The following is a 112414-nucleotide window of genomic DNA, read 5'->3' as shown; positions in this document are numbered from 1 at the left end:
AGCAGCCCGGTCGGCACGTGTTCGTGGTCGAAGGTGATCACGTCACAGCCCGCGGCGAAGGAGCGGACGGTCTCCGGGTCGGTGTAGTCACCGACGGTCACGTCACCGACCACCTGGGCCGCCGACACGGCGGGCCCCTCGGCCAGCAGACGGACCCGGATCCCGAGCCCGATCGAGGCCGCATGCATCATCCGGGCCAGCTGGCCGCCGCCGATGATGCCGACGATGAAAGGACGAGTTGGCGTTACAGCTTCCGGCACGCGGTCAGACTACTGGCGACCGGAACCGGGACCCCAACCGCTCCTGGTCCCGATGCTGCGCCCGGCCCGCTCCCCGATCCCGATCGCCGACTGGGCACCAGCGCAGCGACACGCCGCCGAAACGCCTGCTTTCGTGCCCGGTCGGCGTTGGGGGTTTAGCGGATGCGGAAGATCAGGAGGCGCTGGACCAGGAAGTTGACCGTGGTCGCGGCGCCCTGGCCGATCACGAACGCGATCACCTGGGCGCCGAGCTGCGGCAGTTCCGGCGGGCCGTAGCGCTGCACGGCCCAGAACACCAGCAGGGTCAGGCCGGTGTTGAGGAAGAACGTCACCAGGTAGAGCACGAAGACGGCGACCAAGCGGCGGGCCGAGTGGGTCGCCTTGAACGTCCAGCGCCGGTTGATCAGGTACGCGGTCGTGGTGCCGAGCACGAAGCCGACCGCCTTGGCCAGCGACACGTTCACGCCGAGCAGGGTGAGCAGGGTCCAGGAGCCGAAGTCGACCACCGCGGACAGGCCGCCGGTCGCCACGAACCGGAACAGCTGGGTGCCCAGCGGCATCGGCTCGGCCCCCTTTGGTTCAGGACCTTCCGCGGGTTCGGACATGTCGGCCGCCTCGGATGTCATCGGACCCACTCCGGCCGCCGCTTCTCGACGAAGGCGGCGACGCCCTCGCGCCGGTCGGCCGAGAACGCCGCGGTCCGCCAGGCCTGGTCCTCGATCTCGAGCGCCTCGGCCCAGGGCCGGTCGGCGCCGTCGCGAAGAGCCCGTTTCGCGGCGCGTACGGCGAGCGGTGAGTTCGCCGCGATCGACGCCGCCACCTCGAGGGCCGCCGCGCGCGCCTGGCCGGCCGGGACCACCCGGTCGGCCAGCCCGATCCGGGCCGCCTCGTCGGCGGGCACCCGCCGGCCGGTGAAGATCAACTCCGCGGCGCGGGCCGGGCCGACCCGGCGTGGCAGGGCCTGGGTGCCGCCGCCGCCCGGCACCAGTCCGACCGAGGTCTCCGGCAGCCCGAGGGTGGCGTCCGCTCCGGCGATGATCAGGTCGGCGGCCAGGGCCAGCTCGCAGCCGCCGCCGAGCGCGTACCCCTCGACGACGGCGATCACCGGCATCGGCAGCTCCCGTACGGCAGCGAAGGCCGCCCGCAGCACCGGCCGCTGCCCGGCGAGTTGATCATCGCTGAACCCGGCCCGCTCCTTGAGATCCGCGCCGACGCTGAACGCCTTGGCCGAAGCGCTGGTGATCACGACGACGTCGGTCGCGGTGTCCTCGGCCAGTCGGGCGCAGGCTTCGGTGATCGATTCGGCCATCGCGGTGGAGATCGCGTTCAGCGCCTCGGCCCGGTTCAAGATCAGCTCGGTGACGTGCTCGGCGGCCGGCCGGGTCGCCACCGGCTGCGTCACGTGTCCGAGTCCCGGTCCGGCGGTTCGGCCGGCAGGGTGCCCTGGTCGTGACCGCCGGTGCCGAAGAGCAGTTCGGTCATCACCACGTGCACCCGCTCGACGTCCGGCACGTCGTCGAGCACGATCGGCCCGGCGTCGGCGGCGGTCTGGATGTTCAGGGTGCCGCAGCCGAGCATCCGGTCCAGCAGGCTGCGCTCGTACGAGACGTCGTTGATCCGGATCAGCGGCAGGTCCTTGCCGATCTTGTTCAGGATGCCCCAGCGGGTGATCAGCCGCCGGTTGGTGACCGTGTAGGTCCGGGTCAGCCAGTTCAGGAACGGGATCACCGACCACCAGATGATCAGGATCAGCCCGATGGCGACGATGAAGTACTGGCCGACCGGCCGGAAGTCCATCGGGATCAGGGCAAGCCCCACTCCGATCAGCGCGCCGCACAGCACCAGGGCGAGCGCGGGCAGGATCAGTGCTTTTCCATGGGTCCGCATGTGCAGCACGACGTGTTCGTCGGCGCCCAGCAGCTTGGCCGGTAATCCCATGCGGCCCATCGTGACACACCTGGGCGAATGCCTGCATCAGCGCAGGTGCACGATGTCGCCTGCTCCGAAGGTACGGCGGCCGGACCCGGTCCGCACCACGAGCCGGCCGTCGGTGTCGATCGCCTCCGCCTCGCCGACCACATCCTCGGCCCCGGGCAGGATCACCCGGACCCGCCGGCCGACCGTTCCGCACCGGGCCAGGTAGGCCGCCGCGAGCGCGGTGTCGTCGGCCGAGTCCCGCCATTCGGCGTAGAGCAGCGCGAACGCGGTCAGCACCGTGATGATCATCGTCGTACGGCTGACCGGCGCGGCGTCCGGCTGCAACCGGAGCGAGGTGGCGGTCGGCACCGGCAGCTGGTCCTCGGTGAGGCCGAGATTGAGCCCGACCCCGATCACGCAGCCGGGGGTCTCGGCGCCGCCGGCGGGTTCGACCCGTTCGGCCAGGATGCCGGAGATCTTGCGGTCCCGGACCAGGACGTCGTTCGGCCATTTCAGGTCCGCCGGCACCTTCGCGGCCCGCCGCAGCGACTCGCTCACGGCGATCCCGGTCAGCAGCGGCAGCCAGGTCCAGCGGCCCGCCGGGACCTCGGGCCGGACCAGCAGCGAGAGGGCGATCGCCGTGCCGGGCGGCGCGGTCCAGCTGCGGCCCAGCCGACCCCGGGCGGCGGTCTGGTGCTCGGCGATCAGGACGGTGCCGGACGGTGCCCCGGCCCTCGCCTGCTCGGCCAGGTCGCTGTTCGTCGACCCGGTCTCGGCGATCACCTGCACGTCGCGCCAGAGCGAGCCGAGCCCGGTCAGCGCAGCGCGGAGTTCGACGGCGTCCAGCGGCTCCTCGTATGGCACGGGCGGAAAGCCTACGCTGGCGGGATGACCGAGCCGACCGTTGTCCGCGGCAACCCGACCGACGAGGAGGTCGCCGCCGTCGTGGCCGCCCTGCTCGCCGTCCGGCCCCGGCCGGCGGCAAGGCCGGAAGGCGGCTGGGCCGGCTATTGGCGCAGGGTGCGGCGGGACCGCTCGCGTTAGGGTGACCGGCGTGACTGGAACGGGCAAACCCTGGCGTCTGGTGCTCGGATCGGCCTCACCGGCCCGGCTGGCGACGCTGCGCTCCGCCGGCCTCGATCCCGAGGTGATCGTCTCCGGCGTCGACGAGGACCAGGTCCAGGCCGAGCGGGTGCCGGACCTGGTGGCCGAGCTGGCGCGACTCAAGGCAACGGCCGTGGCCGACCGGATCCGGGCCGAAGGGCGGTCCGGGCCGACCATCGTGCTCGGTGGCGATTCCCTGCTGGAACTGGACGGACAGCCGTACGGGAAGCCGGCCGATCATGCCGAGGCGGTCGACCGGTGGCACCGGATGCGCGGCCGCGAAGGCGTCCTGCACACCGGTCACCAGGTGATGATCATCGACGGCGACGAGGTACGGGAGCGCAACCGCACCGCAAGCACCCGGGTCCGGTTCGCCGACCTGTCCGACGCCGAGATCGAGGCGTACGTCGCGACCGGGGAGCCGCTCCAGGTCGCCGGCGCGTTCACGATCGACGGCCTCGGTGGACCGTTCGTCACCAGCATCGACGGTGATCACCACACCGTGGTCGGGATCAGCCTGCCGCTGCTGCGCGAACTGCTGGCCGAGCTGGGCATCGCCTGGCCCGAGCTCTGGTGATCAATCCCGGCCAGGAACGGCCGGACTTCCCCACACTTCTTGGCGCTTTACGCGAGTTACTTCTCGCGGGTAGCGCCAGTTTTTCACGTAACGTGAAAAACTTGGGGCCAGAGTGACGACTGGGACCGCCGCACGGGGTGGGGAAGGCGCCCATTCATCCAGTGGACCCAAAGGGCACGAAGGAGTCATCGTGCCCTGCCCTTTGCGTCCAGTTGGCGAGGCGATCAGAGCAGTAGGGCGGAGGCGAAGGTCCAGGCCGAGGCGACCACGCGGCCGGCCGGCCATGGGTCGGGACCGCCCGAGTGGGCGTAGTTGATCACATCGCCGGTGCGGGTGATCGTCACCAGGCTCGGGCGGCCGCTGTCGTCCACGGCGCCGACCGCGAGGGTGCCGACGTCGGTGAAGTCGCCGGTGATCTTGATCGGGGCGGTGCCGGCGGTCGGATACACCCAGAGCGTGCCGTCGCGTTCGAGGTCGATCAGGTCGGCCCGGCCGTCGCCGTCGACGTCGGCCAGCCGCAGCTCGCGAGCCGTGGTCCAGCCCGACCCGACCCAGCGCCGCTGCACCGTCCACGGGTTGCCCGGTCCGGCCAGGCCGCTGTGCGGATAGACCCAGAGCTCGCCGCCGCGGTCGCGGAGCAGCACGTCCGGGCGGCCGTCGCCGGTCAGATCGCCGAGCGCCAGCGCCGTGGCCAGGTTCCAGCCGGTGCCGGCGAAGGTCCGTGGCGCGGTCCACGGGTCGGCGTCGGTGGCGCCGGTGCCGGGATAGAGCCACAGGGTGCCGTTGGCCGCCCGGGGATCGCGCGCGACCAGGTCGGGGTTGCCGTCGCCGGTCACATCGCCGAGCAGGAGTTGATCTTCGTACGTCCAGCGGTTGCCGGCCGAGAACCGTTGCGCCCAAGGCGTTTCGCCGTCGTTCGGGTAGACCCAGAGATCGCCGCGGTGCACCCGGGCCAGCAGGTCCGGCCGGCCGTCGCCGGTCGCGTCCCCGGTGATCATGGTGTTGGCGAAGTCCCAGCCCGAGCCGGCCTCGATAGCCGTCCCGCCCCATACGTTGCCGGTCGTCGCGCCGGCGTGCGGATGGATCACCAGCCGGTCGCCGGTCTGCGCGATCAGGTCCGGCCGGCCGTCACCGGTGGCGTCGGCGAGCAGCAGCGGCTGGCCGACCGGCCAGCCCGTGCCAGCCGCCGCCCGGCTGGTGTACGGATTCTGGCTGGTCGCCCCGTTGTGCGGGTAGATCCACAGCGCGCCGGCACCGTCGCGGACCACGATGTCGGGGAAGTCGTCGCCGTTGACGTCGCCGAGCAGCATGGCATCGGCGAGGTTCCAGCCGGTGCCGGCCCAGACCGGTGTCGAGCCGTACGGGTTCTGCGCGCTGCCGTCGTGCCGGATGATCCAGAGCGTTCCGGAGGCGGCGCCGGGGTCCCGGCCGAGCAGGTCGGGCCGGCCGTCGCCGGTCACATCGCCCAGCAGCAAGGTGTTGTACCGGGACCAGCCGGTGCCGGCGGCGACCCGGTCCGGCCACGGGTTCGGCTGCGCGTCCGTACGGTAGGGGAAGATCGACAACGCCCCCGCCGCGTCCCGGGTGACCAGGTCCGGATGATCATCGCCGGTCACGTCGCCCAGCAGCAGCGGGTCGGCGAAGCCCCAGGCGCCGCCCAGCGTCTCCGCGGCCGGCCAGGGATTCCCGGCCGTCGCGCCGGAGTGGGCGTAGAGCCGCAGGGTGCCGCGATCCGCTCCCGGATCGCGGACCACGGCGTCGGCCAGGCCGTCACCGGTCACGTCGGACGGCCGGGCGGCGAGTGTCCCGGCCCGGCTCCGCTCGGTGCGGTCGGGGTGGTCTCGGGCCAAGATCAGTTTCGCGCGGCGTTGGCCGGCCGCGGCGGGCTCCGGCGTGACGGCGGCGAAGAGCGGTACGGCGAGCAGGACGGCGAGTGCGGTGATGATCATCCGGCGCCGGAGGGTGCTGATCATGATCAGAGCTCGATCGGCTGGCGCGCGGGATAGCTGGTGCCGTTCACCGAGATCCGGAGCAGGTCCGGGATCGGCGGCGGGTGCAGCAGGATCCGCTTCGGCTTGCGCTTCCAGGAGAAGTCGAGCTTGACGTCCAGCTGCCGGTTCTCGTCGTCGCGGCTGAGCTCGAGCCCGACCGTGCCGTACCGGGTCGGAGCCCGGAGCAGCTTCGTCGGCGTACCGTCGACCAGCCAGGCCAGCGGACAGAGCCGGAGCAGGTGCAGCTCGTCGGGGTGCAGCCCGTCGTCGACCAGCGCGGTGCGCGCCGCCCAGGTCACCAGCGGCTGCACGAACAGGGTGCCGTACATGGCGTTGCGGTGCTCGCCGGCGATGAACGTGTTCTCCGAGCAGGCGCCCAGCATGAGCCCGTACAGGCCTTCCAGGAACAGCGCCCGTTGCCCGTTCTGCCAGGTGTGGAAGAGATTCCAGCTGTAGCAGGGCTCGCCGCTACTCTGTTCGTGATCAAGGACCACGCGATCCAGTGCGGTGTGGTGCCAGGGGTCGAACAGCTTCGTGTTCGGACCGACCCGGTAGAACTCGACGTAGGACCGCATCAGCGGATCCGACGCCGGCAGCAGCCCGGCCCAGACCGCGGTCAGGGCGCCGGTGTCGAACGCCTCCAGGTACGGCCACGGGCTGGTCGGCCCGTGGAACTTGCTGGGCAGGATCGGGTGCTCTGCGCCGTCCGGGTCGGTCCAGGTCGGGGCGTCCTTCGCCGCGTTCCGGAGCGCCGTCACGAAGGTCTCCTTGAACCGCGACGCCACCGTGGCGAACTCCTCGGCGCGCGGATGCTTCACCCGGCGGAGCAGTTCGACCGAGCTGGCCAGGCCCTTGTAGTTCCAGACCTGGATCCAGATCGACTGCTGCTCGACGCCGGTGTCGTTGGACGCGGCGGCCGGCATCAGCCCCTTGACTCCGTCGTGGCCGGTGAATTCGACCGCGGCCTTGATGAACTCGCAACCCTTGATGATCGCCGGCAGCCAGCGCTGCGTGTACGCGTCGTCCCAGCTCAGCAGCGCGTGCCGGGCGGCGACCTCGAGGATCGCACCATGATCACCGAGCCAGTCGAACGACTGCAGGCTCAGCGGGGTGGCGAAGAAGCCGTCGGCCGGCAGCGTCGCGTAGGCCGTCCCGGGCGGCTTCCGCTTGCCCTGGACGTCGAGGTAGAGGTCGATGTGCCGCTCGACGATCTCGTGCCGGCCGAGCAGGTCGAGGAACATGTGGCCGATCATCGAGGTCGGCGTGCTCCAGAGCAGGTCATAGCCGTACGAGCCGGTGAGGAACGTGTACTTGCCGCTGTCCGGGCTCTTCTCCGCGATCACCTCGGCCAGCTGCACGCTGCGCCGGAAGTACTCGTTGACGTGGGGCTCCGGAGTGATCAACTCGGTCGCCTTGGCCGGCGGCGCCCAGAACGCCTCGCACTCGGCGAGCGCGGCATCGCGGCCGATCTCCCATTCGCGCAGGGCCTCCGCCTTGGCCTGCGGGACGGCGGGCAGCAGCACGTCGATCGAGGTGCCCTCCTTGACCGGCAGGCCGAGCTTGAGGTCGTACACCTGATCATGGTTCTCGACGGCGGTCAGGCTGATCGTCCCGCCGGCGGGAGTGCCGATGATCATCCGTACCTGATCTTCGTGGTCGTAGACCGGCACGGTCAGCGGCTTGCCGTCCGGGTTCCAGATCCGGTCGATCCGCAACGGCCCGTCCAGCGGCGCGGCGGCCGGCCGCGACTCGATGGTGAGGAACGCCTCCTGCTGCTCCGGCGGGCCGACCACGTGCCGGTAGAAGACCTTGCTCAGCCGCAGCACGAAGCTGAACTCGGCCGGCGCATCATGATCATCGACGTGGTCGATCGTGAACCTGGTCCAGGAGTAGATCGGCTCGTCGGCCGTGTCGACCTCGCCGCCGCCCTTGAGGTGGGCGAAGGTCTCCTGCCGCAGCACCAGCCCGGCCTGCCGGCGGTGCTCGGTCCACAGCACCGGGGTCTCGGTGTCGGTCCGCCAACCCTGCAGCCCGACCCCGAAGTCGCCCCGGTGCAGGTAGTACGGCGTCGTGCTCAGGGCCGGGAAGCCGGAGCCCTGCGGCATCACCGGCGTGACCTGGAAATCCTTGCCCACATAGGGTTTCAGGTACGGCTTCAAGGTCGGCGCGCTGCTCGGCGCGAGGGCGACGGCCGGGTGACTGAGGATCGCACCGTTGTAGAACACATCGAACCGGAACAGGTGCCCCTTCCAGCCGACCGGAGTCCAGACCTGCCGCTGCGGCGGCCACCAGTGCCGGGCCGATTCGGCGTCAGGCTCGGTCATCGCTGCTCCCTCCGGACGCCCCGGCGTCGCGTAGGCCGGTGTCGCGGTCGCCGGCGCGAATAAGCCGGACACCCCGAGAGCCGCCCCGCCACCGGCCGCCTGCAACATGCCGCGCCGCGAAATGGATCGACCGGACATGAGATCCTCCGCCCCCGAGGTTACTTACGAAATATCGAAGATGTTTTCGCAATCCTTGAGGCATTTAATCCGCGCGGCGATACCGCTGTCAAGAGTTGATCAAGAAACGGAGTTGATCACCGTGTCGTGTCGCCCAGGTAGGTCGACGTTTGGCGGCGTCCAGGTGCGTGCATCGCAAGGCCGACGAGGAAGGCGTATCGGTCATACGTCGACCGAGGAGAACGCCGCGAGGTGCGTGCCTGGGCGCCGCCAAACGTTGACCTACCTGGGCGGCACGGCACTGGGCCGGAGTACCAGCGCGGAGCCGCCCGGCGAGCCGGTGAAGTTGCCCGTCCAGCCGTATCCGCTGAAGGCGAGCGTCGTCCCGAGATCCGAGTCGACGGTGAAGCCCGCCGCCGGAAGAGTCCGCCGCAGATAGGTGGCGACCGCTTCGCCGGACGGGCTGTCGATCACCAGCGTCACCGCGGCGGGCTGGTCCGCCGACGTCACGAACGACACGTCCCGGGGCAGCGACACCCGATCACTCGGCCCGTTCTGGAAGCCGAGTTCGGCCAGGCTCACCCCGTCCGCGGGGATCGAGGCGCTCGTCGTCGGTGCCGGCGTGCTCGGCCCGCCGGAGGGCCGGGTCCCGTTCGGAGCAGCACTGCAGCCGGCCAGCATGATCATCACCGCGACGGCGAGGAGGCCACCGGCCCGAAGGAAACGCACGCGCCTAAGGTAGCGGTCCCGCCGAAGCCGCCGCGCCGAGCCGCGAACCGTGCCATCCTCGGCCTCGTGGACTCGAGGATTCTCGTCACCGGAGCGACCGGGAACGTCGGCGGTGCGCTCGCTCGTACGCTCGCAGAGCGCGGGGTGCCGACCCGCGCCGTGGTTCGCGACCCGGCCAAGCCGTTGCCGGCCGGGGTGGAGCCGGTGGCCGGCGACCTGACCGACGCGACCAGTCTGCGCGACGCCCTGGCCGGCGTCGCCGGCCTGTTCCTGATGCCTGGGTACGCCGACGAGATCGCGACCGAGGCCGCCCGCGCCGGGGTACGGCGGATCGTGCTGCTCTCCGGCGGCTCCGTGCTCAGTTCCGACCCCGGCAACGCCGTGACGGACTACATGGTCCGGTCCGAAGCCGCCGTCCGCGCCTCCGGCCTGGACTGGACCTTCCTGCGGCCGGTGAGCTTCATGACCAACACCTTCGAGTGGGTCCCGCAGCTGGTCGCGGGCGACGTGGTGCGGGCCCCGTTCGCCGACGTACCGATCGCGACCGTCGACCCGGCCGACATCGCCGCCGTCGCCGCCGAGGCGCTGCTCGGCGACGGACACGGCGGCCGCGCCTATCCCCTCACCGGCCCCGCCGCCCTGCTGCCGGCCGAACGGCTGTCCGTGCTGGCCGAGGTCCTCGGCCGCCCGCTCAGCTTCGAGGCGGAGCCGAACGACGAGGCCCGGGCCCGAATGCTCACCGCCATGCCGCAGCCGTACGTCGACGCGTTCTTCTCCTTCTTCGTCGACGGCACCATCGACGAGACCACGGTCCAGCCGACCGTCGCCGAGATCACCGGCCGCCCGCCGCGCAGCTTCCGCCAGTGGGCCGAGGCGAACGTCGCCGCCTTCGCTCCCTGATCCCGGGCCGGCTCGTCGGCAGGAGCTGTCGCGGATGTCCCCCGCTGTGGGCACTAGGGCCGCTATCCCGGCCGTTTCCCCCACAGCGAGGGATGTTCGCGACAGCCAGCCAGGTGGACTCGCGGCCGTCGGCAAGCGGGCTGCCGCCCGGCCACGGACTCCCGACCCGACCCTCCGCAACCGCGCCGACCGGTCACCTCGGCAGCGACACGCCGCCCAAACGCCTGCTTTTGTGCCCGGTCGGCGGAGGCTTTAGCGGGGTTCGGGCGTGAGGCTCTTCGTGAAGAGGGACTTGCCGTCGATGTCGCGGAGGTCGACGGTCAGTTCGCGGGTCTTGCCGTCGATGGACACCTCGCCGAAGAACTGGAAGCCCTCGGCCGGGGAGGTGTTCGGGGCGGGCGGCGCGGCGACGAACTCGGCCTTCGGGCCGAAGGTCGGGTCGAGCACGTTCGGGCCGAAGGCGCCGGCGTTGAGCGGGCCGGAGACGAACTCCCAGAACGGGTCGAAGTCGGTGAACGCGGCCCGGTCGGGCGAGTAGTGGTGGGCCGCCGTGTAGTGCACGTCGGCGGTCAGCCAGACATGGTTGCGGATGCCCTCGCGCTTGAGGAACGACAGCACCGGAGCAAGATCAAGTTCGCGGCCGCGCGGCGCGCCCGGGTCGCCCTGCCCGACACCCTCCTGAGCAGCATCGCCGTCGGGCACGATCAGGCCCACCGGAAGATCGTTCGCGATGATCTTCCAGGTCGCCTTCGACTTCTTCAGCTCGCGGAGCAGCCAGCGGGTCTGCCGCTCCCCCAGCAGGCCGCCGTCAGGCACCGTCTCCGTACCGTCGGAGTTCGGGTCCTTGTGGGTCCTCATGTCGAGGACGAACACGTCGAGCAGCGGGCCGTAGTTGATCACCCGGTAGAGACGGCCCTCAGGATCGGGCGAGATCTTCGCGACCGGTACGTATTCGTGGAAGGCCTGCCGCGCCCGCCGGGCCAACGTGTCGACGTCGCTCACGGTGTAGCGGTCGTCGTCCAGGATCTCGCCCGGGTACCAGTTGTTGGTCACCTCGTGGTCGTCCCACTGGGTCACCTGCGGCGTCTCGGCCAGGAAGGCGCGCCAGTTGTCGGCGAGCAGGTTGTACTTGTACTGGCCGCGGTATTCGTCCAGGGTCTCGGCGACCTTGGCCTTCTCCTCGATCACCAGGTTCTTCCAGGTCGAGCCGTCCGGCAGCACGACGGACTCGGTGACCGGCCCGTCGGCGTACACGTTGTCACCGCTGCAGAGGAAGAAGTCGGCGTTACGGGCCCGCATAGCGTCGGCGATCCGGAACCCGCCGAAGTCCGGGTTGACGCCCCAACCCTGCCCGGCGATGTCGCCGGACCAGAGGAAGCTCAGGTCGACCGCCCTCTCCGAGGCGGTACGGAAGCGTCCCGCGACCGGCTCACTGGACCGCCGCGGATCGTGCAGGTCCACCGCCCGGATCCGGAAGTGGTACTCGGTCCCGGGCGCCAGCCGGGCCAGGTCGAGCTCGCCCGTGAGGTCGGTCCGCGGCGTCACCACCGGACCGGGCACCGTCACCGCCTTCCGGAAGGACGGGTCCAGCGACAGCTCCGCGATCAGCCGGGACGGCCGGTCGGCGCGGGACCAGAGCACCGCCTTCCGGGTCCGTACGTCACCGGACTGCACGCCATGAGTCAGTACCGGCCTCCCCCGCCGAGCCTGGGCCGGAGCCGCAGGCTGCGCGTTCGCCAGGGCGGGCGCGGACCCCAGCCCGATCGCCGTAGCCGTACCTCCGCCGAGCAAGAGCCGGCGCGAAACCATTCCTGAGTTCTCCCGAGCGTTCACGAGGCTCAGGCTCGCCCCGCCTCGTGAACGCAACGTGTCGCAGATCTGACATCTGTTCGCCAAATCGGCCCGAGCAAGCGGTCTCCCGGGAAGCTGTCGTCACATCTGCGACCTCGCCCGAATCGCTCAGCCCGACCCGGGCGGATAACCTCTCAGGCGATGCCCGAGCAACCAGAGATCTCCGAGCCGGGGGCCGTCGCGGTCCGCCGGCCGCGGCTCCCCGCACCGATTCGCGCGATGCGGCCGCGCCAGTGGATCAAGAACGTGCTGGTGCTGTCCGTGCCGCTCGCCGCCGGCCGCCTGTTCGAGCCGGGCGTGATCCTCAGCGCGGCGCTGGCGTTCGTCGCGTTCTGCCTGATCAGCGCCTCGATCTATCTGATCAACGACGTCCGCGACGTCGAGGAGGACCGGCTCCACCCGAAGAAGCGGTTCCGTCCGATCGCGGCCGGCGAGCTGGGCACCAGGCCCGCGCTGATTCTCGCCGTGGTCTGTGGCGTGATCGGCCTCGGGATCGGGTTCGTCACCGCGATCCCGCTCGGCATCACCCTGGCCGCCTACGCGATCATCCAGATCGTCTACTCGACCTGGCTGAAGCACTGGCCGGTGATCGACCTCGCCGTCGTGTCCAGTGGGTTCCTGCTCCGTGCGGTCGCCGGCGGCGTGGCGACCGGGATCCTGCTGAGCCAGTGGTTCCTGCTGGTCGCGTCGTTCGGGTCGCTGTTCATGGTCGCCGGCAAGCGCTACTCCGAGCTAAAGTCGCTCGGGGTCGAGGCCGGCACCCGCCGCTCGCTGGAGCGCTATTCGGAGTCGTACCTGCGGTTCGTCTGGATGCTCGCCGCGGGCACCGTCCTGGTCGCGTACAGCCTGTGGGCGTTCGAGAACCGCGGCGATGCGTGGCTCGGCGTACCCTGGACCGCACTGTCGATCGCACCGTTCACCCTGGCGCTGCTGCAGTACGCGCTGGAGATCGATGCGGGCACGGCGGGCGAACCGGAGGACATCGTGCTCTCCGACCGGATCCTGCAAGTCCTGGGAGTGTTGTGGTTGATCTTGATCGCGATCGCGGTGTTCCTGTGAGCGCACTCGAAGAACTGCACGGCTGGGGACGTACGGGGTCGTCCGCGGCGCACGTGGCCAGGCCGACGACGTCGGACGACATCGCTTCCTGGGTACGGAAAGCCGACGGCGACCGCGGCTTGATCGCCAGAGGACTCGGCCGGTCCTACGGCGACGCCGCCCAGAACGCCGGCGGCACCGCGCTCGACCTCACCGCCATGCACCGGATCCTCACGATCGACGCCGAGAGCGAGCCGCCGACCGTGATCACCGAGGCCGGGGTCAGCCTGGACTCGCTGATGCGGGCCCTGCTCCCCTGCGGCCTCTGGGTCCCGGTGCTGCCGGGCACCCGCCAGGTCACCATCGGCGGCGCGATCGCGGCCGACGTGCACGGCAAGAACCACCACACCCAGGGCAGCTTCGGTGATCATGTCGAGTGGCTGGATCTGATCACCGCCGACGGCGTCGAGCACCGGCTCAGCGCGGACGGCGTCGACCCCGACCTGTTCTGGGCGACGATCGGCGGAATGGGCCTGACCGGCGTGGTGACCCGGGCCAAGATCAGGTTGCAGCGGGTCGAGTCCGCGTACTTCACCGTCGACACCGACCGCACCCGGGACCTGGACGACCTGCTGGTCCAGATGAGCACCGGCGACGACAACTACACCTACTCGGTGGCCTGGTTCGACGCGGTGACCCGCGGCCGCGGTCTCGGCCGGGCGGTGCTGACCCGGGGCGAGAAGGCGAAGCTGGAGGACCTGCCGGCGAAGCTGCGCCGGGACCCGATGAAGTTCGCCGCGCCGAACTTCGGCACCTTCCCGGACCTGTTCCCGAGCGGGCTGGTCAATCGCGCGACTGGCAAGGCGTTCAGCCTGGCCTGGTACTTCAAGGCGCCGAAGCACCGGGTCGGCGAGATCCAGAACATCACCCAGTTCTTCCATCCGCTGGACATGTTCCTGGAGTGGAACCGGGTCTACGGCCCGCCCGGCTTCCTGCAGTACCAGTTCGCGGTCCCGTTCTCCGCGGCCGAGACGTTCGCCGAGTGCGTCCGGGAGATCGCCAACTCGGGCCAGATCTCCTGCATCAACGTGCTCAAGCGGTTCGGCGAGGGCAACGCGTCGCCGCTGTCGTTCCCGACGCCGGGCTGGACGCTCGCGGTCGACTTCCCGATCACGGACGGGCTGGACCGGCTGTGCCGGCGGCTGGACGAGCTGGTGCTCGGCGTCGGCGGCCGGGTCTACCTGGCCAAGGACTCCCGGATCGACGCGGACGCGCTGCGGCTGATGTATCCGCGCCTTGACGACTTCCTGGCGGTCCGGCGCCGGGTCGACCCCGACGGCATCTTCGTCTCCGACCTGGCCCGCCGTCTCAACCTCGTGTGAGTGAGAGGAATTCATGATCGACTCCCTCGGTGTCCCGCAGTCCCTGCTGCTGCTCGGCGGCACCTCCGACATCGCGCTGGCGATCGCCCGGCGGTACGCGAGCGCGCGGCCGCTCCGGGTCGTGCTGGCCGCCCGGCCCGGCGACCGGCGCGCGGACGCGGCGAAGGAGTTGACCGGCCTGGGCTGCGAGGTGACCGAAGTCGATCTTGAGGCGCGCGACCCGGCGACCCATGCCGCGACCATCGACGCGGCGTTCGCCGGCGGCGATCTTGATCTTGTCGTGGTCGCGTTCGGCCTGCTCGGCGAGCCGGAGCGGGCCTGGACCGACGCCGATCATGCCCTCGAGCTGGCGGAGATCAACTATGCGGCGCCGGTGCACCTCGGCGTGCTGCTGGCGAACCGGATGCGCAGCCAGGGCCACGGCCGGATCGTCGCCCTGTCCAGCGTCGCCGGCGAGCGGGTCCGCCGGTCCAACTTCGTCTACGGCTCCACCAAGGCCGGCCTGGACGGGTTCTACCTCGGCCTCGGCGAAGCCCTCGACGGATCCGGGGTCCGGGTGCTGGTCGTGCGGCCGGGCTTCGTGAAGTCCAAGATGACCGAGGGCCTGAGCCCGACGCCGCTGTCCTCGACGCCGGACGAGGTCGCCGCGGCGGTCGCCGACGGGGTCCGCCAGGGCAAGGACCTGATCTGGGTGCCGGGCCCCTGGCGGTTCATCATGTCGGCACTGCGTCACGTCCCCCGGCCGCTGTTCCGTAAACTGCCGATCTAGGCGTGCCGTCCGGAGACGTACGGCATCGATCGGGGGAGGTCGGATGCACGATCCGCTGAGCGCGGTGGACCTGGTTCACGACGAGCTGGACCAGGCCCGGGAGACCGGTCATCTCATCGATGATCTTGACGAGCGGTTCAAGATCATCGAACCGGAGGACACGGAGGCGCTGGAACGGCTCTACTTCGAGGTGTTCACGGCGAAACGCCGGCTGGACTGGCCTTATTGGGAACCGGAGCTGCTGCCCGGCATCCTGCGCGCCCTGCCCGACGACCCGGCCAGCGCACCGCCGACCGGCGCGGTGCTGGCCGACAAGATCAACGGCGGCTGGCTGGGCCGGATCGCCGGCTGCAACCTCGGCAAGCCGATCGAGAACGGTGATCACTGGACCACCGTCCGGATCCGGGCCTACCTGGAGCGGGCGAAGGCCTGGCCGCTGCGCGACTACGTGCCGGTGCTGGATCCGATGCCGGAGGAGTTCCGGCTGCTGCCGAACTGGACCGAGACCACCCTCGGCCGGGTGAACGGCTCGGCCCGGGACGACGACATCGACTACCCGATCCTCGGCCTGCATCTGCTGGAGCGGCACGGCACCGGGCTGACCCCGGCGCTGGTCGCGGACGGCTGGCTGCATCTGCTGCCGTACGCGCAGACCTACACGGCCGAGCGCGCCGCGTACCGGAACCTGTTGTCCCGGGTGCCGATCGACCGGGTGCCGCTGACCCGGAACCCGTACCGGGAATGGATCGGTGCCCTGATCCGCGGCGACATCTTCGGCTGGACCCACCCGGGCGATCCGCGGGCCGCCCTCACGCTGGCGTACCAGGACGCATCGCTGTCGCACGTCGCCAACGGCGTGTACGGCGAGCTCTGGTCGGCCGCCCTGGTCGCCTCCGCGTTCACCGCCGGCACCGTACGCGAGGCGTTCGACCGGTCACTGAAGTCGGTGCCGCCGCAGTCCCGGCTCTACGAGACCCTCACCGCGGTCCAGGACCTGCGCGACGACGGCGCCACCTGGGACGAGGCGATCGCCCAGATCCAGCAGCGCTGGGGCCACTACAGCTGGGTGCACACGATCAACAACGCGGCGATCATCGCGGCCGGCCTGCTCTGGGGCGAGGAGGACTTCGCCGCGACCGTCGGGCTGACCGTGCAGGGCGGCTGGGACACCGACTCCAACGGTGCGACGGCCGGCTCCGTCGCCGGCGTCGTCCTCGGCGCCAAGGCGCTGCCGAGCCACTTCGTCGACCCGCTGCAGGACAAGACCAGGTCGGCCCTGTTCGGCTTCGACAACTCGGTGATCTCCGAACTGGCTGCCCGTACCGTGAAGTTGGTCGACGAACTGCGCGGCTGAGCCCGGCGTCAGGCGGCCTTGGCCAGCTTCTTCTTGGTCACCTTCTTGCCGTCCAGCCGGACCAGCTCCCGGTGCTTGACGGTGTAGCCGTCGGGGAGGGTGCCGTCCTTGAGCATGCGCAGGGGGCAGCGGCCACAGCGGTCCTTGGACACGCAGCACTTGATCTTCGGCGGCTTCCGGGACTTCCCCACGGACGAGACGGTACCACCTGGATAAGGAGAGGCTTACCTCGTCCACATCTCGCGACGGTAGTCCGACGGCGACCGGCCCTCGTAGCGCCGGAACACCTCGGCGAAGTGCTGGCTGGAGGAGAAGCCCAGCCGGTGCCCGATCTCGGTGATCGTGGGTTCCGGGCCGGCCAGCAGGTCCTTGGCCCGGGCGATCTTGACCCGCCGGATGTAGTCCTTCGGGCTGGTCCCGGCCGCCGCGACGAACGCGTCGTAGAACTGGGTCGGCGACATGCCGGACGCCTCGATCAGGTCGGGTACGGTGATCGGCTCGTCCAGGTGTTCGGCCACCCGGGCCAGCGCCCGGCGCACTCCCCGCGGGACCTCGCGGACCGGCTCGGTCATTCCCGCATCGCGGGCCAGCAGCACCTCGAACACGGCCGTCGCGCAGAGTGAGCGGCGGGCGGCGACCACGGGCCAGCGAAGATCATCCGGCTCGGCCAGGGCCCGGCCGAGTTGATCAACGACCGATCCCGGTGCGGCCCAGGTCGGGCCGGTGCTCCCGGCCAGCTCCCGTACCGCAAGATCAACAGCGGCCGCCGCGGCCGTCGGGCGGACCCGGGCGACCAGCCAGAACAGTTCGCCCCGCGGCTGGGCGGTCCCGTCGGTGCCGTAGACGGTGCCCGGCGGAATGATGATCACCTGACCGGGCACGACGTCGACCACGTCGCCGTCCAGGTTGAACTCGACGTCGCTGCGGATCGGGAACGCCAGCACCAGCAGGCTGGCGTGGCGCTGGGCCGGCACCGGCTCGCGGGCGGCGAGGTAGCGATAGCGGCCGAGGCTGACCAGCGGGCCGTCGCCCTGAAGATCGACGATCGTCCGTTCGGCCGTACAACGAAGATCGGGAGTGTCCCGGTCGACGACTTCGGTGGCCACTGCAGGAAACCTCCGGTGGAAGAAGGCGGACGCCTCGTGGGGTCCTCGAATCGTACGATCCCGATCCATGGACCAGGCAACCGACGGGCTCACGGAACGCTTCCGGCAGGACGGCTATGTCGTGATCGACAACCTGCTGAGCAGCGCCGAGGTAGGGCTCTACCGCTCGATCTACGACCGTTTCCTCTCCGGCGAGATCGAGGCCGGCGACAAGCGGACCGATCTCGGCGCGGGCAGCGACCGGCAGTCCACCGGCGAGAACATCACCCAGATCATGTGGCCCTCCGCGCTCTACCCGGAGCTCACCGAGCTGCCGCTGCACGACCGCGCGCTCCGGCTCGCCCGGCAGTTGATCGGCGACGACGCCGAGCTCGACTTCGACATGCTGATCGACAAGGCGCCCGGCTCGGCGACGCCGACCCCGTGGCACCAGGACGCCGGCTACTGGATCGACCTGCCGGACGACCGGGCCGCCTCGATCTGGGTGTCGCTGGACACGGCGACGCTGGACAGCGGCTGCATGTGGTACGTCGCCGGATCGCATCTCGGCCCGGTCCGGCGGCACTGGCCGGCCGGGAAGGGCGGCGGCGCGATCGAGTGCGAGGGGTCCGAGGACGAGCCGGGTGCCGTCGCGGTCCCGCTGGTGCCGGGCGCGGCGGCCGCCCACGCCGGCCGCACCCTGCACTACTCCCGCGGCAACTCGACCACCGACCGGCACCGCCGGGCCTACATCCTCAACTACCGACCCGCCGCCATGATCGCCCTGGAGCGCGAGCAGGGCATGGATCACGGCCAGACCAGCAACGTCCGGCTGGTCCGCAATTCGGGAGCCACCGACGAGGGAGAATGATCATGAACCGGCGGGGGTCCCTGACCTCCGCAGGTAGCCAGAACTGTCGCAGCGCCGAACCCGACCCAACCTCCGACCCCCGAGGCGGCTTGATCATGACCAGTCCCGACCCCCTCCGCGCCGTCGTCGTCGGCGCCGGCCATCGCGGTGTGCTTTACGCGACGTACGCCCACGCCGAGCCCAACGAGTTGATCATCACCGCGGTGGTCGAGCCCGACCCGGTCCGCAGGGATCGACTCGGCGACGAGCACGGGCTGCCCGCCGACCGCCGACTGGCCTCCCTCGATGATCTTCCTCCGGCCGGCGTGATCGCCGACGTCGCGATCGACGCGACGATGGACGCCGATCACGTGCCGACCGCGGAACGGTTGCTGCAGGCCGGCTACGCCGTGCTGCTGGAGAAGCCGATCGCCGGCAACGCCGACGAGGTGCTGTCCCTGGCCGAGACCAGCCGCCGGACCGGGCGGCTGCTGATGATCTGTCACGTGCTGCGCTACTCGCCGTTCTACGTCGCCGCCAAGGAACGGGTGCTGGCCGGCGACCTCGGCGAGATCATGAGTATCCAGATGGCCGAGTACGTCAGCTTCGATCACATGGCGGCCGCCTACGTCCGCGGCCGCTGGTCGAACTCGGCCCGGTCCGGCTCGGGCATCCTGCTCTCGAAGTGCTGCCACGACATCGACCTGATGGCGTGGCTCTGCGACGACCGGCCGGCCCGGGTCGCCAGCGCCGGGTCGCGCCGGCTGTTCACCGCCGAACGCGCTCCGGCCGGCGCCGGCACCCGCTGCGTCGACGACTGCGCGATCGAGTCCCGGTGCGCCTACTCGGCCCGCCGGCAGTACCTGGAGCTCGGCCTCTGGGGAACGTACGCCTGGGAGGGGATCGAGGAACTCGGCCCGGACCCGACACCGGAACAGAAGCTGGCCTCGCTGGCCGCCGACAACCCGTACGGCCGCTGCGTCTGGCGCAGCGACAACGACGTGCTGGACCGGCAGACCGTGTCGGTGGAGTTCGCCGACGGCATCGTCGGCTCGTTCCTGCTGTCCGGCAACGCCGCCGTCGGCAACCGGACGCTCGAGATCGTCGGCACCCGCGGCGAACTCTCCGGCTCGCTGGACACCGGGAAGATCAGGATCCGCCGGATCGCCGACGCCGGTGATCAGCTGTACCAGGAGGAGTTGATCACCACCGACGTCGCCGGCCTGGCGCACGGCGGCGGCGACCTGAAGCTGGTCGCCGACTTCGTCCGGGCGGTCCGCGGCGAGCCGGTCAGCGTGTCCAGCACCAAGATCGAGAACTCGATCGACGGTCACTTGATCGTCTTCGCCGCGGACCGGGCGCTGGCCGAGCGACGCTGGGTGGAACTGTCCGAGTTCACGCCGGAGACGCAGCCCGTGGGGTGACGGCTGAGCGCCGCCGATCGCGCAGCCGTTCCCAGGGCGAAGCACTCGACAGACTCCGGACTCAAGGGGTGACCAGATGTCAGAACCGCAGCTCGAACCGTGGCTGGACGGGCGGCCGGCGGAGGGACGGGCCTTCGCGGCCGTGTTCCCGCACTCGGACGACCTGTCGATCTTCGCCGCCGGACTGGTCCGCAAGCTCGTCCTGGAGGGGCGGACCGGCTACTTCATCAAGATCACGAACGACGACAAGGACTCGTACGACCTGAGTGTCGGCGAGACCGTACGGCGGATCGAGGTGGAGACGGAGCAGGTCGCCGCGTCGCTCGGCCTGGCCAAGGTCTACTGCTTCAATTACCCCAACCACTACCTGGAGGCCAGCCACCTGGTCGAGATCCGGCACCGCCTGATCACCCTGTTCCGGTTCCTCCGGATCGACACCGTGATCACCTTCGACCCGTGGGGTCACTACGAGGAGAATCCCGATCACACGCTGACCGGGACCGCGGTCGAGGCGGCCTGCTGGATGGCCGGCCGCCGGCTCGACCTGCCCGAGCTGGCCGACCTCGGGCTGGTGCCGAGAGCCGTTCTGCACAAGTACTATGTGGCGCGTGGCCCGCAGCTCGTCAACCGTGTCGTGGACGTGACCCGGGTGCTGGCGGACAAGCGGAACGCCCTGCGGCTGCACCGGACGCCGATGCACCGGATGTGGCAGGAACACCTGGCCGAGACCGCCAAGACAGTGTCGCCGGACGAGTTCGTCGAAACGTTCCTCGAGCTCGATGATCATGGCCGGCACCTGGAGCGGTTCCACCACGTCGGGCCGCGCACCTCCGAGAAGGGAATCGGCTGATGGGTGTGTACGAGGATCTCGGCGTACGTCCGGTGATCAACGCCCGGGGCACCCTGACCGCGCTCGGCGGCAGCGTGATGGACCCGGCCGTGGTCGCCGCGATGGCCGAGGCCGCGACCGCGTTCGTCGACCTGACCGACCTGCACCGCCGGGCCGGGCAGCGGATCGCCGAGCTGCTCGGCGTCGAGGCCGCCTGCGTCACCTCCGGCGCCGCGGCGGGGCTGACCATCGCCACCGCAGCGTTGATGGCGGAGGACCGGATCGAGGCCGTCCTGGCCCTGCCCGACACCACCGGGCTGCCGGACGAAGTGGTCGTGCTGAAGGCGCACCGGATGCTCTACGACCAGGCCGTTCTGGTAGCGGGCGCCAGGTTCGTCGAGGTCGGCGTCGCCTCGGCGGCGCGGATCGAGCAGGTCGACGCGGCGATCACCGACCGGACCGCCTGCCTGTTCTATGCCGCCGAGTCCGCCGGCACCCGCGGCTCGCTGCCGCTCGGCGCGCTGGCCGAATGCGCGCATGCCCGCGGCGTACCGGTGCTGGTCGACGCCGCCGCCGAGGTGCCGCCGCCGGACAACCTCCGCCGCTTCCTCGACCAGGGCGCCGACCTCGTCGTGGTCAGCGGCGGCAAGGAGCTCGCCGGTCCGCAGTCGTCCGGACTGATCATCGGGGACCGGCGCTTGATCGACTTCTGCCACGCGAACTCGTTCCCGGAGCACTCCATCGGCCGCGGGATGAAGACCGACAAGGAGACCATCGCCGGGCTGGTCAAGGCGGTCGAGTTGTGGGTCGCCCGGGACTACGCGGTGATCTTCGACCGGTGGGAGTCGATGGTCGCCACCGTGCTCGACGCCCTGGCCGACCGGCCGGGCGTCACGGCCGAACGCGGCTTCCCGACCGAGCCCGGCATTCAGCCCACCGTGATCCCCCGCGCGTACGTCAGCCAGGCCGGCCGCCCCGCCGCGGAGCTGCGCGACGCCCTGCTCGCGCACGACCCGCCGATCGCCGTCGGCATCGAACAGGGCCGCCTCGCGATCAACCCCCAGTGCCTCCGCGAGGACGAACTCCCCGTCCTGCTCGCCGCCCTGACGCCGCTCCTCCACCCGCCCCACTGATCCAGATCGGGGAACATCCCGCCGGGTACGCCCGGCCGAATCCTCCCCGATCCCGGGCTTGTCCGCAGGACCGGATGTCCGATCGCGGGCATGCTGTTCGTGGTAGGGGTGGGGCCGCCACCATGGGGTGGTGCGCAGAGCGAAGGAAGGTCAGCGATGAAGTACCTGGTTTCCGTGATCGACGACGAGGACACCCCGGGCAGTGACGACCGGATGCCCGCGATCAGCGAGTTCAACGAGCGGCTGAAGGCCGAGGGCTACTGGGTCTTCGCGGGCGGCCTCGCCGCCACCGAGGAGGCCGCGGTGATCGACAACCGCGGCGAGCAGGCGGTGATCACCGACGGGCCCTTCGTGGAGTCGAAGGAGTTCCTTGCCGGCGTGTGGGTCTGGGAGGCGCCCGACCTGGACGTCGCGCTCAAGCTCGCCACCGAGGCGTCGAAGATCTGCGACCGCAAGCTCGAGGTACGGCCGTTCCTGTGATCGTTCAGCGGAGGGCCTCGCGGAGGACGCGGCCCTCCGAGGCGGCCGGCGGGTCGACGCCGAGCAGCGCGGACATCGTGGCGGCAAGATCGATGTGGCGCGGGTCCCGAGGCCGGACGCCCTGCCGGATCCGACGGCCGGCCAAGATCAACGGCACCGCGAGTTCGGAGCGGCTGCCGTGGCGGCCGTCCGATCCCTCGGGCGGCGGCGCGGCGGCGAGGGCGTACGGCTCCTCGAACTCCAGCACCAGCTGGCCGTACTGCGGCGCCATCCGAAGCTTCGCCTGATCATCTTCGGTGAGGACGGCGGCGACGCCCTCCACGCCGGCCAGGGCGACCCGGGCCCGCTCGATCGCAGCCGCGTCGTCGGCCAGCGCGCCGAGCAGATGGACCGAGGAGATGCTGCCGCCCGCGATCAGCACCACGTCGGTGTCCGGCGAGCTCGGCGACCCGCTCGAACCAAACACCTCCGGCCGGAAGCCGGCCGCCGTGAGCGCGGCGATCGCCTGCGGGGCCATCGGCTTGTTCCAGGTGGTCATTCCATGATCAGCGGTGACCACCCAGGTGGTCCGGCCGTACAGGTCAAGATCACGAACGGCGGCGATCAACCGGCCGATCGCGGCGTCGGTCTCGCGCAGCGTGCCCAGCATCCGCGGGTCCTTCGGACCCCAACTGTGACCGTCGCCGTCCACGTCGCTGGAGTAGACGGCGAGGAAGTCGGGCCGCCGCGGCAACGTCACCTGCTGACCGCCGCTGTTCACCGGCTCGCCGCGCAGGATGGCGATCGCGTCGTCCACCCGGGCGTCGATCCGGCCGCCGGGCTGGGTGTAGAGCCCGCCCGCGTCGCCGTACGCCACGCCCTTGTCCTGCAGGATGAACCACTGGGCCGAGGCCATCAGCACGTCCTGCCGACGCCAGGCCTGACCCAGCCCCTCGATGGCGCTGTCCCGGCTCTGACCGCGGGCGACGCCGGCCGCCTCGTCGTAGTAGTACGCGGCGTTCCGGGTCCGGTCCGGATAGGCGCCGCAGGAGATCGCCGTCCAGGACGGGTTGGTGATGCTCGTCATCACACCGGTGCTGGTGCTGAGCGAACCCTGCCGGGCCAGCGAGCGCAGGTGCGGCAGTTCCACCCGCCCGTCGAAGTAGTCGATGTCGAAGCCGTCCAGAGCGAGGAAGATCAACAAGTCGCGCTCGGCGGCGTGGGCGTGGTTCGCGGTCAGTGCCAGGGACGCGGCAACGGCTCCCCCGAGCACGGACCGCCGGGTGAGGGCGGTCGACATGCCAGCACCTTAACCGCGGTGACACCGGCCCGGCCGAACTCAAGATGAACGGCGAGACACCTACGACGTACGGGCAGCGGCGGCGGCCAGCTTCGTCGTGTACTCGTCCAGCGCCCAGGTCAGCGACAACGCCGTGGGCGGCGACCCGGCCGCGACGAGCTGCTGGCCGACGATCGCGGTGTAGCGGCCGCTCTTGATCTGCGGCAGGTTCTTGATCGACGGCCGGTCGAGCGTCTTCTGCAGCGACTCCTCGGTCTCGGAGTAGATCAACAACACGTCGCTGACCAGCAGGTCGGCCTTCTCGTAACTGAGGTTGCCGTAGAAGCCGTCGTCGACCGCCGGCACGTCGGCAACGGCCGGCGGGACGGTCATGCCGAGATCGGTCAGGAACACGACCCGCGGATCGATCTCCTTGTAGACGGCGAGTTGCTCGGCCACGTCGAACAGCGCGATCACGCTCTTGCCGGCCAGTTCCGGATGGGCCGCCCCGGCCTCCCGGGTGGCCCGGTCGATGTCGGCCAACAGGGTCTCGGCCTCCGCCTTCCGGCCGAGCGCGGCGCCGACGGTGGTGACCACGTCCTGCCACGCCGTCGCCCACGGCTGATCCGGGTACGCGATCGTCGGCGCGATCTCGGACAGCCGGCGGTACTCCTCCTCGGTGATCCCGGAGTAGACGGCCAAGATCACGTCCGGCGCGGCGGCGGCGATCTCCTCGAACGGAATCGTGGTGCCGCCGTCCGGGTTGGCCAGCAGGGTCGGCGTCTCGGCGCCCAGCTCGGCCAGCTTCTCGGCGTTCCAGGGCAGTACTTGATCTTCGTTGCCGCCGTAGATCGCGGTCGGGATCGCCACCGGCACCACGCCGAGCGCCAGGCTTGCGTCGGTACTGCCCCAGCCCCAGGTCAGCACCCGTTCCGGCCGGCTGTCCAGGGTGATCTCGCCGAAGGCGTGCTCGAGGGTGACCGGGAAGCCTTCGGCCGCGGCACCACCCGAGGACTCCGGAGACTGGCCCGGTTCGGCGCCCGGATTGGCGCAGGCGGCCAGGCCGGCCAGGAACACCACCAGCGTGACGACGACGGCAACGGGTCGAACCACGAACTCCCCCTATGGTTAGGCAAACCTAATTCGGTACGGGAGTGTAGGTGCCGACCGCTCGAGTTCACAACCCGGGACCCCGCCCGACCGATCTTGTTGACCATGATCAACAAGTGCTATCTTCTCCATATCCGATGAACTCTTCGACATATTGAAGAATGGGGTCACCGTGCAGGAGATCCGGATCGGGCTGGTCGGGCTCGGGGCACGCGCGCTGGACACCTGGCTGCCGCTGCTGCAGAAGCTGGACGGCTTCACGATCACCGCACTCTGCGACCCGGTCGCCGCAACGCACCGGCCGGCCCTGGACCGGCTCACGGATCCGGACCGGGTGACGGTCTGTTCCGCGTACGAGGACGTGCTGCGCCGGACCGACGTGGACGCGATCGCCCTGACGGTGCGCTGCGAGGAGCAGGGCGCGATGGCCGCGATGGCGCTGGAGGCGGGCAAGCACGTGCACGCCGAGGTCCCGGGCGCGCACCGGCTGGAGGACTGCCGGCGGATCGTCCGCGCGGTCCAGCGCACCGGACTGACGTACCAGCTGGCCGAGCAGACCCGCTACTGGGGCTTCGTCGACGCGTGGCGCCGGATGGTCGCCGCCGGCGAGCTCGGCACGATCACCTTCGCCGAGGGTCAGTACTTCCACTACCACCCCGGCGCCATGTTCCGGGACCCGGAGACCAATCGGCTGTACGGGCCGGATGATCTTGCCGCGCACCCCGGTGCCCGGCCGACCTGGTCCCAGCTGATGCCGCCGATCCACTATCTGCCGCACGAGCTCAGTCCGCTGCTCAGCGTGCTCGACGACCGGGTCGTCGAGGTCGTCGGGATGGGCACCGACGGTCCCAGCGCCGCCCACCCGGAGATCAGCCAGCCGGACCTGCAGGTGGCGCTGATGAAGACCGCGAAGGGTGCCGTGCTGCGCCTCGCCGCGAGTTTCGTCCAGCCGCACCCCGACCGCAACTGGCACTGGTACCAGATCACCGGGACCGCCGGCCGGGTCGAGTGGAAGCGGGCCGACCATGATCATCCGAAGGTCTGGCGGTTCGACCGGGACCCCGATCTGGTCAACGCCGACTGGGGCTTCGAGCGTCCGGACGCGCCCGAGGCGGCCCGCGGCAGCGGCCACGGCGACGCCGACTACTACACCCACATCGCGTTCCGGGACGCCGTGCTGGCCGGCCGGCAGCCCGACTTCGACGTCTACCAGGCCATGGACGCGACCGCGCCCGCGATCCTGGCCGCGACGTCGATCGCCCAGGGCAGCCGGCCGCTCGCCGTACCCGACTTCCGCAACCTCTGAAGGAAGAGCTCATGAGCATCGCCGTCCTCACCCGCACTGATCAGGTGGTCGGCCAGTTCGGCGACTACCTCGCCGAGATCCTGCGCGCCGAGGGATTCGCCGACCAGACGGTGATCCCGTTCACCGACCCCGACCTGCCCGAACTGACGGACCACGACGCGGTCGTCGTGGCCCGACTGCGGCCCACCAAGGCCCAGGTCACCGCACTGCTCGGCTACGCACGTCGTGGCGGCCGGCTGGTGATCATCCGGCCCTCGTACCTGTTCGCGGTCGAGCTCGGGCTGGCTCCGACGCATTCCATGATCGATCCCGCGTACGTCGGCGTACGCGGTGATCATCCGGTCGGCGCCGGACTCACCGGGGAGCCGTTCGAGACCCACGTGCCGGCCGACGGCTACCAGCCGGACGCGCTGCCGGACGGGGCCCGGGTGCCGGCCGAGCTGCGGCTCGACCCGGACACCGGCACGGAGTTGCCGGCGATCATCGAGCTGCCGTACGGCGAGGGCCGGGTGATCGTCTTCAGCTACGACCTGGCCAAGGCGGTCTCGTTGATCCGGCAGGGCGATCCCGGCCGGGTCGGCGGCCACGGGCTTGAGGCCGGCGAGCCGTACCGGATGCAGGACCTGCTCACCGGGTACGCCGACCCGCGCTGCTGGCACCTGCCGCAGGCTGACCTGCACGCGATGTTGTTGATCAACGCCGTGCACCGGGTCGCCCGTACCGCGCAGCCGCGGCTCTGGTACTACCCGGAGGCGACCACGCGGAGCACCCTGGTGCTCGACTCCGACGACGACTGGTCGGCACCGGAACACTTCGACGCCCTGATCGAATCCGTCGAGGATCACGGCGGCAAGATCACCATCTACCTGATGCTCGGCGGTGAACAACGGACGATCGCGACGCCGGACAAGGTGGCCGCCTGGCGGGAGCGCGGGCACTCGTTCGGCATCCACCACAACGCCTTCGACCCGTCGCTGGGCGGCGAGGACCAGGAGGAGGTGATCGAACAGGTGGTCCGGCACGACATCGCCGAGTTCGCCGAGCTGTACGGCGGCGTACCGGTGACGAACCGGAACCACTGCCTCGGCTGGAAGGGCTATGTGGACCTGCCCAAGGTGTACGCGGAGCTCGGCGTCACGATGGACCTGAACGCCAACAACGCCGGCCCCTCCTGGCTCGCGTACCTCACCGGGTCGGCCCGCCCGCTGCGCGTCGTCGACACCGACGGCACCGTGATCGACTGCTTCCAGCAGGCCACCCAGGCCTACGACGACCTGGGGATCAAGGAGTTGCTGTCGTCGGACGCCGAGGGCCAGGCCGCACTGGTCCGGCAGTTGATCATCGACAAGGTAGACCGCTACTTCAGCCCGCTGTCCATGCTGTCCCACCCGGTCTCGTTCGCCACCTATTCGAGCGACTTCCAGAACCGCTGCTGGCGCGCCGCCCGCGAACTCGGCCTGCCGCTCTGGAGCGCCGCCGAATGGGCCGAGTTCGTCCGCACCCGTGACGCCGCCCGGATCGATCGGGCGACCTGGACCGACGACGCGTTCAGCTGCCGGGTCCGCGGCCGATCACCCCGCGGCAGCTTCGCGATCACCCTGCCGCTGCCGGCCGGGCGAGCCGCCGGAGCCACCGTCGACGGTCAGCCGGTCGAGCTGACCGAGCTGGACGTCTTCGGTTGGCCGAGCGTCGTGATCAACGTCCCGATCGCCGCCGACCATGATCAGGACCGGGAACTCCGACTCCAGCTGCGCTAACTCCGGGGCCGGATGATGTCGCGAAAGCTCTGGAACTCGAGCGCTAGGGGCCGTTACAGCGTTGAACCTGCTGAGTTGAAGCGTCTTGGCGACAGGCGCGACAAGCAGAGGATCGTGCGGCTCCGGTTCCGAGCTGATGGCCGGTAGCCCCGGCGGGCGCCTGCGCCTAGGGGTGCGTTACCCACCGGGCCACAGCGGCCCCGAGCATGATCACGCCGAGGCGGGCGCGGGGCGGTAGTCGAGGGCGACCAGCCGGCCGTCCAGCACCTCGGTGCCGGTCAGTTCCAGGCCGTGATCATCGACCTCGGCGAAGATCGGCTTGCCGCCGCTGCGGCCGACCAGCAGCGGGAACACGACCAGCGAGACCTGATCGACCAGCCCGGCCCGGATCAGGCTGCAGCCGAGCGAGAGGCTGCCGATCACCCGGAGCGGATCGCCATCCTCCTGCTTCAGCCGGGCCACCGCCTCGACCGCGTCTTCCTTGATCAGCGTGCAGTTCGGCCAGGCCAGCGGCTCGGTCAGCGTCGAGGAGAAGATGATCTTGGTCATCCGCTTCATCTCGGCGAAGCTGCCCTCTTCGCCGACGCCGGTGCTCGGCTCGTCGATGGTGGCGACGATCTCGGCCAGCTCCTGGAATGTCCGCCGGCCCATCACCTCGATGTGCGGGACCGAGGCCCGGGCATCGATCCACCGGTCCAGGTCGGGACCGCCGTAACCGAAGTAGGGCGGGTAGTCCTTCGCGAAACCGTAGCCGTCCACCGAGCAGAACACCTCGACACTCACGGTCCTCGTCATTTTTCCTCCAAGATCGATTCGGATGCGGCGAGTTCTTCGGCCTGCCGCTGCAGCCAGGTCCGCCAGGCCGTGGGAAGCTCGGCGGATTGATCATCGGGCCAGTCGTACACGCGGCCCATCAGGTTGATCGAGATCGGCTGGTCCATCCCCATCGGGAAGCAGGACAGCGCCCACAGTCCCGACCCCGGGGATTCGGACCGCAACAACAGGTAGCCGGGTTCGGCGCGGACGACCACGCCGGTCAGCTCCGGCGCGCCGGGCGCGGTCCGGAACGGGCTGCCGGGCGCCACGTCGTCGGGATCCAGGCCGAGCCGGCGGAACAGGTCGGCCGCCGGCGTGGTCCGGTCGGCCGGCGCCGGATCGATCATGGTGATCACGTCGATCGAGCGGCCCGGCCGGCCGGCGAACGAGCGCAGATATTCGGCCAGCACGACCAGCGACATCCGCCAGCCCTCCAGCACGCCCTGGACCAGGTCCTCCCACTCCTCGCCGGCGTCGGCGAAGCCGCAGATCACCCGGACCACGCAGCTGCCGCCCGACCGCGCCTCGACCAGGATCTCGGTGGCCATCGGGCTCGGCGGGCCCTGGTTCGGCTCGTCGTAGCCGAACGCGTGCGGCGGTTCGTAGCGGGTCACGGTCGCGGCGCCGTCCGGGCCGAACGGCTCCCGGTGGATGATCATGGAACCGCCGACCTCCGGCTCCAGGTCGGCCGGGAACAGCCAGGCCGCCTGGCCCGGTCCGGTGGCGATCGCCTGCCACACCTGCTCCGGCGTGCCCGGCACCTCGAGCTCCGTCCCACCGTATCGTCCCCGATCCCGGTTGCCGTTCATCACTGATCGTCCCTTCCCTGGTGATCATGGGGTTGTTCGGCGTCGGCGGGTCGCGGATGCACCGCGATCACCAACCGGTGCCAGCGGCCGTTCGGCGCGCCCTCGTCGTGATATTTCGCGGCCAGCCGGGTGACCGCCGCGGTCAGCTCCTCGGCGAAGGCGGCCCGGTCGGCCGTGCTGGCGAACCGGAGCTCACTGTCCAGCCCGTACACGTGCAGCCGGCCGCGGCGCTGCGCCGAGACCCGTGCCAACGCGCCCAGCTCCCGGATCAGCCGGGCACCGAGGGCGATCAGGTACGAGGCCGACAGCCGGTCCCGGATCCGCTCCGGGCCGCCACCGGCCGCACCCATCGCCGCGGGCGAGACCACGTAGCCGGCCGCGGTGGCGACCAGCCGACGCTCGGTCAGCCCGCCCCAGGTGCGACTCTCGGCGACCTCGACGAGACCGTGCTGCTCCAGCTGGCGCAGGTGGTAGTTGATCTTCTGCCGCGGCAATCCCAGCCGCCCGGCGAGCTCGGCAGCCGAGGCCGGCTCGCGCAGCTCGCCCAGCAACCGGGCCCGGCCCGGGTCCAGGGCCACCACGGCCGCCGCGGGATCGGCGATCACCTCGATGTCGTTCACGGGACCCAGCGAACCATTGACAAATATTTTTGTCAAGGCGTCATACGGAGGCCAGGACGAAGCTCACGAGGAGTCAGCGAGCCGGCCGGCAGCGATCCAGGCGGTGCGCGAAGTCGGCCAGGAACGCGTCCCGCCACTCGCTGATCGTCCGCGCGCCCGGCCACGACCCGAGGGCGGCGGCCGGGTCCTGGTCGTCGCACCACCAGCGCGGGTGCCCGGCAGCCGGAGTGCGCCAGCGGTCCTCCGGCGGCGGCGCCGCGGTGAACTCGCCGCTCCGGCCGTCGAGGTCCGGGTGGCTGCTCTCGATCAGGTACGGAATGATCTTGGGATCCCGCGGCGAACAACGGAACCGCAGCCGGTCGCCGTGATCGACGGCGGCCGAGAACGGGCCCTGCCGACGGCCGTCGATGATCATCCGCGCGGTGTCCTCCGGGCCGTACCCGGCCGGCCGGGGCAGCAGGAACTCCACCACCCCGTAGACCTCTGCGACGTCCGCCGCGGTGGTGTGCCGTTCGAAGATCGTCTTCCGGCCGCCCCAGACCGGGACGTAGCGCCCGCCCCAGGACGGCCGGGACGGATCCCGGGAGCCGTGCAGCAGCCAGGTGACGGTCGGGCTGTCGCCCATCTTGACGGCGGGCAGTTGCCGGGCGAAGAAGTCGCCGAGCGCGCCGTGCCCGGCGGCGTGCCGGGCGACGAAGTCGATCATCCGCCGGTCATCGGCGCCGTCGGCGGCGAAGAAGCCGCGGTAGCTGGAGTTGGACTCGATGATCGACAACTCCGGATGGTGCGTCTCGACGTAGTCGTACGCGTCGACGCCCCACAGCTTGTTCGGCCCACCGATGTAGTGCACCCGGAGCCGCGGCACGATGTCGGGGGCGTCGTGCAGCGCCTGGGCCAGGTCGTCGATGCCGCCCCAGATCAGCACGTCCAGCGGCCGCGGGTCGGCCCGGCGCGCGCAGCTGACGATCCAGTCCGATCCCTCGGTCGGAGCGCCGTAGCCGCGGTGATCGGCGACCTCCGGCGCACCCTGCTTGATCACCGCCCGCAGCGCGGCAGGCTCCGGGTAGCCGTCCGCGTGGGTCAGCAGCGCAGCATGATCAGCCGCGTAGTGATCAAGGACCGCATGAAGATCGGCAGCCCGGCCCTTCCCGTACGGTGACGAGACCAGGCCCTCGATCTCCAGCCGGTCGGCGTTCAGCAGCAGGTGGACCAGCGACTGGAAGTCGTCCGGATCGGTGCCGCCGATGTCGGTCGAGACGAGTACCCGCGGCCTAGTCATCCAGCAGGCTGGGCAGCAGCGCTCGCTGGACGATCCGCTGCGCGGCCAGGGCGTCGTGCTTGGCCTGGGCCGCGGCCAGCGCCTCGACATCGAGGACGTCGAGCGCCCGGTGCACCCCCTTGAGGAAGGTGATCGCCTGCTTGGCCGCCTGCACGCTGTCCTCGCGGAACGGGAACTGATCGAGCTGCCAGACACCCTGCCAGTTGTTCTTCCGCAGCGTGTGGAAGAACTCGAACGTCTCGATCAGGTGCACCGAGCCGACCACCATGTCGTCGTCCCAGCCACGCAGGTTGTCGTTGACGTCGATGGCGAACAGCCGGCCGTAGTCGATCGCCAGCTGCGCCGCGTCGGCCGGGGTCTCCTGCCCGTACAGGGAATGGCCGAAGTCGAGCAGGATGCCGAGGTTGGGCAGTCCGATCTTCTCGATCCCGAGCAGGGTCCGCGCCACGTTGGGGAAGATGATCTTCACCCGCGGTTCGCGCGGCTTGTACTCGATCACGAACTTGATCTCCGGGTGGGCCGAGACCAGTTCGGTCAGCCCGTCCAGCGCGAGCTGCCAGGCGTCGTGATAGTCCACCTGGAACGGGTAGTCCCAGCCGTCCTGGCCCGGCCACAGCTTCACGTAGTCGCAGCCGAGTTCCTTGGCCACGCCGGTCGCCTCGTGCAGCAGGTCCAAGGCCTGCTTCCGTACCGCAGGATCGGGGTGGGTGAGCGAACCCTTGACGAAGTCCCGAGTGTAGATCTCCGGGGTGATCGCGATCGCCCGCAACCCGTTGCGCCGCAGCGCCGCGCGGACGTCGCCCAACGTGCCGTCGAAGCCGACGAACGGATAGTTCAGGTCGACCACCGACAGGTCACCGACGGCGCCGGCCCGGTCGATCTGCTCCAGCAGGCCGACCTCGGGTCCGTAGCCGTCGGTCGCGTAGCGGTCCTTGTAGGTGGCGAAGTGCCAGATGCCGGCTCCGAAGACCGGCAGTTCGGTCGTCATCCCTGAGTCCTTTCGGCGAACCTGTTGATCTTGGCGAACATGTCCTCGAGCAGGAACCGGGTGTCCACCGACTCGCAGACCCGGATCGGGTGGCCGGAGCCCGGCACGTGGTGACCCTCGGCGCCGAACCGCGGCGCGGGCCGGACCCGGAAGTTGCCGCTGCCGGGATAGAGCATCAGCGCGATCGCCGGCGAGTCACCCAGCGAACGGGACTCGATCGGCTCCGCGTGCACCCGGGCGTTCCACTCCTTGAGCTGACGGACCAGATACTCGCCGACCGGGCCGGCGCCGGCGACCTTGGCGTCCAGTTCGGCGTACGAGACCGAGACCTGGCGGTAGACGTTGCTCGGCACCTGCCAGACGGTGATCCCGGAATCGAAGACCACGTTGGCGGCGGCGATGTCGTTGGACAGGTTGAACTCGATCCTGGAGCCGGAGTCCAGCCCGGAGTAGTCGACGCCGCCGATCCAGATCACGATCACGTTCCGCCGCACCAGCTCGGGATCGAGCAGGATCGCCGACGCCATGTCGGTCAGCGGGCCGAGGAACGCCACGTACAAGGGGTCGCCGTCGCCGGCGAGCTTCGACTCCTCGATGATCAATCTGGCCCCCGGCGAGTCCGCCGGAGTGCGCTCGTCGGGGATCGCGGCCGCCGCGCCGTCGGCCACCGTGATCTTGCCGGTCATCCCGAGCAGGTCGAGCAGCAGGTCGATCTCCTCGCGCGACTCCGCCATGCTCCGGTCGGACCGGCGGGTGCCGAAGTGGGCCGGGATCAGACCACGGACATCGAAGGTCGGCGACAGCAGCCCGTGCACGAGGGCGAACTGGTCGTCGGCCTCGTTCTTGGCGTCGGAGTTGATGATCACTCGACGACGATCCGGCATCGTTGCTCCTCTAGCGTGAATAGCTATTCAGTATTGTATGCTTGCCCGCTCGATAATCTCCCGCCGGTGCCGGGGGCGTCAAGGCAGTCGCCCGGTATCATGATCGACTTCGAGTCGAGGAGGTCGGCCTTGCCCGCAGCCGAGCCGGTGATCATCGCTATCGACCAGGGGACCACCAACTCCAAGGCGATCGCCGTGACGGCCGCAGGCGCGGTCGTCGCCCACGGTGCAGCCCCGGTCGACGTACGCACCCCAGGTCCGGACCGGGTCGAGCAGGACCCCGAGCAGTTGTGGGAGTCGGTCTGCGCGGCCGTCGCCGAGTGCCGCCGTACGACCACCGGCCCGGTGCGGGCCCTGGCGATCGCCAACCAGCGCGAGTCCGTGGTCGCCTGGGACCGCGAGACCGGCCGGCCGTTCGGGCCGGTGATCGGCTGGCAGGACACCCGGACCGCCGACCGCTGCGCCAGGCTGCTGGCCGAGCCGGGCGCCGACGACCTGGTCCGGAGCCTGACCGGGCTGCGGATCGACCCGATGTTCTCGGCGCCCAAGATCAACGAGCTGCTGCGCACGGCCGGCGCCCCGCTCGGCCGGATCGCCGTCGGCACCGTGGATTCCTGGCTCTGCTGGCGGCTGACCGGTCATGATCATGTGATCGAGGCCGGCAACGCCTCCCGGACCCTGCTCTTCGATGTCGACCGGCTCACCTGGTCCCACGAGCTGCTCGGCCTGTTCGGGGTGCCCGAGTCGGCCCTGCCGGCGGTGATCAACTCCGACACCCGGCTGCCGATCCGGACCGAACTGCCCGGCATCGACGGCCGGCCGGAGATCGCCGCGGTGCTGGCCGACTCGCACGCCGCCCTGTACGGACAGGGCTGCACGGAACCCGGCACCGCAAAGGCGACCTACGGGACCGGCAGCTCGGTGATGACGCCGGTGATCGAGTTCGATCCGGAGCCGTCGCCGGTGCCGACCACGCTGGCCTGGCTGACCGACTTCCCGACGTACGGACGGGAGGGCAACATCGTGTCCTCCGGTGCCGCGCTCGCCTGGCTCGCTCCCCTGCTCGGCCTCGACTCGGTCGCCGACCTGCTGGCGCTCGCCGGTTCCGTACCGGACAGCGGCGGGGTCGCCTTCGTCCCCGCGTTCGGCGGCCTCGGCGCCCCGCACTGGCTGCGCGACGCCGAACCGACCTTCGCCGGACTCTCGGCCGGCACCACCCGGGCGCAGCTGGCCCGGGCGGCGGTGGACGCCGTCGCGCACCAGGTCGCCGACGTGATCGAGACGATCACCGGCGAGGGAGTCCGGATCGACCAGCTGCGGGTGGACGGCGGCGTGACCGCGTCGGCGCTGGCAATGCAGACCCAGGCCGACCTGCTCGGCCTCGAGGTCCGGGTGGCGCCGGTGGCCGAGGTGTCCGCCGTCGGCGCGGCCCGGCTGGCCTGGGCCAGCCTCGGTGCCGCCGACGCCTGGCAGGACCTTGATCAGGATCCGGCCGGCACCTTCGTGCCGGCGATCGACGCGGACGAGCGGGAGTCGCGCCGGGACCGCTGGCGTACCGCGGTCGGACTGGCCCGGCGATGACTGCGCCGGCGATCACCCTGCGCCCGATTCGGGACAGCGACCTGGACCGGGTGCACAGCTGGGGCGCGGACCCGCGCAGCAGCAGGTACCAGGCCTGGGGACCGAACAGCGAGGCCGAGTCCCGGACCTACGTGAACGAGGCGGTGGCCGCCTGGGACGCCGACCCGCAGGTCAGATTCCCCTTCTGTGCGGTCGATTCCGGCCTGGTCGTGGGGATCGGTGAACTCAAGATCATCAAGCGCCGGTACGACCGCGGCGAGATCAGCTACATCGTCCATCCCGACCTCTGGGGCCGCGGCTACGCGAGCGCGATCGCGGCCGCCCTGGTCCGGTTCGGCTTCGACGAGCAGCGGCTGTACCGGATCGAGGGCACCTGCGATCCGCGCAATCTGGCCTCCGGCGCCGTGCTGCGCAAGGCCGGCCTCCGCTACGAGGGCCGGCTGCGCGGCACGATGAAGATCCAGGACGGCTGGCGGGACTCCGACCTCTACGCGATCCTCGCCACCGATCAGCCGGTGACCAGCGCGTAGGCGAAGCCGTCCCAGCCCTTGCCGCCGACGAGCTGGAGCGCGGTGCCGTCCAGGCGCGGCTCGGCGGCGATCAGTTCCAGCACCGCCCGGCTGGCCCGGGCCGCCTCGTTGGCCGAGTCCGGATCGGCGATGCCGCCGGCCCGGACCACGTTGTCGACGATGATCACCGAACCGGGCCGGGTCAGCCGGAGCGCCCAGGTCAGGTAGTTGGAGTTGTTGGGCTTGTCGGCGTCGATGAACACCAGGTCGAACGGCTCCGCCCCCTCCTCGGCCAGCACCGGAAGGCTGTCCAGGGCGGCGCCCACCCGGATCTCGACCCGGTCCGCCACGCCCTTGCGGGACAGGTTCGCGGCGGCCACGTCGGCGTGCCGCTGCTCGTACTCGAGCGTGATCACACGCCCCTCCGGCCCGACCGCGCGGGCCAGCCAGAGGGTGCTGTAGCCGCCCAGCGTGCCGATCTCGAGCACCCGGCGGGCACCGATCGAGCGGGCGATCAGGTGCAGCAGCTTGCCCTGCGGCGGCGACACGTCGATCGACGGCAGCCCACCGGCCGCGTTGGCCTCGAACACGTCGTCGTCCTGGTCGCCGACCAGCGTGTCGACGAGATAGCGATCAACCTCGGCCCAGCCACGATCCGTCATACGGCCAAGTCTGTCACCGCCGCCCGGCGCCGTTCGGGCGGGCCGCCCGATCCCCGTACCCCGGTCGCGTGTGCTCCGCCCGATCCGGCCGAGCCCTTGCAACAATCGCGACCATGGTGGAAATCCTCGGGATCGCGTCGCTGATCGCGATGGCGGCGCTGGTCGCCTACATCGCGCGGCGGGTCCTCGGCGTGCCGATCGGTTGGCCCCGGTCGATCCTGGTCGGCCTGATCATGGTCGGCTCACTCGGCACCACCCTGCCCTGGATCGCCTTCCAGTCCGGGCTGTTCGAGCAGAACGACGACCGGATCCCGCTCGGGCTGCTGTTGATCTTCGTGCTGGTCCTGGCCTGGGCCTTCTTCCTTGCCATCGCCGTCCTCGTGGTGGCGGAGTTGATCATCCCGACCGGCACCATCCCGACCCCGTGGCGGGTGCTGCGGAGCACCCGGGAACGGTTCCGGCGGTTCCGCCGCTACGTGCAGGTGATCGCGATCGCCGTCCGGCACGGGCTCGGCGGCTTCCTCCGGCCGCGGGCCCGGGACCGGGTCACCGGGCTGGCCGCCGAGACCCGGACCGCCTCGGTCGCCCGGTCGCTGCGGCGGGCGCTGAACGACGCCGGGGTCACCTTCATCAAGATCGGCCAGATGTTGTCGGCCCGGCCGGACCTGGTGCCCGACGTCTTCGTACGGGAGCTGTCGCAGTTGCAGAGCTCGACCACGGCGCTGCCCTGGCCGGCGATCAGGCCGGTGATCGAGGCCAGCCTCGGCCGGCCGATCGACGAGGTGTTCGCCGAGATCGACCCGGAGCCGCTGGCGGCCGCCTCGGTCGCCCAGGTCCACACCGCCGTGTTGATCACCGGCGAGTCGGTCGTCGTCAAGGTGCAGCGGCCGGGTGCCCGGGACCAGGTGACGGCCGACCTGGACATCGTCGGCCGGCTGGCCGACCGGCTGGAACGGGCCACCGGCTGGGCCCGCGAGCTCGGCGTCCGCCGGCTGGCCGAGGGGTTCGCCGCCTCGCTGCGGGAGGAACTGGACTACCGGGTCGAGGCGGACAACATGATCGGCGTCGCCGCGGCCACCCGGCCCGAGTCCGAGGTCGTCATCCCGCGGGTGTTCCCGGAGTATTCCGGCGAGACGATCTTGGTCCAGGAGCGGCTGACCGGAACCCCGATCGGCAACTCGACCGAGACCCTGGCCGGGCTGACCACCGAGGACCGGTCGGCCGCGGCGCAGCGGCTGCTCGGCGCCGTGCTGGACCAGATCATGCTCAGCGGGGTGTTCCACGCCGACCTGCACCCCGGCAACGTGGTGATCGACGAGGACGGCCGGATCGGGCTGCTCGACTTCGGCTCGGTCGGCCGGCTCGATGATCATTCCCGGGACGCGCTCGGGCTGCTGCTGCTCGCGGTGGACCGCAACAACAGCATCGCCGCGACCGACGCCCTGGTGGAGATCCTGGAGCGGCCGACGGTTCCGCTGGACGAGAAGGCGATGGAACGCGAGGTCGGCCAGCTGATCGTCCGCTACCGGTCCGGCACCACGACCACCGGCGGCATGTTCGGCAACATCTTCGGTCTGGTCCGCCGGTACGGGTTCGCGATCCCGGGCCAGGTCGCCGCGGCCTTCCGGGCGCTGGCCGCGTTGGAGGGCACCTGCCGGCTGATCGACCCCAAGCTCGACCTGGTCAAGATCGCCCGCAACCACGGTGGGGAGATCTTCGCCGCCGCGGCCAATCCCGACACGATCCGGCAGCAGCTCGACTCCGAACTGCTCAACCTGTTGCCGCTGCTGCGCCGGCTGCCCCGCCGGGTGAACAAGATCAGCGAGGACCTCGAGCGCGGCCGGCTGAGTGTGAACCTGCGGCTGCTCAGCGACGAGGGCGACCGCAACTTCCTGCTCGGCCTGGCCCACCAGGTGATCGTCGCCGTGCTCGCCTCCGCCGCCACCCTGGCCGCGATCATCATGATCACCGCGACCGGCGGCCCGAACCTGCCCGGCACCACCATCCAGGTCTTCCCGGTGATCGGCGCCTGCCTGCTCTTCGTCGGCTTCGTGCTGGCCCTGCGCTCGCTGGTCCTGATCTTCCGCCGAAGCTGGTCCAGCTGACGACGGCCGCACTTCCCCACACTTCTTGTCGCTTCCCGCGCGTTATATCTCGCGGGAAGCGCCAGTCTTTCACGTAACGTGAAAAACTTGGGGCCAGAGTTACACCGGGGGGACGCCGTGCCGGCGGGTGGAGAAGTGGCGGTCCTTGGTCGCGGCGGCGGCGAAGCGGGCGATCAGTTCGCGGCGGACGTCGGCCGGGCGGACGATCTGGTCGATCACGAGTTCGCCGGCGAGCCGGACGATGTCGATGTCGAGCTCGTACTCGGTGCGCAGCTTCGTCACGTATGCCTCCCGCTCAGCCTCGTCGGTGATCTCGGCGATCTTGTTCGCGTAGACCGCGTTGATCGCGGCCTCCGGGCCCATCACCGCGATCTTTGCGGTGGGCAGGGCCAGGCAGGCGTCCGGGCCGAAGCCGGGGCCGGCCATCGCGTACAGCCCGGCACCGTACGCCTTACGCAAGATCAGTGAGACCGTCGGCACGGTCGCCTCGGCGACCGCGGTGATCATCTTCGCGCCGTGCCGGATGATCCCCTGCCGCTCCACGGCACTGCCGATCATGAACCCGGGCACGTCGGCCAGATAGAGCAGCGGCACGTTGAACGCGTCGCAGAGCCAGATGAACCGGGCCGCCTTGTCCGCCGAGTCGACGAACAGCACGCCGCCCTTGACCGCCGGCTGGTTGGCCACGATGCCGACCGGCTGTCCGGCCAGCAACCCGAAGCCGGTCACCAGCTCGGCGGCGAACAGCGGCTTCAGCTCGAAGAACGAGTCGGCGTCGACGATCGCCTCCACCACGCCGCGGACGTCGTAGCCGAGGTGCTCATCGGCCGGGACGAGGTCGTCGGCGAAGGTCCGGGCCGGCTCGGCCTCGTCGTAGGCGGGCGGATCGGTGCGCCAGTTCCCCGGCAGATAAGAGAAGTACGCCTTCGCCTGCTCGATCGCGTCGGCGTCGTCGACCGCAAGTTGATCACCGCAACCGGACACCTCGGCGTGCATCCGGGCGCCGCCCATCTCGGCCAGGCTGACCTTCTCGCCGACCACCATCTCCGCCATCCGCGGCGAGCCGAGATACATCGACGCGTTCTTCTCGACCATGATCACGACGTCGCAGAAGGACGGGATGTACGCGCCACCGGCGGCACTCGGGCCGAACAGGCAGCAGATCTGCGGCACCTTCCCGGACAGCGCGACCTGGTTGTGGAAGATCCGGCCGGCACCGCGCCGGCCCGGGAACAGGTAGACCTGGTCGGTGATCCGGGCGCCGGCCGAGTCGATGAACCAGAACACCGGCAGCTCGGCCCGGAGCGCCTCCTCGGTGACCCGGATGATCTTCTCCACGGTACGGGCGCCCCAGGAACCCGCCTTCACACTCGGGTCGTTGGCCACCACCAGCGCGGGCCGGCCGTCGACCAGGCCACGCCCGGTCACCACCCCGTCGGCCGGCAGGCCGGGCGCCAGGGCGTTGGCCAGCTGGCCGTCCTCGCTGAACGTACCCTCGTCGAAGAGCAGCGCGATCCGGTCCCGGACGAAGAGTTTTCCTTGCCCGGCAAGCTTCTCCGCCGCCTTGGCGGTGGGCCGCAGGGTCGCCTCGACGGCCTCCTCGAATTCCGTCATGCGACCGGCAGCCCGAGTCCGCGGGCGATCAGCAGCCGCTGCACCTCCGAGGTGCCCTCGCCGATCTCCAGGATCTTGGCGTCGCGGTGGAACCTCGCGATCGGGTATTCGTTCATGAACCCGTACCCGCCGAAGACCTGCGCGGCGACCCGGGTCGCGGTCACGGCCGACTCGGTGGCGTAGAGCTTGGCGATCGAGGCGGCCCGCTTGAACGCCGACCGGTCATGATCAACAGTGCCCTTCAGTTCCGCGGCCGCGTAGACGAGCAGCTCCGCGGCGTGTGCCATCACGTCCAGATCGGCCAGCTGGAAGGCGATCCCCTGCCGGGAACCGATCGGCTTCCCGAACGTCTCCCGGCTGCCGGCGTACTCGACGGCAAGATCACGACAGGCCCGGATGCAGCCCAGTGCCAGCGCCGCGATCGCCACCCGGCCGTCGTCCAGGACGGCCAGGAACTGGTGGTAGCCGCGGCCGACCGCGCCGAGCACCTGATCATCGGCGACCGCGACGTCGGTCAGGGTCAGCGGGTGGGTGTCCGAGGCGTACCAGCCGGCCTTGTCGTAGGCCGGGCCGATCTCCAGACCCGGGATGCCCACCGGGACCAGGAACGCGGTGACCTCCGCCGTGCCGTCGGCGGCCGTCCCGGTCCGCGCGGTGACCGTGATCACCGAGGTCAGCTCGGTGCCCGAGTTGGTGATGAACTGCTTGGTCCCGTTGATCACCCAGCCGTCGCCCGTCCTGGTGGCCCGGGTCCGCGGCGCGCCGGCATCGGTGCCCGACTCCGGCTCGGTCAGGCCGAACGCCGCCAGCGTCCGGCCGGCCAGCAGGTCCGGCAGATAGCGGTCCCGCTGCGCCGGCGTGCCGTACGCCGCGATCGGGTTGCTGCCGAGGCCGACCGCCGCCGAGAGGGTGATCCCGAGCGACTGGTCGACGTAGCCGATCTCCTCGATCGCCAGGCACAGGCTGGTGAAGTCGCCCGCGCCGCCGTACTCCTCCGGACCGGCCAGCCCGAACAGCCCGAGGTCGGCCATCTCCCGTACCGCCTCCAGCGGCAGCCGGTGGCCGGCGTTCCATTTCTCCACGTGCGGGGCGAGCCGGGTCCGGGCGAAGTCGGCGACGGAAGCCTTGAAATCCCGGTGTTCGGGGCCCAGCCGGTACGCCGGAGCGTGATCAACCGCAGTCATGACGTCTGCCTCCATTCCTCGACAGCGCTGTGAGTCGAGGCCGAGCCTACTCGCCAGTAACGTTTCAGCGGGCGAAGCCGGAAAGCTAGAGCTCGGTCTGGCCGGTGACGTCCCAAAGATGGTGCACCACGTCGTGCAGGAAGTACTGACAGAAGGTGGTCACGGTGAACTCGGCCCCGTCGGACCGGCGCCCCACCCGTTGGTACTGGTCCTCGGAGAGCCCGCGCATCCGGGTGACGAACGCCTCGGCCGCCGTCGCCAGCTCGGCGGCAACCCGGTCCGGGTCCTGACTGGCGTAGTCGCCGGTGATCGCGCTCTCGTTCTGGTCCCAGTTGGCGAAGGTCGGCTCGTCCTCGACCAGCATCAGCGCCAGCCGGGCGTCGAACAGCTGGTACACGTCGCGGACGTGCGCGCCGTACTCCAGCGGTGACCAGACGTCCGGCCGGGGCCGGATCCCGACCCCCGCACTCGCGGTCAGGATCTGCACCCATTCCGCAGCTGCGGCCTCGGCCCGGTCGGGCAGTTCCGCCATTGAGACCTCACCGGCCGACAGCCGACACTCGGGGCACTGTCGGTGCAGCGTCCAGGTCCAGTCCTTGGTGTCCGCCTCCGGCTCCATGTCCGACAGCTTAGGCCCGCGAAGTGACTGGGACCGGAATTATCCACCGGTGCCTGTGCAGAAGTTGATCAGTTCGGTGCATAACTCCGGGTGGTGTGTGGACGGCGCGGTGGACAGGACGATCGGAGCGTCTTCCCGGTGTCGAAGGGGTTGCGAACGCCTGTCGGCCCGGTGTAGAAACGTTGCTACGTTCACACCTGAGCGTGAGGACGTGATCGATCGGATCGGTCGGCCGAACAGTGGGACCCATGGGCTTCGGTCAAGACCCGCTGCGGCTCCCGGTGACGGGGAGTCGGGCTGTGCCGCTGATCGATCGGCCGGAGACGTCACACAACTCTGGCCTGGTGGGCCTCTCTCACTCATACTGAGAGAGGCCCACCTCCTTTTGATCATGATCCGTTGATGATCAACTTCGAAATGATCACGAAGGGGTCTTGACAGGACACTAGACTCCCCCTCACCAACGGTGGGAGGTCTGCGTGGCCATCAGCAAGGTGCTCGTCGCCAATCGTGGCGAGATCGCGGTCCGGGTGATCAGGGCCGCGGCGGATGCCGGGTTGGGCAGTGTCGCCGTCTATGCCGATCCCGACGCCGACGGCCTGCCGGCCCGGCTCGCCGACGAGGCGTACGCCCTGCGTGGTGGCACCCCCGCCGAGACCTACCTCGACATCGCCAAGCTGCTCGCGATCGCGGACCGCAGCGGCGCCGACGCCGTCCACCCCGGCTACGGCTTCCTGGCCGAGAACGCCGCCTTCGCCCGGGCCGTGATCGAGGCCGGGCTGACCTGGATCGGGCCGCCGCCGGAGGCCATCGACGCCCTCGGCGACAAGGTCCGGGCCCGGCACCTGGCCCAGCAGGTCGGCGCGCCGCTGGTGCCCGGCACCGCCGACCCGGTGGCCGGCGCGGCCGAGGTCGAGGCGTTCGCCGCGCAGTACGGACTGCCGATCGCGATCAAGGCCGCGTACGGGGGCGGCGGCCGCGGACTCAAGGTGGTCCGCGAGACCGGTGAGATCACCGAGCTGTTCGAGTCGGCCACCCGGGAGGCGCTGGCCGCGTTCGGTCGCGGCGAGTGCTTCGTCGAGCGCTACCTTGATCATCCGCGACACGTCGAGACCCAGTGCCTGGCCGACCGGCACGGCTCCGTGATCGTCGTCTCCACCCGGGACTGCTCGCTGCAGCGGCGGCACCAGAAGCTGGTCGAGGAGGCACCGGCCCCGTACCTGACGACGGACCAGCATGATCAACTCGTGTCCGCGTCGAAGGCGATCTTGCTGGCGGCCGGTTACGTCGGCGCCGGCACCTGCGAGTTCCTGATCGGCGACGACGGCACCGTCTCGTTCCTCGAGGTGAACACTCGGCTCCAGGTCGAGCATCCGGTGTCGGAGCAGGTGACCGGGATCGACCTGGTCCGCGAGATGTTCCGGATCGCCGACGGCGAACCGCTCGGCTACGACGACCCGCCGGTCCGCGGGCACGCGATCGAGTTCCGGCTGAACGCCGAGGACCCGGGCCGCAACTTCCTGCCCGCCCCCGGGACGCTCACCACCTGGCGGCCGCCGACTGGTCCCGGGGTCCGGGTCGACGAGGGCTACCGGGCCGGGATGACGGTGCCGGGCAGTTTCGACTCGTTGATCGCCAAGATCATCGTCACCGGCGCCGACCGCGCCGAGGCCCTGGCCCGGTCCCGCCGGGCGCTGGCCGAGTTGGAGCTGGCCGGCATGCCGACCGTGCTCCCGTTCCATCGCGCGGTGATCGAGGACCCGGCGTTCACGGCCACCGACGGCCGGTTCGCGGTGCACACCCGCTGGATCGAGACCGAGTTCGCCGGCCGCCTCGCCCCGTACGACGGCGCCGTCGAACCGGGCGCCGATCCGGAGCCGCGGGAGACCATGATCGTCGAGGTGAACGGCAAGCGGCTCGAGGTCGCACTGCCGGCCGGTCTCACGGTCAACGGCGCCGCCGGCGGTACGGGCAGCCGACCGCGACGGCACGCCCGGTCGGCCGCGACCGGTCCGTCGGCGGGCACCGACGCGCTCACGTCGCCGATGCAGGGCACGATCGTCAAGATCGCGGTCGCCGACGGCGCGACGGTCGCCGCGGGCGACCTGATCGTCGTCCTGGAGGCGATGAAGATGGAACAGCCCCTGATCGCGCACCGATCCGGGAAAGTGACCGGGCTCACTGCGTCGGCCGGTGCAACGGTCGCCAGCGGCCAGTTGATCTGCGAGATCGTCGACTGAATCGGGCCCGGCACCGGGTTCTTATGGCTTTTTAGGTCCCCGACCGTGGGTGTTCGGCGATAACCGGGCAGACTGAAGGGCATGGAGTGGCTTGTTCTCTTGATTGTGCTCGGTGTCGTCGGTGGCGGCGCCATGCTGATCAGCCGTCGCCATGCGCGACAGCGTGAGGATGCAGCGCGGGCGGAGTTGGAAAGCCAGCTGTCGACCTCGAAGCGCGCCGCCGAAGAGGACGTGACCAAGTTCGGCGAGGAGCTGCAGCGACTCGACTCCGATGTCGCCGGCCACCCGCTGGACGAGGCCATGCAGCAGGACTACCAGCGCGCCCTGGACGCCTACGACGACGCCAAGATGTCGCTGGACGCGGTGAAGCAGCCGGACGAGATCCGGCACGTCACCGAGATCCTCGAGGACGGGCGCTACGCGATCGCCTGCGTCAAGGCCCGGGTCGCGGGCGAACCGCTGCCGGCCAAGCGCCCGCCGTGCTTCTTCAACCCGGCCCACGGCCCGTCCAGCCAGGACGTCGAGTGGGCCCCGCCGGGCGGCGCGGCCCGCAAGATCCCGGCCTGCCCGGCCGACGCGGAGCGCGTGCTGGCCGGCGCCGACCCGTACATCCGGACCGTCCAGGTCGGCGCCCAGCGGGTGCCGTACTGGGAAGGCGGCCAGGCGTACGCGCCGTGGGCGCAGGGCTACTACAGCAACTGGCGCGGTTCCGACATGCTGTCCGGCGTGCTGATCGGCAGCTTCCTGTTCGGCGGCATGGGCAACGTGTTCGGTGGCATCGGTGAGGGCATCGGCGGCATCGGCGAAGGCATCGGCGGCATGTTCGAGGGCATCGGCGACGGCATCGGCGAGATCGGCGAAGGCATCGGTGGCATGTTCGACGGCTTCGGCGACTGAGTCCCCGACCGACGTGCCCGTCTCCCTGGTGGAGGCGGGCACTTTCGTTTTTCCCGCTAGGTTTCGGTTCAGAGAGTGTGTCCGGTTCGCCGGTCCGGCTCCGATCAACGGGTGACGGCGCCGGATCGCGGAGCCGCGGGACGAAGGGCAGGCCATGAAATACCTGATCATGCTGTACGGATCGCAGCGCGACTACGACATGCTGTCCGGCAAGGGCGCCGAGGGCCAGTCGGCCTGGTCGGCCGACGACCTCTCGACCATGGTCGACTTCATGCGGGACTGGAACAACGCCCTCGTCGAGTCCGGCGAGTTCGTCGATGCCCGCGGGTTGAGCGCTCCGGTGCACGCGCGCCGGATCAGCCTGCGCGACGGCGCCCCGGTGGTCACCGACGGGCCGTACGCCGAGACGCAGGAGGTGCTGGCCGGCTACACGATCGTCGACTGTGCCAGCTTCGATCGCGCCACCGAGATCGCCGCCCAGCTGGCCGACACGCCCCATCCGCCGGACGCCGTCACCACCTCGGAGTGGTACGTCGACGTACGGCCGGTCGACGAGGGCCCGCCGGAGCACCAGGGCTGATCGGAACAGGAACTTGATCATGGTCAGCCATGGGTGATCGACACGCCATGATCGACGGCGACACCGAAGGCCTGCTGCGGGAGCTCACGCCGCAGGTCCTCGGCGCGCTGGTCCGCCGCTACGGCAACTTCGACAGCTGCGAGGACGCGGTGTCCGAGGCGCTGCTCGCGGCGGCGACCCAATGGCCCCGGACCGGAATCCCGGAGCAGCCGCGCGGCTGGTTGATCACCGTGGCGTCGCGGCGGCTGATCGACCTGCTGCGCGCCGAGCAGGCCCGGCGGCGCCGCGAGGAATCCCAGGCCCAGTGGGAGATCCGGCCCGATCCGGCACTCCCCGGCGAGCCGGCGCCGGCGGAGTCCGACGACTCGTTGATCTTGCTCTTCCTGTGCTGTCACCCGTCGCTGTCGCCGGCGTCGCAGATCGCGCTCACGCTGCGTGCGGTCGGCGGGCTGACCACCGCCGAGATCGCCCGCGCCTTCCTGGTGCCGGAGCCGACGATGACCCGGCGGATCACCCGGGCCAAGCAGAGCATCACCGGCAGCGGCGTCCCATTCGCGCTGCCGCCGCGCGAAGATCAACTGGAGCGGGTCGCGGCCGTGCTGCACGTGCTCTACCTGATCTTCAACGAGGGGTACGCGAGCACGGCCGGACCGGACCTGCACCGGCCCGAGCTGACCGCCGAGGCGATCCGGCTGGCCCGGCTGCTGCACCGGCTCTCCGACGACGCCGAGGCGGCCGGGCTGCTCGCGCTGATGCTGCTCACCGACGCCCGCCGGGAGGCCCGCACCGGGCCGGCCGGCGAACTGATCGTGATGGCCGACCAGGACCGGACCCGCTGGGACCGGGCCATGATCACCGAGGGCGTTTCCTTGATCAGCTCCGTGCTGCCGCGCGGCGAGCCGGGCCCGTACCAACTGCAGGCGGCGATCGCCGCGATCCACGACGAGGCGCCGTCGGCCGACCGGACCGACTGGCCGCAGATCGTCGCGCTCTACCGGTTGCTGCTCACCCAGGCCCGGCCCAATCCGGTGGTCGAGTTGAACCACGCGGTGGCGGTGGCGATGGTCGACGGGCCGGCCGCCGGACTCGACTTGATCAACGAGCTGGACGGGTCCGGCCGGCTCGGCGATGATCATCGGCTGAGCGCGGTTCGGGCCCACCTGCTCGAGCTGGCCGGTGATCATGGACCGGCCCGGTCGGCCTACCTGGCGGCGGCGGACCGGGCGATCAACCTGCCCCAGCAGCGCTATCTACGGGACCGCGCCCGACGACTCGAGGAGGACGACGATGGTGGCTGACCCGGCCGAACTGGTGCAACGCCTGACCGACTGGGCGGCCCGGCAGCCCTGGGTGGACTGGCTCGAGCTCGGCGGTTCGCTGGGCCGCGGCGCGGGCGACGCCTGGTCCGACCTGGACGCCGGGATCGGCGTCACCGGGGACGACCTCGACGTGCGCCGGGACGAGGCCGTGCAGGCGGTGAGCTCGTTCGCGCCGGTCGCCGGAACGCTGGTCCAGGGCTGGCAGAGCGGCTCGCACTGCATCGTCGCCTACCGGGACGGGCGGCAGCTGTCCCTGGTCGTCGCACCGGCCGACTTCCGTTCCGGCCGGCCGCCCGAGTCGCGGGCACTGCTGGACCGGACCGGGCGGCTGGCCGATCCGGTGCCCGCCGAGCGACTGGCGACGGACCCGGAAACGCTGCGGGAGTGGGAATTCCTGGCCTGGATCGCGATCGGCGACGCGGCCCGGCACGCGGTCCGGGGACATCGCTGGCGGGCGCTGCGTTCACTGACCGAGGCCCGGGACCTGGTCTGGCAACTGTGGGGCGCCGACCGTGGGGTCGTCTATCCGGCTTTCGGTGTGGTCAGCGTGGAGAACGCGGGCCTGCCCGAGCCGCCCGGGATGGCCGCGACCCATCCGGCCGACCTTGATCAGGAAAGCCTGGTGGACGCCGCCGAGTCGCTGAGCCGGGTGCTGGCGGAGCTCCGTACTGATCATGAAGAACTGGCCGAGTCGATCCGGCACCGGATCAGGGACCTTCGGTCGCACCGATCACGCTGAGCGCGTCGCCGAGCCGGTCGAGCACCTCGGAGGTGCCCTCGTCGAGCTTGATCGTGGCGAACTCGTCGCCCCGGGTCCGGCCGCGGTTGACGATGATCACCGGCCGGCCGGCCTTCCAGAAGTGCCGGACGAACCGCAGCCCCGACATCACGGTCAGCGACGAGCCGGCCACCAGCAGCACCTCGCCGGCGTCGACCAGGTCGTACGCGGCGGTGACCCGGTCCTTCGGCACGCTCTCGCCGAAGAAGACGACGTCCGGCTTCAGCCGGCCACCGCACCGTTCGCACTCGGCGAGGACGAAGTCGTGCCAGTCCTCGACCACCGCGTCGCCGTCGGGCCGCAGCTCGGCGTGTTCCAGTTCCTCCGCCGCCGGGACGTCCGGGTTGAGCCGGGCCAGCCGGTCCTGGACCGAGGCCCGCGACACCCGGAGCCCGCAGTCGAGACAGATCACGTCGTCGATCCGGCCGTGCAGATCGATCACCCGGCTGCTGCCCGCGGCCTCGTGCAGCCCGTCGACGTTCTGGGTGACGACGCCGACCAGTCCGGAGGCCTCCAGCCGGACCAGGGCCCGATGGCCCCGGTTGGGATGGGCGGTGCCGATCCGGCTCCAGCCCTGGTACGACCTCGCCCAGTACCGCTGCCGGGCCTCGGCCGAGCCGGCGAACTCGCCGTACATCATCGGCGATGCCGGCCGCGCGTTCGGCCCGCGGTAGTCGGGAATGCCGCTGTCCGTACTGATCCCGGCCCCCGACAACACCGACCACCGTCGCCCGCGCAGCATGTCGACCGCCGCCTCAACCCCGCTCACGCCACCAACCTACCCACCGGCGAAACGGCTGCCCGGCGGACATCGGACGGTCAGCCGCGCAGTTCCTGGCCGTGCAGGTGCAGCCGTCGGGCCGCCTCGGCGAGCGAGCCGGTCAGCGACGGGTAGACAGTGAAGGATTCCGCGACCTGGTCGACGGTGAGCCGTTCGGCGACGGCGATCGCCAGCGGGTAGATCAACTCGCTGGCCCGCGGGGCGACGACGACACCGCCGACGACGATGCCGGTGACCGGCAGGCAGAACACCTTGATGAAGCCGTCCCGGACGCCCTGCATCTTGGCCCGCGCGTTGCCCTCCAACGGGAGCATCGCGGTGGCGACCTTCGGGATCGCGGTATCGGCCTGCTGCTGGGTCATCCCGACGGTGGCGATCTCCGGCGCGGTGAACACGTTGGACGAGACCACGCTCAGGTCGAGCGGGCTGACCCGGTCGCCGAGCGCGTGCCACATCGCGATCCGGCCCTGCATCGCGGCGACCGAGGCGAGCATCAGCACGCCGGTGCAGTCGCCGGCGGCGTACACCCCGCGGGCCGAGGTCCGCGAGACCCGGTCCACGGCGACGAAGCCGGCCTCGTTCAGCTCGACGCCGGCCTCGGCCAGGCCGAGGTTCTCGGTGTTCGGGATGGACCCGACCGCCAGCAGGCAGTGCGATCCGGTGACGGTCCGGCCGTCGGTCAGCGTGACCACGACCTGGTCGCCGTCCCGTACCACCGACTGGGCCCGGGACCGGGACAGCACCTCCATCCCGCGCCGGGTGAACACGTCCTCCAGCACCTGGGCGGCGTCGGCGTCCTCGTGCGGCAGCACCCGGTCCCGCGACGAGACCAGGACGACCTCGCCACCGAGCCCGCTGTACGCGCCGGCGAACTCGGCCCCGGTCACGCCGGAGCCGACCACGATCAGCTTCTCGGGCAGTTCGTTCAGTCCGTACACCTGGGTCCAGGTGAGGATCCGTTCGCCGTCCGGTACGGCCTCGGGCAGCACCCGCGGATGCGCGCCGGTCGCGATCAGGATGACGTCGGCCGGATACGACCGCTCGCCGTCGGCGGTCTCCGCCACCACCACCTCCGGGGAGACCAGCCCGCCCCGCCCGGCCACGATGGTCACCTTGTCCCGGACCAGCCGGGACGCGATGTCCTCCGACTGCGCGTCGGCCAGTTCGAGCACCCGCTTGTTGACCGCCTTCAGGTCGACGCTGAGCCCGGTGGCCGGGGAGTCGCCGTCGGCGAACCGGATGCCCAGCTCCTCGGACTCGCTCACCTCGGTCATCACCTCGGCGGTCGCGATCAGGGTCTTCGACGGCACGCAGTCGGTCAGCACGGCAGAGCCGCCGATCCCGTCGGAGTCGATCAGCGTCACCTCGCCGCCCAATTGGGCAGCCACCAAGGCCGCCTCATACCCGCCAGGTCCACCGCCGATGATCACAACTCGGGTCACGTCCGGCATTCTTCCACGCAATCTCCGACCACCGGGGAGGCGGAACCGGTACCCTCCGGGGTGTGCTGTATGCGGCGTACGGTAGCAACCTTGATCCGAGCCAGATGAGCGAACGCTGTCCACATTCGCCACGGCGCGGCACCGGCTGGCTGTCCGGCTGGCGCCTCAGCTTCGGCGGCGACGGGTGGGACGGCCCGCTGCCCACGCTCGCGGAGGACCCGGACGGGCAGGTGTTCGTCGGCTTCTACGATCTCTCGCCGGTCGACGAGGCCAAACTGGACGCGTGGGAGAGCGCCGACTCCGGTCTCTACCGGAAGGTGAAGCTGAGCGTCGCGGCCAAGGACGGCATCGTGCGGGCCTGGGTCTATGTGCTGAACGACTTCGAGGGCGGGCTGCCGAGCGCCCGGACCGTCGGACTGATCGCCGATGCGGCCGAGGCCGCCGGTGCCCCGGAGGAGTACGTCGCCGAGCTACGGCTGCGGCCGTGCAGCGGGGACAGCCGGTGACCGGCTGAGCGAGAACGCCGGACTCGTCGCCCGGCTGCGGGCTGCCGGTTGTGTCTTCGCCGAGGACGAGGCCCGCCTGCTGCTCACCGAGGCCGCGGAGGCCACCGAACTGGAACGGCTGGTGCGGCGGCGGGTCGCCGGAGAACCGCTGGAGTACGTGCTCGGCTGGGCCGAGTTCCGGTCCTTGCGGATCGCGGTCGACCCGGGCGTGTTCGTACCGCGGCGCCGGAGCGGCCTGCTGGTCACCGAGGCCGCCCATCGGGTCCGGGCCGGCGCCGTCGTGGTCGACCTGTGCTGCGGCAGCGGCGCGATCGGGGCCGCCCTGGCCGCCGAAGTGCCCGGCCTCCGGCTGTACGCCACCGAACTCGACCCGGTCGCCGTCGGCTGCGCCCGCCGCAACCTGAACGGCCCGGATCAGACCGTCCTGGCCGGCGACCTGTTCGCTCCCCTGCCGGCGTCGTTGCGCGGCCGGGTCGACCTGGTCGTCGCCAACCTTCCGTACGTACCGACGGAGCAGATCGAGCTGATGCCGCGGGAGGCCCGCGAGCACGAGGCCAGGATCGCCCTGGACGGCGGCGCGGACGGCCTCGACCTGCACCGGCGTGCGGCCGCGGCCGCCCCGGACTGGCTCACGGCGGGCGGCCAGCTGCTCATCGAGGCCGGCCGGCACCAGGCGCCCGTGACCGCGGAAATCCTTGCCGACAAGGGTTTTGAGACCATGATCATTACCGACGACGAGGTCGACGGCACGATCGTGGTCGGCCGGAAGTCGATCAACGCGTGAGCCGGTAGATGCCGAGCGACCCCTCGTCCTCCAGCCGGGTGACCACCCAGTCCTCGCTCACCGCGACGAGACGACCCGGCAGTTCCTTCGAGCGGCGCGCCCCCGTGCGGTCGTACGCGACCGTCGAACGACTCACCTCCTCGAACATCCAGAGATGCCCACCGACGGCCGACGAGAGCGTGGCCAGACCGGTCCGCTCGCGGCCGATCCCGGGCGGCCCAGGAGGCAGTCCGGCGGACATCACCCAACCCTCGTCGCCCCGGGACCCCACCCAGGCGTAGAACGGTCCGCCCTCGTCCTCCCCGACGACGCCCGCCTTGTCGATCGGCGCGGCCACGCCGGCGGGCAGGTCGACGACGGCGAACTTCGAGACGTTCTGTTGCCGGTCGGCCTCGGCCGACCGGAGCTCGACGATGCCGTACCGGTCCGTGTCGCCGACCAACGCACCGGCGACCGGGCCCCAACGGCCGAGGTGTTCCCAGCGCCAGGTCACCGCACCAGTCCTCGCGTCGAGGACGACCGGATGTCCCTCGTGGTCGAAGGCGCCGCCGGACCCGGGCCGGACCTCCAGCCCCAGCAGCCGGTCCCCGCCGTCCCCGCCGGCCCACTCCACCTCGACCCCTTCGAGCTTCCACAGCTGATCACCGCTGTGCGGGTCGAACCCGAAGGTCGTCCGCCGGTCCCGGCTCTCACCGACCTGCACGTACGCCACGACGACGGCGGCCGACACCAGGGTGACACCCCAGGAGACCCGGCCCGGATCCGACGGCGGGTCGGACCGTTCCGCCGGGATCAGGACCTTCGACCAGAGCAGGGCCCCGTTGGCGGCGGAGAAGGCGGCGATCCCGTACTCCTGCCAGGCCTGCTCGGTGCAGTCACCCAACTCGCCGTCGCACGCGCTGGCCGCAGAAGCCGCTGCGATCACGTCGCCGGCGTCCGTGTCGACGATGGGTCCCGCCCCGTTGATCATCGCCTCGCCCGGACGGCCCGGCAGCCTCAGGTTGCGGGGAAGACTCCAGCGGACCTGCCCGTCGGCGTCCAGCAGCGAAGCCGGGCTGCCGGGGTCGGTGATGACAACTCCGTCCCGGGTCAGCCCGACCACCTCGGTCTGGGACGTGCCGCGCGACGGCCCCACCGGAACGGCGCTGAGGTCGGGCTGCGCCGGACCTTCGTACTCCCCGAGTTCCGGAGCCCGACTCGGCGACCCGGCCGGCCTGGGGATCGACGAACACCCCGCCAGTACGGCCAGCGCCACCACAACGGCAACAGCCGTCGCAGGACCGGACTTCACAGACACTTTCCTCACGTTGCGACGCACTCCCTTTCCGGGACGTCCTGCCCCGGGACTCAGGGTTACGGCGGTCGCTGACGTGGCGCTGACGCAGCGCCGGACGTCGATCAACGCGTGAGCCGGTAGATGCCGAGCCTTCCTCCATCATCCTGCGCGGCGACCAGCCAGTCCTCGTTCACCGCGGCGAGCATGCCGGGCACGGGTTCGGAGCGGCGAGCACCGGTGCGGTCGTACGCCACCAACGAACTGCTGCTGGCCTGGTAGGTCCAGAGGTAGCCGCCGACCGCGGCGGAGGCCGCGACCTGGTCGGTCGGCTCACAGCCGCCGGCAGGTTCGCCGGGCGGTAGGCCGGTCGACAACAGGCGCCCGCCGCCCTCGAGGACCTGATTCTCGACCCAGGCGTAGAACGGCCCGTTCTCGTCCTCCCCGACCGCGCCGTTCTCACCGAACGACGTCGTCGCCCCGGTCGCCAGGTCGACCACGAAGCGGTCCAGGGTGCCCGGCCGCTGCCTCGACTCCGTGGTGTAGACGCCGTGACTGTCGGTGTCGCCGACAGCGGCGCCGCCGGCACGTCCCCAATAGCCGAGGTCGTCGGCCCGCCAGGTCTCCTCGCCGGTCCGCGCGTCGAGCACGATCGGATGGCCCTCGTAGTCGAGGTCGGAGCCACGCCCGAGCTTCAGGCCGAGGAGCTTGTCGCCGCCGTCGCCGCCGGCCCAGTCGGCCTGGATGCCGTCGACCTTCCAGAGCTCTTCGCCGCTTTGCGGATCGAAACCGAGGGTGGTCCGCTTGTTCCGTTCGTCGCCGTGCTGGACGTACCCGGCCACCGCCGTCGCGGAAACCACGGAGACGCCCCAGGTGAAGTCGTTCGGCGGCAGGTCTCCAGCCTTCAGGCGCTGTGACGGGATCAGGACCTTCGACCAGAGCACGGAACCGTCGGCGGTCGAGAGGGCGACGATCCCGTACTCCAACGTGAGATCGGAGGTCAGGGGGTCGCACGCCTTCCGGTTGTCCTTGCACGGGTCCCGGGAGTAGCTGGCGGCGACCACGGCGCCGGCATCGGCGTCGGCGCTCGGCCCGACCAGGACGAGCCGGGCCGAACCGACGCCGGGCAGGTCCAGCGTGCTCCGCTGCGTCCAGCGGGTCTCGCCGTCGGCACCGACCTGGTAGATGCTGCCGTCCGGCTCGGCGATGACGACACCGTCCTGGCTCAGCGCCACCACCCTGGTCCGGACCTCGCCGATCGGCAATCCCGCGGGCTCGACACCGAGGTCGGGCTGCGCCGGTCCCTCGTACTCGAGTTGCTTCGGCTCCGCTTTCGGCAGCAGCGAACACCCGGCGAACAGCGCGAGCACCAGCAGGACCATCGCCGCGGACAGCGGCCGGGACGGTTGCGTCGACACGGCGACGACCCTCCCACAAGAGCGCGATATGATGAATCCATCAATTCATGAATACGTCCCAGAAGGCCCGGATGGAGTGCTTGTGACGGGGATCGGCGAAAGCCTGCGGCCGCTGTACGAGGTCAAGGCGACCCTCTTCAAGGGGCTGGCGCATCCGCTGCGGATCCGGGTCCTCGAGGTCCTCTCGTCCGCGCCGTCGGTGTCGGTCGGAGAGCTCCTGGCCGAGACCGGGCTGGAGGCCTCCCACCTGTCCCAGCACCTGGCGGTGTTGCGGAACGACCATCTGGTGCTCTCCGAACGCCGCGGCAGCCAGGTGTTCTACCGGCTCGCCTACCCGCAGGTCGCCGAGTTGCTGCGGGTCGCCCGGACCCTGCTCGGCGAGATCCTGAACCGGAACCAGTACGAGCTCGGCTCCGCGGACGCGCTGCCCGCTGTGGGATCCGCCTCCGCCGACGTCCCCGCTTCGTGAGCACCAGAGCCCCGCGGTCCAGGTTGGTGAACGGGCTGCTCCGTCCGCTGCTCCCGGCGGCGGCCGACTACCGGGGCCTGGGCCGGAGCTGGCGGGTCGATCTGCTGTCGGGGCTGACCGTCGGGATCGTCGCCCTGCCGCTGGCGCTGGCCTTCGGGATCAGTTCCGGCGCGGGCGCGGAGGCCGGGTTGATCACCGCGATCGTCGCCGGCGTGGTGGCCGCGGTGTTCGGCGGCTCGAACGTCCAGGTGTCCGGGCCGACCGGGGCCATGGTGGTCGTCCTTGCCCCGATCGTGGCCGTTCACGGGCCCGGTGCCGTGGTCACGGTCAGCCTGCTCGCCGGGGTCATGATCATCATTGCCGGAGTGCTCCGACTCGGACGGGTGGTCGAGCTGATCCCGTGGCCCGTGATCGAGGGGTTCACGCTCGGCATCGCGATCATCATCTTCCTGCAGCAGGTCCCGTCGACCCTGTCCTCGGCCGGCCACGACAGCAACGCCGTGATCGCCGCCGGACAGGCGTTGGCGACCGCCCGCTGGCCGGACGCCGGTTGGTCGCTCGGCGCGATCCCGGTGGTCGTCGCGATCATGATCATCGCGCCGAGACTGCATCCCCGGGTGCCCGGGTCGATCATCGCGATCATCGTCGTCACGGTCGCCGCGGTCCTGCTCGACCTGCCGCTGCCCCGGATCGGTGACCTGCCGGCCGGGCTGCCGGCACCGGCACTGCCGCCGCTCGAACCCGGCCTCGTGATCAGCCTGCTCGGGCCGGCCGCGGCGGTCGCCGGGCTGGCCGCGATCGAGTCGCTGCTGTCGGCCCGGGTCGCGTCCGCGATGGCGGACACCGGGCCGATCGACCCGGACCGGGAGCTGGTCGGCCAGGGCCTCGCCTCGCTCGCCGCCGGGTTGTTCGGCGGGATGCCCGCCACCGGCGCCATCGCCCGCACCGCCGTGAACGTACGGTCCGGAGCGCGCACCCGGGTCGCGTCGATCACCCATGCCCTGGTGCTGTTGCTGATCGTGCTGGCCGGTGCGGCGGCGGTCTCCCGGATCCCGGTCGCCGCGCTGGCCGGGGTGCTGATGGTGACCGCGACCCGGATGATCTCCCGCGCCACCGTACGGCTGGTGCTGCGGGCCAGCCGGTCGGCGGCGCTGACCTTCCTGATCACCGCCGTGATCACGGTGACGTTCGACCTGATCATCGCGGTGGTGATCGGGCTGGCCGTGGCGACCTTCTTCGCGCTCCGGATGCTGGCCCGCTCCAGCGGCGTCCACCGCGAGCCGATCCCGGACCAGCCGCGTCCCGGCGACGAGGAGATCGCGCTGTTCCGGATCGACGGCGCGCTGTTCTTCGGGGCGGCCCAGCGGCTGGTCGACCGGGTGCTGACCGTCGACGGCGTCACGGTCGTCGTCCTCCGGCTGTCCCAGCTGCAGTTGCTGGACGTCACCGGCGCGCGGATCCTGGTCGACCTGGTGCACACCCTGGAACGGCGCGGCATCACCGTGTCGATCAAGGGGATCCGGCGCGAGCATCTGCAGGTGCTGACCCGGGTCGGCGTGATCGACTCGCTACGGCACGAGAACCACCTGTTCGACGAACTCGCGCCGGCGATCGCCCATGCCCGTGATCACGTACGCCGGTCCCGGACGTCCAGCACGACCTAGGGGCCCTACGTGACGGTCACCGTGGCCGGAGTGCTTTCGCTGCCGTCCCGGCCGACCGCGATGACCGCCACGTCCGATCCGGGAGACAGGCCGTCGAGCACGTACGCGGCTGAGCTGATCCTGCCGAGCCACCGTGGCGCATCTCCGCTCGTCCGCAGGTCGTAGTACCAGACCTCCGGATCGAGTTTCCACTGCAGGCCGACCGTCAGCCCGCGGCCGGACTCGCTCGGATAGGACGCGGCGACGCGCACCTCCGCCGGCCGGGACGGACCCTGGGAAGTGTTGCGGCGTTGCACGCTCAGCTCTCCCAGCCGGACCGTGAAGTCGTCCGCGGATCCGCTGTCGGTGATCACGCCGATCGACAGCGCGGTGATCACCTCTCCCTGCCGGGGACGCGGATTGAACTCGAGGCGGACCCACCCGTGGCCGAGCTTTCGGATCGGGAGGCGATCATCGATCCAGGTCGTCTGCTCCGGATCGTCCAGGTAGCTCAAGCCGACTCGAAGAGCGTCCAGCGCGTCATCGGTTCCGGCGCGGGCGATCAGGGCTACCGTGATCGGGCGACCCGCGTCGAGCGAGGTCTTGTAGAGCCTGAACTCGGTGCTCGACGAGGCCGACAGCTGACCACTCACCTTCAGGCAGTTCGGCCCGTCGTAGGCGAAGTCGTGGTCGTAGTCGATCATGAGCAGCGAGTCGGACTGGGCCTTCCCGCTCCGATCCCGGCGCCACCACTGCCAGGTCGGCAGAATGTCCTGGATGCCCATGTTGTACCAGACCTGATCATCGGCCCGCGCTCCGGCGAGCTGAAAATGATCACCCTGTCCGGTGTTGAAGCGGGTGACGAAGGGCGGCTCGGTGATCACGGTGCGTTCGGGGATGAAGTTGGCCATCCCGTAGCGTGGCTCCCAGTCCGGTCGAACCACCTTCTTGGGATCAGGGTCGACCGGAGTCACGGGGATCGCGGGATTCTCCGACGCACCGGACCAGAACTTGCGATCCGCGACGTACATCTCCTCGACGGTTGCGGTCGGCGCAGAAGGCATCTGACCGAGGTATCCGTTGATCCGCCTGATCATGCTGTCGGCCTGGGTGAACAGCGCAAGGCTGGCGCGCGGCGCACCGGCGCCGTTGACCGGAATGATCTCGTTGGCGTACATGTCGAGCGCATTCGCGTGGACGCGGTCGTTCTCCTCCTGGATGTCCAGGCCGAAGTAGAGCGTCGCGAACGGATCGAGGCCGACCCGGTCGGCCTCGGTCAGGCTCGGCTCGACGTAGTCCACGCCCGGATGTTGCCAGCCGGCCTCGACGAAGTTGATCGGCCAGGCGTAGTTGATGAACATGCTGTCGACCCGGCTGCCGGGCTTGATCCAGCCGGAGTTGTTCTTGGTGAACTTGTTGTCGTAGCGCCCCGCGCCGTTCGTCCAGAGCGCGTCGTAGATCTGCAGATGGAAGTTCGGCAGGCCCTTCTCCTCTGCCCGCCGGTGCATGCCGTCGAACATGGCGGCCAACTCGGCCGCCTTCTGCTCGCTGATCGTCTTTCCCTCGATATTGAGGAAGTAGCCGTCGAAGCCGAAGTGCTCGGCGAGGTCGACCATCTTGTCTCCGACCAGGAAGTTCCCTTGATCGTCCTTGATCAGGATGTCGGGATTGGTGGTCGAGAAGTACGGCTGGTAGAGGATGCCGAGGGCGAGGGTCCCGTTACGGTGCGCCGTGTCGACCCAGGCCGGATTCGGAATGAGCTGCGCCCCCATCCACCCGCCCAGGATGTCCTGGTACTGGGCGAATCGGGTGATGTAGGGACGCTGCCCGACGCCGAAACGATCATTCTTCAGCTCGCGCGCCGAAGACCGCATGTCCAGCAATCGGTAGTAGGGGTTGAGACTCAGGACCTGGGGGTCCGGACTGAGCCGCGGATTGGCCTGGGTGGTCGCCGGCAGCGTGGCGCGCCGGGCCAGCGGCACGTCACAGCGCAGGTACGGCGCATTGGGGTCGTTCGCAACCTCGTAGTCGAGGAACTTCTGAAGGTCCGCGGGATTGCCCGGCTGGAGTTCGGTCAGCTGCGGCGGAAAGGTCGGCTGGTCGACCCCGCGCCGATCATCCGGCTGATCGGCGGCGGCGGTCAGCGGTAGGAGCGCGCCCGGCATGGCCACGGCGCTCGCGGTGACACCCGCGGCCGCGAGCATGGCGCGCCGATGGAAGGTGAACGGGGCGAGGCCGGTGGCCTCTTCGCCGGATTGATCTGACATGTCATGCCCTCCACTCGTCGATGAGCGGGGTCGCCGCAGCGAACGGCTTGTGCCGAGTCACCTCGACCCCCGAAGTACTAAACCGATCTAGTCGAATCCTGTGGTGCCGAGTGCATGGTGTCAAGAGAACCGTTGGGTTGACGTGAGGATCTTCGCGGGTTCATGCGGTGCACAGTCTCAGCTCCCGGGTCGAAGTCACGCACCCTAAATCGCTTTAGGCACGTGGCCTGTGATCGAGAGGGTCCCGTGTTGATCATGGGGATCCGGCACGAGCCGAGTGGGCGCCACGCGTTCCGGCGACACGGGGCGGCGACTCACTTATAGTGCCCAGGTGACCACTGAGGATCCCAAGGAGTTGGCCGGCCGCGCCGCCGAGGCGCTGGTCCGCGAGCTGTCGCTCGACAAGCTCGATCTGGCGCTGGTGCTCGGCTCCGGCTGGTCGGCGGCGGCCGACGAGATCGGCGAACTGCTGGGCGAAGTCCCGCTGTCCGAACTGCCCGGGTTCAGCGCCCCGGTCGTGGCCGGGCACGGCGGCGCCCTGCGGGCGTACCGAACTCCGCTCGGAAAGACCGCGGCCGTGTTCACCGGCCGCACCCACTACTACGAAGGCCGCGGTACGGCAGCGGTGGTGCACGGGGTCAGGACGGCGGCGGCCGCCGGCGCGACGACGCTCGTGGTGACCAACGGCTGCGGCGGCCTCAACCCCGACTGGGGTCCGGGCACGCCGGTGCTGATCCGTGATCATCTCAACCTGACCGGCGCGACGCCGCTGGAGGGGCCGACCTTCATCGACCTGACCGAGGCCTACTCGAAGCGGCTCCGCGCGCTCGCCCGCACGGTCGACCCGACGCTGGCCGAGGGCGTCTACGTCCAGTTCCGCGGGCCGCAGTACGAGACGCCCGCGGAGGTCAAGATGGCCGGCATCCTCGGCGGCGACCTGGTCGGCATGTCGACCACGCTGGAGACGATCGCGGCCCGCGAGGCCGGCCTCGAGGTGCTCGGCATCTCTCTGGTCACCAACCTCGCCGCCGGCATCTCCCCCACCCCGCTGGAACACGCGGAGGTGATCGCGGCCGGCCGCGCCGCCGAACCGCGGCTGCGATCCCTGCTCGGCGGTCTGGCGGCCGTGCTGTGACCGGGGCGTCGGTGTTCGACCCGGTGCTGCGGGAGAAGCTCACCTTCTGGCGCGCGCAGGATCCGGACCCGGCGACCTCCGTCGCGCTGGACGATCTGATCGAGAAGGCCGAAGCCGGTGACGCGGCCGCCCGGGACGAGGTGACCGACGCGTTCTCCGGCCGGCTCGAGTTCGGCACCGCCGGGCTGCGCGGTCCGCTCGGGCCCGGCCCGAACCGGATGAACCGGGTGGTGGTCGCCCAGGCCGCGGCCGGCCTCGCCACCTACCTGACCGATGAGGGCAAGACCGGCGGCCGGGTGATCATCGGCTACGACGCCCGCTACAACTCCGATGTGTTCGCCCGGGACTCCGCGGAGATCATCGCCGCGGCCGGGTTCGAGGTGATCATCACCGCCGCGCCGACGCCGACCCCGGTGGTCGCGTTCGGCATCCGGCACTTCGCCTGCGTCGCCGGGATCGTCGTCACCGCGTCGCACAACCCGCCCAACGACAACGGCTACAAGGTCTATCTCGGCGACGGCTCGCAGATCATCCCGCCGGCCGACGTGGAGATCGCCGAGCGGATCGGCTGGATGAGCCGGCACCCGGTCGCTGATCTTCCGCGGTCGCAGGACTACGCGGTGATCGGCGACGAGTTGATCAACGCCTACCTCGATCGACTGACGACCCTGGTCGACGCCGAGGCGCCGCGCCGGGTGTCCTGGGTCTACACGCCGATGCACGGTGTCGGCGGGGCGATCGTCCGGCAGGCGTGGCAGCGGACCGGCTTCCCGGCACCGACGGTCGTCGCGGAGCAGGAGTACCCGGACCCGGCGTTCCCGACCGTGTCGTTCCCCAATCCGGAGGAGCCGGGCGCACTGGACCGGGCGGTGACCACGGCGACCGCGGCCGGTGCGGAGTTGATCATCGCGAACGACCCGGATGCGGACCGGTGCGCCGTCGCGATCCCCGGCCCGGACGGCTGGCGTACCCTCTCCGGCGACGAGCTGGGCGCGATCCTCGGCGACGACGCGCTGCGCCGCGGGGTTCGCGGCAGCTACGCCTGCTCGATCGTCTCGAGCTCACTGCTGTCGGCGATGGCGGCCGCGCACGGGCAGCGCTTCGTGGCCACCCTGACCGGGTTCAAGTGGATCGGCCGGGTGCCGAGCCTCGCCTTCGGCTACGAGGAGGCGATCGGCTACTGCTGCGACCCCGCTGCCGTACCGGACAAGGACGGGATCTCTGCCCTGGTACGGATTCTGAGCGTCGCGGCCGGGCTCAAGGCGGAGGGGCTGACCCTGGCCGACCGGCTGGACGACCTGTCCCGCCGGTACGGGGTGCACCAGACCCGGCCGCTGACGTTCCGGGTGTCCGACCTTTCCTTGATCACCGACGCGATGGCCCGGCTCCGGGAACAGCGACCGGACCGGTTGGCCGGCGAACCGGTCGCCTTTCTCGATCTTGCCGAGGGCACCAAGGAACTACCCGCCACCGACGGCGTCCGGCTCTGCGGCGATTCGATCAAGGTCGTGGTCCGGCCGTCCGGCACCGAGCCGAAGCTCAAGTGCTATCTGGAGGTACGGATCCCGCCGGCCGACAGCCAGGACCTCGCGGCAGCCCGCGCACGGGCCGACCGCACGCTCGACCAGGTCGGCCTGGACCTGACCGCGATCCTCGGCCTCTAGCGCCGCCGTCGAGAAGTCGATCATGAAACCGGTGCTGATCGACGACGGGCTGATCAAGGAACGGCTGACCCCGGACCGCGCGGTCGCCTGGATCCGGGACGCGTTGCGTGATCATGCCGACGGCCGGCTGGTCGCGCCGCCGCGGGCGACCGCGGACCTGGCCGGCCACCGGCTGATGATCACCGCCGGCCTGCGCCGGGAGGACTGGTACGGCTATCGCAGCTATCTCGCTCCGGGCAGCGGCGACGACGACCAGGTCGTGGTGGTGCAGGACCTGGCGACCGGACGGGTGCGCGGGATCGCGACCGGCACCGAGCTCGGCCCGCGCCGGACCGGGGCGATCGGCGGCGTCGCGGCCGACCTGCTGGCCCGGACCGACGCGACCACGCTCGCGCTGATCGGCACCGGCCGGCAGGCCCGGGCCCAGCTGGACGCGATCCGCACCGTGCGGGCGCTGTCCGAGGTCCGCTGCTTCTCGCCGACCGAGCGGCACCGCCGCGCGTTCGCCGACCGGGCGCAGACCGAGTTCGGAGTGCTCTGTGTGGCGACCGGCGACGCCCGGTCCGCGGTCGAGGGCGCCGACCTGGTGGTGCTGGCCACCGACAGCCCGGTGCCGGTGATCGACCCGGCCTGGCTGGCGCCCGGCTGCTTCGTGTCCACGCTCGGTCCGAAACAGGTCGGCCGGGCGGAGTTCGGGCCGGACCTGGTCGACGCCGTCCAGCTCGCGGCGACCGACTCGACCGATCAGCTGGCGGGCTACCAGCCGCCGAACATCCTGGCCGGTACCCCGCAGGCGGACCGGGTGGTCGCGCTGGGCGACCTGCTCACGGGTCGTGCGGTCGGCCGGACGACGCCCGACCAGAAGACCCTGTTCCTCTCGGTGGGCCTGGCCGGAACGGAGGCGTACCTGCTCGCCCGGATGCTCTGATTCCTCAACGTGCTTGCACGCACCCATATACGTATATTAGATTCCTACGTATATCGCTGCCACGGAGGAGATCCCATGACGACCACCGACCCCGTCCCGTACGGCATCCCGCTCGATCGCGAGCGTCCGTTCGACCCGCCGGCCGCCGTGATGGCGCTGCATCGCGAGGCACCGCTGCGCCGGCTCCGCTACTACCCCGAGGGTTCCCTCGGCTGGCTGGTGACGAGTCACGCCCTGTCCCGGCAGGTGCTGGCCGACAACCGGTTCCGATCCCGGCTGGCCGCCCCGATCCAGGTCCCGGTGCCGATGCCCGGGCTGGAGGCCTACGCCGGTTTCGAGGGCGACCTGCCGGTGACGCCGGGCATGTTCATCGAGATGGACGGGGCCGATCACAGCCGGCTGCGGCGCAAGCTGACCGGCGTCTTCACGGTCCGCCGGATGCGCGAGCTCGAGCCGCGGATCGCCGAGTTCGTCGACGCCCGGCTGGACGCGATCGAGGCCGCCGGTGGGCCGGTCGATCTGGTCGCCGAGTTCGCGCTGCCCGTTCCCTCGCTGGTGATCTGCGAACTGCTCGGCGTCCCGTACGCGGACCGGGACCGGTTCGTCGCCGACACGGCCGTCTTCATGACGATGACCTCCACGGTGGAGGAGAAGGCGTTGGCGCAGCAGAATCTGACCACGTTCCTGGCCGAGCTGGTGGTCGCGAAGCAGGCCGAGCCGACCGACGACCTGCTCTCCGATCTCGCCGCCGACCAGGAGCTGGCCACCGACGAGGTGATCGGGATGGCGGTGCTGCTGCTGGTCGCCGGCCACGAAACCACCGCCAAGATGATCGGCCTGGGCACGCTGGCGCTGCTGGAGAACCGAGACCAGTGGGACCTGCTGCGCGAGCAGCCGGAGTTGATCACCACCGGCGTCGAGGAGCTGCTCCGCTACGTGGGCGTGATCCACACGGGCATCATCCGGCAGGCCGATGTCGACGTTGAGCTCGAAGGCGAGTTGATCAAGGCCGGCGAGTACGTGACCGTCTCGGTCCAGACCGCCAACCGCGACGAGGAGCACTTCGCCGACCCGGACCGGTTCGACGTGACCAACCAGACCCGCGGCCACCTGACCTTCGGCCACGGGGTGCACCAGTGCCTCGGCCAGCAACTGGCCCGGGTCGAGCTGCGGATCGCGCTCGGCCGGTTGATCGAACGCTTCCCCGAGCTGAAGCTGGCCGTCCCCTCGAGCCAGGTCCAGCTGCGCACCGACCAGAACTTCTACGGAGCCGCCGAGCTCCCGGTGGCCTGGTGATCATGGTGAAGATCATCGCCGACCGGGACCTGTGCGCCAGCTCCGGCATGTGCGTGCTGACCAACCCGGAATACTTCGAGCAGGACGAGGAGGACGGCCGCGTCGTCCTGCTCGCCGACGAGGCCGAGGACTGCGACACCGAGGTCGAGGAGGCGGTCCGGCTCTGCCCGTCCCGCGCCCTCAGCCTGGTTCCGGACTAGCCGGCGTCGTGCAGGGTGCGCAGGGCGGAGTTGATCATGACCTGCGCGGCCCGGGCGCCGAGCGAGACCTTCTCGAAGATCTGGCTGCCGTGGTCGGCCCCGATCACCCGGAACGCCGCGACCGGCACCCCGGCCCGGGCCAGCGCGCTCGCGTACGCCTCGCCGTCGCCGCGTAGCGGATCCAGCTCGCTGGTCAGGATGTACGCCGGCGGCAGGCCGGACAGGTCGTCGGCCAGCAGCGGCGAGACGTACGGATCGGTGATCAGGCCGGACGGGACGTACTGCTTCACGATGTCGAGCAGGCCGGGCAGGGCGCCCGACCGGACCGCCGGGTCGACGCCGGTCCAGTCGAAGTGGCCGCCGGTGAGGTCGAGCGCGGCGACCTCGAGGATCTGCAGCCGGAGCGGATGGCCGGCGCCGTCCCGGTTCCGCAGGGCCAGCGCGGCGGCCAGGTTGCCGCCGGCCGAGGTGCCGTCCACCCCGATCCGGCCCGGGTCGACGCCGTACTCCGGTCCATGATCAACCAGCCAGTCCAGCGCCGCGACGCACTGGTCCAGTGCCGCCGGGTACGGATGCTCGGGCGCGAGCGCGTACGAGAGACAGGCCATGATCACGCCCGCCCCGGCGGCCCGGCGCGCGGCCGGCTGGCTGAACGACGGATGGTGCAGCCCACCCTGCCGCCAGCCGCCGCCGAACAGGGTCAGGCAGACCGGCAGCGGGTCCCGACCGGGCTCGACGCCGGGCGGATAGAGCAACCGCAGCAGCGCATCCGGGCGTCCCGGCGTGCTGATCATGACCTCGCGGGTCGGCAGCTCCGGGCCGTCCAGCCCCACCAGCGGCCAGATCTGATCTTGGTACGCGTCCGCGAGCCGGCGGTGTTCGATCAGGTCCTGGGACTGCTGCTCGCGCGGCACCCGCGCCCGTGCCGCGGCGACCGCGGGTTCCAACTCCATCACGGGACCAGTGTGCTAGATGATCTCCAGCGCGTCACGGTCCGGGAACTCCGGGAACGGAGCGGTGGGCAGGGTCTGGTACCAGTAGGCGACGGAGGCGATGTCGTCCTGCAGCGGCAGGTAGCGGCCGCCGCTGCGCCAGCCGAGCGCCTGCATGGTGACCTTCAGCCCGGTCCGGAACCGGATCGGATCGGTGATGTGCCAGCGATACAGGCCGTACCGGGTCTGAGTGCGGCCGGGATCTTGATCACTGCCGTCGGGCGTCGTGTTCAGCGGCATCCCGGCGTACGGCGTCGTGAAGGTCTCGTAGCGCGAGCCGACGTGGAAGCACCAGGCGCCGCAGAAGTAGTCCTCGGTGCCGGTGCCGCAGATCGTCGGCGCGTCCTCGCCGTCCAGGAACCACTTCAGCTCGCCCTCGCCCCACCAGCCGCCGTTGTTCACGCCCCAGGCGACGGAGGTGCCGACGTAGTGGCCGCGGCCGGAGACGCCGTCGATGATCGTGTACTCCTCCGCGTACGGCAGCGGGTTGGTCCGGCGGAACTGGGCATGGAAGTACGCGGCGTCCTCCGGCACCTCGGTGAGCTGGTAGTTCACCTGGTAGAACAGCACACACTCCTCGTCGGCCAGGTTCTCCACGGTGATCCGGCAGTGCTGCCGGAACGGCATCTGCCAGTAGGAGTTGAACCCGTTCTTCGGGTTGACGCAGACCGCGAGCGACGAGATCGGCGCATAGACGCCCCAGCCGGAGGCGAAGAAGTCGTTCAGCGGCGTCTCCACCGACGGCTGCTCCTGCCCGTCCCAGTAGATCCGCAGGACCAGCGTCCGGGCGGCCGCCGTGGTGGTCATCCAGATCTGCTGGATCGAGCCGGGCCCGTCGATGTCACCGAGCTCGAAGATCGACTTCGGCGCGATCTTGACCGCCGGGGCGACCTTCCAGCCCTGGCCGAGATCGCGGGCGGCCGCCGCACCGAGTCCGTCGGTGGCCAACGCCCCCTGCCCAGGGGCGCCGGTCGGGTTCTCCGCCGACAGGGACCGGGACTGGGCGTCGGAGAGCTGATGCAGGTTGCCGAGGTGAAGGCCGAGGCCGTCGAAGGAGGTCACGCGGTGGTCCGTTCTGTGAGGAGGCTCATGATCGCGGACCGGACGATCTCTTCGGTCCGGGTCGTGAACCGCCCGGACCGGTAGACGTAGGGATAGGAGTCGTCCGGCTCGTAGCCACCCTCGCGCACCTGATCCGCGGTGACCACGTAACCGATCATGCCGTTGGTGTACGGGATCGGCAAGACACCTCCGTTGGACCAGTTCTTCAGCCACAGGCCGTACTCGACGGTGATCTCCGCGTCCAGGCCGAGCAGGGCCAGCCCGTCGGTCAGCTCGAGCATGATCAACCGGAGCGGGATCTCCTCGGTGATCAACTCCGGGTGCGCGAGCAGGTGCCGAGACCAGTCGCCCCAGATCCCGTCCTCGTCCTTGCGGTTCGCCAGCATGGCCAGCGACGGGGTGTGCAGCGGCAGCTGGGCGGTGCCGGTGCGCGTCCGTACGGCAAGGTCGCCGGCGGGCTCCAGGCCGGCGTCGATCACCGCGATCACCGAGTCGGCGAGCGCACCGCCGAGCCGGTCGAGGTCGGCATCACCGCCGCGGACGAACCGGTCCCCCTCGGTCAGGGCGGGGTCGAGATCGCCGCAGCAGCCCTGCAGGAACGCGATCACCACCGTCTTCCCCGAGCCTGTCGAAGCGTCGTCCTGAGCCTGTCGAAGGGGGCCAAGGCGCTCGGCCAGCCGGGCCCGGGTCACCCCGGGGAAGTCGGGTCCCGCCAACTGGTCCGCGGTGATCACCGGATGGCAGGCGTAGTGGGTCAGCAGCGCCTTCGCCGACCCGTCCGGCCGGTCGAACCTGATCACCGTGACCTCGGGATCGACCGGCCCGTCCGGGTCCGGGCCGCCGCGGCCACCGTCGGGATCGGCCCGGCGGCGGTTCAGCGCGATCGAGCAGGAGCCGCTGCCCCGCGCCACCGTGACCGGTTCCCGGTCCGCGACCGCGGCCGCAACGGCCTCGAGCGTCGTCGTCGCCAGGAAGTCGAGGTAGTCGCGATCACCGCGGCCGACCAGCGTCGAGAAGGTCAGCCCGGGCTGCGGACCACTGTGCGTGTGGGACGCGTGCAGCAGCACCGCCTCCGCGCCGATCCCGTGTTCGGCGGCGATCCTGGCCCGCAGCGCCTCGGCGACGTCCGGGCCCCACCAGAGCAGGTCGGCGGCGACCAGCACCGCCCGCAGCCCGCCGTCGTCACCGAACGCGAACGCCTGCAGTTCCAGCGGGGCCCGCACCCCGGTCATCGGTTCGGTACGGCTGGCGAACCCGGACAGGTCGACCGGGTGCCGCGGCGTGATGTCGGCCGTGGCGGCGCCGAGCGTGGTGCTGGTCATGATCAGACTCCGGTGAGCTTGACGGTGGACGCTTGGTGACAGCGTGCCAGATGATCTTCGTTCTCCGGCTGTCCGACCATGATCATTTCATCGCTCCGTCAGGTCCTGGCCGGTGGTCGACGAGCCTCAGCCTGATGATCGAGATCATGTGCGCTGGTGGGTGGGCCGGCCGCGGGTTCCGGCGAGACGTTCCGGTCGGGTGCTGGCGCGAGCGGTGGGCGGGCGTGAAGATGGGACGCGATCCGCAGCAGCGCCGGCACAGAAGAGAGAGCATGGGACTCGACAGCGACCAGCCGCCCGGCCCGCTCGACGTGCGGTCGTACGACGACCTCGCGACGGCACTGCGGCGGTTGCGCGCCTGGTCCGGCTTGTCGATCCGCCGTACCCACGAGCAGGTGGACCGGTTGCGCCGGCAGGCCGGCCGGGCAGCCCCGGGGTTCGAGACGGTCCGGCGCTGCTTCGAGGCCGGCCGCACCCGGATGGACACCGAGCTGATCGTCGACATCGCCCAGATCCTCCTGCGCGGCGACCGGTCCCAGGCCCTGGCCTGGCGGCGCGCCTGCGAACTGATCGAGTCCGGCGCCGGATCGGTGGTCCGGATCGATCGGGAGCTCCCGGTCGCGGCCGCGGACTTCGTCGGCCGGCGCGCCGAACTCCGGCAGATCATGGCCGCGGCGGAGAATCCCGGGCCGGTGGTCATCGTGATCACCGGGATGCCCGGCACCGGCAAGACCGCGCTGGCCGCGCAGACCGGCCGGCTGCTGACCGGACCCGAGTCCGGCGATCCGTCGCCGGCACGTCGGATGGCCGTGAACCTGCGTGGCTATGACACCGACAACCCACCGGCCGATCCGGCGGCCGTCCTGGACGGTCTCCTCCGCGAGGTCGGGGTCAAGCCGCACCGGTTCGCGGGTCAGGCGGCGTCGGCGCGCCTGACGCTGTTCGCCGACGCGGTACGGGACCGGCCGCTGGTGCTCCTGCTGGACAACGCCCGGTCCGCCGACCAGGTGGCGCCGCTGGTCCCGGACCTGCCGCACTGCGTGGTCCTGATCACCAGCCGGCACACGCTCGACTTGGACGCCACGGCAAGAGTCCGGCTGGACCCCCTGACCACGCCGGAGTCGCTGGATCTGTTGCGGGCACAGGTGGGCGCCGGCCCGGTCGACGGCGCGCCCGAGGCGGCCGCGAAGATCACCGAGCTCGCCGGGCGCAACCCGCTCGCGCTGCGGTTGATCGCCGGCCGGATCCGGGACCATCCCGGGATCACGCTCGCCGACCACCGGGACTGGCTGCTCGACGACCGGGCCCGCGGCCGGCTCGAGGACGGCGTCGAACTCGCGCTGCGCTCCTCGTACCAGCAATTCCCGGAGGCGACGGCCCGCCTGCTGCGACTGCTGGCGCTGCATCCGGGCCGCGACCTCGACCGCTACGCCGCAGCCGCACTGGCCGACCAGTCCGACTCCGCCGTGGCGACCCAGCTGGACGCGCTGGCGGCCGGCAGCATGCTCGAACCGCTGCCCGGCGACCGTTTCCAGCTGCATGACCTGGTCCGGGCCTTCGCGGCGGAGGAGGCCCAGCGCACCGAGCCGCCGCCGGTCCGGGAGGCCGCGATCGGCAGGCTGCTCGACTACTACCGCTTCGCCGCCGCGGAGGCGATGGACGCCTACTCGCCGCAGAACCGGGACCGGCGTCCGAGGATCGCTCCGATCGATCGTCCCGGCCCGGCGTTCCCGGACCGCGAAACCGCACGGTCCTGGCTCGACACCGAGTACGCCAACCTGGTCGATGTCGCCGTGAAGCTGACCGGCGACCGGCTGCCCGGTCACGGAGTCGACCTTTCCACCACCCTGTTCGCCTATCTCGACGACGCCGCACACCACGGAGTCGCCCTCCGCCTGCACGAGCACGCGGCATCAGTGGCGGACGGCGTCCAGCGGGGCCGGGTTCTGGTCAACCTCGGCGCCACCGCCGCCGAGCTGGGCCGATTCCAGGACTCGGTCGGCTACTACGAGCAGGCCCTGGCAATCCACCGCGAGCACGGCGACCGGGCCGGCGAGGGACGGGCGTACGGCAATCTCGGCATCGCGAGTGCCCAACTCGGCCGGCACCTCGACGCGATCGACCATCTCGAGCGCGCCGTCTCGATCCACCGGGAGGTCGGCAATCGTACGAACGAAGCAATCGCGAGCGGAAACCTGTGCCAGCTCTATCAGCTGATCGGCCGGTACGACGAGGCCCGGACGTTCGGTCAGCGCCATCTGAAGATCGCTCGGGAGATCGACCACCGGCTGGCCGAAGGAGTCGCTCTCGGCAATCTCGGCGACCTGGACCGCAGTGAGGGCCGGCACGCCTCCGCACTCGACCTGCACGAGCAGGCGCTGCTGATCGCCCGCGAGACCGGGACCCGGGGCCAGGAAGTCGCGGCGACGAACGAGATCGCGACCGACCTCCGCCTGCTCGGCCGGTTCGACGAGGCGAGCAAGGCGCACACGGACGCACTCGCCCTGGCGACCGCGCAGGACAACCTGATCCACCAGGCCAAGGCCCGCGAAGGACTGGGCCGCTGCCTGCTCGCCGTCGACGGTCCCGGCTCTGCGGCCGCCCGATCCGAATTGACCGCGGCGCTGCGCATCTTCACCGACCTCGGCGTGCCCGCGGCGGCCGATATCGCCGACCTGCTCGCCTCGCTGGACTAGCCGGCCGACGACCATTCCTTTCCCGGCTCGTGCTTCCACTCGGGACACGGTGCCGAGGGAACGCAGCCGGCGGTCCGGTACCAGCTCTCGGATGGCGTGAACAGATTGGTGCTGAGCTTGTAGACCCCGCGACGTCCGACGTAGTAGGCGGGACCGTCCGTCGGCTGGATCTCGCGGTACTGCGTACCGTGAATGACCGCGGAGCCGAATCGGTCGGCCAGGGTCGGGTATCCGATGAACGGGCCCGTATGGCCGTCCGGGGCCGGCACCGTCAACTTGCTCGGCAGCTGCACGGTGAGCCGGGTCTGCCATGGGCCCCAGGTGATCCGGCCGAGCCCGGAATCGTACGTGCCGACCCGACCCTCGTCACCCCTGGCTTGGCCGCAACCGGCGATCTGTCGGCCCTCGATCTGCAGGGCGGTCGCGCATTGTGTCGTGGTCGGCGGCAGGCTCGTCGCCTGGGCGGCGGCCGGAAGCCCCGGCAGGAATACCGCGACCACGAGACTCAGGGTCACCGCGATCCGTGTCCAGAACCTTCGCATCTGCTTCACTCCTCCGTCGGTCGGCTCCGTCGTGAAGTCTGTCAGGTGTGGCCCGCCGGCGGACTCGGAATCGAGTCGAATCGAGTCACCGCTCGGGGACGGGCGCGCCGACTCGGTTCGACTCGATTCCGGGCGGGCCGATGGGCGACGCGGCGACGCTGAACTCGTCCGGCCGCCGGGTCGGATCGACCACCTCTCGAGGAGTGATCATGTCGACGCCGCGTCGATCCTGGGTTGCGAGTGCGCTCGTCGTCCTGGTGTTCCTGTCCGCCTGCAGCACCCCGGTGCGCATCAACGGAGCCGAGGTGGACAGCAAGGTGCCCTTCCTCTCCGCCGTGGAACAGGCCTGGCGGGAGAAGAGGGCCGACGACAACCATGCCCGGCCGGCGACCGAGACCGGGTGTTGGCTGCTCCGCGAACCCAAGACCGGCACCCTGCAGCCGCGCGCCTTCTGCGGACCGATCCGGCATCTGGAGGACCGCGGCAAGCCCGGGGTGTTCGACGAGATGGAGTACGAGCCGCGCTTGATCGGCGACAAGCAGGTCACGGTGGACCCGGACGACATCGATGCCGGCGACACCGGGTTGGAGGTGCCGCCCGGCGTCGAGCTGTACCGCCCGGACGGCAAGAAGCCCGTGCCCCCCGACCAGGTGCCAACGCCAGAGCTGCCGAAGGCCGACACCGGAACGATCGTCAAGGACGAATCGGGCACGCTCCCGGACGGGACCGAGCCGGAGGGCGCCGTGATCAAGGCGCCCGGGTTCATCTTCACACTGAATCGCGTTGCCACGCTGGACGAGCTTCCGGGCGGCGGAGATCGCCGGTGGCCGATGGCTCCCGCCGAGCACGAGGAGTTCCTCGCGTTCACCGTGACCCGCCAGTACGACCGGGAGTTCAAGCGGGGCAGGGCCGGCACCGCGGAGACGTACTCGCTGCGAGCGGGCGGAGAGATCCACCGGCTCGAAGAGCTCCTCGGCTACGACAGGGGGCTGTTCGCGATCAGCGAGGACCCGGTGACCCTGGTCGCTTCGGTCCCTGTGGATGCCGAGGCCGAGTTGGTCGTCGGCGTCGCGGGCGTGGACCAGACGATCTCACTGCGGACCGGCAAGCGGACCTCGACCACGGCCGCCGCCTACTACCGCGGGAACTCGGCCGCCGGAGTGAACGAGCAGTACGCGCCTCGCCGCGCGACGATAGGCGACTTCCAACTCCAGCACAGCATCAGCTTCACCAAGGCGTCGGTGGCGCCGTTCGACCGGAACCGCGGCTGGGCCCCGCCGGGGCAGATGTGGTTCTACCTCGCCTGGGACGACCGTACCTCGCAACGCGCCGGACCGAACGCGAACCTGTATCGCGCCGACTACGACTCGGGAGCTTCCCTCCGGCTGACCGGCTCGGACAAAAGGCCGATCGAGATCATCGAGGGCAATCCCGTGGCCAAGATCAACTTCGGCGAAGACGGCACCGTGGTCGCGCTGGTCCCGGAGACGATCACGTCGATCACCGTGGACTACGCACCGCAGGGCCATTTCCAGGTCACGAGCTCCTACACAAACTCCGACGCGACGCCGAAGGAGGGCAACTTCGATTTCGAGCTCAAGTCGTTCACCATCGAGTTCTAGATCGCGCGGTTGCGAGAGGCGTCCCAGCCGGGTTCTCGGGCGGATTCCGTGGCCGGCACACTATTCGCGGGACCGACGGCACGCTATGGCGGAGAACCTCCACCCCCACTACGCTTCCCACCTCCACATCGTCCGGCGCGACGGTTCGCTATCGAGAAGACTTCTCCTCTAGAGTGGATCTCACCGTAATTCATTCTGTGAGGAGGCGACATGGCCGAACATGCCCACGTTTCCGCTGCCGAGGTGCACGAGGTGCTCTCCCGGCACGTACTGACCGACGGGTTCAAGCTCGTCCTGGACCTGGAACGCAGCCGCGGTAGCCGGCTGATCGACGCGCGGACCGGCGTCTCCTATCTGGACCTCTACACGTTCTTCGCCTCCGCGCCGCTCGGGCTGAACCCGGCCGGGCTGGTCGACGATCCGGCGTTCCTGGCCGAGCTGTCCATGATCGCCGCGAACAAGCCGGCCAACCCGGACATGTACTCCAGCGCGTACGCGGAGTTCGTCGAGACCTTCGCCCGGGTGCTCGGGGACCCGGAGCTGCCGCACCTGTTCTTCATCGAGGGCGGCGCGCTGGCCGTCGAGAACGCGCTCAAGGTCGCCTTCGACTGGAAGAGCCGGCAGAACGAGGCGGCCGGCCGGGATCCCGGGCTGGGCACCAAGATCATGCACCTGAGCAAGGCGTTCCACGGCCGGAGCGGCTACACCATGTCGCTCACCAACACCGAGCCCGGCAAGGTCGCCCGGTTCCCGAAGTTCGACTGGCCGCGGATCGACGTACCGGCGATCGTGCATCCGCTCGAAGATCATCTCGAGGCCGTGACCGCGGCCGAGGAGCGCGCGCTTTCCCAAGCCCGCAAGGCGTTCCAGGATCATCCGCACGACATCGCGGCGTTCATCGCCGAGCCGATCCAGGGTGAGGGCGGGGACAACCACCTGCGGCCCGAGTTCCTGCAGGCGATGCAGCAGCTCGCCCATGATCACGACGCCCTGTTCATCGTGGACGAGGTGCAGACCGGCGCCGGGACCACCGGTACCGCGTGGGCGTACCAGCAGCTGGGGCTGGAGCCGGACGTCGTCGCGTTCGGCAAGAAGGTGCAGGTCGGCGGGATCATGGCCGGTCGCCGGGTGGACGAGATCGCCCAGAACGTGTTCCACGTCTCCGGCCGGATCAACTCCACCTGGGGCGGCGGGCTGGTCGACATGGTGCGGTCGCAGCGGCTGCTGGAGATCATCGAGGCCGAGGGCCTGATCGAGGCCGCCGGGCCGAAGGGTGACCGGTTCGTCGCCGGGCTGCGGGCGCTCGCCGCCGAACGGCCCGGGACGCTCGCCAACGTGCGCGGCCGCGGCCTGATGATCGCCGTTGACCTGGCCGACGCCGGCGCGCGTGATGCGCTGCTGGCCGACCTGCGCGACACTGAACACGTGGTGGCGCTGCCCTGCGGTGAGCGATCGATCCGGTTCCGCCCGGCCCTGTCGATCGAGAACGAGGAGATCGACGAGGCGGTCGCCGCCCTGGGCCGCGCGCTGAGCCGACTCGCCGACGGAACGGAGAACATGCAGTGAGCAGGACCTTGATCACTTCGGTCGTCGACGGCAAGCACGTCGACGGTGGCAGCACCGTGGCGAGCAGCAACCCCGCCCGGCTCGCCGACGTGGTCGGCGAGGTCGCCTTCGCCGACGCGGCAACCTTCCTTCGCGCCGCGGAGTCGGCCAAGGCCGCGCAGCGCGAGTGGGCGGCGGTTCCGGCTCCGATCCGCGGCCGGGCGATCGCCCACATCGGCCGGCTGGTCGAGGACAACAAGGAGGCGCTGGCCCGGCTGGTCACCGCCGAGATCGGCAAGCCGTACGCGGAGGCGCTCGGCGAGGTGCAGGAGATCGTCGACACCTGCGACTTCTTCCTCGGCGAGGGCCGTCGGCTGTACGGGCAGACGGTGCCGAGCGAGATGCCGGACAAGCAGCTGTTCACCCACCGGGTCCCGGTCGGGGCCGTCGCGGTGATCACCGCCGGCAACTTCCCGGTCGCCGTGCCGTCCTGGTACATCGTGCCCGCGCTGCTGGCCGGCAACACGATCGTCTGGAAGCCGGCCGACTACTCGCCGGTCGTCTCGGCGGCCTTCCACGAGATCTTCGTCCGCGGCGGCGGCCTGCCGGCCGGCGTGTTCAACCTGGTCTTCGCCGACGGTGAGCAGACCTTCGCCGGGCTGCAGCAGTCACTGGAGCGCGGGCTGATCGACAAGATCGGCTTCACCGGCTCGTCGGCCGTGGGCCGCGAGATCGGCGCCCTGGCCGGCCGGCACCTGCAGAACGCCTGCCTGGAACTGGGCGGCAAGAACCCGCTGGTGATCACGCCGAGCGCCGATCTTGATCTTGCCGTCGAGGGGGCCTTGTTCTCCGGCTTCGGCACGGCCGGGCAGCGCTGCACCTCGCTCGGTACGGTGATCGTCCACGAATCGGTGCACGACGAGTTCCTGGCCCGGTTCGCCAAGGCGGTCGAGGCCGCCACGGTCGGCGACCCGGCCCAGGAAGTCCTGATGGGCCCGATGCTGGACCAGAAGTTCGCCGACCGGTACGAGGAGTACCTCGACTGGATCCAGCCGCACCACACCGTGGTCGGCGGGAAGGGCAGGATCGGCGCGGACAACCCGCGGGACGGGTTCGTCGGCGATCCGAGTGCCGGACTGTTCTACCACCCGGTGGTCGTCGACGGCGTCCGGCCCGATGATCAACTCTTCCTCGAGGAGACCTTCGGCCCGATCGTCGGCGTGATCACGTACGGCGATCTCGATCAGGCGATCGACCTGGCCAACCGGCCGGGTTACGGGCTCTCCTCGGCGATCTACACGACCGATCCGCAGGAGGCGTTCACCTTCCGGAACCGGATCGGGGCCGGCATGGTGTCGATCAACAACTCGACCTCGGGCGCCGAGGCGCATCTGCCCTTCGGCGGCAACGGCAAGTCCGGCAACGGTTCCCGGCAGTCCGGGGTCTGGGTGCTCGACCAGTTCACCCGCTGGCAGTCCGTGAACTGGGACTACTCGGGCCGGCTGCAGAAGGCGCAGATGGACACCGTCGAGCTGACCCCGGATCGTGACTTCCGACTGGACGACTGATCATGGCGACGCCGGCCGAGGAGCTGGACCGGGCCTTCCGCGACCGGCTGGCAAAGGTCGCTGAGCCTGTCGAAGGGCCAAGCCCGGTGACCCCAAGGCCCTTCGACAGGCTCAGGGCACGTACCGAGGGACACGACTGGGACCGGCTCTTCACCGCGCAGGCGACCAGTCGGCACCTTGATCTTGTCGCGCGCGAGCTGCAGGCCCGCGGGCTGGCGTACTACACGATCGGGTCGGCCGGGCACGAGAGCAACGCCATGGTCGCGCTGGCCACCCGGGTCGGCGATCCGGCGCTGCTGCACTACCGGTCCGGCGGGTTCTACGCCGCGCGGGCCGGGCTGCTGCCGGGCGGCACGCCGGCCACGGATGTCCTGCAGGGCTTGATGTGTCTGGCCGACGAGCCGATCGCCGGCGGCCGGCACAAGGTGTTCGGCCACCCGGACCTGGCGATCATCCCGCAGACCTCGACGATCGCCTCGCACCTGCCTCGCGCGGTCGGGCTGGCGATCGCCCTGCAGCGGGCCGACCGGCTCGGCGTTGATCATGAATGGCCGGCCGACGCGCTCGTGGTGTGCTCGTTCGGCGACGCGTCCGCCAACCATTCGACGGCGACCGGCGCGATCAACACGGCGATCAACACCGCCTACCGGGGCCTGCCGGTGCCGATCCTGTTCGTCTGTGAGGACAACGGTCTCGGCATCTCGGTCCGCACCCCGGCCGGCTGGATCGAGCACGCGTACGGGAGCCGGCCGGGCCTGGACTATCTGGCCGCGGACGGCGCCGACCCGGCCACGGCCTGGCCGGTGATCGAGGAGGCGGTCCGCCGGGTCCGTGATCATCGACGGCCGGTGTTCCTGCACCTCCGTACGGTGCGCTACCTGGCCCATGCGGGCAGCGACGCCGAGATCGGCTATCGCAAGCCGAGCGAGATCGAGACGGCGTACGACCTCGACCCGCTGCTCGGCACCGCCCGGGCCATGATCGGCAACGGCAGCACTCCGGCGCAGGTGCTGGCGACCTACGACCGGATCGGCGCCGAGGTACGGGCCGAGGCGGACCGGCTGACCGGAGCCCGCCAGCTCACCTCGGCCGCCGAGATCATCGAACCGCTGGCACCACGCAGCCCGGACCGGGTGGCCGCACTCGCGGCGCAGTGGGCCGAGGGCCGGTCCGAGCGGCCGGCGACGCTGGCCGAGTCGATCAACACGACGCTGTCCGTGATCATGGAACAGGACCGCCGGGTGATCACGTTCGGTGAGGACGTCGGGGTGAAGGGCGGGGTCTACGGGGTGACCCGCGGCCTGGCCCGCCGGTTCGGCACCGCCCGCGTGTTCGACACGATCCTGGACGAGCAGTCGATCCTCGGCCTCGCCCTCGGCGCGGGCCTGGCCGGGCTGGTGCCGATCCCGGAGATCCAGTATCTGGCCTACCTGCACAACGCCGAAGATCAACTCCGCGGCGAGGCGGCCACGCTGTCCTTCTTCTCCCGCGGCCGCTGGCGCAATCCCCTGGTGATCAGGATCGCCGGGCTGGCGTACCAGAAGGGCTTCGGCGGGCACTTCCACAACGACGACGCGGTCGCGGTGCTGCGGGACATCCCCGGCATCGTCGTCGCCTGTCCAAGCCGCGCCGACGACGCACCCGCCCTGTTGCGGACCTGCGTCGCCGCGGCGGCGACGGACGGCACCGTGGCGGTGTTCCTGGAGCCGATCGCGCTCTACCACACCCGGGACCTGCACACCGACGGCGACGGCGGCTGGCTCGGCGTCGATCATGGTGAGCCGGCGCCGATCGGACGGGCCCGCACGGTCCGGACCGGGGCGGAGCTCACCATGATCACATTCGGCAACGGCGTCCCGATGAGCCTGCGGGCCGCCGAATCGCTGGCCGGACAGGGCATCGAGGCGACCGTGCTGGATCTGCGCTGGCTCGCCCCGCTGCCTGCCGCCGACGCAGTTGCCGCCGCCCGGAGCACCGGCCGGGTGCTGGTCGTCGACGAGACCCGGCACTCGGGCGGCGTCGGCGAGGGAGTGATCACGGCACTGGTCGAAGGCGGCTTCACCGGCCCCATGGCCCGGGTGTCCAGCACCGACAGCTTCGTACCCCTCGGTGCGGCCGCCCGTCACGTCCTGCTGGACACCGATGAGATCATCAAGGCGGCCACCGACCTGGCCGGGAAGGAAAGATCATGACTGTCGGTCCCCTGGAGTTCCTGGGTGTTGATCACCTGCTCAGCGAGGACGAACGGGACATCCAGGCCGGTGTCCGCGAGTTCGTCGACGAGCGGGTCCGGCCGCACATCGCCGGCTGGTACGAGAGCGGCGAACCCGACCTCGGCCTGATGAAGGAGGCCGGCGCCCTCGGCCTGCTCGGCATGCACCTGACCGGCTACGGCTGCGCCGGCGCCAACGCCGTCTCGTACGGGCTGGCCTGCCTCGAGCTGGAGGCCGGCGACTCCGGCGTCCGGAGCATGGTCTCGGTGCAGGGATCGCTGGCCATGTACGCGATCTGGAAGTTCGGCAGCGAAGATCAGAAACAGGCCTGGCTGCCCGGGATGGCCGCCGGCGAACTGATCGGCTGCTTCGGGCTGACCGAGCCGGACTTCGGCTCCAATCCGGCCGGGATGCTGACCCGGGCCCGGCGGGACGGCGACGACTGGGTGATCAACGGCACCAAGATGTGGATCACCAACGGCAGCGTCGCCGACGTGGCGATCGTCTGGGCCCAGACCTCGGACGACCCGAAGGGCATCCGCGGCTTCGTGGTGCCGACCGACTCCCCCGGCTTCTCCGCGCCCAAGATCGGCAAGAAGCTGTCCCTGCGCGCCTCCGTGACGTCGGAGTTGATCTTGGAGGACGTACGGCTGCCGGGGGACGCCGTGCTGCCGGAGGTGTCCGGCCTGCGCGGACCGCTGTCCTGCCTCAACGAGGCCCGGTTCGGCATCACCTTCGGCGCGCTCGGCGCCGCCCGGGACTGCCTGGAGACGGCGCTGGCGTACGCAAGCACCCGGGAGGTGTTCGGCCGCCCGCTGGCCGCATTCCAGCTGACCCAGGCCAAGCTCGCCGACATGGCCCTGGAACTGCAGAAGGGCTTCCTGCTGGCGCTGCACCTCGGCCGGCTCAAGGATGATCATCGACTGGACCCGCGCCAGGTCAGCCTCGGCAAGCTCAACAACGTCCGCGAAGCCCTCGCCATCGCCCGGGAGTGCCGGGCCGTTCTCGGCGCCGCCGGCATCACCGGCGAGTACCCGATCCTGCGCCACGCCAACAACCTCGAGTCGGTGCTCACCTACGAGGGCACCTCGGAGGTGCACCAGCTGGTGATCGGGCAGGCCCTGACCGGCCACAGCGCCTTCAAGTGAGCCGGCGTTCTACATGTAGTACATTGGTCGCATGGATACGGCAAGCGCGCGGGAGTTCAATCAGAAGTCCTCCCAGATCCTCGCTGAGGCCGAGCACGGCCGGACCGTGCGGGTCTACAAGAACCGTCGGCATGTGGCCACGGTCATTCCGGCTGGTCAGGACCCGCAGCCCAACTTTCCGACCGATGCGATGGGAGACGACCCGAGTGCTCCGGTTTTTGCGGGACCGGGCGATCTGGTTGAGCGCATGGACGATAACCTGCACGGCTTCGGACGATGATCGAGTCGGCGATCGCCGCGCCAGTCGCGATTGCGGATACGTCCGGACTGCTGGCGTTCTTCGATCAAAGCGAACCTGAGCACAAAGGGTGCCGTGCCGCAATGGCGACCCTTAGTCACGCAGTGATTTCACCCATGGTGCTCGCCGAGCTCGACTACCTGCTCACGACCGGAATCAGCGCGGACGCTGCCGAGCAGGCGCTCGATTACGTGATCGGCCAGAGCGCCATCGAGCGATTTGAGGTTCCGGACATCGGGCCCGAACTGGCAGCCGCCCAGGTCGTCATGCGACGACACAGCGAGATCGGGCTCACGGATGCCATGAATGTCGCCTTAGCGGCAACGTTCCGCACCAACGTGATCCTCACCCTCGATCGCAAGCATTTCCGCGCCCTTCGGCCGCTCTTTGGTGAGAAGTATTTTCGGCTCCTTCCCGACGACCTCTGACGAGAGACGCCCGATCAGGATCGCTCGGAGTCCTCGGCGCGCGCGATCCTGCGGAGTTCGCCCGAAATGGGTCCACCACCGGCGTACTTGCCGATCACGGCATCGATCGAGCCGTCCACCGGACCGATGATCATCCGCAGCACTTCCTCGAGCGAGTTCACCGCGCCCGGAATCCCGGCGTCGCCGCGGTCGATCTGCACCGCGGCGATCCCCAGGTCCTCCGCCGCCGCACAGTTGGCGGGCCGGTCGTCGACGAAGATCGCCTGTTCGGGCCGGACCCCGAGACCGGCCAGCGCGGCCCGGAAGATGGCGGGATCGGGCTTGGCTGCCCCCACCTCGCAGGACAGCACCGCCCGGTCGGTGAGGTCGGTGAGCCCGAACCGCTGCAGCAGGTCGGCGGTGTTGGCGAAGCAGTTGCTGACCAGCGCCGTGCCAATGCCGCGCCGCCGCAGCTCGGCCAGGAAGGGGCGGACGTCGGGATAGAGCGTGGCCCGCTCGACCAGGACCTCGCTGTCCCGCCGGACCAGCGCGGCCAGGTCCCGCGGCTCCCGGCCGGCCAGGCGGAACGTCGACGCGAAGGCCAGCTCCAGCGTGACCGCCCCGATCGTGAGTGCCTCGGCGTTGGCCCGGATCCCGGCGACCCAGTCGGCCCGGCTCAGGCCGGACAGGGCGACGAGTTCGTCGAGCGCAGCATCGAAGTCGACCTCGACCAGGGTGCGGTAGAGGTCGAGCAGGACGGCGCGGACCTCGGTCATGGGCGACGACCGCGAGTGTCAGGGAGAGCCAGCACCTCGCCGCCCTCCTCGCGCACCATCTCCGCGCAGGGCCGGTCCGACGTGGCGAACGGAAGGTCGAGTACGACGGCACTCAGCCCGGCCACGCAGTCGGCGAGGCTGACCGGGCGGTCCTTGCGGTGGTAGTGCCGCCCCCTCCAGCGACCGGCATCGACCAAGATCGCGGGATCGACATCGACCGGATGAACCCCGGCCAGGGCGAGGTCGGCCTCGACATCGTCGGGGTCAGCACCGTTCAACCGAGACATCCGGTCGAGTACCTCGCCGACGTTGAGCGGGTGCATGACGGCGTCGCCTTGCTCGAGCAACCGGCCCACCTCCTTGGCTGCCGGCTCACCTCTGAGGAACGCGATCGCTGCGTGGGCGTCGAGCAGGACTGCCATCAGCGCCCTCGCTCCCGCTCAGCGTCCTCCTCGCGGGCGGTCTCGCGAAGCTTCTCGGACGCCGTACCGCCGGCGTATTTGCCCATCACGGCACCGACGGGATCCGGGGGAATCGGCCTGACGATGATCCGGTCACCCTTGTCGAGGACGAGCACCTTCGAGGCCCGCCAGCGTCGACGAACCTCGGCCGGGATGGAAACCTGGCCGTTGGATGATACTCGTAACTCATACGATGACATGGCTCGATCATACAACCAGATTGCGGCTTCAGAACGTTTGCGTTTGAGCACGCTCCAAGGCGTACCTTCGAGGACATGACGCTCACGGCGACCGACGTACGGCAGCTCATCGAATCGACGCCGCCGGACCAGCTCCCGGCCCTGACCGATTCGCTCACCAGCCAGGTGTTCGGCGACGGGGTCGAGACGACGATGACCGTGGCCGAGGTCTCCGAGCTGGTGGGCGTCTCGGCCCACACGCTGCGCTACTACGAACGGATCGGCCTGGTCGAGGTCGCGCGGGACGCCCACGGCTACCGCTGCTACGACCGCAGTGCCGTCGGCCGGATCGTCTTCGTCACCCGGCTGCGGCTCTCCGACATGCCGATCCGCGACATCAAGAAGTACGTCGACCTGGTCAACCTCGGGCCCGACACGGTGCCGGACCGGCTCGCGCTGCTGGAACGGCACCGGGACCGGATCCGGCAACAGATCGCCGACCTGGAGTTCGCCGAGGCCGTGATCGATTACAAGATCACGACCTACGGCGGCAACTGCAGCGCCTAGTCCCCCACTCTTTCACTCTCTCGACTTCCCAAGCATTCAAGGAGATTCAGCATGCCCACCCTTCCGCGTCGCCAGCTCGGCGACCTCTCCGTCTCCGCCCTCGGCCTCGGCTGCATGGGCATGAGCAACGCGTACGGCCCGGCCGACCGGACCGAGTCGCTGGCGACGATCAACGCCGCCCTGGACGCCGGCGTGAACTTCCTCGACACCGCCGAGATGTACGGCGCCGGGCACAACGAGAGCCTGGTCGGCGAGGTGATCAAGCACCGCCGCGACGAGGTCGTGATCGCCACCAAGTTCGGCATCACGCCGCATCCGGTGACCCAGATGCCGAACGGCCTGGACGGTTCGGCCGACAACGCGCGGCGGGCGGTCGACGGTTCGCTGCAGCGGCTCGGCGTCGACGTGATCGACCTCTATTACCTGCACCGGGTCGACCCGGAGGTGCCGATCGAGGAGTCGGTCGGCGCGATGGCCGAGTTGGTCGCGGCCGGCAAGGTACGGGCGCTCGGTCTCTCCGAGGCTTCGCCGGAGGCGCTGCGGCGGGCTGCGGCGGTGCATCCGATCGCCGCGCTGCAGAGCGAGTGGAGCCTGTTCACCCGTGATCTGGAGGCCGAGGTGGTGCCGACCGCGCGCGAGCTCGGGATCGCCCTGGTCCCGTACAGCCCGCTCGGCCGAGGTCTGCTCACCGGCGCGGTCGCGACCACGACCGATCTGGCGGACAACGACTTCCGGCGTACGCTGCCCCGCTGGCAGGCCGAGAATCTCGACCGCAATCTGGCCCTGGTACAGCGGATCCGCGACCTCGCCGACGACCTCGGCACCAGCCCCGGCCGGATCGCCCTGGCCTGGCTGCTGGCCCAGGGCGACGACGTAGTGCCGATCCCCGGCACCCGACGCCGGACCAACCTCGAGGACAACCTCGGCGCCGCCGACGTGCACCTGACCGAGTCCGCGCTGGCCGGGCTCGACGCGCTGGTCGCCTCCGGCGACCGCTACCCGGACATGGCCTGGGTGGCCGGCCGCAGCGCCTGAGCCGGTACGGTCGCTCGGTGGTCAACGTCGAACAGGCGGTCGAGCGGCTCGGGCTGACCATCGAGCGGCGGCTCGACGGCGGCGTCTTCGGAGCCACCCTGGTCCGGAGTCCCGGCGCCGCGCGAGCCGTGCTCAAGCTGCTGCCGGACCGGGTGGCGCCGTCGCTGGACGCCGTGGCCGAGGCGGCGGCGCTGGCCGGCGGGCTCCGCGGCGCCGGCTACCCGATCCCGGCCGTGCTCGACCTGGGCCTGGTCGACGGGACGGTGTTCACCCTGCAGGAGTACGTGGCGGGCGAGGTCCCAGACCGGATCACCGAGCCGGTGGCCGCCCGGCTGGTCGAGCTCTGGGACCTGCACCGGGAGGCCGCCCCGGACACCGACGACGCCTGGGCCGTGCGCCTGGTCGACGAGATCCGGGCCGGGGTCGAGCTGCGGCCACAGCTGAGCGATCCGCGGGCGGTCGCGGTGCTGGACCGTGCCGTGGCGATCGGCCGGTCCGCCGATCCCGACGGCTTCCGTACCGGCGATGTGGTGCACGGCGACTTCCACACCGGCAACGTGCTCGTCGATGATCATGGACGGCTCGCCGCGGTGATCGACTGGGAGGGCACCCGGATCGGCGATGCCCGGTTCGACCTGGTCCGGTTGTGGACCGGCGGCGCCTCGGTCGATGCGTACGACCCGGCCGCCTCGGTGTTGATCAAGGAATGCGCCGAGGCTTCCGTACCCACTGAGGTCTGGCGGGTCTGCGGCGCCCGGATCGCCCTCGATCACCTCCGGTTCGCCACCTTCGTCGACCCCGAGTCGCTGCCCTGGGTGCTCCGGGAAGCCGCGCTGCTGCTCCGCTGACCCGGTTTTGATACCGTGTCTCAAATGAGGGCACGGGTGATCTTGATCATCACGGTGGTCTGCCTGCTCGAGCTCGTGCTGGTGCTCGGCGGCGGCTACCGGCTGATGAACGCGCGGACGGTGCAGGTCGCCGGCCGGCTGGTCGACCGGGTGGACACCACCGAGAAGGTGGTCGCGCTGACGTTCGACGACGGCCCGACCGGCGCGGCCGACGCCGAGGCGATCCTGGAAACCCTGGCCGACCGAGGAGTACGGGCCACGTTCTACCTCACCGGCAGCGGGATCGAGCAGTTCCCCGACGCGGCGGCCGAGTTGGTCGACGCCGGGCACGAGCTGGGCAATCACACCTGGAGCCATCCTCGGATGATCTTGCTCCCGCCGTCCCGGATCGCCCATGAGGTTTCCGCCACGGACCGGCTGATCCGGCAGGCCGGCTACGACGGGGAGATCAGCTTCCGGCCGCCGTACGGGAAGAAGTTGCTGACCCTGCCGCTCTATCTGGCGGCCACCCAACGGACGACCGTGACCTGGGACGTCGAGGCCGACAGCGAGGACAGCACCGGCCACTCGGCCGAGGAACTGGCCGCGGCGACGGTCGCCGGCACCAGGCCCGGATCGATCATCCTGCTCCATCCCTGGTACGGCCGCACGGCGACCCGGCAGGCGATCGGCATGATCATCGACGACCTGCACCGGCAGGGCTACCGGTTCGTCACCGTCTCGGACCTGATCCATGGCTAGGCCACCGGCCACCTCGCGGGAGGCCATCGACGAGGTCGCGCTCGACCTGTTCCTGGCCCACGGCTACGCCGCCGTCACCGTCGCCGACCTCGTCGCCGCGGCCGGCATCTCCCGGCCCACCTTCTTCCGGTACGTCACCCGGAGGGAGGACCTGGTCCTTGATCAGATCGCGGCGTTCGGCACCAGGGTCGCGGAGGTCCTGGACGGACAACCGGGTCGAGGCTGGCCGGCACTCGGCGGCGCCCTCTGCGACGCGATGGCGGCGATGGCGCCGGATTCGCCGACGGGCAAGGCGTTCCGGGTGATCCAGCAGGACGCCGATCTCCGGGCGACGGCGCTCGGACTGACCCGGACCTGGCGGAGGCAGCTCACCGAGTCCCTGGTCCGGCGCGGCGACTACGCCGGCGACCCGCTGCGCTGCGAGGCGGCCGCCGCCATGGCGATCGGCCTCGCCCAGATGATCTGGGCCGACCCACAGCGACACCCCGATCCGCACGCCGTCTTCACCGAAGCGGCCGGACTGACCGGCCGGACGGTCAGCCGGCGAGCAGCCGCCCGACGCGCTCCCGATGAGTGACAGCGATGCGATCATCACGGGTGCCGCCGCCGACAGCCAGGTCCCCCTCGGGCTGGCCCTGCTCAAGGCCACTCAAGAGTCCGGCGGCATCGACGCATTGCCGGTGCCGGATCGCACCGACCGTGCCCGATCGGTGGACTTCGATTGATCGCCCTCGACCGGGTCCGAACTGATCGATCCGTGGTCTTCCTGACCCAGCACTAGGATCGGCCGTATGAGCCCGGATCAAGACGTGATCGGCGACGCGATCGCCGACGAGACCCGGCTGCGGCGGTTCCTGACCGGTCTGCCGGCCGTCGACCCGGTCGGCCTCGAGCTGCGCGCGGCCAACCTCGCCACCCGGTCGATCAAGAAGGCGTCGAAGCTCGCCGCGCTGGACCTGGCGATCTCGATGGTCGATCTGACCACGCTGGAGGGGGCGGACACGACCGGCAAGGTGCGCAACCTGTGCCGCAAGGCGATCCTGCCCGATCCGGAGCAGCCGGAGACGCCGCACGCGGCCGCGATCTGCGTCTACCCGGACCTGGTCGAGACGGCGGTGGCCGAGGTCAAGGGGACCGGGGTGCTGGTGGCCAGCGTGGCGACCGCGTTCCCGTCCGGGCGGTCCAGCCTGGAGGTCAAGGTCGCCGACACCGAGCTCGCCGTCGCGGCCGGGGCGGACGAGATCGACATGGTGATCGACCGGGGCGCCTTCCTGGCCGGGAAGTACGGGCTCGTCCTCGAGCAGATCCAGGCGATCAAGGCGGCCTGCGGGTCGGCCCGGCTGAAGGTGATCCTGGAGACCGGCGAGCTGGCCACCTACGACAACGTACGGCGAGCGTCCTGGCTGGCCCTGCTGGCCGGCGCGGACTTCATCAAGACGTCGACCGGCAAGGTCTCCCCCGCGGCGACCCTGCCGGTCACCCACGTGATGCTGCAGGCGGTCCGGGACTGGCGGGACCTCACCGGCGAGCAGCGGGCGGTGAAGCCGGCCGGCGGGATCCGCAACGCCAAGGACTCGATCCGCTACCTGGTGGCCGTCAACGAGGTGGCCGGGCCGGAGTGGCTGGACCCGCACTGGTTCAGGTTCGGCGCCTCCTCGCTGCTGAACGATCTGATCATGCAGCGCCGGACCCAGCTCGAGGGTCACTACTGGGGCGCGAACTACGTGACCGTCGACTGATGATCAGGAGTTGATCATGGACTGGGAATACGCACCGGCACCGGAGTCGCCGAGTATCGCAGGCGTCAAGGACCGCTATCTGCCGTTCATCGACGGCAAGTTCGTCGAGGGTCACGGCGACGACGTGAAGACGCTCAACCCGGCCGAGGGTGAGCCACTGACCAGCTACTCGACCGTCACCACCGAGGACGTCGACACGGCGGTCCGCGCGGCCCGGAAGGCGTACGACCGGGTCTGGTCCCGGACCACCGGCGCGGACCGCGGCAAGTACCTGTTCCGGATCGCCCGCGGGATCGCCGAACGGGCCCGCGAGCTGGCCGTGATCGAATCGCTGGACAACGGCAAGCCGATCAAGGAATCGCGCGACTTCGACGTGCCGACGGCGGCCCAGCATTTCTTCTACCACGCCGGCTGGGCGGACAAGCTGCATCATCTCGGCCTCGGCCCGGAGCCGCGTTCACTCGGCGTCGCCGGCCAGGTGATCCCGTGGAACTTCCCGCTGCTGATGGCGGCCTGGAAGATCGCGCCGGCCCTCGCCGCCGGCAACACGGTGGTGATCAAGTCGGCCGAGACGACCCCGTTGTCGATCTTGGTGCTGGCGGAGATCATCGCCGACGCGGACCTGCCGCCGGGCGTCGTCAACATCGTCACCGGCGCCGGCGGCATCGGCTCCGCGCTGGTGAATCACCCGGACATCGACAAGGTCGCCTTCACCGGCTCCACCGCGGTCGGCCGGCGGATCGCCGCCGAACTGGCCGGCACCGGTCGCAAGGTCACCCTCGAGCTGGGCGGCAAGGGCGCCAACATCGTCTTCGAGGACGCGGCCCAGGACCAGGCGATCGAGGGCATCGTCAACGGGATCTTCTTCAACCAGGGCCAGGTCTGCTGCGCCGGCTCCCGGCTGCTGGTCCAGGAGTCGATCGCCGAGGAGTTCCTTGATCGTTTGAAGGCCCGGGTGGAGACGCTGCGGGTCGGCCATCCGCTGGACAAGAACACCGACGTCGGCGCGATCAACTCGGTGATGCAGTTGAACAAGATCAACGAGCTGACCGAGGCCGGCATCGCCGAGGGCGCCGAGGTCTGGCGGTCCTCCTGCCCGATGCCGGACAAGGGCTACTACGTGGCGCCGACGATCTTCAGCGAGGCCACCCAGTCGATGCGGATCGCCCGCGAGGAGATCTTCGGCCCGGTGCTCACCACGGTGACGTTCCGGACGCCGGACGAGGCGATCGCCAAGGCCAACAACTCCCCGTACGGGCTCTCGGCCGGGATCTGGACCGAGAAGGGCTCCCGGGCGATGGGGATGGCGGCCGCGCTGCAGGCGGGTGTGATCTGGGACAACACGTTCAACCGGTTCGACCCGGCGGCCAGCTTCGGCGGCTACAAGGAGTCCGGCTACGGCCGGGAGGGCGGCCCGGCCGGCATGGCGGCGTACCTGCACAGCGACGACGAGCCCCTGGCCGACGGGAAGTGATCATGGCGCACCTCGCGATTCCGAAGACGTACAAGCTGTTCATCGGCGGCAAGTTCCCGCGCTCCGAGTCCGGCCGTACCTACCAGGCGGTCGATGCCGAAGGAGGCTTCATGGCCAATGCGGCGCTGGCGTCCCGCAAGGATGCGCGGGACGCGGTGGTCGCGGCCCGGAAGGGTCTCCCGGCCTGGGCCGGTGCGACACCGTACAACCGGGGGCAGGTGATCTACCGGGCCGCGGAGATGCTCGAGGGCCGGGCCCGCGAGTTCACGAAGTTGATCACCACCAGCCGCGGCGTGACCAGCCGGGTCTCGGCCTCCGAGGTCGAGACCTCGATCGACCGGCTGGTGCACTACGCCGGCTGGACGGACAAGCTGGCCGCGGCCTTCGGCAGTTCCAATCCGGTGTCCGGCCCGTTCTTCTCCTACTCGGCGCCGGAACCGACCGGTGTGGTGGTGATCTTCGCCCCGAGGGATTCGCCGCTGCTCGGCCTGGTCTCGGTGATCGCGCCGGTGCTCGCCGGCGGCAACACGGCGGTCGTGGTCGCGGCCGAACCGGACCCGTGCGTCGCGATCGCGTTCGCCGAGGTGCTGGCCACCTCCGACCTGCCCGGCGGTGCCGTGAACGTGCTGACCGGGAAGGCCGCCGAGCTCGGCCCGCACCTCGCCGCGCACGCCGACGTCAACGCGCTCGACCTGACCGGCGTCACCGATCACCCGGATGATCATGAGTTGCGGACCGAACTGGAACGTTCCGCCGCGCAGACCCTGAAGCGGGTCTACGTGCCGGCCGGGACGCCGGACTTCGCCGCGCCGCCCGGGACCGGACGGCTGCGCGCGTTCCTGGAGACCAAGACCGTCTGGCACCCCACCGGCGCCGTCGCGCTCTCCGGCGGTTCCGGCTACTGACGCGGTCGGCAGTCAGACCGCAGCCAGGGCCCGATCTAGGGACTCGACCAGCGGCGCCGTCACGTCGGCCGAGCCGACCGGTCCGAAGGTGGTCAGGAAGCTGACTGTGTTGCCGAAGCGGAGCACCCGGACCCGGTACCACCACGAGTCGCCGCCGCCGCCGCCGGACGCGATCCCGTACGCCAGCTGGCGGTCCGGCAACGGCGGCGGGTCCACCCCGAGCCGGCCGATCGGCGTGTCCCGGCAGGAGTCGTCGACCAGCGCCGACCCCGCGTCGCCGAACCGGCTGCTGGCCACGTCCGGCGACTCCAGCACCAGCACCACGACGGTGACCCAGGCCCGGCCGTCAGCGGCCCGGCCGGCCGCTTCCACGGACGGCACTGTGCTGCCCCGGGCGCGCCCGATCGGCGCCTGCAGCGCGATGCACGGGTCGTCCGGCGGCCCGGCCAGCGGCGCCTCGGCGGTCAGCCGCACCTCGAGATCGGTCAAGTCCAGGGACTCGACGGCTGCCCGTACCTGAGCTTGATCAAGTTGCCGGTTCCGGGACGCCCAGTACGGTGCGGCCAGCACCACGCCGATCGCCAGCGCCGCGATCACCAGGATCGCCAGGCCCGGCAGGAACCACGGCCGGCGCCAGACCGCCGGCCGGACCTGGCCGAGTTCCAGCCAGTCCGTCTCATTCACCATGACCAGAGTGGGGAAGGTCGAGCCGCGACATCGCGGCCGGAAGCTCCCCGCTGACGCGGAAACAGAAGCTCATGTCGGTGGCACCTGCCGCAAGGAGGGGGCCGGCAAGGGCACGCCGGCGTTCAAGGCGGCGGGCCGCTCCGTCCTCGGTCTCGACTGCACGGCGGCGAGCAGCGCGGCCGCGTCCGGCCAGAAGCCGCCGTCCGGGGTGAACCACGGCAGCGGCGGCTCGGCCGTGCCGTCCGGGCGCGGCGGTGCCGGGTCTGCTGCCGCCCCGATCGCGTCCATGATCGCGTCGAGGCGGGCGAGGCCGTCCGCCGACAGCCCGCCGTAGATCGGGTCGCGCAGCGACGCGACCGACTGGTCCAGCAGCGCGTTGAGGTTGTCCAGCGCCACCCGCAGCCGCAGCCACTGGTGCCGGTGCCATTGGCCGTCGTTGGCGTACCGGCGAGACAGCCGGGCCCCCGCCAGCGCGCCCCGCAGCGCCAGGGTGCTGATCTGCTCGACGTCCATGAACAGGTTCGTTCCGCCCTCGTCGGAGCGTTGCCGCACCCACGCCACCCGCCCGCGAAACGCCGGCATGAACGTCTGGGCGTTGTCCCGCCACGACATCGCCGTACCGAAGACCGCCCAGGCGAACCCCAGCATGCTGCCGCCCAGCGTGCCGGCGCCCGAGGCTCCGGAGGCCATCTCGTCGGGCAGCCAGACGTCCTGGTGGGCCGCGCCCCGCGGATGCTGGCCGAGGTTGATGCCGAGCGTCGGCCACAGCGGCAGCGGGGTGTCGAAGAAGTGGATCGGGAAGTTCGAGGTGATGCCGCCGTCGGACAGCCACAGCTCCTGGACCCAGCGCGAGTCATGCGTCCTCGGCGGGTAGTCGAGGTCGCCGTCCCCGGCGACCAGCCGGATGCCGAAGTCGTCGCGTACCGGCGCTGACCCGTCGGTCCGATACAGCCGTACGTCCTGGAACAATCCGGGCAGGGCCATGCTGAGGCGGACCGCGAACAGCACCGGGAGGTCCCACGGCATCGGCAGCGGGTGGAGGTCGGTGACGGTCTCGCCGGACACCACGTCGTGCGCCGTCACCGGAGCTCCCGCGCACACGGCGTCGACCACTGCCGCCGGGAGCACCGGGCCCGGGCCGCCGCCGAGGTCGCTGCGTCGCACGAACAGCCGCGGTGCGCCGGCCTCGTCGACGAGCTCGTCGATCCGGAGCGGAAAACGCAACGAGACTCCGTGGACCAGTTCGCTCGCCATCAGCTCCAGATTGACCAGTCGATGGTCGGCCGAGCGGGCCGCCTCGTCGAGCCGTTCCCGCGGCGTCGTCGCGGCGTCGAAGCCGGCCCCGAACCAGAGGTGACCGAAGCGCAGCACCGCCGGATCGGCTGAGTCGCGGGACAGACCGGCCAGGTCCGACAGCACGGCGTGCATCCAGTCGATCAGGTTCTGCGGCACGGTCGGCGAGGGACTGCCGGCGACCCGGTCCCAGAACCGCTCCCACCCGTTAGCCGGCGGCGGGTTCTCCGGATCGGCGCCGGACAGCAGCCCGAAGCGGTGCCCTCGGGCCGTGAGCATGATCTTGAGAACGGCCGCGAGCTGGATGCCGATGACCACCTGGATCATGGCGACCCAGACCAAGATCATCCGCCACGGGCCCACCGTCGCCCACTGGTCGGCCGCCGCCGCGAGCCCGACGGAGAGCAGGGCACCGAGTCCGAGCGCCGTGATCGGCAGCCACAACGATCCGTACGATCGCCGGCCCGGTCGCTCGACCGGCTCGGCGAGGCCGGCCGGCGGTTCCGGCAGCGGCTTCAGCCGTTGCAGCACCAGCACCCCGATCACGACAGCGCTGATGATCATCAACGACAGCGCGAGCAACCAGCCCAGCGACACCAGATAGGCGATCACCGGTCCGGCGGGTGATCGCCAGTCCATGGCGACGAGCGGTGCGCCCAGCAGGGCCGCCGCCGTGAAGATCCGTGCCACCGGCCCGAGTGCGGCGGTGATCAGCAGCGGGACCTGGGCCAGCCGTCCCCGCATCACCGCGATGATCATGCGAAAGATTGACCGCGACACCTGCGTGGCCTTGAACAGCTGGCCCATCCGGTACTCGTCCTCGTGCTGCGGCTCCTCATCCGCCTGCGTCATCCAGGCGACGATGTCGGCCAGCCCGACGAACCCGGCGCGGACCCGACCCTGACGCGGCGCTGCGGGCTCGTCGGCCGGCGGGCCGGACTCCCCTGACGTCTCCGGCGCCATCTGCCCGGCCCGTCCCACCTCCGCCGACGCGGCGAACGCGGCGGCGATCGCCCCCGCCGAGGACCCGCCCACGTTGCGCAGCCGGAACCGGCGGGCGATCTCGCACACCGCAAGCGGGTAGATCACCCCGCTCGCCGTACCGCCCTTCATCGTGACGTCGACGCTGCGGCGCAGATAGCGCTGTTGTTGCGGGGTGTACTCCGCAGCGGACGCCGCCGCCTTCTCGCCCAGCGCCGCCGCGACCGGCCGGTGCAGGAACTCGGCATCCGCCGGATCGACCAGCTGGGTATACGCCCGCTGATCACGCAGCCCGAACCCGGTCGCCGGGTGCGGCGCACCGCGCCACAACCAGTTCTCCGGTTCGCTGCGCCGGAGCGGCGCCGGCGGCGAGCCGCCGAACAGCTCCGGATCATCGCCGTGCCCGTGGTCCAGCAACCTGCGAACGCGGGCCCGCGCCGTCATCTGATCAGCCATGGGTGCCCCCTCGGTTGGCGTCAGCCCGTCCTGCTATCGGCTGCGCCTTCCATCATCACCCATGATCAGCAGATCCGCCCCTGCTTGCTGCGCGCGGAATGCGCGGTCGGGTCGAGCCCGATCCAGCGCGGGTCGACCTTCTCGGTGGCCCGCTGGTAGCGGGAGTCCGAGGACAGCCGGATCCGGTCCGCGTTGTTGTCCAGGCCGAGGTGGACGGTGAAGATCGTGAACGTGAGCAGGTCGCCGGCCCGGTAGTCGGCGGTCAGCCAGCGCAGTCCGTGGGCCTTGCCGAAGCCGGCCGGGTCCCGGGTCAGCACACCGTCCCAGGTCAGTCCGTCGGTCGCCGCGATGGTGGCGGCTTGATCATCGTCCTCGCAGTAGGTGTCCACGTCCCGGCTGCCGTAGTCGCCGGTGATCTCGTCCAGCCGGTGCGACCCATCCAGCACGGCGACCCCACCCAGGGTGCGGTCGATGTCGCCCAGCGGAGTCCAGGCGGTCATCAGGTCGAGCGTGCCACGGTTCATGAACACGCTGTCCATGTGCGGCGGGGTCGCCTTGCCGGGCGGCACCGCGCGCATCCAGGTGTAGTCGAAGTGCCGGACGTCGGCCTCGAAGATCCGGTGATACAGGTCGGCCATCCGCTCGCCGTACAGCAACGCCTGCAGCGGCTCGCTGTCCCGGGCCGCCTCGTGCAGCATCCGCGGCCGGTAGTCGTCGGCCGGCACCGCCAGGTCCGGGTCGGTCCCCGGCCGCAGCGCGCCGTCGCCGGCCAGCGCGGCGAGCATCGATCCGCGCGCGGCCCGTACCTCGTCCCGATCGAGATAGCCGGGCAGGAACAGGTAGCCGTCGGTCGCCAGCCGGGCCCGGAGTTCGTCGGCGTCGTCGACGACCTCGGCCGAGGAGCGGAGCGGGCCGACCTCGAGCGGGGCGCCCTGGGCGGTGATCATCGGTTCGGTTGAGGTGATCATGAAACGACGCTAACCCGGTGGCGGCGCCCCGCGTTGTCCGGATTGACCTCGTCACTTGCAGTTCCTGGCACGGCCCCGGACGGCCACGTACCCTTTCCTCCCATGAGCGCCGGCCCGCAGGTGCGGTTCCCGCATCCGCTGCTGCTGCCGCGGATCGGCCGGATCTCGATGACCGGCCGGGTGCCCCGCACCAAGGCCTGGCCGGCCGATCAGCCGCTGCGGACTCTGGGCAGCTATGCGGTGGTCTATCTGCTGGCCGGCGAGGGGCGGTACGTCGACGGCGCCGGCCGGAATCGGCACGTCGGCACCGGCGATCTGATCTTGCTCTTCCCCGACCTGCCGCATCGGTACGGGCCGCCGCCGGGCGAGTTCTGGGACCACCTGTACGTGGTCTTCGACGGACCCGTGTTCGACCTCTGGCGGAGCACCGGGCTGCTGGACGAGAACCACCCGGTCCGCCACGTCGCCCCGGTCGAGCACTGGATGCGGCGGTTCGCCGAGCTGGTGTTCCTGGACGAGGCGACCACGCCGGGGACGGTGCTGCAGGACATCGCCCGGCTGCAACTGCTGATCGCGGACGCCCTCGCCGCGTCGACCGCCGACGGCCCCGGCAGCACCGATGATCAACTGTGGCTGGCCCGGGCGACGGCCCTGCTGGCGTCCGACCTCGGCAACCCCGACTCGCTGCCGGACGTCGCCGCCACCCTCGGCCTGTCCTACGACGGGTTCCGCAAGCGGTTCCGGCGGTTGGCCGGCGTGACGCCGGCCCGGTACCGCAGCCAACGCCGGCTGGACCGGGCCTGCGAGTTGATCATCGCCGGTGATCAGACCGACCGGGAGATCGCCGCCCGGCTCGGCTTCGCCAGCGAGTCCCATTTCTCGCACCGGTTCCGGCAGCTGATCGGCAGTTCGCCGCGGGAGTTCCGGGCGGCCGCGGCGGCGAGCGGGATCGGCGGCGGCGACCGTACGGTCAGGCGTCGGCCGCGGTGAGCACCGTGGCCTCCTCGATCGCCGTCTCCGGTTCGGTCCGGTCGATGTGGCCGATCGCTCGCCGGCCGGCGACCAGGACGACGATCGCGATGATCATGGCCGCGGCGCCGAACCAGTACGGCCCGCCCGCGCCCAGGTGTGCGGCGATCGTCCCGGCGACCGCCGGTGCGAGCGCACCGCCGAAGAACCGGATCCCGGAGTACGTCGACGACGCGACCTGCCGCGGCAGCTCGGTGGCCAGCATCACCGACTCGGTGAGCACGGTGTTCAGCACGCCCAGGAACAGCCCGGCGACGATCACGCCCACCACCAGCACGACCAGGCTCGCCGAGCCGAGCGCCAGCAGCACCAGATCGGCGCCGAGCAACGCCAGCATCGCGTAGAGCACCGGCTGCCGGCCGAACCTGCGGGTCAGCGGCGGCGCGGCGAAGACCGAGGTGATCGCGACGCAGAGACCCCAGCCGAAGAAGACCAGGCCCAGCTCGTGGGCGCCGAACTCGGCCACCCCGGCGGCGTGCGCGGCCGCCTCCAACGGGAACGGACTGTAGGCCAGCAAGGAGAAGAAGCCGAAGTTGTAGAAGAGGGCACCGATCCCGAGCGTGAGCAGGGCCGGGTGCCGCAGCGCCGCGAAGGTGGCGGTCAGCCGGACCGGTTCGGGCCGGGCCGGGCTGCGGCCGAGCAAGATCAACAAGGCGATCAGGCCGAGCGCCATCAGGACCGCGGTGCCGAAGAACGGGCCGCGCCAGGACACGCTGCCGAGGGCGCCGCCGAGCAGCGGGCCGGTCGCGATGCCGAGGCCGAGCGCGGCTTCGTACAGGATGATCGCGTTGTCCACCCCGCCGCTCGCGGCGCCGACGATGGTGGCCAGCGCGGTGGAGATGAAGAGTGCGTTGCCGAGCCCCCAGCCGGCCCGGAAGCCGATGATCGCGCCGACCCCGTCGGAGGCGCCGGCGGCGGCCGCGAAGATCACGATCAGCGCGAGCCCGATCAGCAGCGTCTTCTTGGCGCCCAGCCGGCTGGACACGAAGCTGGTGAAGAACATGGCCAGGCCGGTGATCAACAGATAGCTGGTGAACAGCAGCATCGCCTCGGACGGCGTGGCGCCGAGTTCGTGGCTGATCGCGGGCAGGATCGGATCGACCAGGCCGATCCCCATGAACGCGATCACACACGAGAACGCGACAGCCCAGACGGCCTTGGGTTGTCGCAGGATCTGGCTGAACCCGGCTGCTGAATGGGTCCTGCTCACCTGGCGGCTCCTTCGAGATTCGGGATTGATACCGAACCACAGGATACATAGCTAAGCTAAGTTTCTCAACGCGCTGTGTCAGACTGCGGTCATGATCACGACCGAACTGACCGATCCGATCGGGGTCCGGGTCACGCCGGACCGGCCGGGCGGCACCGCGGTGCTGGTGCTGGCCGGGTCCAGCGGGCGGGTCGAGACGGGCCGAGCCGAGCTGCTGGCCCGCTCCGGCGCGATCGCGGAGAGCATCCGGTGGTTCGGCGGGCCGGGCCAGCAGCCGGGGCCGTGGGAGGTGCCGCTCGAGCTGTTCCAGGCCCGGGTCTCCGAACTCCGTACCCTCGCCGACCGGGTCGTGATCATGGGTACGTCGTTCGGCGCCGAGGCCGCCCTGATCACGGCGGCCCACACCCCCGAGGTCGACGCGGTGATCGCGTTCGCGCCGACGGACGTCGTCTGGGCCGGGATCCGGCCGGATGGCGGGCAGACCTCCCATTGGACCCTGGCCGGCGCCGCGCTGCCGTACCTCCCGTTCGTCGAGGACTGGCGCCCGGACACCGACCCGCCCGCCTATCGCGAGCTCTACCGGACCTCCTGGGAACGCGCCGCTCCCGAGCGCCGGGCCGCCGCGACCATCCCGGTCGAACGGATCCCGCAAATCCTGCTGGTGGCCGGCGGCGACGACCGGGTCTGGCCGTCAGCCGATCATGGTCACCGGATCGCCGAGCGCCGCCGAACGGCCGGCCTGGACACCATGATCATTTCCGCCCCGGACGCCGGCCACCGGACCGTCCTGCCCGGCGAACCGGTCGCCACCGGCGGCCAGACCATGGCCCGCGGCGGCACCCCGGAATCGGACGCCGCCCTCGGCGAGCAGGCCTGGCCCAAGATCACCGCCCTGCTCGGTCTGGACGGCGCAGTTTTTCACGTTACGTGAAAAACTGGCGCTTCCCGCGAGATATAACTCGCGGGAAGCGACAAGAAGTGTGGGGAAGACGGTCAGAGGTTGTCAGTGGCGAAGGTGTCGCAGGTGGCCGGGTCGCCGGATTCGTAGCCGGTGCTGAACCAGCGGACCCGTTGGGTGCTGGAGCCGTGGGTCCAGCCGTCGGAGTTGCTGCCGGACAGGCGGTCGTCGCCGATCGCCTTCGCGGTGGTGATCACGTCGGCGATCTGGTCCTTGGTGATCGGCTCCAGCATGGCGTCGGGGCCGTCGTCGGCACGGTTCGCCCAGACGCCGGCGTAGCAGTCGGCCTGCAGCTCCAGCCGGACCGAGCCGGACTTCGCGCCCTTGGATCCCATCCGCCGGGCCTGCTCGTCCGCGCCCAGCAGATGCTGCACGTGGTGGCCGAATTCGTGGGCGACCACGTACTCCTGCGCCAGCGGCCCGTTGCTGCCGCCGAGTTGCTGCTCCAGCGTGTCGAAGAAGCTCGGGTCGAAGTAGGCGGTCTGATCGGCCGGGCAGTAGAACGGGCCCACCGCCGAGGTCGCCGAACCGCAGCCGTCGGTGTCGACCGAGCCGGCGAAGATCACCGTCTGCGGGCCCTGGTAGCCCGACACCAGACCGGGCCAGATCTTGTTCAGGCTGTTCGTGGTGGCCACGATCCGGCAGACGGTGTCCGTGTTGGCCTTCTCGACCGTGCAACTCTCGATCTGCTGATCGATCTCGCTGTCGCTGCCGCCGCTGCCGACACCGTCCGTCGAATAGCTGCCGGCGCCGCCGAGGATGTCGGCCGGATTGATGCCGAAGACCAGCGCGGCGATCACCACGACCACCAGGCCGACCCCGCCCCCGATCGCGACCCGGCCGCGTCCGCCGCCGCCACGCCCTGATACCCCGCCGGTGTCCAGCGGACCGTCACCTCGGAACGTCATGACGAGAGCGTACGGGTTCCGGACCCGCTGGGGCCTCGTTCAGTCGTTCCAGCCGGCCAATCCCGGCCGGTCGGGCAACGGGTAGCAGCCGTCGACCAGGGAGATCGGGCTGTCGTCGGGCAGCAGCCCGCTCTCCACGTAGATCGTGTTCGGCAACGCGGCCAGGACGTGGATGTGGGCGCCGCCGCCGTGCGAGGCGTACGGGATGTTGAAGCCGGCCGCCATCAGGCCGATCTCGAAGCAGTCGGTCACCCCGCCGGCCCGGCGCAGGTCGGGCTGCACCACGCCGACGCCGCCGCGTTCGATCAGGTCCCGGAAGGCGGCCTGCCCGTACCGGTTCTCACCGGTCGCGATCGGCAGGTCCAGCTTCTCCGCCAGCCGGACATGCCCGGCGGTGTCGGCGGCCGGCAGCGGCTCCTCGAACCAGCGGCAGCCGAGCTGCTCGTACGCCCGGCCCCGGCGCAGCGCCTCGCCGTAGTCGAAGGCCTGGTTGGCATCGACCATCAGCGCCGCGTCGTCGCCGATCACGTTCCGCACCGCGCGGACCCGTTCCAGATCCTCGCTCAGCGGCCCGCCGCCGACCTTCACCTTCACGCCGCGGAACCCCTGCTCCATCGCCTTCGCACTGACCCGTTCCAGGCCCGGGATGTCCAGCTCCAGCCAGCCCACCATCGCGTACGTCGGGATCGCCGACCGTTGCGCGCCGAGCAGCCGCCAGACCGGGACGCCGAGCGCCTTGCCCTGCAGGTCCCACAACGCCTGGTCGATCGCGGCCAGGCCGAAGGTCGACAGGCCCGTCGTGCCCTGGTAGTCGGTCAGCGTGCGCAGCCGGTCCCGGATGCCCCGAATGAAGGCCGGGTCCTCGCCGATGATCACCGGGGCGAGCTGCCGCTCGATGATCATGGCGAGCACGGCCGGCGAGTGTTCCTCGCGGCCGAAGTAGATCTTGCTCGACCCGGTCACGCCCTCGTCGGTCTCGATCGTCAGAGTCGTGTGCCCGTTGCGATCCAGCAGCTGGATCGCGTCCCGTACCGGATGGTCCTTCGCCTCCGAGGTGATCGACACCTCGACGTTGGTGATCTTCATCAGCCCTCCCCGGCCAGGATCGCGTTCACCTGATCACGGACGCTGCCGAGTGCCTCGGCCGCCGTGCGCTTGCCGCTCCAGACGTCGTCCAGCACCGGGCGGTAGACACCGCGGGCCTGCTGGATGTACTCGCTGAAGTTCTCGTTCACCGCGTGCTCCAGCGCGTCGATCGCGACCGGCAGGTTCTCCGGTGCCTTGTCGTCCGGCTCGAACAGGCCGCCGGCGCTCTTGCTCACCGGGATGAAGCCGCGGGACTTCGCGAAGTCGGCCGACGCCTGCTCCCCGACGCAGTACTTGAGGAACTCCCACGCCTGGTCCGGATTCTTCGATTCCTTGGGGATGGCGAGCACCGTCATCGTGTTGACCGTGGTCCGGCTGACCTGCTTCGGCACCGGTCGGATGTCCCAGTTCACCGTCGCGTTCTCGCGCAGCCACGGCACGCTGCTGGTCAGCGCCAGCATCATCCCCACCTTGCCGGTGCCGAGCTGGCTCTGCTGCCAGTTCGGCGTGTTCTCGCCGGCGGTGATCGTCGCGAAGTCGGGATGCACCTTGTGCTTCAGGGCAAGATCAGCAACCCACTGGATCGCCTCGATCCCCTGGTCCTCGGCCAGCGTGAACCGGGTGCCGTCCTTGGAGTAGATGCCGTCACCGCCGTTGCTGGTCGGGAAGACCGTCTCCAGCGCGGTGTCCGGGAAGACCAGGCAGCCGTGCCGTTCGCCGGGCCGGTTCAGTTCCTTGGCCGCGGCGAGGAAGTCGTCCCAGGTCCAGCCGTCGGCCGCCCAGTCCGTGCTGGGCAGGTCGATCCCGGCCTCCTCGAAGGCGTCCACGTTGACGTAGATCACGCCCGGGTTGGTCATGATCGGCCACGCCGCATGGGCGCCGTCGGGCTGCTTGGCGAAGTTGAACGCGACCGAGTAGTAGTCGGCGTCCTTGATCCCATCCTTCTCCAGGTACGGCTTCAGGTCGAGCAGCGAGCCCTCCGCGTAGTAGCCCTTGACGTAGTCGTCGTTGATCCTGATCAACTCGGGCGGCGCCCCGGAGGCCAGCACCGTCCGCAGCTTCGCCTCGAAGTCGTCGCCGCCGGGCACGTTCTGCAGGTCCAGCTGGGTGCCGGCCTGTTCGGCCCACTTCGTGGCCACGTTGGCCAGCGGCGAGCCGGAGGCCGCATCCCAGGTGAGGAACGAGAACGTACCGTCGCCGCCGGACGGGCCGCCGTTGCAGGCAGTCAGGGAGCCGCCGAGCAGGCCCGCTCCGGCGGCGGCGCCGAGGCCGAGCAGCGATCGGCGGCTGAAGGCTGAACTGGTCATGGTGTGAGTCCTTTCGACCGGGCGTGGCCCGGCCATGCGCGGATCGTGATCACGCCGTCCGGAGCCGTGCGACGACGTCGTCGTCCAGTTCGACACCGAGTCCGGGCAGCTCGTGCGGCGTGATCACGCCGTCCACCGGGAGCAGCGGATTGGTCCAGATCGGGGTGTCGTCGAGGATCGGGTTGTGCTCGATGTTGTATTCCTGCGGATAGACGCAGGCCGGGGTGCTCACCCAGACGTGCGCGTGGGCCGCGGTGCCGACCGTCTGTTGGGTGTTGTGCACGGTGATCGGCTTCGTGTACGTGTCGGCGAGCACCGCGATCTTCTTCAGCTCGGTGATGCCGCCGCACTTGATCACGTCGGGTTGCAGGATGTCGACCCTGCCGACCGTGATCAGGTCCCGGAACTGCCAACTGCTGTACTCCTGCTCGCCGACCGCGATCGGGATGTCGACCGCGTCGGCCAGCCGGCCGTACGCCTCGTAGTCGTGCGCGGCCAGCGGCTCCTCGAAGTGCCAGACGCCGAGCTCCTCCAGCGCACGCGCGATCTTGAGCGCCGTGTGCGGGTAGTACGCGTTGTTGACGTCGACCATGATCGGGAACTCGTCGCCGACCAGGCCCCGGACCGCGGTGACGGTCGCGATCGTCTGGTCGAACCCGTCGTCGTGCATCCACGGCGTCGCCGAGTGGATCTTGTAGCCGTGAAAGCCCTTCTCCTTGAACGACAGGGCTCGCTCGGCCTCCGCCGCCGGCGTCATGCTGCGGGACATCGAGCTGGCGTACACCTTGGTGCCCTGGCGGTACTTGCCGCCGAGCAGCTTGTAGACCGGCAGCCCGGTCGCCTTGCCGAGCAGGTCCCACAGCGCGATGTCGATGCCGGCGATCGCGTTCAACTGGGCCCCGCTCGGGCCGAGTTTGAACGGCTTGGTGTACATCCGGCGCCAGAGCCGTTCCACGTCCGTCGCCTCCTCGCCGACCAGCAGCGGTCCGAGCACGGACGTGATCATCGTGTGGGTGACGTCGGCGTTCATCGGACTGATCTCGCCGAGGCCGACCAGGCCCTCGTCGGTGTGCACCTTGACGAAGTGCAACCGGCCGAGCAGCACGATCGACTCGACTTCGGTGATGATCATGGATGGGTCACCCTTTCAGGCCGGACATCGTGATGCCCTGCACGAAGTAGCGTTGCGCGACGAGGAAGATCAACAGTGGCGGCAGGATGGTCAGGGTGGCCGCCGCCATCATCAGGTTGGTCTGGGTGAAGTACTCGCCGCGGAACAGCGCCAGCGCGATCGGCATTGTCTGCAGCCGGGTCGAGTTGAGGAAGATCAACGGGCCGAACAGGTCGTTCCAGGAGGCCATGAAGGTCATCACGCCGACCGCCGCCAGGGCCGGCTTGACCTGCGGCAGCATGATCCGCCAGAAGATCCCGAACGTGGAGGCGCCGTCCAGCTTGCCCGCTTCCTCCAGTTCCATCGGCACACCCCGGAATGCCTGCCGGAGCAGGAAGGTGCCGAACACCGGCGTCAGCACCTGCGGCACCCACAGCGGCAGGTGGGTGTCGATCCAGCCGAGCTCGCGGAACAGCATGTACTGCGGCACCAGGTAGACCATGCTCGGGATCATCGCCGTCGAGAGCAGCAGTGCGAATGCCGCGCCCTTGAAGGCGAAGTCCAGGCGGGCGAAGGCGTACCCGGCCATCGAGGCGAACAGCAGCAGGAAGCCGACGTTGAGCGCGGCCAGCTTGACGCTGTTCAGGAAGTACGGCAGCAGGCCGTCGGCCGCCTGCGTGTAGTTGCTCCACAGCCAGGTCGACGGGAACAGCGTCGGCGGCGACTGCAGCACCTCGTTCTCCGGCTTCAGCGAGGCGCTGGCCATCCAGATCAGCGGTGTCGCGAACACGATCGCCAGGACGAGCAGCACCAGGAAGATCACGATCCGCCGGGTCAGGTGACGCCGCGGCCGGCGCCGGGTGGCGAGGTCAGTTGTCATAGTGCACCCACCGCTTCTCGCCCTTCCACTGCACGAAGGTGATCACCGCGATGATCGCGAACAGCACCCAGCCCATCGCCGAGGCGTAGCCGAGCCGGCCCTCGCCGAAGGCCGTGCTGTAGATCTTGTAGATGAAGACCTGGGTCGCGTTGTTCGGCCCGCCGGAGGTCATCACGTAGATGATCCCGAAGACCTGGAACGACGAGATGAACTGGACGATCGACAGGAAGAACAGGTTCGGCGTGAGCAGCGGCAGCGTCACCGACCAGAACCGGCGCCAGGCCGAGGCACCGTCGACCGTGGCCGCCTCGAGGATCGAGCCGTCGATGGCCTGCAGCCCGGCCAGCAGGATCACCATCGGGTAGCCGACGCCCTGCCAGATCGCCACGATGATCACCGCGATCAGGGCCGTCCTGGTGTCCGACAGCCAGGCCGGCGCCGGCAGTCCGACCCCTTTCAGGATCGCGTTGATCAAGCCGTTGTTCGGTTCGTAGAGCCAGAACCAGACGAACCCGATCGCCACGACATTGGTGATCGCCGGCGAGTAGTACAGGGTCCGGAACAGCCCGACCCCGGCCACCTTCTGGTTGCAGAGCACGGCCAGGGCGAGCCCGATCGCGATCGAGGCGACCACGACGGCGAGCGTGAAGACCGCCGTGTGCCAGAGCGACCGGTAGAAGTCGGGGTCGTCGGTGAACAACCGGACGTAGTTCTCCGCGCCGAGGAACTTCGGCGTCCGCAGCCCGGTCCAGTTGGTCAGCGAGACGCCGAGCGAGGCGATCACCGGGGCGACCTGGAAGATGATCACGCCGCCGATGACCGGGCCGACGAACAACCAGCCGGCCAGGTTCTGGCGTCTCGGGCGCGCCCGCCGGCGCGGCGCCCGGGGCTCCGACGCGATCGTCTCTGGTCGCATCACTGTGCTGGTCATGATGCCTGCGACGGCTCCTCACGATCCCGATGATCTTGGTTGAAGGCCTTGCGCAACCGGGATCTGGATGCGGTCAGGTGCGCGGTCATCGCCTCGGTGGCGCCGGTGGCGTCCCGGGTCCGGATCGCGGTGATGATGCGGTCGTGCTCGGTCAGCGCGTCCTCGGTGACCGAGGAGTCGCGGAGCAGCCGGAACAGTTGCAGGTGGGCGTGCAGCTTGGCGAAGATCTCGCTGAAGTAGCCGTTGCCGGTCGCGTCGATCAACGCCCGGTGCAGCTCGGCGTCGGACCGGGCGAACGCCCCGTAGGACAGCTCGCCGGACTCGTAGCCGGTCCGCATCTCCTGGGCCAGGCCGGTGATCCCCTCCAGCTGACCGCGCTGATGCCGGGCCGCGGCCAGGCCGGCGCAGTACGGCTCGATCAGGAAACGCGCCTCGAACAGCTCTTCGAAGCGTTCCGGTGACAGGCGCGGCGTTGCCGAATATCCGATCAGATGTTTCTTCTCGACCAGATCCTCCGCCTCGAGGCGGAGCAGCGACTCGCGGACCGGGGTCTGCGAGACCTCGAACTGGCGGCTGATCGCATCCACCCGGATCCGCTGGCCGGGCTCGATTTCGCCGTCGATCAGCATGGCCAGCAGGCGTTCGTACACGCGATCGCTCATGCTGGTCCGTTCGGCACCGTCGTCGCCCATAGTCGCCTCCTTGCTGTTCGAGCGGCCCGAGCCAAGCCTCGGATGATCGCTTGCTGATCGTATCTGATCTGATTTAGGGTGACAATGGTTTCTGATCATGATCCGATCAGCCAGAAAGGGGCGATCGTGCTGGTTCCCCTCGCGACGGCGCGGGCCGTGGCCGCCGAGGTCCTCGTCGGCGCCGGTGCCACCGAACGCCATGCCGAGCAGCAGGCCGCGGTGCTGGTCGACGCCGAGGCGCGCCGGGTCCCCTCGCACGGCCTGCTGCGGCTGCCCCGGCTGGTCCGCCGGATCGCCAACGACGTGGCCGATCCCCTGGCCTGCGGCCGGCACGACTGGGTCAGTCCCAGCTACCTCACCGTCGACGGCCAGCGAGGCCTCGGCCCGCCGGTCGCGCTGCACGCCCTCGACGCGGTGATCACCGCCGCCGACCGGCACGGCCTCGCGGCGGTGTCGATCACCAACAACAACCACCTCGGCATGCTCGGCTACTACGCGCGGGTCGTCGCCCGGCGCGGCCTGGCCTGCCTGGCCATGACCACCAGCGAGCCGCTGGTCCATCCGTGGGGCGGCAACCGGGCCATGGTCGGCACCAATCCGCTGGCGATCGGCGTCCCGGCCGAGCCGCAGCCGCTCGTCCTCGACATGGCCACCTCGATGATCTCGATGGGCCGCGTCCATGATCACGCCCGGCGCGGGGTGCCGCTGGAGCCGGGCTGGGCGCTGGACGCCGAGGGGAATCCGACGACCGATGCCGCCGCGGCGATGCACGGGTCCCTGGCTCCGTTCGGTGGGCCGAAGGGGTACGCGCTCGGGCTCGCGCTGGGGGCCATCGTCAGCTTCGTCACCGGGTCGGCCCCGGACGTCGACGTACGCGGAACGCTGGACGACGACCAGCCCAGCGGCAAGGGCGATCTCTTCGTGGTGATCAAGGGTGCCCAGCACCCGGTGACCGCGTTCCTTGATCAGATCCGGGCCACTCCGCCGACCGACCCGGACCGTCCGGTGACGGTGCCGGGCGACGGCGGCGAGGCCCGGGCCCGGGACGCCGAGACGGCCGGCGTCGATCTTGACGACGGGCTGTGGTCGGAGCTGCTGGCGCTGCGCCCGTCGACCGCCGCGACCGCCGGTGCAGCCGGCCGAGGAAGTGAGGAAACGTGTCGACTGTGAGTCCCGGACTGCTGCGGGCACCACGAACGGTGATCTTCGGGCCGGGTCAGCGCACGACGCTGGGCCGCCAGGTCGCCACGCTGGGCAGCACCGCCCTGGTCTGCACGGATCGCCGGCTGGCCGGCTCCGCTGAGCTCCGTTCCATGATCGATGATCTTGCCGATCACGGCGTCACCGCGATGATCTGGTCCGAGACCGAGGCGGAGTTGCCGAGCGAGAACATCGCCTCCTGTCACGACGCCATGACCGGCCGCGGCATCGACGTGGTGGTCGGTGTCGGCGGCGGCAGCTGCCTCGACATGGCCAAGGCGGTCAGCCTGCTGTTGGCCCACGGCGGACCGCTGGATCGCTACTACGGCGAGTATGCGGTGCCCGGCCCGGTGCTGCCGATCGTCGCCGTACCGACGACGGCGGGGACCGGTTCGGAGGCGACGCCGGTGTGCGTACTGACCGACGCAAGGCGCGAACTGAAGACCGGGATCTCCTCGCCGGAACTGATCCCGACCATCGCGATCTGCGATCCCGAGCTGACCGTGTCCTGTCCGACCGCGCTCACCGCCAGTGCCGGCGCCGACGCGCTGACTCATCTGGTCGAGTCGTTCACGGCGATCCGCCGGCCCGCGTCCGCGCTGGGCGAGAAGAGGGTCTTCATCGGCAAGAACGCGATCAGTGATCATTACGCGAGGTGGGGGCTGCAGCTGATCGGCACGGCCCTGCCCGCGGCCGTCGAGGATCCGCAGGACCTGGCTGCCCGGGCCGACACGATGCTCGCCGCGAACGCGGGCGGCTTCGCCCTCGGCGTCGCCGGCACCGCGGCCGCGCACGCCCTGCAATACCCGCTCGGCGCGATCACGCACACCCCGCACGGGGTCGGCGTCGGCGTCCTGCTGCCGTACGTGATGCGGTTCAACGCGCCGGAACGGCTGGCCGAGTTCGCCGAGATCGGGACCCTGCTCGGCCGGACCGCCGACTCCGAACGCGAGCTCGCGATCCAGGGCATCGAGGCGGTCGACGCGATCCTGGCCACGATCGGGATCCCGGCGACGCTGGCCGAGCTCGGCCTGACCGAGGACCGGCTGGGCTATGTCGCCGAGCAGGGCCTGGTCTCCAAGCGGCTGGCCGAGAACAACCCGCGCCCGCTCGACCTGGACGCGATGCTGCAGATCGTGCACGCCGCCCACCGCGGCGACCGCACGCTGCCGTTCTGATCTTGAAGGAGTTCCGTTGACCGATCCCACCACCCTGCGCCGCGACTCCTACATCGACGGCGAGTGGCGCGCCGCCGCCGACGGCGCCCGGTACCCGGTGCACGACCCGGCCGACGGTTCGGTGATCACCGAGTTCGCGGCGGCGACGGTCGAGGACTGCCTGGCGGCCGTCGAGGCGGCCGAGCGGGCCAGGCCCGCGTGGGCGGCCCGGGCCCCGCGGGAGCGGTCGGAGATCCTGCGCGCCGCCTTCGAGCTGATGACCGCCGAGGCCGAGACGATGACGGAGTTGATCATCGCCGAGAACGGCAAGGCCTACGCCGATGCCAAGGCCGAGGCCGGGTACGCGATCGAGTTCTTCCGCTGGTTCGCCGAGGAGGCGGTCCGGGTCGGCGGCGACTACCGGCTCGCCCCGGCCGGCGACAAGCGGATCGTCGTGACCCACCAGCCGATCGGCGTCTCGGTGCTGATCACGCCGTGGAACTTCCCGGCCGCGATGGCCACCCGCAAGCTCGGCCCGGCGCTCGCGGCCGGCTGCCCGGTGATCTTGAAACCGGCCGCCGAGACACCGCTCACCGCCGCGTACGTGGTGGACGCGCTGGCCCGGGCCGGCGTACCGCGCGGCGTGGTCAACCTGGTCACGCCCGAGCCGCCAGGCCCTGCCGTCGCGGCGATGCTGCACCACGAGGCCGTACGCAAGCTGTCCTTCACCGGGTCGACCGAGGTCGGCCGCGAGCTGCTCCGGCAGTCCGCCGACCAGGTCGTCGACGCGTCCATGGAACTCGGCGGCAACGCACCGTTCCTGGTGCTGTCCGGCGCCGACGTCGACGACGCCGTGGCCGGCGCCATGATCGCCAAGATGCGCAACGGGGGCGCCGCCTGCACCGCCGCGAACCGGTTCTACGTGCACGCCTCGCTGCTGGACGAGTTCACCACCAAGATCACGAAGGCGATGGGCGAGCAGCGGCTGGGCCCCGGCCGGGACCGGGCCAACACCCTCGGCGCGCTGGTCTCCGAGACCGAGCGGGACAAGGTCGCCGGCCTGGTCGACCGGGCCGTCGCCGACGGCGCCGAGTTGATCATCGGCGGTCCCGGCGACGGGGCGGGTGCCTTCTACCGGCCGACGGTGCTGACCGGGGTCCGGCACGGCACCGAGATCACCACCACCGAGATCTTCGGCCCGGTGGTGACGATCATCGGCTTCGACGAGATCGACCAGGCGGTCGCCCTGGCCAACGACACGATCTTCGGCCTGATCTCCTACGTGTACGGGGAACGCGGCCAGGCCCTGGCCGTCGCCGAACGCCTCGACTCGGGCATGGTCGCGGTCAACCGCGGCGTGGTCAGCGACCCGGCCGCGCCCTTCGGCGGCATGAAGCAGTCCGGCCTCGGCCGGGAGGGCGGCTTCGCCGGCATCGAGGAGTTCCTCGAGACCAAGTACATCGGCCTCTGACCCGCCCGATCAGCAGGTTTGGTTGGGGGTTCGCTCAGGCGATGGAGGCCCATTCGGGGCCGGTCTCGGCCAGCTTGTCGTCCAGCTTGGCGAACAGGGGCTCGGGCTTGGCCAGGGGGCGGCCGGCGGGCAGCGGGACGGACTCCCAGCGGGCCTGCTCGCTGGCGTACTCCCCCATCAGCACCGGATAGTCCGGGCCGCCCTCCTCCTCGACGGTACGGATCTCGGGCTGCGCGGCCCAGACGCCCTCGCCGCCGAGCGCCTCGTGCACCCGCTGCGCCGAATGCGGCAGGAACGGGGTCAGCAGGGTGTTCGCGTCGGAGACGACCTGGAGCGCCGTGTGCAGGACCGAGTCCCGGCGGACCGGGTCGTCCTTGAGCTTCCACGGCTCGGCCTCGGACAGGTAGCGGTTGGCCTGGGTGACGATCCGCATCGCCTCGCTGCTGGCCTGCTTGAACCGGCTCCGCCGCAAGGCATCCCCGACGATCCCGAACGCGGCCTGGGACTCCTTCAGCAGTTCATGATCACGATCACGAAGATCATCGGCGGCCGGCACCGCGCCGACGTAGCGGTGCGCCATCGAGATCGAGCGGTTGATCAGGTTGCCCCACTCGTTGGCCAGCTCGGAATTGGTCCGGCGGACGAACTCGTCCCAGGTGAAGTCGGCGTCCTGGTTCTCCGGGCCGGCGACGGCGATGAAGTAGCGCAGCGCGTCCGGGCCGAAGTCGCGCAGGAAGTCGCCGACGTAGATCACCTTGCCCCGACTGGTGGAGAACTTCGAGCCGCTCATGGTGAGGAACTCGCTGGACACGACCTCGCTGGGCAGGTTCAGCGTGCCCATCGGCCCGACCTGGCCACCATGATCACCGGCGCCGTTCTGGCCCAGCAGCATGCCCGGCCAGATCACCGAGTGGAAGACGATGTTGTCCTTGCCCATGAAGTAGTACGCCAGCGCCTCCGGGTCGGCCCACCACTTCTTCCAGGCCTCCGGATCGCCGGTCCGGCGGGCCCATTCGACCGACGCCGAGAGATAGCCGATCACCGCGTCGAACCAGACGTAGAGCCGCTTCATCGGCTGATCACGCCAGCCGTCCAGCGGGATCGGGACACCCCAGTCAAGATCACGAGTGATCGCCCGCGGCCGCAGCTCCGAGAGCAGGTTCTGGCTGAACCGGAGCACGTTCGGCCGCCAGTCCGTCCGCTTCGAGAGCCAGCTGCCGAGCGACTCGGCCAGCGCGGGCAGGTCGAGGAAGAAGTGTTCCGTCTCGACGAACTTGGGCGTCTCGCCGTTGATCCGGGAAACCGGGTTGATCAAGTCCGCCGGGTCGAGCTGGTTGCCGCAGTTGTCGCACTGGTCGCCGCGGGCGCTGTCGTACCCGCAGATCGGGCAGGTGCCCTCGATGTAGCGGTCCGGCAGCGTCCGGCCGGTCGACGGGCTGACCGCGCCGAGCTGGGTCTTCGGCACCACGTAACCGTTGTCGTACAGGCCGGTGAACATCTTCTGCACGACGTCGTAATGGTTCAGCGTCGTGGTCCGGGTGAACAGGTCGTAGGACAGCCCGAGGCCCTGCAGGTCCTCGACGATGACCCGGTTGTACTTGTCGGCCAGCTCGCGGGTGGTCATGCCTTCCGCCTCCGCCTGAACGGAGATCGGCGTGCCGTGTTCGTCGGTGCCGGAGACCATCAGTACGTCGTGCCCGGACATCCGCATGTAGCGGGAGAACACGTCGGAGGGAACGCCGAAACCGGAGACATGACCGATGTGCCGCGGGCCGTTGGCGTACGGCCAGGCCACGGCGGTCAACACGCGAGAACTCATAGCGGTCACCCTATTGCAGCCAAGAGGGGCGACCCCCTTGGAATCCCCCGCCACGCTCCGCGCAAGGACCTGGCGCTCTTTCCCGCCGGCCTCTGGCATGATCGTGCGATGACAGCACAGGACCTGGACTGGGAGGCGCTCCGCCGGGAGGCGAAGGCGGCATCACAGCGGGCCTACGCCCCGTACTCAAACTTCCCCGTCGGCGCCGCCGCCCTGGTCGACGACGGCCGGATCGTGTCCGGCTGCAACGTCGAGAACGCGTCCTACGGCGTCGGCCTGTGCGCCGAGTGCGGACTGGTCTCCTCGCTCGCCGCGACCGGCGGCGGGAAGCTGGTCGCGTTCGCCTGTGTCAACGGGCTCGGGGAGCCGCTGATGCCCTGCGGGCGGTGCCGTCAGCTGTTGTACGAACATGCCGCGCCGGATTGCCGCTTCGACACCCCGTCCGGTATCAAGACCATGGACCAGGTCCTCCCCCAGGCCTTCGGTCCCGCCGATCTCGACCACGTGAGGAGCTCTACGTGACCCTTGACCTCGACCTGCTGCGGCGTGCCCCGAAGGTCTCTCTCCATGATCATCTCGATGGCGGTCTGCGGCCGCAGACGATCATCGAACTTGCCGCCGAGATCGATCATCCGCTGCCGACCTCCGACGCCGCCAAGCTGGCCGACTGGTTCGAGGAGTCCTGCACGTCGGGCTCGCTGGTCCGTTACCTGGAGACGTTCGACCACACCATCGCCGTGATGCAGACCGAACCGGCGCTGCGCCGGGTGGCCCGTGAGTTCGTCGAGGACCTGGCCGCCGACGGCGTCGTGTACGGCGAGGCGCGCTGGGCGCCGGAGCAGCACGAGCAGCAGGGATTGACCAAGGCACAGGCGATCGAGGCGGTCCGGGACGGCATCGCCGAGGGCATGGCGGAGGCCCGCGCGGCCGGCCGGCCGATCGAGGTGCGCCAGCTGGTCACCTCGATGCGGCACGCGACGCCGACCCTGGAGATCGCCGAACTCGCCGTGCGGTACCGCTACGACAGCGTCGCCGGCTTCGACATCGCCGGCGCCGAGGACGGCTTCCCGCCGTCGCGCTACAAGGAATCGTTCGACTTCCTGCGGAAGCAGAACGCCCACTTCACCATCCACGCCGGCGAGGCGTTCGGGCTGCCGTCGATCTGGGAGGCGGTCCAGCTGTGCGGGGCGCACCGGCTCGGCCACGGGGTACGGATCGCCGACGACATCACGATCGGCGCCGACGGCAAGCCGGTGCTCGGCGAACTCGCCGCGTACGTCCGGGACGAACGGATCCCGCTCGAACTGTGCCCGTCCTCCAACCTGCAGACCGGTGCCGCCGCCTCGATCGCCGACCACCCGATCGGTCTGCTCACCGACCTGCGGTTCCGGGTCACCGTGAACTGCGACAACCAGCTGATGAGCCGGACCAGGCTGAGCAACGAGTTCCGGCTGCTCAGCGAGGCGTTCGGCTACGACCTGGCCAAGGTCCGCTGGTTCACGATCAATGCCGCGAAGAGCGCGTTCCTGCCGTTCGATCAGCGGGGGCACCTGATCGAGAACGTGATCAAGCCGGGGTACGCGGAGCTCGGAGTGTGACCCACCCCGTCCACGATGCCCACCACGTCCAGCTCTCGGCACCCGGCAGCAACGCCGCCTACCCGCGGATCGAGGTGCTCCCCGACGGCCGGCTGGCCGCCGCGGTGACCTACGACGTCGCCTGGGACTACTTCGTCGGCGGCCGGTGGACCGTCCTGGTGTCCGACGACGGCGACCGCTGGGAGCCTTCCGAGGATTCGTCCCTGCCGTTCAACTGGCCGGGCTCGTCGATCCGCGAACGTCATGACCGGGCGACCCACGTGCTGCCCGACGGCACCTGGCTGGCCACCGGAGTCGTCGGCTGGCAGGCGTGGCCGGAGCAGGACGGCGAGCGAGCCCGGGCGGAGGGCCGTTACGTCACGCCGGCCGCCCCGCCGGGCCTGCCCGGGTTCATCGGCGTCGGGACCAACACGTTCTTCGTGCAGAAGTCGGCGGACGCCGGCCGGACCTGGACGCGGCGGGAGGTCGAGCTGCCTTCCGCGGGCTGGACGCTGGGCCTGCCGCGCAACCTCGTCCTCGAGGACGGCACGGTCATCCTGCCGGCGCGGCAGCGGTCCCGGGACGCCCAGCGCGGTCAGTTCCTCGCCATCCGGGTCACGCCGGGCGAACCGGACCGGATCCGGGTCCACCCGATCCCCCGCGACCTCGACGGGGTCATCGGCAGCGAGGCCGCCCTGGCCGACCTGGGCGGGGACCGCGTCCTGATGCTGATGCGGGCCGACGCCGTCCGCGGTGGCGACGGCCGGTTGCTGGCCAGTCATTCCGACGACGGCGGACGCACCTGGACGCTTCCACTGGCGACCGACATCTGGGGCCATCCGCCCCACCTGCTCACCCTGGCCGACGGACGCCTGCTCGCGACGTACGGCCACCAGCGGGCACCGTTCGGGATCATGGCCGTGCTGAGCACCGACGGCGGCGAGACCTGGGACGTGGAGCACCGACTGCTCGTGGCGGTCGATGATCAACCCGAGCAGCCGATCGGTTACCACCCGATGACCGTGCAGCTCGCCGACGGTTCCCTCTACACCTGCTATTACCGGCTTCGCCGCGGCGTGAGTGAGGCCTGTGCCGTCCGGTGGAGCCTGCCGACGGCCTGACTATTTCTCGTACGGGATGCCGTCGGCGGCCGGCGCTCGGACCCGGCCGACCAGGCCGGCGACGGCGATGATCGTCGCCAGGTACGGCAAGATCAACAGGAACTGGCTCGGGACCGGCGTGGACAGGCTCTGCATCTGCGAGGCCATCTGGGTCACGAAGCCGAAGAAGAGGGCCATGATCGCCCCCCAGCCGGGGTGCCAGCGGCCCATGATCAACGCGGCCAGTGCGATGAAGCCGTTGCCGACGGTGATCTCCTTGGAGAACGCGCCGGTCGCGCTGAGGGTGAAGAAGGCACCGCCGAGCCCGGCGAAGATTCCGCCGGCGAGCACCGCGGACCAGCGGATGCCGACCACCGAGATGCCCACCGTGTCGGCGGCCTTCGGATGCTCGCCGACCGACCGGATCCGCAGACCCCAGGACGTCTTGAACAGGACGGTCCAGACCACCAGCACCGAGACGCCGGCCAGGTAGGCCAAGATCGTCTGCTCGAACAGCACCGGCCCGAAGAACGGCAGCGCGGACAGGCCCGGGATCGCGATCTTCTCCAGCACCGGGGCCGAGTTGAACTCGCCCGACGCCGGCTCGACCAGCTGATCGAACAGGAACCCGGTGACCCCGACGGCGAGCAGGTTCAGCACGACGCCCAGCACGACCTGGTTCACCTTGTACTTGATCGCGAACAGGGCCAGCAGGGCCGCCATCGCGACGCCGGCGATCATGGCCGCGATCAGGGCGGCGGGCACCGACTTGGTGACGCTGCCGACCACGGAGGCGGCGAACGCGGCGGCGAGGAACTGGCCCTCGATCGACACGTTGACCACTCCGGCCCGCTCGCACAGGACGCCACAGAGCGCGCCGAAGATCAACGGCGTGGCGACGGTCAGCGTGCCGGCCAGCTGGTTGCTGACCGGGAACGGCAGGTCCCGTCCGGCCGCGGCCCAGGCCAGGAAGCCGATCACGAAGGCGAGCCCGCCGACCGCGCCGGCCAGCACCGGCAGCCGCCCCGGCAGCTTGATCAGATAGCCGACCCCGGCCAGCAGACAGAGCACGCCGCAGATCGCGACCGTGGCCACGCCGGGGATGGCCACCGTCGGCAGCTGCACCTCGTCGAACGCGTTGGACAGGGCGAACTTCGCGTCGCCACTGGTGGACAGCAGGAAGATCAACAAGAGGACGCCGGCGACGATGATCAGCACGCCGGCCGAGTAGCGCTGCCGGCGCTCCTCGGCGGACTCGGCCAGCTGCGGCGCCACGACGGCCGGCACGCCGTCGGTCGTGGTCGTCATGTCAGGGCTCCGCTCGTCGGTACGACATCCCGCCGGGCCCGCGCCTTCAGGAACGGCACCACCGTGCTGACCAACGCGGGCGCGGCGACGAACAACACGATCAGCGCCTGCAGCACCGTTGTCAGGGTGAGCGGCGTCCCGGCCAGGCTCTGCATCGACAGGCCGCCGGCGTGCAGGGCGCCGAACAGCAGCCCGGCCAGCACCGTGCCGAGCGGTCGGGCCCGGCCGAGCAGGGCGACCGTGATCGCATCGAACCCGACGCTGCCGACCAGCCCGATCGACAGCGGCACCGCATAGCCGTTGCTGCTCGGGGCCAACGCCGCCAAGGTCCCGGCCAGCCCGGCCAGTGCGCCGGCGATCGCCATCGTGATCATGGTCGTGCCCGCCACGCTCATCCCGGCCGTCGCGGCCGCGTTCGGGTTGGCGCCGACCGCCTTGATCGCGAACCCGATCGTCGAACGCTCCAGAATCCACCAGACCAGCACCGCGGCCGCGATGGCGAGCAGGAAGCCGAGGTGCAGCCGGCCACCGGTCAGCCGGGGCAGCGTCGCGTTCCAGTCCACCTCGGGCGAGATCGGGTCGGTCCGGCCGGGCCGCTGGAAGGCCGTGGTGGTGAGCAGGAACGCCAGCATGCCGGCCGCGATGTAGTTCAGCATGATCGTCACGATCACCTCGTGCGCGCCGGCCTTCGCCTTCAGCCAGCCGACGAGGCCGCCCCAGACCGTACCGCCGACGACGCCGGCCACGATCGCCACCAGCAGGTGGATCACCGGCGGCAGGTGCAGCGCGAAACCGACCCAGGCGGCGAGGATCGAGCCGACGATCGCCTGGCCCTGACCGCCGATGTTGAACAGGCCGGCCCGGAACGCCAGCCCGACGCCGAGCCCGGCACAGATCAGCGGTGCCGCCTGCGCGGTGGTCTCGGTGATCGGTCCGTAGCCGCCGAGCGAGCCGGCGATCAGGGCCGAGTAGGCGCCGCCGACCTTCTCCGCCGACGCGGCCAGCGCGTCGCCCGGCCGGCCGAAGAAGTAGCTGAAGGTGGACCGCACATCCGAGTCGGAAACGATCATGAGGACCGCGCCGATGATCAAGGCCAGCACGAACGCGACCGCGGTCGTCGCCACCTCCGACCAGGGCAGGCCGCGCAGCACCGAGCCGAAGCTGCGGCGGCGACGGCGGCGCGCCGGCTGGGGATCCGTCTCGCTCACCGCTGTTCCTCCCCGTGGGGACCGGCCTGGTCAGCGAGTTGGGCGTCCAGGATGGCGTCCTCCTCGGTCGCACTGGTCACCGACGCGGAGGCCATCGCCTCG

At 70.4% G+C, this 112414-nt stretch carries 107 protein-coding genes (2 of these 107 cut by a window edge); 56 read left to right on the top strand and 51 right to left on the bottom strand.

The features are described 5' to 3' along the window. From ACFQU4_RS09885 to ACFQU4_RS09865, 5 genes are all read right to left on the bottom strand, one after another. On the bottom strand, positions 1 to 260 hold the 5' end (the start) of the coding sequence (locus tag ACFQU4_RS09885) for a 5-(carboxyamino)imidazole ribonucleotide synthase (RefSeq protein ID WP_377490350.1). The gene continues 907 nt to the left of window position 1, outside the view; the window shows 260 of its 1167 coding nt (coding positions 1–260); its start codon is at positions 258 to 260; its stop codon lies beyond the left edge, outside the window. Between the two features lie 155 nt (positions 261 to 415). Then, positions 416 to 820, bottom strand: coding sequence for a GtrA family protein (locus ACFQU4_RS09880; protein WP_377490347.1), 405 nt, complete (start codon positions 818 to 820; stop codon positions 416 to 418). A 62-nt stretch (positions 821 to 882) separates the two neighbouring features. Next, entirely contained in the window at positions 883 to 1662 is a 780-nt protein-coding gene (locus tag ACFQU4_RS09875) for an enoyl-CoA hydratase/isomerase family protein (RefSeq protein ID WP_377490344.1), read from the bottom strand. After that, positions 1659 to 2198: a PH domain-containing protein gene (locus tag ACFQU4_RS09870; protein WP_377490341.1), complete on the bottom strand. Its 540-nt coding sequence runs from the start codon at positions 2196 to 2198 to the stop codon at positions 1659 to 1661. Before ACFQU4_RS09870 ends, ACFQU4_RS09875 begins: the two co-directional genes overlap by 4 nt. 36 nt (positions 2199 to 2234) lie before the next feature. After that, positions 2235 to 3041, bottom strand: coding sequence for a biotin--[acetyl-CoA-carboxylase] ligase (locus ACFQU4_RS09865; RefSeq protein WP_377490338.1), 807 nt, complete (start codon positions 3039 to 3041; stop codon positions 2235 to 2237). A 24-nt stretch (positions 3042 to 3065) separates the two neighbouring features. Between ACFQU4_RS09865 and ACFQU4_RS09860 the strand changes: the two genes are divergently transcribed. Together ACFQU4_RS09860 and ACFQU4_RS09855 are read left to right on the top strand one after the other, a co-directional pair. Then, a complete protein-coding gene (locus tag ACFQU4_RS09860; protein WP_377490335.1) occupies positions 3066 to 3221 on the top strand; it encodes an acyl-CoA carboxylase epsilon subunit in 156 nt (51 codons plus the stop codon). Between the two features lie 10 nt (positions 3222 to 3231). Continuing rightward, complete coding sequence (locus ACFQU4_RS09855; RefSeq protein WP_377490332.1) at positions 3232 to 3858, top strand: Maf family protein; 627 nt, start codon at positions 3232 to 3234, stop codon at positions 3856 to 3858. Positions 3859 to 4082: 224 nt separating this feature from the next. On the opposite strand, the gene ACFQU4_RS09850 is transcribed toward ACFQU4_RS09855, so the two are convergent. The 3 genes from ACFQU4_RS09850 to ACFQU4_RS09840 all read right to left on the bottom strand — a co-directional run bounded on the left by ACFQU4_RS09850 (position 4083) and on the right by ACFQU4_RS09840 (position 9019). Beyond that, positions 4083 to 5831, bottom strand: a complete 1749-nt coding sequence (locus ACFQU4_RS09850) for an FG-GAP repeat domain-containing protein (protein WP_377490328.1) — start codon at positions 5829 to 5831, stop codon at positions 4083 to 4085. Between the two features lie 2 nt (positions 5832 to 5833). Continuing rightward, positions 5834 to 8173, bottom strand: a complete 2340-nt coding sequence (locus ACFQU4_RS09845; RefSeq protein ID WP_377490325.1) for a hypothetical protein — start codon at positions 8171 to 8173, stop codon at positions 5834 to 5836. Positions 8174 to 8572: 399 nt separating this feature from the next. Further along, the gene (locus ACFQU4_RS09840) at positions 8573 to 9019 is read right to left on the bottom strand and encodes a hypothetical protein (RefSeq protein WP_377490322.1); all 447 of its coding nucleotides are present in this window, start codon (positions 9017 to 9019) and stop codon (positions 8573 to 8575) included. A gap of 66 nt (positions 9020 to 9085) precedes the next feature. Between ACFQU4_RS09840 and ACFQU4_RS09835 the strand changes: the two genes are divergently transcribed. Continuing rightward, complete coding sequence (locus ACFQU4_RS09835; protein ID WP_377490320.1) at positions 9086 to 9919, top strand: NAD(P)H-binding protein; 834 nt, start codon at positions 9086 to 9088, stop codon at positions 9917 to 9919. A gap of 252 nt (positions 9920 to 10171) precedes the next feature. Here ACFQU4_RS09835 and ACFQU4_RS09830 read toward each other — a convergent pair whose 3' ends face one another. After that, the gene (locus ACFQU4_RS09830) at positions 10172 to 11593 is read right to left on the bottom strand and encodes an alkaline phosphatase D family protein (protein WP_377490317.1); all 1422 of its coding nucleotides are present in this window, start codon (positions 11591 to 11593) and stop codon (positions 10172 to 10174) included. 318 nt (positions 11594 to 11911) lie between these two features. Between ACFQU4_RS09830 and ACFQU4_RS09825 the strand changes: the two genes are divergently transcribed. Genes ACFQU4_RS09825 through ACFQU4_RS09810 form a run of 4 tightly spaced genes read left to right on the top strand, consistent with a single transcriptional unit; the run spans position 11912 to position 16313 of the window. Further along, positions 11912 to 12829 (top strand): decaprenyl-phosphate phosphoribosyltransferase, encoded by a 918-nt coding sequence (locus ACFQU4_RS09825; RefSeq protein ID WP_377490314.1) that lies wholly within the window; start codon positions 11912 to 11914, stop codon positions 12827 to 12829. Further along, positions 12826 to 14190 (top strand): FAD-binding protein, encoded by a 1365-nt coding sequence (locus ACFQU4_RS09820; protein ID WP_377490311.1) that lies wholly within the window; start codon positions 12826 to 12828, stop codon positions 14188 to 14190. Before ACFQU4_RS09825 ends, ACFQU4_RS09820 begins: the two co-directional genes overlap by 4 nt. Positions 14191 to 14203: 13 nt before the next feature. Further along, positions 14204 to 14959 carry a decaprenylphospho-beta-D-erythro-pentofuranosid-2-ulose 2-reductase gene (locus ACFQU4_RS09815; protein ID WP_377490308.1) on the top strand — a complete coding sequence of 252 codons (756 nt, stop codon included), beginning with the start codon at positions 14204 to 14206 and terminating at the stop codon, positions 14957 to 14959. Between the two features lie 43 nt (positions 14960 to 15002). After that, the gene (locus ACFQU4_RS09810; RefSeq protein WP_377490305.1) at positions 15003 to 16313 is read left to right on the top strand and encodes an ADP-ribosylglycohydrolase family protein; all 1311 of its coding nucleotides are present in this window, start codon (positions 15003 to 15005) and stop codon (positions 16311 to 16313) included. An 8-nt stretch (positions 16314 to 16321) separates the two neighbouring features. Here ACFQU4_RS09810 and ACFQU4_RS09805 read toward each other — a convergent pair whose 3' ends face one another. Together ACFQU4_RS09805 and ACFQU4_RS09800 are read right to left on the bottom strand one after the other, a co-directional pair. Continuing rightward, positions 16322 to 16504, bottom strand: a complete 183-nt coding sequence (locus ACFQU4_RS09805; protein ID WP_377490302.1) for a hypothetical protein — start codon at positions 16502 to 16504, stop codon at positions 16322 to 16324. Positions 16505 to 16537: 33 nt separating this feature from the next. After that, positions 16538 to 17419 (bottom strand): helix-turn-helix transcriptional regulator, encoded by an 882-nt coding sequence (locus ACFQU4_RS09800; protein ID WP_377490299.1) that lies wholly within the window; start codon positions 17417 to 17419, stop codon positions 16538 to 16540. Positions 17420 to 17486: 67 nt separating this feature from the next. Here ACFQU4_RS09800 and ACFQU4_RS09795 point away from each other — a divergent pair, with 67 nt between their 5' ends. The 5 genes from ACFQU4_RS09795 (at position 17487) to ACFQU4_RS09775 (ending at position 22114) form a co-directional block, all read left to right on the top strand. Continuing rightward, the gene (locus ACFQU4_RS09795; RefSeq protein ID WP_377490296.1) at positions 17487 to 18269 is read left to right on the top strand and encodes a phytanoyl-CoA dioxygenase family protein; all 783 of its coding nucleotides are present in this window, start codon (positions 17487 to 17489) and stop codon (positions 18267 to 18269) included. A gap of 95 nt (positions 18270 to 18364) precedes the next feature. Continuing rightward, a complete protein-coding gene (locus ACFQU4_RS09790) occupies positions 18365 to 19672 on the top strand; it encodes a Gfo/Idh/MocA family protein (protein WP_377490293.1) in 1308 nt (435 codons plus the stop codon). 76 nt (positions 19673 to 19748) lie between these two features. Further along, positions 19749 to 20522, top strand: a complete 774-nt coding sequence (locus ACFQU4_RS09785; protein ID WP_377490290.1) for a PIG-L deacetylase family protein — start codon at positions 19749 to 19751, stop codon at positions 20520 to 20522. Next, complete coding sequence (locus ACFQU4_RS09780) at positions 20522 to 21634, top strand: aminotransferase class V-fold PLP-dependent enzyme (RefSeq protein ID WP_377490287.1); 1113 nt, start codon at positions 20522 to 20524, stop codon at positions 21632 to 21634. Before ACFQU4_RS09785 ends, ACFQU4_RS09780 begins: the two co-directional genes overlap by 1 nt. A gap of 156 nt (positions 21635 to 21790) precedes the next feature. After that, positions 21791 to 22114 (top strand): YciI family protein, encoded by a 324-nt coding sequence (locus ACFQU4_RS09775; protein WP_377490284.1) that lies wholly within the window; start codon positions 21791 to 21793, stop codon positions 22112 to 22114. 4 nt (positions 22115 to 22118) lie between these two features. Here ACFQU4_RS09775 and ACFQU4_RS09770 read toward each other — a convergent pair whose 3' ends face one another. Together ACFQU4_RS09770 and ACFQU4_RS09765 are read right to left on the bottom strand one after the other, a co-directional pair. Next, positions 22119 to 23393: an alkaline phosphatase family protein gene (locus tag ACFQU4_RS09770; RefSeq protein WP_377490281.1), complete on the bottom strand. Its 1275-nt coding sequence runs from the start codon at positions 23391 to 23393 to the stop codon at positions 22119 to 22121. A gap of 60 nt (positions 23394 to 23453) precedes the next feature. Beyond that, positions 23454 to 24485 (bottom strand): ABC transporter substrate-binding protein, encoded by a 1032-nt coding sequence (locus tag ACFQU4_RS09765; RefSeq protein WP_377490278.1) that lies wholly within the window; start codon positions 24483 to 24485, stop codon positions 23454 to 23456. Between the two features lie 169 nt (positions 24486 to 24654). Here ACFQU4_RS09765 and ACFQU4_RS09760 point away from each other — a divergent pair, with 169 nt between their 5' ends. Next, positions 24655 to 25788: a Gfo/Idh/MocA family protein gene (locus ACFQU4_RS09760; RefSeq protein ID WP_377490275.1), complete on the top strand. Its 1134-nt coding sequence runs from the start codon at positions 24655 to 24657 to the stop codon at positions 25786 to 25788. 11 nt (positions 25789 to 25799) lie between these two features. Next, a complete protein-coding gene (locus ACFQU4_RS09755) occupies positions 25800 to 27545 on the top strand; it encodes a hypothetical protein (protein ID WP_377490272.1) in 1746 nt (581 codons plus the stop codon). A 210-nt stretch (positions 27546 to 27755) separates the two neighbouring features. On the opposite strand, the gene ACFQU4_RS09750 is transcribed toward ACFQU4_RS09755, so the two are convergent. From ACFQU4_RS09750 to ACFQU4_RS09725, 6 genes are all read right to left on the bottom strand, one after another. Further along, entirely contained in the window at positions 27756 to 28340 is a 585-nt protein-coding gene (locus ACFQU4_RS09750) for a dihydrofolate reductase family protein (protein ID WP_377490269.1), read from the bottom strand. Next, the gene (locus ACFQU4_RS09745) at positions 28337 to 29122 is read right to left on the bottom strand and encodes an SRPBCC domain-containing protein (RefSeq protein ID WP_377490266.1); all 786 of its coding nucleotides are present in this window, start codon (positions 29120 to 29122) and stop codon (positions 28337 to 28339) included. Before ACFQU4_RS09745 ends, ACFQU4_RS09750 begins: the two co-directional genes overlap by 4 nt. Before the next feature lie 47 nt (positions 29123 to 29169). Beyond that, positions 29170 to 29790 carry an ArsR/SmtB family transcription factor gene (locus ACFQU4_RS09740; RefSeq protein WP_377490263.1) on the bottom strand — a complete coding sequence of 207 codons (621 nt, stop codon included), beginning with the start codon at positions 29788 to 29790 and terminating at the stop codon, positions 29170 to 29172. A 73-nt stretch (positions 29791 to 29863) separates the two neighbouring features. Further along, the gene (locus ACFQU4_RS09735) at positions 29864 to 31069 is read right to left on the bottom strand and encodes a DUF1593 domain-containing protein (protein ID WP_377490260.1); all 1206 of its coding nucleotides are present in this window, start codon (positions 31067 to 31069) and stop codon (positions 29864 to 29866) included. Then, on the bottom strand, positions 31062 to 32057 hold the full coding sequence (locus tag ACFQU4_RS09730) for a sugar phosphate isomerase/epimerase family protein (RefSeq protein WP_377490257.1): 996 nt from the start codon (positions 32055 to 32057) through the stop codon (positions 31062 to 31064). The genes ACFQU4_RS09735 and ACFQU4_RS09730 overlap by 8 nt, the downstream gene beginning before the upstream one ends. Further along, the gene (locus ACFQU4_RS09725; protein ID WP_377490254.1) at positions 32054 to 32941 is read right to left on the bottom strand and encodes a nucleoside hydrolase; all 888 of its coding nucleotides are present in this window, start codon (positions 32939 to 32941) and stop codon (positions 32054 to 32056) included. The genes ACFQU4_RS09730 and ACFQU4_RS09725 overlap by 4 nt, the downstream gene beginning before the upstream one ends. A 129-nt stretch (positions 32942 to 33070) precedes the next feature. Here ACFQU4_RS09725 and ACFQU4_RS09720 point away from each other — a divergent pair, with 129 nt between their 5' ends. Together ACFQU4_RS09720 and ACFQU4_RS09715 are read left to right on the top strand one after the other, a co-directional pair. Then, positions 33071 to 34522 carry an FGGY family carbohydrate kinase gene (locus ACFQU4_RS09720; RefSeq protein ID WP_377490251.1) on the top strand — a complete coding sequence of 484 codons (1452 nt, stop codon included), beginning with the start codon at positions 33071 to 33073 and terminating at the stop codon, positions 34520 to 34522. Next, positions 34519 to 35052: a GNAT family N-acetyltransferase gene (locus ACFQU4_RS09715; protein ID WP_377490248.1), complete on the top strand. Its 534-nt coding sequence runs from the start codon at positions 34519 to 34521 to the stop codon at positions 35050 to 35052. The genes ACFQU4_RS09720 and ACFQU4_RS09715 overlap by 4 nt, the downstream gene beginning before the upstream one ends. Here the strand turns inward: ACFQU4_RS09715 and ACFQU4_RS09710 are convergent. Then, positions 35031 to 35693, bottom strand: a complete 663-nt coding sequence (locus ACFQU4_RS09710) for an O-methyltransferase (protein WP_377490245.1) — start codon at positions 35691 to 35693, stop codon at positions 35031 to 35033. The genes ACFQU4_RS09715 and ACFQU4_RS09710 overlap by 22 nt on opposite strands. Positions 35694 to 35806: 113 nt before the next feature. On the opposite strand from ACFQU4_RS09710, the gene ACFQU4_RS09705 reads away from it, so the two are divergent. Then, positions 35807 to 37798 (top strand): ABC1 kinase family protein, encoded by a 1992-nt coding sequence (locus ACFQU4_RS09705; RefSeq protein WP_377490242.1) that lies wholly within the window; start codon positions 35807 to 35809, stop codon positions 37796 to 37798. Positions 37799 to 37897: 99 nt separating this feature from the next. On the opposite strand, the gene ACFQU4_RS09700 is transcribed toward ACFQU4_RS09705, so the two are convergent. The 3 genes from ACFQU4_RS09700 to ACFQU4_RS09690 form a co-directional block, all read right to left on the bottom strand. Continuing rightward, on the bottom strand, positions 37898 to 39412 hold the full coding sequence (locus tag ACFQU4_RS09700) for an acyl-CoA carboxylase subunit beta (protein ID WP_377490239.1): 1515 nt from the start codon (positions 39410 to 39412) through the stop codon (positions 37898 to 37900). Then, entirely contained in the window at positions 39409 to 40596 is a 1188-nt protein-coding gene (locus ACFQU4_RS09695; protein ID WP_377490236.1) for an acyl-CoA dehydrogenase family protein, read from the bottom strand. Before ACFQU4_RS09695 ends, ACFQU4_RS09700 begins: the two co-directional genes overlap by 4 nt. An 85-nt stretch (positions 40597 to 40681) precedes the next feature. Further along, complete coding sequence (locus tag ACFQU4_RS09690) at positions 40682 to 41215, bottom strand: DinB family protein (protein ID WP_377490233.1); 534 nt, start codon at positions 41213 to 41215, stop codon at positions 40682 to 40684. 479 nt (positions 41216 to 41694) lie between these two features. Here ACFQU4_RS09690 and ACFQU4_RS09685 point away from each other — a divergent pair, with 479 nt between their 5' ends. From ACFQU4_RS09685 to ACFQU4_RS09665, 5 genes are all read left to right on the top strand, one after another. Next, positions 41695 to 43455: an acetyl/propionyl/methylcrotonyl-CoA carboxylase subunit alpha gene (locus tag ACFQU4_RS09685; protein WP_377490230.1), complete on the top strand. Its 1761-nt coding sequence runs from the start codon at positions 41695 to 41697 to the stop codon at positions 43453 to 43455. A gap of 81 nt (positions 43456 to 43536) precedes the next feature. Next, the gene (locus tag ACFQU4_RS09680; RefSeq protein WP_377490227.1) at positions 43537 to 44352 is read left to right on the top strand and encodes a hypothetical protein; all 816 of its coding nucleotides are present in this window, start codon (positions 43537 to 43539) and stop codon (positions 44350 to 44352) included. Positions 44353 to 44506: 154 nt separating this feature from the next. Continuing rightward, positions 44507 to 44932: a YciI family protein gene (locus tag ACFQU4_RS09675; protein ID WP_377490224.1), complete on the top strand. Its 426-nt coding sequence runs from the start codon at positions 44507 to 44509 to the stop codon at positions 44930 to 44932. A gap of 29 nt (positions 44933 to 44961) precedes the next feature. After that, the gene (locus ACFQU4_RS09670; RefSeq protein WP_377490221.1) at positions 44962 to 46230 is read left to right on the top strand and encodes an RNA polymerase sigma factor; all 1269 of its coding nucleotides are present in this window, start codon (positions 44962 to 44964) and stop codon (positions 46228 to 46230) included. Beyond that, positions 46220 to 46990, top strand: a complete 771-nt coding sequence (locus tag ACFQU4_RS09665) for a hypothetical protein (RefSeq protein WP_377490218.1) — start codon at positions 46220 to 46222, stop codon at positions 46988 to 46990. The genes ACFQU4_RS09670 and ACFQU4_RS09665 overlap by 11 nt, the downstream gene beginning before the upstream one ends. Here ACFQU4_RS09665 and ACFQU4_RS09660 read toward each other — a convergent pair. After that, on the bottom strand, positions 46959 to 47798 hold the full coding sequence (locus ACFQU4_RS09660) for a Sir2 family NAD-dependent protein deacetylase (protein ID WP_377490215.1): 840 nt from the start codon (positions 47796 to 47798) through the stop codon (positions 46959 to 46961). The genes ACFQU4_RS09665 and ACFQU4_RS09660 overlap by 32 nt on opposite strands. A gap of 50 nt (positions 47799 to 47848) precedes the next feature. Beyond that, on the bottom strand, positions 47849 to 49252 hold the full coding sequence (locus ACFQU4_RS09655; protein ID WP_377490212.1) for an NAD(P)H-quinone dehydrogenase: 1404 nt from the start codon (positions 49250 to 49252) through the stop codon (positions 47849 to 47851). A 104-nt stretch (positions 49253 to 49356) separates the two neighbouring features. Between ACFQU4_RS09655 and ACFQU4_RS09650 the strand changes: the two genes are divergently transcribed. Together ACFQU4_RS09650 and ACFQU4_RS09645 are read left to right on the top strand one after the other, a co-directional pair. Next, a complete protein-coding gene (locus ACFQU4_RS09650; RefSeq protein WP_377490209.1) occupies positions 49357 to 49758 on the top strand; it encodes a gamma-glutamylcyclotransferase family protein in 402 nt (133 codons plus the stop codon). Continuing rightward, positions 49697 to 50542 (top strand): putative protein N(5)-glutamine methyltransferase, encoded by an 846-nt coding sequence (locus tag ACFQU4_RS09645; protein ID WP_377490206.1) that lies wholly within the window; start codon positions 49697 to 49699, stop codon positions 50540 to 50542. The genes ACFQU4_RS09650 and ACFQU4_RS09645 overlap by 62 nt, the downstream gene beginning before the upstream one ends. Here the strand turns inward: ACFQU4_RS09645 and ACFQU4_RS09640 are convergent. Both ACFQU4_RS09640 and ACFQU4_RS09635 read right to left on the bottom strand, forming a co-directional pair. Beyond that, the gene (locus tag ACFQU4_RS09640; protein ID WP_377490203.1) at positions 50532 to 51833 is read right to left on the bottom strand and encodes a hypothetical protein; all 1302 of its coding nucleotides are present in this window, start codon (positions 51831 to 51833) and stop codon (positions 50532 to 50534) included. The genes ACFQU4_RS09645 and ACFQU4_RS09640 overlap by 11 nt on opposite strands. A gap of 107 nt (positions 51834 to 51940) precedes the next feature. Then, on the bottom strand, positions 51941 to 53233 hold the full coding sequence (locus ACFQU4_RS09635; protein WP_377490200.1) for a hypothetical protein: 1293 nt from the start codon (positions 53231 to 53233) through the stop codon (positions 51941 to 51943). Positions 53234 to 53315: 82 nt separating this feature from the next. Here ACFQU4_RS09635 and ACFQU4_RS09630 point away from each other — a divergent pair, with 82 nt between their 5' ends. Continuing rightward, positions 53316 to 53702, top strand: a complete 387-nt coding sequence (locus ACFQU4_RS09630; RefSeq protein WP_377490197.1) for an ArsR/SmtB family transcription factor — start codon at positions 53316 to 53318, stop codon at positions 53700 to 53702. Next, the gene (locus ACFQU4_RS09625; RefSeq protein ID WP_377490193.1) at positions 53699 to 55366 is read left to right on the top strand and encodes a SulP family inorganic anion transporter; all 1668 of its coding nucleotides are present in this window, start codon (positions 53699 to 53701) and stop codon (positions 55364 to 55366) included. The genes ACFQU4_RS09630 and ACFQU4_RS09625 overlap by 4 nt, the downstream gene beginning before the upstream one ends. Positions 55367 to 55371: 5 nt before the next feature. On the opposite strand, the gene ACFQU4_RS09620 is transcribed toward ACFQU4_RS09625, so the two are convergent. Further along, entirely contained in the window at positions 55372 to 57612 is a 2241-nt protein-coding gene (locus tag ACFQU4_RS09620) for a hypothetical protein (RefSeq protein WP_377490190.1), read from the bottom strand. 331 nt (positions 57613 to 57943) lie between these two features. Between ACFQU4_RS09620 and ACFQU4_RS09615 the strand changes: the two genes are divergently transcribed. The 5 genes from ACFQU4_RS09615 (at position 57944) to ACFQU4_RS09595 (ending at position 62835) form a co-directional block, all read left to right on the top strand. After that, positions 57944 to 58747 (top strand): purine-nucleoside phosphorylase, encoded by an 804-nt coding sequence (locus ACFQU4_RS09615; RefSeq protein WP_377490187.1) that lies wholly within the window; start codon positions 57944 to 57946, stop codon positions 58745 to 58747. After that, positions 58744 to 60411, top strand: a complete 1668-nt coding sequence (locus tag ACFQU4_RS09610) for a phospho-sugar mutase (RefSeq protein WP_377490184.1) — start codon at positions 58744 to 58746, stop codon at positions 60409 to 60411. Before ACFQU4_RS09615 ends, ACFQU4_RS09610 begins: the two co-directional genes overlap by 4 nt. 22 nt (positions 60412 to 60433) lie before the next feature. Further along, positions 60434 to 61339 (top strand): ornithine cyclodeaminase family protein, encoded by a 906-nt coding sequence (locus ACFQU4_RS09605; RefSeq protein ID WP_377490181.1) that lies wholly within the window; start codon positions 60434 to 60436, stop codon positions 61337 to 61339. A 75-nt stretch (positions 61340 to 61414) separates the two neighbouring features. After that, positions 61415 to 62635, top strand: a complete 1221-nt coding sequence (locus ACFQU4_RS09600; protein ID WP_377490178.1) for a cytochrome P450 — start codon at positions 61415 to 61417, stop codon at positions 62633 to 62635. 2 nt (positions 62636 to 62637) lie between these two features. Next, on the top strand, positions 62638 to 62835 hold the full coding sequence (locus ACFQU4_RS09595) for a ferredoxin (RefSeq protein WP_377490545.1): 198 nt from the start codon (positions 62638 to 62640) through the stop codon (positions 62833 to 62835). Here ACFQU4_RS09595 and ACFQU4_RS09590 read toward each other — a convergent pair. The 3 genes from ACFQU4_RS09590 to ACFQU4_RS09580 are packed head-to-tail and all read right to left on the bottom strand — an operon-like array spanning position 62832 to position 66211. Further along, on the bottom strand, positions 62832 to 63788 hold the full coding sequence (locus tag ACFQU4_RS09590) for an alpha/beta hydrolase fold domain-containing protein (protein WP_377490542.1): 957 nt from the start codon (positions 63786 to 63788) through the stop codon (positions 62832 to 62834). The two genes, ACFQU4_RS09595 and ACFQU4_RS09590, sit on opposite strands and share 4 nt — an antisense overlap. A gap of 15 nt (positions 63789 to 63803) precedes the next feature. Further along, positions 63804 to 64889: a glycoside hydrolase family 172 protein gene (locus ACFQU4_RS09585; protein ID WP_377490175.1), complete on the bottom strand. Its 1086-nt coding sequence runs from the start codon at positions 64887 to 64889 to the stop codon at positions 63804 to 63806. Next, on the bottom strand, positions 64886 to 66211 hold the full coding sequence (locus ACFQU4_RS09580; protein WP_377490172.1) for a neutral/alkaline non-lysosomal ceramidase N-terminal domain-containing protein: 1326 nt from the start codon (positions 66209 to 66211) through the stop codon (positions 64886 to 64888). The genes ACFQU4_RS09585 and ACFQU4_RS09580 overlap by 4 nt, the downstream gene beginning before the upstream one ends. A gap of 272 nt (positions 66212 to 66483) precedes the next feature. Between ACFQU4_RS09580 and ACFQU4_RS09575 the strand changes: the two genes are divergently transcribed. Continuing rightward, positions 66484 to 68907: a tetratricopeptide repeat protein gene (locus ACFQU4_RS09575; RefSeq protein ID WP_377490170.1), complete on the top strand. Its 2424-nt coding sequence runs from the start codon at positions 66484 to 66486 to the stop codon at positions 68905 to 68907. On the opposite strand, the gene ACFQU4_RS09570 is transcribed toward ACFQU4_RS09575, so the two are convergent. Next, positions 68904 to 69449, bottom strand: coding sequence for a hypothetical protein (locus tag ACFQU4_RS09570; protein ID WP_377490167.1), 546 nt, complete (start codon positions 69447 to 69449; stop codon positions 68904 to 68906). The genes ACFQU4_RS09575 and ACFQU4_RS09570 overlap by 4 nt on opposite strands. A gap of 85 nt (positions 69450 to 69534) precedes the next feature. Beyond that, the gene (locus ACFQU4_RS09565) at positions 69535 to 69660 is read right to left on the bottom strand and encodes a hypothetical protein (RefSeq protein ID WP_377490164.1); all 126 of its coding nucleotides are present in this window, start codon (positions 69658 to 69660) and stop codon (positions 69535 to 69537) included. On the opposite strand from ACFQU4_RS09565, the gene ACFQU4_RS09560 reads away from it, so the two are divergent. The 7 genes from ACFQU4_RS09560 (at position 69659) to ACFQU4_RS09530 (ending at position 78271) form a co-directional block, all read left to right on the top strand. Beyond that, positions 69659 to 71071: a hypothetical protein gene (locus tag ACFQU4_RS09560; protein ID WP_377490161.1), complete on the top strand. Its 1413-nt coding sequence runs from the start codon at positions 69659 to 69661 to the stop codon at positions 71069 to 71071. The genes ACFQU4_RS09565 and ACFQU4_RS09560 overlap by 2 nt on opposite strands. A gap of 210 nt (positions 71072 to 71281) precedes the next feature. Continuing rightward, complete coding sequence (lat, locus tag ACFQU4_RS09555; RefSeq protein ID WP_377490158.1) at positions 71282 to 72637, top strand: L-lysine 6-transaminase; 1356 nt, start codon at positions 71282 to 71284, stop codon at positions 72635 to 72637. An 8-nt stretch (positions 72638 to 72645) separates the two neighbouring features. Further along, positions 72646 to 74184: an aldehyde dehydrogenase family protein gene (locus tag ACFQU4_RS09550; RefSeq protein WP_377490155.1), complete on the top strand. Its 1539-nt coding sequence runs from the start codon at positions 72646 to 72648 to the stop codon at positions 74182 to 74184. A gap of 2 nt (positions 74185 to 74186) precedes the next feature. Then, the gene (locus tag ACFQU4_RS09545) at positions 74187 to 76376 is read left to right on the top strand and encodes a transketolase C-terminal domain-containing protein (RefSeq protein WP_377490152.1); all 2190 of its coding nucleotides are present in this window, start codon (positions 74187 to 74189) and stop codon (positions 76374 to 76376) included. After that, positions 76373 to 77545, top strand: coding sequence for an acyl-CoA dehydrogenase family protein (locus tag ACFQU4_RS09540; protein ID WP_377490149.1), 1173 nt, complete (start codon positions 76373 to 76375; stop codon positions 77543 to 77545). The genes ACFQU4_RS09545 and ACFQU4_RS09540 overlap by 4 nt, the downstream gene beginning before the upstream one ends. A 31-nt stretch (positions 77546 to 77576) precedes the next feature. Next, entirely contained in the window at positions 77577 to 77825 is a 249-nt protein-coding gene (locus ACFQU4_RS09535; protein ID WP_377490146.1) for a type II toxin-antitoxin system Phd/YefM family antitoxin, read from the top strand. Next, on the top strand, positions 77822 to 78271 hold the full coding sequence (locus ACFQU4_RS09530) for a PIN domain-containing protein (protein ID WP_377490143.1): 450 nt from the start codon (positions 77822 to 77824) through the stop codon (positions 78269 to 78271). Before ACFQU4_RS09535 ends, ACFQU4_RS09530 begins: the two co-directional genes overlap by 4 nt. A 14-nt stretch (positions 78272 to 78285) precedes the next feature. On the opposite strand, the gene ACFQU4_RS09525 is transcribed toward ACFQU4_RS09530, so the two are convergent. From ACFQU4_RS09525 to ACFQU4_RS09515, 3 genes are read right to left on the bottom strand one after another with little or no spacing between them, the layout of a single operon-like run. Next, positions 78286 to 79026 carry an HAD family hydrolase gene (locus ACFQU4_RS09525; protein ID WP_377490140.1) on the bottom strand — a complete coding sequence of 247 codons (741 nt, stop codon included), beginning with the start codon at positions 79024 to 79026 and terminating at the stop codon, positions 78286 to 78288. Continuing rightward, the gene (locus ACFQU4_RS09520) at positions 79023 to 79448 is read right to left on the bottom strand and encodes a PIN domain-containing protein (protein WP_377490136.1); all 426 of its coding nucleotides are present in this window, start codon (positions 79446 to 79448) and stop codon (positions 79023 to 79025) included. The genes ACFQU4_RS09525 and ACFQU4_RS09520 overlap by 4 nt, the downstream gene beginning before the upstream one ends. Beyond that, the gene (locus ACFQU4_RS09515; RefSeq protein WP_377490133.1) at positions 79448 to 79687 is read right to left on the bottom strand and encodes an AbrB/MazE/SpoVT family DNA-binding domain-containing protein; all 240 of its coding nucleotides are present in this window, start codon (positions 79685 to 79687) and stop codon (positions 79448 to 79450) included. Before ACFQU4_RS09515 ends, ACFQU4_RS09520 begins: the two co-directional genes overlap by 1 nt. Positions 79688 to 79762: 75 nt before the next feature. Between ACFQU4_RS09515 and ACFQU4_RS09510 the strand changes: the two genes are divergently transcribed. From ACFQU4_RS09510 to ACFQU4_RS09470, 9 genes are all read left to right on the top strand, one after another. Continuing rightward, a complete protein-coding gene (locus tag ACFQU4_RS09510; protein WP_377490130.1) occupies positions 79763 to 80233 on the top strand; it encodes a MerR family transcriptional regulator in 471 nt (156 codons plus the stop codon). A gap of 51 nt (positions 80234 to 80284) precedes the next feature. Continuing rightward, complete coding sequence (locus ACFQU4_RS09505) at positions 80285 to 81268, top strand: aldo/keto reductase (RefSeq protein ID WP_377490127.1); 984 nt, start codon at positions 80285 to 80287, stop codon at positions 81266 to 81268. Between the two features lie 17 nt (positions 81269 to 81285). Then, entirely contained in the window at positions 81286 to 82116 is an 831-nt protein-coding gene (locus ACFQU4_RS09500) for an aminoglycoside phosphotransferase family protein (protein WP_377490124.1), read from the top strand. A 24-nt stretch (positions 82117 to 82140) separates the two neighbouring features. Then, on the top strand, positions 82141 to 82857 hold the full coding sequence (locus ACFQU4_RS09495; protein WP_377490121.1) for a polysaccharide deacetylase family protein: 717 nt from the start codon (positions 82141 to 82143) through the stop codon (positions 82855 to 82857). Further along, positions 82850 to 83434: a TetR/AcrR family transcriptional regulator gene (locus ACFQU4_RS09490; RefSeq protein ID WP_377490118.1), complete on the top strand. Its 585-nt coding sequence runs from the start codon at positions 82850 to 82852 to the stop codon at positions 83432 to 83434. The genes ACFQU4_RS09495 and ACFQU4_RS09490 overlap by 8 nt, the downstream gene beginning before the upstream one ends. Then, the gene (locus ACFQU4_RS09485) at positions 83427 to 83582 is read left to right on the top strand and encodes a hypothetical protein (RefSeq protein ID WP_377490115.1); all 156 of its coding nucleotides are present in this window, start codon (positions 83427 to 83429) and stop codon (positions 83580 to 83582) included. Before ACFQU4_RS09490 ends, ACFQU4_RS09485 begins: the two co-directional genes overlap by 8 nt. A gap of 66 nt (positions 83583 to 83648) precedes the next feature. After that, positions 83649 to 84596, top strand: a complete 948-nt coding sequence (deoC, locus tag ACFQU4_RS09480) for a deoxyribose-phosphate aldolase (RefSeq protein WP_377490112.1) — start codon at positions 83649 to 83651, stop codon at positions 84594 to 84596. Between the two features lie 16 nt (positions 84597 to 84612). Continuing rightward, positions 84613 to 86070 carry an aldehyde dehydrogenase family protein gene (locus ACFQU4_RS09475; protein WP_377490109.1) on the top strand — a complete coding sequence of 486 codons (1458 nt, stop codon included), beginning with the start codon at positions 84613 to 84615 and terminating at the stop codon, positions 86068 to 86070. A 2-nt stretch (positions 86071 to 86072) separates the two neighbouring features. Next, positions 86073 to 86975 (top strand): aldehyde dehydrogenase family protein, encoded by a 903-nt coding sequence (locus tag ACFQU4_RS09470; protein ID WP_377490106.1) that lies wholly within the window; start codon positions 86073 to 86075, stop codon positions 86973 to 86975. 12 nt (positions 86976 to 86987) lie between these two features. On the opposite strand, the gene ACFQU4_RS09465 is transcribed toward ACFQU4_RS09470, so the two are convergent. The 3 genes from ACFQU4_RS09465 to ACFQU4_RS09455 form a co-directional block, all read right to left on the bottom strand. Then, positions 86988 to 87662, bottom strand: a complete 675-nt coding sequence (locus ACFQU4_RS09465; RefSeq protein WP_377490103.1) for a hypothetical protein — start codon at positions 87660 to 87662, stop codon at positions 86988 to 86990. A gap of 69 nt (positions 87663 to 87731) precedes the next feature. Continuing rightward, positions 87732 to 90392, bottom strand: coding sequence for a hypothetical protein (locus ACFQU4_RS09460; protein ID WP_377490100.1), 2661 nt, complete (start codon positions 90390 to 90392; stop codon positions 87732 to 87734). 65 nt (positions 90393 to 90457) lie between these two features. Continuing rightward, the gene (locus ACFQU4_RS09455) at positions 90458 to 91360 is read right to left on the bottom strand and encodes a phytanoyl-CoA dioxygenase family protein (protein WP_377490097.1); all 903 of its coding nucleotides are present in this window, start codon (positions 91358 to 91360) and stop codon (positions 90458 to 90460) included. A gap of 102 nt (positions 91361 to 91462) precedes the next feature. Between ACFQU4_RS09455 and ACFQU4_RS09450 the strand changes: the two genes are divergently transcribed. Then, positions 91463 to 92350, top strand: a complete 888-nt coding sequence (locus ACFQU4_RS09450) for an AraC family transcriptional regulator (RefSeq protein ID WP_377490094.1) — start codon at positions 91463 to 91465, stop codon at positions 92348 to 92350. Here the strand turns inward: ACFQU4_RS09450 and ACFQU4_RS09445 are convergent. Next, positions 92331 to 93563: an MFS transporter gene (locus tag ACFQU4_RS09445; RefSeq protein ID WP_377490539.1), complete on the bottom strand. Its 1233-nt coding sequence runs from the start codon at positions 93561 to 93563 to the stop codon at positions 92331 to 92333. The genes ACFQU4_RS09450 and ACFQU4_RS09445 overlap by 20 nt on opposite strands. A 127-nt stretch (positions 93564 to 93690) precedes the next feature. On the opposite strand from ACFQU4_RS09445, the gene ACFQU4_RS09440 reads away from it, so the two are divergent. Then, positions 93691 to 94530 (top strand): acyl-CoA thioester hydrolase/BAAT C-terminal domain-containing protein, encoded by an 840-nt coding sequence (locus ACFQU4_RS09440; protein WP_377490091.1) that lies wholly within the window; start codon positions 93691 to 93693, stop codon positions 94528 to 94530. 62 nt (positions 94531 to 94592) lie between these two features. Here the strand turns inward: ACFQU4_RS09440 and ACFQU4_RS09435 are convergent, their stop codons facing one another. From ACFQU4_RS09435 to ACFQU4_RS09405, 7 genes are read right to left on the bottom strand one after another with little or no spacing between them, the layout of a single operon-like run. Continuing rightward, the gene (locus tag ACFQU4_RS09435; RefSeq protein WP_377490088.1) at positions 94593 to 95465 is read right to left on the bottom strand and encodes a neutral zinc metallopeptidase; all 873 of its coding nucleotides are present in this window, start codon (positions 95463 to 95465) and stop codon (positions 94593 to 94595) included. A 39-nt stretch (positions 95466 to 95504) separates the two neighbouring features. Next, on the bottom strand, positions 95505 to 96551 hold the full coding sequence (locus ACFQU4_RS09430) for a mandelate racemase/muconate lactonizing enzyme family protein (RefSeq protein ID WP_377490085.1): 1047 nt from the start codon (positions 96549 to 96551) through the stop codon (positions 95505 to 95507). Continuing rightward, positions 96551 to 97858, bottom strand: a complete 1308-nt coding sequence (locus tag ACFQU4_RS09425) for an extracellular solute-binding protein (protein WP_377490082.1) — start codon at positions 97856 to 97858, stop codon at positions 96551 to 96553. The genes ACFQU4_RS09430 and ACFQU4_RS09425 overlap by 1 nt, the downstream gene beginning before the upstream one ends. Before the next feature lie 49 nt (positions 97859 to 97907). After that, positions 97908 to 98990 (bottom strand): mandelate racemase/muconate lactonizing enzyme family protein, encoded by a 1083-nt coding sequence (locus tag ACFQU4_RS09420; protein ID WP_377490079.1) that lies wholly within the window; start codon positions 98988 to 98990, stop codon positions 97908 to 97910. A 7-nt stretch (positions 98991 to 98997) separates the two neighbouring features. Then, entirely contained in the window at positions 98998 to 99849 is an 852-nt protein-coding gene (locus ACFQU4_RS09415; RefSeq protein WP_377490076.1) for a carbohydrate ABC transporter permease, read from the bottom strand. Next, positions 99839 to 100780 (bottom strand): carbohydrate ABC transporter permease, encoded by a 942-nt coding sequence (locus ACFQU4_RS09410; RefSeq protein ID WP_377490073.1) that lies wholly within the window; start codon positions 100778 to 100780, stop codon positions 99839 to 99841. Before ACFQU4_RS09410 ends, ACFQU4_RS09415 begins: the two co-directional genes overlap by 11 nt. Further along, on the bottom strand, positions 100777 to 101472 hold the full coding sequence (locus ACFQU4_RS09405) for a GntR family transcriptional regulator (protein WP_377490070.1): 696 nt from the start codon (positions 101470 to 101472) through the stop codon (positions 100777 to 100779). The genes ACFQU4_RS09410 and ACFQU4_RS09405 overlap by 4 nt, the downstream gene beginning before the upstream one ends. A 126-nt stretch (positions 101473 to 101598) precedes the next feature. Here ACFQU4_RS09405 and ACFQU4_RS09400 point away from each other — a divergent pair, with 126 nt between their 5' ends. The 3 genes from ACFQU4_RS09400 to ACFQU4_RS09390 are packed head-to-tail and all read left to right on the top strand — an operon-like array spanning position 101599 to position 105300. Next, positions 101599 to 102642 (top strand): Ldh family oxidoreductase, encoded by a 1044-nt coding sequence (locus ACFQU4_RS09400; RefSeq protein ID WP_377490067.1) that lies wholly within the window; start codon positions 101599 to 101601, stop codon positions 102640 to 102642. After that, the gene (locus ACFQU4_RS09395) at positions 102630 to 103850 is read left to right on the top strand and encodes an iron-containing alcohol dehydrogenase (RefSeq protein ID WP_377490064.1); all 1221 of its coding nucleotides are present in this window, start codon (positions 102630 to 102632) and stop codon (positions 103848 to 103850) included. Before ACFQU4_RS09400 ends, ACFQU4_RS09395 begins: the two co-directional genes overlap by 13 nt. A gap of 16 nt (positions 103851 to 103866) precedes the next feature. Next, a complete protein-coding gene (locus ACFQU4_RS09390) occupies positions 103867 to 105300 on the top strand; it encodes an NAD-dependent succinate-semialdehyde dehydrogenase (protein ID WP_377490061.1) in 1434 nt (477 codons plus the stop codon). Positions 105301 to 105334: 34 nt separating this feature from the next. Here the strand turns inward: ACFQU4_RS09390 and metG are convergent, their stop codons facing one another. Then, on the bottom strand, positions 105335 to 107119 hold the full coding sequence (gene metG, locus ACFQU4_RS09385) for a methionine--tRNA ligase (RefSeq protein WP_377490058.1): 1785 nt from the start codon (positions 107117 to 107119) through the stop codon (positions 105335 to 105337). Between the two features lie 108 nt (positions 107120 to 107227). Between metG and ACFQU4_RS09380 the strand changes: the two genes are divergently transcribed. From ACFQU4_RS09380 to ACFQU4_RS09370, 3 genes are read left to right on the top strand one after another with little or no spacing between them, the layout of a single operon-like run. Beyond that, positions 107228 to 107641 (top strand): cytidine deaminase, encoded by a 414-nt coding sequence (locus ACFQU4_RS09380; protein ID WP_377490055.1) that lies wholly within the window; start codon positions 107228 to 107230, stop codon positions 107639 to 107641. Next, a complete protein-coding gene (locus ACFQU4_RS09375; protein WP_377490052.1) occupies positions 107638 to 108717 on the top strand; it encodes an adenosine deaminase in 1080 nt (359 codons plus the stop codon). Before ACFQU4_RS09380 ends, ACFQU4_RS09375 begins: the two co-directional genes overlap by 4 nt. Further along, positions 108714 to 109817 carry an exo-alpha-sialidase gene (locus ACFQU4_RS09370; protein WP_377490049.1) on the top strand — a complete coding sequence of 368 codons (1104 nt, stop codon included), beginning with the start codon at positions 108714 to 108716 and terminating at the stop codon, positions 109815 to 109817. Before ACFQU4_RS09375 ends, ACFQU4_RS09370 begins: the two co-directional genes overlap by 4 nt. Here the strand turns inward: ACFQU4_RS09370 and ACFQU4_RS09365 are convergent, their stop codons facing one another. The 3 genes in view from ACFQU4_RS09365 to ACFQU4_RS09355 are tightly spaced (each overlapping or abutting the next) and all read right to left on the bottom strand, a layout consistent with a single transcriptional unit that may run on beyond the window. After that, positions 109818 to 111104, bottom strand: coding sequence for an ABC transporter permease (locus tag ACFQU4_RS09365; RefSeq protein WP_377490046.1), 1287 nt, complete (start codon positions 111102 to 111104; stop codon positions 109818 to 109820). It abuts the gene before it with no gap. Then, the gene (locus tag ACFQU4_RS09360) at positions 111101 to 112312 is read right to left on the bottom strand and encodes an ABC transporter permease (RefSeq protein ID WP_377490043.1); all 1212 of its coding nucleotides are present in this window, start codon (positions 112310 to 112312) and stop codon (positions 111101 to 111103) included. The genes ACFQU4_RS09365 and ACFQU4_RS09360 overlap by 4 nt, the downstream gene beginning before the upstream one ends. After that, positions 112309 to 112414, bottom strand: the 3' end of a protein-coding gene (locus ACFQU4_RS09355; RefSeq protein ID WP_377490040.1) for an ABC transporter ATP-binding protein. The gene runs 1520 nt beyond the window's last position; the window shows 106 of its 1626 coding nt (coding positions 1521–1626); its start codon lies beyond the right edge, outside the window — the gene reads right to left on this strand; its stop codon occupies positions 112309 to 112311. The genes ACFQU4_RS09360 and ACFQU4_RS09355 overlap by 4 nt, the downstream gene beginning before the upstream one ends.

It is taken from the genome of Microlunatus sp. GCM10028923 (assembly GCF_042666975.1).
Classification (GTDB): domain Bacteria; phylum Actinomycetota; class Actinomycetes; order Propionibacteriales; family Propionibacteriaceae; genus Microlunatus.
This window is presented reverse-complemented; position numbering and strand designations above follow the sequence as displayed.

Bases quoted from the DNA above. Each gene is read 5' to 3' on its own strand.
- ACFQU4_RS09880 (WP_377490347.1), bottom strand. From the start codon at position 820: ATGCCGCTGGGCACCCAGCTGTTCCGGTTCGTGGCGACCGGCGGCCTG.
- ACFQU4_RS09870 (WP_377490341.1), bottom strand. From the start codon at position 2,198: ATGGGATTACCGGCCAAGCTGCTGGGCGCCGACGAACACGTCGTGCTG.
- ACFQU4_RS09860 (WP_377490335.1), top strand. From the start codon at position 3,066: ATGACCGAGCCGACCGTTGTCCGCGGCAACCCGACCGACGAGGAGGTC.
- ACFQU4_RS09850 (WP_377490328.1), bottom strand. From the start codon at position 5,831: ATGATCAGCACCCTCCGGCGCCGGATGATCATCACCGCACTCGCCGTC.
- ACFQU4_RS09845 (WP_377490325.1), bottom strand. From the start codon at position 8,173: ATGACCGAGCCTGACGCCGAATCGGCCCGGCACTGGTGGCCGCCGCAG.
- ACFQU4_RS09825 (WP_377490314.1), top strand. From the start codon at position 11,912: ATGCCCGAGCAACCAGAGATCTCCGAGCCGGGGGCCGTCGCGGTCCGC.
- ACFQU4_RS09815 (WP_377490308.1), top strand. From the start codon at position 14,204: ATGATCGACTCCCTCGGTGTCCCGCAGTCCCTGCTGCTGCTCGGCGGC.
- ACFQU4_RS09810 (WP_377490305.1), top strand. From the start codon at position 15,003: ATGCACGATCCGCTGAGCGCGGTGGACCTGGTTCACGACGAGCTGGAC.
- ACFQU4_RS09795 (WP_377490296.1), top strand. From the start codon at position 17,487: ATGGACCAGGCAACCGACGGGCTCACGGAACGCTTCCGGCAGGACGGC.
- ACFQU4_RS09790 (WP_377490293.1), top strand. From the start codon at position 18,365: ATGACCAGTCCCGACCCCCTCCGCGCCGTCGTCGTCGGCGCCGGCCAT.
- ACFQU4_RS09785 (WP_377490290.1), top strand. From the start codon at position 19,749: ATGTCAGAACCGCAGCTCGAACCGTGGCTGGACGGGCGGCCGGCGGAG.
- ACFQU4_RS09780 (WP_377490287.1), top strand. From the start codon at position 20,522: ATGGGTGTGTACGAGGATCTCGGCGTACGTCCGGTGATCAACGCCCGG.
- ACFQU4_RS09775 (WP_377490284.1), top strand. From the start codon at position 21,791: ATGAAGTACCTGGTTTCCGTGATCGACGACGAGGACACCCCGGGCAGT.
- ACFQU4_RS09770 (WP_377490281.1), bottom strand. From the start codon at position 23,393: ATGTCGACCGCCCTCACCCGGCGGTCCGTGCTCGGGGGAGCCGTTGCC.
- ACFQU4_RS09755 (WP_377490272.1), top strand. From the start codon at position 25,800: ATGAGCATCGCCGTCCTCACCCGCACTGATCAGGTGGTCGGCCAGTTC.
- ACFQU4_RS09750 (WP_377490269.1), bottom strand. From the start codon at position 28,340: ATGACGAGGACCGTGAGTGTCGAGGTGTTCTGCTCGGTGGACGGCTAC.
- ACFQU4_RS09735 (WP_377490260.1), bottom strand. From the start codon at position 31,069: ATGACTAGGCCGCGGGTACTCGTCTCGACCGACATCGGCGGCACCGAT.
- ACFQU4_RS09730 (WP_377490257.1), bottom strand. From the start codon at position 32,057: ATGACGACCGAACTGCCGGTCTTCGGAGCCGGCATCTGGCACTTCGCC.
- ACFQU4_RS09725 (WP_377490254.1), bottom strand. From the start codon at position 32,941: ATGCCGGATCGTCGTCGAGTGATCATCAACTCCGACGCCAAGAACGAG.
- ACFQU4_RS09715 (WP_377490248.1), top strand. From the start codon at position 34,519: ATGACTGCGCCGGCGATCACCCTGCGCCCGATTCGGGACAGCGACCTG.
- ACFQU4_RS09710 (WP_377490245.1), bottom strand. From the start codon at position 35,693: ATGACGGATCGTGGCTGGGCCGAGGTTGATCGCTATCTCGTCGACACG.
- ACFQU4_RS09705 (WP_377490242.1), top strand. From the start codon at position 35,807: ATGGTGGAAATCCTCGGGATCGCGTCGCTGATCGCGATGGCGGCGCTG.
- ACFQU4_RS09700 (WP_377490239.1), bottom strand. From the start codon at position 39,412: ATGACGGAATTCGAGGAGGCCGTCGAGGCGACCCTGCGGCCCACCGCC.
- ACFQU4_RS09695 (WP_377490236.1), bottom strand. From the start codon at position 40,596: ATGACTGCGGTTGATCACGCTCCGGCGTACCGGCTGGGCCCCGAACAC.
- ACFQU4_RS09690 (WP_377490233.1), bottom strand. From the start codon at position 41,215: ATGGAGCCGGAGGCGGACACCAAGGACTGGACCTGGACGCTGCACCGA.
- ACFQU4_RS09680 (WP_377490227.1), top strand. From the start codon at position 43,537: ATGGAGTGGCTTGTTCTCTTGATTGTGCTCGGTGTCGTCGGTGGCGGC.
- ACFQU4_RS09675 (WP_377490224.1), top strand. From the start codon at position 44,507: ATGAAATACCTGATCATGCTGTACGGATCGCAGCGCGACTACGACATG.
- ACFQU4_RS09670 (WP_377490221.1), top strand. From the start codon at position 44,962: ATGGGTGATCGACACGCCATGATCGACGGCGACACCGAAGGCCTGCTG.
- ACFQU4_RS09665 (WP_377490218.1), top strand. From the start codon at position 46,220: ATGGTGGCTGACCCGGCCGAACTGGTGCAACGCCTGACCGACTGGGCG.
- ACFQU4_RS09650 (WP_377490209.1), top strand. From the start codon at position 49,357: ATGAGCGAACGCTGTCCACATTCGCCACGGCGCGGCACCGGCTGGCTG.
- ACFQU4_RS09620 (WP_377490190.1), bottom strand. From the start codon at position 57,612: ATGTCAGATCAATCCGGCGAAGAGGCCACCGGCCTCGCCCCGTTCACC.
- ACFQU4_RS09605 (WP_377490181.1), top strand. From the start codon at position 60,434: ATGAAACCGGTGCTGATCGACGACGGGCTGATCAAGGAACGGCTGACC.
- ACFQU4_RS09600 (WP_377490178.1), top strand. From the start codon at position 61,415: ATGACGACCACCGACCCCGTCCCGTACGGCATCCCGCTCGATCGCGAG.
- ACFQU4_RS09595 (WP_377490545.1), top strand. From the start codon at position 62,638: ATGGTGAAGATCATCGCCGACCGGGACCTGTGCGCCAGCTCCGGCATG.
- ACFQU4_RS09590 (WP_377490542.1), bottom strand. From the start codon at position 63,788: ATGGAGTTGGAACCCGCGGTCGCCGCGGCACGGGCGCGGGTGCCGCGC.
- ACFQU4_RS09580 (WP_377490172.1), bottom strand. From the start codon at position 66,211: ATGACCAGCACCACGCTCGGCGCCGCCACGGCCGACATCACGCCGCGG.
- ACFQU4_RS09575 (WP_377490170.1), top strand. From the start codon at position 66,484: ATGGGACTCGACAGCGACCAGCCGCCCGGCCCGCTCGACGTGCGGTCG.
- ACFQU4_RS09570 (WP_377490167.1), bottom strand. From the start codon at position 69,449: ATGCGAAGGTTCTGGACACGGATCGCGGTGACCCTGAGTCTCGTGGTC.
- ACFQU4_RS09560 (WP_377490161.1), top strand. From the start codon at position 69,659: ATGTCGACGCCGCGTCGATCCTGGGTTGCGAGTGCGCTCGTCGTCCTG.
- ACFQU4_RS09565 (WP_377490164.1), bottom strand. From the start codon at position 69,660: ATGATCACTCCTCGAGAGGTGGTCGATCCGACCCGGCGGCCGGACGAG.
- lat (WP_377490158.1), top strand. From the start codon at position 71,282: ATGGCCGAACATGCCCACGTTTCCGCTGCCGAGGTGCACGAGGTGCTC.
- ACFQU4_RS09545 (WP_377490152.1), top strand. From the start codon at position 74,187: ATGGCGACGCCGGCCGAGGAGCTGGACCGGGCCTTCCGCGACCGGCTG.
- ACFQU4_RS09540 (WP_377490149.1), top strand. From the start codon at position 76,373: ATGACTGTCGGTCCCCTGGAGTTCCTGGGTGTTGATCACCTGCTCAGC.
- ACFQU4_RS09535 (WP_377490146.1), top strand. From the start codon at position 77,577: ATGGATACGGCAAGCGCGCGGGAGTTCAATCAGAAGTCCTCCCAGATC.
- ACFQU4_RS09530 (WP_377490143.1), top strand. From the start codon at position 77,822: ATGATCGAGTCGGCGATCGCCGCGCCAGTCGCGATTGCGGATACGTCC.
- ACFQU4_RS09525 (WP_377490140.1), bottom strand. From the start codon at position 79,026: ATGACCGAGGTCCGCGCCGTCCTGCTCGACCTCTACCGCACCCTGGTC.
- ACFQU4_RS09520 (WP_377490136.1), bottom strand. From the start codon at position 79,448: ATGGCAGTCCTGCTCGACGCCCACGCAGCGATCGCGTTCCTCAGAGGT.
- ACFQU4_RS09515 (WP_377490133.1), bottom strand. From the start codon at position 79,687: ATGTCATCGTATGAGTTACGAGTATCATCCAACGGCCAGGTTTCCATC.
- ACFQU4_RS09510 (WP_377490130.1), top strand. From the start codon at position 79,763: ATGACGCTCACGGCGACCGACGTACGGCAGCTCATCGAATCGACGCCG.
- ACFQU4_RS09505 (WP_377490127.1), top strand. From the start codon at position 80,285: ATGCCCACCCTTCCGCGTCGCCAGCTCGGCGACCTCTCCGTCTCCGCC.
- ACFQU4_RS09495 (WP_377490121.1), top strand. From the start codon at position 82,141: ATGAGGGCACGGGTGATCTTGATCATCACGGTGGTCTGCCTGCTCGAG.
- ACFQU4_RS09490 (WP_377490118.1), top strand. From the start codon at position 82,850: ATGGCTAGGCCACCGGCCACCTCGCGGGAGGCCATCGACGAGGTCGCG.
- ACFQU4_RS09485 (WP_377490115.1), top strand. From the start codon at position 83,427: ATGAGTGACAGCGATGCGATCATCACGGGTGCCGCCGCCGACAGCCAG.
- deoC (WP_377490112.1), top strand. From the start codon at position 83,649: ATGAGCCCGGATCAAGACGTGATCGGCGACGCGATCGCCGACGAGACC.
- ACFQU4_RS09475 (WP_377490109.1), top strand. From the start codon at position 84,613: ATGGACTGGGAATACGCACCGGCACCGGAGTCGCCGAGTATCGCAGGC.
- ACFQU4_RS09470 (WP_377490106.1), top strand. From the start codon at position 86,073: ATGGCGCACCTCGCGATTCCGAAGACGTACAAGCTGTTCATCGGCGGC.
- ACFQU4_RS09465 (WP_377490103.1), bottom strand. From the start codon at position 87,662: ATGGTGAATGAGACGGACTGGCTGGAACTCGGCCAGGTCCGGCCGGCG.
- ACFQU4_RS09460 (WP_377490100.1), bottom strand. From the start codon at position 90,392: ATGGCTGATCAGATGACGGCGCGGGCCCGCGTTCGCAGGTTGCTGGAC.
- ACFQU4_RS09455 (WP_377490097.1), bottom strand. From the start codon at position 91,360: ATGATCACCTCAACCGAACCGATGATCACCGCCCAGGGCGCCCCGCTC.
- ACFQU4_RS09450 (WP_377490094.1), top strand. From the start codon at position 91,463: ATGAGCGCCGGCCCGCAGGTGCGGTTCCCGCATCCGCTGCTGCTGCCG.
- ACFQU4_RS09440 (WP_377490091.1), top strand. From the start codon at position 93,691: ATGATCACGACCGAACTGACCGATCCGATCGGGGTCCGGGTCACGCCG.
- ACFQU4_RS09435 (WP_377490088.1), bottom strand. From the start codon at position 95,465: ATGACGTTCCGAGGTGACGGTCCGCTGGACACCGGCGGGGTATCAGGG.
- ACFQU4_RS09430 (WP_377490085.1), bottom strand. From the start codon at position 96,551: ATGAAGATCACCAACGTCGAGGTGTCGATCACCTCGGAGGCGAAGGAC.
- ACFQU4_RS09425 (WP_377490082.1), bottom strand. From the start codon at position 97,858: ATGACCAGTTCAGCCTTCAGCCGCCGATCGCTGCTCGGCCTCGGCGCC.
- ACFQU4_RS09420 (WP_377490079.1), bottom strand. From the start codon at position 98,990: ATGATCATCACCGAAGTCGAGTCGATCGTGCTGCTCGGCCGGTTGCAC.
- ACFQU4_RS09415 (WP_377490076.1), bottom strand. From the start codon at position 99,849: ATGACAACTGACCTCGCCACCCGGCGCCGGCCGCGGCGTCACCTGACC.
- ACFQU4_RS09410 (WP_377490073.1), bottom strand. From the start codon at position 100,780: ATGACCAGCACAGTGATGCGACCAGAGACGATCGCGTCGGAGCCCCGG.
- ACFQU4_RS09405 (WP_377490070.1), bottom strand. From the start codon at position 101,472: ATGGGCGACGACGGTGCCGAACGGACCAGCATGAGCGATCGCGTGTAC.
- metG (WP_377490058.1), bottom strand. From the start codon at position 107,119: ATGAGTTCTCGCGTGTTGACCGCCGTGGCCTGGCCGTACGCCAACGGC.
- ACFQU4_RS09380 (WP_377490055.1), top strand. From the start codon at position 107,228: ATGACAGCACAGGACCTGGACTGGGAGGCGCTCCGCCGGGAGGCGAAG.
- ACFQU4_RS09365 (WP_377490046.1), bottom strand. From the start codon at position 111,104: ATGACGACCACGACCGACGGCGTGCCGGCCGTCGTGGCGCCGCAGCTG.